This is a genomic window from Novosphingobium sediminicola, assembly GCF_014196525.1.
In the GTDB taxonomy this organism is placed as follows: Bacteria; Pseudomonadota; Alphaproteobacteria; order Sphingomonadales; family Sphingomonadaceae; genus Novosphingobium; species Novosphingobium sediminicola.
This window is the reverse complement of the sequence record NZ_JACIDX010000002.1, coordinates 1-114238: the sequence shown is the minus strand read 5'-3', so window position 1 is coordinate 114238 and position 114238 is coordinate 1. Positions and strand designations below refer to the sequence as shown.

Genomic DNA, 114238 nt, shown 5'->3' with positions numbered 1-114238 from the left:
GAAGGCCAAAGGTGCAGTTCAGGAAGAGCGGCAGCATGGGTTGGCGCCGATGGGAGGCATAGGATTTAGCGGGCAGGCTTTGGAAATTCTGATTCTATGGCGAATTTCTGCGAATTCCGCAGCGAGGATGGGTGTGAAAAACAAAAAATGTTTTACAAAATCACCCTTGCGCCGGATGGGCGAAACGGCATACAGTTTCACCGCAAATCAAGAGGCTGTCAGAGAGGTCAATCATGAAGTTGTCGCGACGTGAATTCGGTTTGGGCGCTGCTTTGCTGGGCATGGGCGCTCCGGCATTTGCGGCATCGCGCCGTTCGGCCGCAAAGCTGCAACTGGGGGTTCAGACCTACAGCTTTCGGGATATGTTGCAGACCCCCGGCGATATGATCGACAAGATGATCGCGGGTTGCCGCGCAGTGGGTCTTTCCAGCGTGGAATTGTTCGAGCCGACCATTCAGCCGTCCGCCTTTTCGCTTGATGCGCCATGGGCGATTGTGGCGGGCAAACCGACCGAGGCTTCGCTTTATGGCCGCCCGCCCGAAGGGCCTAAGCCCGCATCGGCCCAGCAGGTGCGCGAACAGGTGCGCGCGTGGCGCCTGAATACGCCCATGTCGTATTTTGCGGCCATCGGCGCGCGCTTTCGCGCCGCCGGGATTGCGGTACAGGCGTTCAACTTTGGCCTGAAGGAGGATTGCACCGATGCCGAGGTCGAGCGCGGCTTTGCCATGACCCGCGCCTTGGGCACGCGGATCATGACCGCCTCGACCACGCTTAAAATGGCCGAGCGCACCGCGCCCTTTGCCGCGCGCCATCGCGTCATTCTGGGCCTCCACGGCCATTCCAACCTGCATGACCCCAACCAGTTCGCCACGCCCGAAAGTTTCGAGAAGGGGCTGGCCATGTCGCCCTTCTATCGGATCAATTTCGACATCGGCCATTTTGTTGCGGCCGGTTTCGATGCGCCCGCTTTTCTGGAAAAACATCACGAAAAGATCGTCAGCATCCATCTCAAGGATCGCAAATTGCACGAGGGGGCCAATACCGTTTTTGGCCAGGGCGACACACCCATCCGCGATGTGGTGCGGATGATCGCGCGCCATGGCTGGGCCATTCCCGCGATGCTGGAATATGAATATGCCGGGGCGGATTCGGTGACCGAGCTGCGCCGGATGAAGGATTATGTCCGCGCTGCCCTAGCGTAATGGATCTGTTCTAGGGCCGCAAAGGCGCCGCTCTCACCGGGAGCGGCGCCTTTTTTATAACACCGGTCAGGCCGCGCAGGCCGCCACGGCCCCGGCTTCCCCCTCTTGCCTGGGCACCAGCGCGATGGCCAACGCCGAAAGCGCGGCAACAGCGGCAAAGCCAATGAAATTCCACGCCATATCCAGTTGATAGGTCGCGATCATCCCGCCTAGCAGCGGCCCGCAGATCGAGCCCATGCGCGAAAAGCTGAGGCAACTGCCCACGGCCGTGGCGCGCAGGGTCGGGCTGAAATATTGGGACAGATAGCTGGTCACCATCACGGCGGCCGACACCGTGCCGACGCCTGCCGCCGCCACGATGCCATAGGTCATCATCAGCGGCCATTTGTGGGAAAGCAGCAGGATGGCCACCGCTCCGCCGCAAAAGGCGGCCACGATGATCGGGGCGCGGCCATGACGGTCGGCCAAACGGCCCAGCATGATGCCGCCCACCGAGGAGGCCAGTGCAAAAACGCCCAGAAACATGATGCTGGGGCCAAGGTCATAGCCCGAGGCGCGCATGATCTGGGGCAGCCACGTGTTCAGCCCATAGACGAGGATCATGCCGGTAAAGGTGGTCAGCCAGAAGCCCAGCGTGGCGCGCGCATGGCCATCGGCAAACAATGCCCGCACGCCGGGTTTGATCGCGCCCTCGGCGGGCGGTGGAGCCAGATCCGCCGGATCGAGACCATAGCGACGGGCGATGGCGTCCGCTTTTTCATTCTGTCCCTTGCCCATCAGATAGGCCGCCGATTCCGGCAAAAGCCACAGGATGGCGGGCAACAGCACGAGCGGCGCGGCGCCCAGTGCCACGATCGGCCGCCAGCCCGCGTTTTGCAGCAGGAAGAAGGAGGCGAGCGCGGCGGCAAAGATGCCCAGCGAATAGCCGGAATACATGATGGCAAATTCGCGATTGATCTTTCCGCGCGGGGCAAATTCGCAGGCAAAGGCGGCGGCTACCGGCACGATCCCGCCAATGCCGATCCCGGCCAGAAAGCGCATGGCGGCAAAGAACAGCGGGGTTGGCGCGGCCGCCGCTGCCGCGCTGGTGATCGAAAACAGCGTCAGGCAGGCGATGAAGCAGGCCTTGCGGCCAAAGCGATCGCTCAGCACGCCAAAGCCATATCCGCCAAAGAACATGCCTGCCATCGCGGCGCTGGCCAGCAGGCTGGCCGAGGTCGGCCCCAGATGCCAGGCCGGATCATTGAGCAGACCGGGCAGCACAGCGCCCAACACGCCCATATCATAGCCTTCGGAAAAGAGGCCGAACCAACAGATCCAGATGATCAGCCGGGGCCGGCAATACCACGGGCGGCCAGACCGCAGGCGGGATTCGGGCGGGAAAGGCATCGTCAAGAACATCCTCCTTGGCGCCTTGCGGGGCGCAGGCCTGATCGGGGTGTGCGGGCTTTGCTCTGGCCGGTTGCGTAAAGGTGCATACCAGACATTGCGCTTCGCCTCGCCGCATGCCTCCGTGGGAAATGGGGTGGGATTAAACTGAATGCAGTTTTAGCTTGCATCAAACCGCGCGATCTATCAAGCTTGAAATATCAGAGCGGGGACTCAGGCCGCTCCGCGAAATCGCTCGCGATCTGTCATGCCGATCAAAGGTGGGCTTAATCTATAAAAATAATATTTTATATCAGTATAATAATTGAATTTCTCGACTCCATTGCGATGCCCCCGCCTCACGGTTCATCGCACAGGGATTCGACGTTGAAAACGAAAGGTTGTGTCGCAGGTGGATCTGAGAAATAGAATTCAGTCTATGCGCGTTCACGGATCGGTTTATGTCGATCCGGAGATTTTCGAGCTGGAAATGCAGCGCGTTTTTGGCCGCGCATGGGTCTTTCTCGGCCATGAATCGCAGGCCTGCGCCGCCGGTGACTATTACGCCACCCATATCGGGCGCGAACCGGTTCTGATGCTGCGGGGCAAGGATGGCGTTCTGCGCGGCTTCTACAACCGCTGCGCTCATAAAGGTGCGCAGCTCGTGCCCGATGGCGGGGGCCAGATGAAGGCGATCCGCTGCGGCTATCACGGCTGGATCTATGGTCTGGACGGCGCGCTGCGCACGGTCCCCGCGCAAAAGGGCTATGGCGAGCGTCCGGTCAAGCCCGGCGCCTGTGATTATGGCATGGCGGCGCTGCCCGGTTTCGCATCCTATCGCGGGTTCGTGTTCGGCCGTCTGGCGGCGGATGGGCCGTCGCTGGAGGAATGGCTTGGCCCGATGGCGGGTTCGCTCGACAATTTCATCGATCGCGCCCCGCTTGGCGAGATCGAGGTGGCGGGCGGCGTGTTGCGCTATGATCATGCCTGCAACTGGAAGTTCTTCATGGAAAACACGCTCGACGCGCTGCATCCGATGGTGGTGCATATGTCGGCGGCGCGCCCCGCGCGGGCGGTGGCGGCGCAATTGCCCCAAGGCGACGAGGCGCTGCATTTCGAGCTCCAGGCCTTGGCGCCCTTTTCGGCCAGCTATGATTTCTTCGACGAAATGGGCGCGCGGGTGATGCCCCATGGCCATGCCGATCTGGGCGGCAAGGCCAGCATCCATTCCGCCTATGCCGAGGATGACGCCTATTGGCGCGCGATGGTCGACGGCCATGGCGAGGAGCGAGCACGCCAGATCCTCTCGGTCAGCCGCAACAATTCCATTGCCTATCCCAGCCTGATGCTCAAGGCGCCTGTGCAGTTGCTGCGCGTGGTGCGCCCCTTGGCGGTGGATCGCACGATCATCGAGACATGGCATTTCCGGCTGAAAGGCGCGCCGCCTTCGACCTTCCATCGCACCATTGCCTATTCCACTCTGGTCAACAGTTCGGCGGGCATGGTGGGGCCGGACGATCACGAAATCTATCGCCGGATGCAGGCCGGGCTTAAGGCCGGACAGCCTGAGTGGGTTGAACTGGGCCGCTATGGCGATCTCGCGCCGCCGGGCCCCGATGGCGCGACCGAGGTGCCGGGCACCAGCGACGCGCTGTTTCGCGGCCAGTTTCAGGCATGGCTCGATCTGATGGAGGCTGCATGACACGGGCCGATCTGCTCGAACGCGTCACCGGCTTCCTGTTTGAGGAAGCCGCGATGCTCGACCGGCGCGACTGGGATAGTTGGGGCGCTCTGTTCGATCCTGAAGGGACCTACTGGCTGCCCGCGCGCGCTGATCAGAGCGATTCGCTCGAAGAAGTCTCGCTGATCTATGACACGGCCTTGTTGCGCCGGATTCGTCTGGAGCGACTGAAAAATGATGATGCCTCTTCGCTCGCTCCCGGTGTGCGTTCGGTGCATCATGTGGGCAATATCCGGCTTGGCCCGGTCGATCCGGGCTCGGAGGATGTCATCGTCCGCTCCTGCCTGATGGTGGGGCAATGGACGCCCTCGGCCCAGACGACCTTTCACGCCCGCGTCACCCATGTCCTGTCTTTTGATGGCGCGCGCCTGCTGATCCGGCGCAAGCGGGTCGATCTGCTGGGCGCCGAAGGGCCTTTGGGTGACATTCTCACCATTCTTTGAAAAGGGCCGCACCGACGGCCCATGCTCTCCCGATTTTTCAGGAAGTTTCAATGTCGACACTACAATTTCCCGCGCAATTCTCTCCACGGGCATCGCGATTGATCGATGCCTTTGCGCCGGATCAGCGTACCATTATCTCCATGCTGTTGCGCCGCTGCGAGACGGCGGGCGATACGCCTCTGCTGCTGATCGACGGGGCAGTCCTGTCCGCCCGCGATCTTGCTGACCGCGCCGGGCGCAGCGCGGCAAGGCTGGCCAAGGCGGGGATCGAACTAGGCGACCGGGTGGCTCTGCTTTGCGGCAACCGACTGGAATTTTTCGATATGCTGCTGGGTACTATCTGGCTGGGCGCGATTGCGGTGCCGATCAACCGCGCCGCGCGTGGGGCGCAATTACAGCATATTCTGGCCAATAGCGGCGCGCGCCTGCTGGTGCTGGAGGCTGATGTCGCGCAGGCCATGGCCTATGTTCCGAGCGCTGATCTGGCGCTGGAGGCGATCTGGGTGCTGCCCGCACGCGGCGAGGATGCCTTGCCGAAAACCGCCGGAGAATGGGCGCTGATCCCCGTGCCCGAACCTGGCGTGCCGCGTGAGTCTGCGCCCACCGGCCCGGCCCATACCGCAATGATCATCTATACTTCGGGCACCACCGGGCCTTCCAAGGGCGTCTGCTGCCCTCAGGCGCAATTCTTCTGGTGGGGCCTCAACAGCATCGATGTGCTGGAGATCGAGGCCGAGGATGTGCTGCTCACCACGTTGCCGCTATTTCATGTCAATGCGCTGGGGGCCTTCTTTCAGGCGCTGCTTTCAGGATCGCGGCTGGTGGTGATGGACCGCTTTTCGGCCAGCGGTTTCAGCGCTGCATTGGCCCGGCATGGCGCAACGGTGACCTATCTGCTGGGCGCGATGGTGTCGATCCTGCTGGCCACCCCGGATCAGCCCGATGACGCCGCCCACAGGGTGCGCCGTGCGTTGGCCCCCGGCGTTCCGGCCCAGTTCCACGCCGCCTTTGCCGGGCGCTATGGCATGGCGCTGATCGACGGCTATGGCGCAACGGAGAGCAATTTCGTGATCGGCGGGGGTGATCCTCTGCCCGGCTGCATGGGCCAGGTGCGCCCCGGCTATGAGGCCATCGTGGCCGATGAGGACGACAACCCGCTGCCCGATGGCACACCGGGCGAATTGCTGCTGCGCGCCGGCCATCCTCATGCCTTTGCGGCCGGTTATCATGAGATGCCGTCGCAAACGGCGGCCTCATGGCGCAATCTGTGGCTGCATACCGGCGATCGCGTGTGGCGCGATGCGGAGGGGCGTTTCTATTTCATGGATCGGATCAAGGACGCGATCCGGCGTCGTGGCGAGAATATTTCCGCCTTCGAGGTCGAGCAGGTGCTGCTGTCCCATCCCGCCATCGCCATCGCGGCGGTCTATCCGGTGCCCAGCGAGCATGGCGAGGATGAGGTGATGGCCTCGCTCGTCCTGCGCGAGGGGATGGCGCTCTCGCCCGAGGCGCTGCTCGATTTCTGTCAGCCGCGCATGACCTATTTTTCGGTTCCGCGTTACCTGCGCTTTGCCGATACGCTGCCGACCACGGAAAATGGCAAGGTCCAGAAATTCCGCCTGCGCGACATGGGCGTTACCCCCGATGCGTGGGACCGCGAGGCGGCGGGCTATCAGGTGGCGCGTGCTGTTCGCGCGGTGGCAGGCTGATGCCGGTGCAGCCTTTCGACGGAGTGGCCGTCGTGGCGCCCACCACGGTGCGCTATGTTCGCCACAGCGACAAACCCGCCCATTGGTGGGTCGGGCGAGCGCTGCATGATGTGACTGCGGCGGCGGGCATAACCAAGCAGGAGGTGGATGGTCTGGCGCTGTCCTCCTTCACCATGGGGCCGGATACGACCATCGCCATGACCGAGCATTTCGACATGGCCCCGCGCTGGATCGAATGGCTGCCCACGGGCGGGGCCAGCGGGGTGATGGCGCTGCGCCGCGCGGCCCGCGCGGTTCAGGCGGGCGATGCTTCGATTGTCGCCTGCATCGGTGCGGACACCGCCAATCCCGCCAGTTTTGCCGAACTGGTCAGCAATTTCAGCCATTTTTCCGATTCGGCGGTGCGGCCCTATGGCGCGCCGGGGCCTAATGGCATGTTTGCTTTGATTACCGCGCATTACATGGCGCGTTTTGGCGCGACGCGGGCCGATTTCGGGGCGATCGCCACCGCGCAGCGATCCAATGCAGCAGGCAATCCCAACGCTCTGCTAGGGGGCAAGGCGCTCAACCTTGAGCAATATCTGGCCGCCCCGGCCATTGTTGAGCCGCTGCATCTGTTCGATTGCGTGATGCCATGCGCGGGGGCCGAGGCCTTTCTGGTGATGAGCGAGGAAAGGGCGCGGGGGCTGGGACTGCCCCATGCCGTGATCCGGGGCAGCATTGAGCGCCACAATGCCTATTTCGACGAGCCGGTGGCGGTGCGGGCGGGTTGGGCGATGGACCGCGACAGCCTTTATGCGCAAGCCGGTGTCGGACCGGAGGCGATGGATTGTCTGGAGGTCTATGATGATTATCCGGTCATCGTGGCGATGCAACTGGAAGATTTGGGCTTTTGCGCCAAGGGCGAGGCGGCGCAGTTTTTGCGACATAACTCGCTGACTATCGAGGGCGCTTTGCCGGTCAACACGTCGGGCGGTCAGCTTTCCTGCGGTCAGGCCGGAGCGGCGGGGGGATTCCTGCCGGTGGTCGAGGCTTTGCGGCAAATAACCGGCCAAACGCTGGGGCGCCGGGTGCCGGGCGCCCGTCTGGCGCTGGCCAGCGGCTATGGCATGGTCACCTATGACCGCTGTCTGGCCACGGCGGCGGCTGTTCTGGAGGGGCGGGCATGACCATCACCTTGCAAGGTTGCGCCCAATGCGGGGCGCGGCAATATCCTCCGCGTGCGCTGTGCCGTGCCTGTCTGGCCGATGCGTTGGGGCCGGTGGAGGAAACGGGCGAGGGGCGGTTGATCGTCAGCGCCATTGTGCATCGCAGTCTGGAGCCGGGTTTTGCCGGTGATCTGCCCTTGCGGATCGGGACAGTGAGTCTGGACTGCGGGTTGCGGATCATCGCCTTTGTCGATGCGGGGCTTGTCGATGGCCAATCCGTTTGTTTGCGGCAGGAGGCGGGCCGCGATGGCACGGCCCTGTGGTATGCGGGCGCGCTGGAGGCGGGCGTATGACGGGCTTTTGCCATTTCCTGACCGCGATGGCGGGCGAGGGGGGCTGGGCCATGGACGTAAAGCGCGTCGCCCGGCTATTGGGGGCGATTGAAGGGCTGATTTATGCGGTGGCGATGGAGCCTGCGGGCGCGCGTGATCTTTATTACGACGATGGCCCGGCGCCGGTTGGGATGCTGCAACTCTATTACGACCGGCTGGAGGATCTGGAAGCGGGGGCAAATGGGGCTTTGGTCCGCCTGCCTGAAGCTTTGGGGCATGGTGTTTCCTTGCGCCATCAGGCGATGGTCTGCCGCAGCTTTGTTGTGCCTGAGGCTGGGCGCACGGCGACAGGCTGCGCCTATATGGTCCATTATTGGGGGCAGCCGCGCGATACCAACACTTGGCACCGACATTATCTGGCCGATCACGCGCCGGTCATGACCCGCTTTCCCGGTTTGCGCAGCCTCGAAATCTATACGCCTGTCGAATGGATCGATGATCTGGACTGGCCGCGCGAGGCGCATTTTCAGCGCAACCGTATCCTGTTCGACGATGAGGCCGCGCTGGAGCATGCGCTGCATTCGCCGGTGCGGGAAGAGATGAAGGCCGACCGCGCGCAATTCCCCTCCTTTGATGGGGGCAGTGGGCATTTCGCGATGAAAACCATGACTTTATACAGCAGGCAGGGAGCGTTCGACCATGCGGTTTGAAATGGATGAGCTTTCCGCCGCCCACCGCTATCGCCTGATGACATCCTCGGTGACGCCGCGCCCGATTGCATGGGTGACCACGGTGGGCAAAGATGGCCTGCGCAATGCTGCGCCCTTCAGCTCATTCAACATGATGGGGGCCTCGCCTCCCATTCTCGCGCTTGGGTTGCAATTTCGCGCCGATGGGACGGCCAAGGACACGCTGGCCAATATCGCGGCCACGGGCGAACTGGTGGTCAATCTGGTCAGCGTGGCGGATGCGGCGGCGATGAATGAGACCGCCCGCGATTTCGCGCCGCAGGTTGATGAACTGGCGCATTGCGGGATTGACTGGTTGCCGTCCGATGCTGTCGCGCCGCCGCGCATCGCCAGCGCCCCGGTCAGTTTCGAATGCCGCACGGCCCATCTGATCGAGATGGGGCCGGATCTGACCATCGTGCTGGCGCGGGTTGCGGTGATGCATGTGGCGGATCGGTTGGTGATTGATGCCGAAAGAGGGCATCTCGATACGCCCGCGATGCAGCTTGTCGGGCGGATGCAGGGGCCGGGCTGGTATGTCCGCTCCACCGATCTGATGCAGATGATGCCGCCTTTATGATCGGAATTTGGGTGAAAATAGGCTGGACAGCGCGGAGCAGAGGTGCAATCCGAATTCAGTTTTAAGGGTGAAGCGCATGAGCACGTCTGACAAAATTGTTCCGGTGACCCCCTCATCCGGCAGCCCGGACATTTATCAGACGGTTCTGAAACGCATCCAGCGCGGCGAAATCAAGGATGGCGAAAGGATCGTCGATACCGCCATCGCGGCCGAATTCGGCGTTTCGCGCATGCCCGCGCGTCAGGCTCTGCTCCTTCTGGTCCATGAAGGCTATCTGGTGGGCACGACGCGGGGCTTTGCCCTGCCGCAATTGTCGGATCAGGATGTAGCCGAGATTTTCGAGGTCCGCCTGCAACTGGAGCCCAGAGCGGCGGGATCGGCCTGCCCGCTGCTGGAGGCCGAGCATCTGGTCGCCCTGCGCAAGGCCTACGAACTGGCCGCTGCGGCGCAGGCTGCGGGCGATACCGAAGGGCTGATGGATGCCAACAGCCAGTTTCGGCAGGTCTGGCTGGACGTTGTGCCCAACAAGCGAATGGCGGCCTCGATCCAGCGCTTTGTCGATCAGGTGTTGATCGTGCGCCGCCGCACGGTGATCGATCCGGGCGCGCAGAAGCTGGTGGTCGAACTGACGCTCGATCTGCTCTATGCCTTTGAGCGGCGCGATGGCCTGCGTGTCCACGATCTGATGATCGGCTTCATCAACGAGGCACGCGACATCTATTTCGCCAGCGACAGCGCTGCCGATGTGGACGCGCGCAGGGGCAAAGCCAAGGCGGCAGGCGGCTGATCGCCCCGCTCAGATCGCCGTTCCGCCCCATATGGCCAGCCAATGATCGAGGCGGCCTTTTAGTGCCCGGTCGCGGCCGAACCGCAGATCTTCCTCCTTCATGCATTCCACCACCTCAAAGGTGAAGGCCTCGGCGCCGTGGAGCGTCCATGCCTCCTGCAGGCTGCGATGGGGATTGCCGCCCTGACGCAGGGTAAACCACAGGCGGTTCTTGATGGTGGAGAGGTCGGGGGCCTTGCCGATCCATAACTGGCCCGACGCAGCGCAGCGCAGGGCATAGATGCCCGCCTCGACCTTGCGATCCTTATAGGCCGCCACGGCGTTGCGCCTGCTTTGTCCCGTCATTGTGGTTCCTTTCCTATGCAGGCCCTCTTTATATTACCCGGATATATTGACCCGCAAGTCTAAATAATTCATCAGGGCATAATGATGGAAAATGCTTTGGATCACCCCCTTTCGATGCCTTGCACCGCCTTTGTCGGCGGACAGAGGCTGGCCGCCGGCGATCTGGCCGATGTGGCGCTGGCCGTGAACGCGCGGATGGAGGGGGCGCAGGCCCCGATCCTGATCTTTGACGATGCCACCGGGGCACAGATCGACATCGACCTGCGCGGCACAACGGCGCAAATCATCTCCAGACTGGCCGCCTATCAGGGCGCCCGGCCGGAGGCGCGCAAACGCGGCCGTCCCAAGCTGGGGGTGGTCGCGCGCGAAGTTACCCTGCTGCCGCGCCATTGGGACTGGCTGGCCCAGCAGCCGGGCGGGGCATCGCAGGCCCTGCGCCGTCTGGTCGAACAGGCGCGCAAGGAGGATAAGGGGCGAACCGCGACCCGCCTTGCTCATGAACGGGCCTATCGCTTCATGGCGGCGCTGGCGGGCGATTTCCTCGATTTCGAGGCGGTGAGCCGGGCGTTGTTTGCCGATGACATGGCCGCGTTGGCCACGGCGATGGAGGGATGGCCGGGGGATGTGCGCGATCATGCGCTGCATCTTGCCCGCCCGGTTGAGGAGGATTGAGCCGTCCTGGCTATCCGTTCGGTCGCCGCAATGCCCCGTCCCGGCGAGGCACTTACCGTATCACATCCTTTCGACGTTCAGGCCGCCGCTTCCGGCACAAGGGGTCTATATCCCCCCCCAGCCGGAGGAGGAGCAGGCGGGCTTTGCCGGCGCGGATCAGAGCATTAGCCGATAGCCCACGCCCGGTTCGTTGCGGATAACACTCTGTTCGACCGGAACATCCTCCAGCTTGCGCCGCAGCCCGCGCGCGGCCACGCGCAGATATTCCACCGCCTGCTCCTGTCCGGGCCCCCATACCGCGCGCAGGATTGCGGCATGTGATACAACCCGCCCCGGATAACGCGCCAGTTCGGCCAGAAAGCCATATTCCTTGGGGCTAAGATGCACCTCTGCTCCATCGCGCCGCACGATGCGGGCCGCCAGATCGACCTCCACCACCCCAAAACACACCATCGGCGCGGTATTGTCGGCCAGCAGCCGATTGCGCAGGGCGACCCGCACACGGGCGAGGACTTCATCCGTATCGAAGGGTTTGGTGACATAATCATCAGCGCCCAGATCAAGCGCAGCCACCTTTTGCGCCGTGGCATCGCGGGCCGAGACGACCAGCAGCGCCGCCCGGCTCGCCTTGACCGGCCCGATCAGCTCCTGCCCGTCCCGGTCGGGCAGGCCCAGATCGAGCAGCACCAGATCAGGCTTGTCGATATCCAGCGCGGCCAGCGCCTCGCGCGCATTGGCGGCTTCCACCACATCCATGCCCGCCCGCGACAGGCTGCCTCGCAACAGGCGGCGGATCGCCATTTCATCGTCCACCACCAGAATTTTAGCCAGTTTTCCGGGCGCGGTCATGACCTGTCATTTTCCTTCCATAGCAATCCGCCGGGCATGCGCAGCGTAAAACGGGCCCCCTTGCCATCCGCGCGATTGGCCGCACGGACCTGCAATCCCATCGCTTCGGCAAAGCCCTTGACGATGGCCAGGCCAAGCCCTGTGCCGCCCTTGCGGTCCGATCCTTCGAGGCGGGTGAAGGTTTCGAACACGCGGGTCTCGCTGCCCGGCGGCAATCCGGGGCCTTCGTCGATTACCGCCAGATCCAGCCCGTCGGCATCGGCGCGCACCTCTATGCGGATGGGCGTGGCGGCGGGGCTGTAATGGGCTGCATTCTCGATCAGGTTTATCAGGCAATGGTGCAGCAAGCGCGGATCAAGCCGCACGAGGGGCAGATCGGCGGCTATATCCACGGCCAGGCTCCTTTGCCCCAGCAAGCGGCGCAGATCATGCGCGGCGCTGCCGACCGCCTCGGCCAGATCGACCGGCTCGGGATGCAGTTCGACCGCGCCCGTCTCGATCCGCACCATGTCGAGCAGATTGGCGACGAAGCGTTGCAGCCGCTCGGCCTCGGCGCGGGCGAGGTTCAGCACGCGCTCCTGTTCGGGATCGGCAGGCGTCAGATCGCCGAGCAGGCCAACCACCGCCGTAAGCGGCGTGCGCAGATCATGGCTGACCGAGGAGAGCAGGGCGGCGCGCAAGGCATCGCGCTCCTCAAGCCGCCGCATATGGCCGCGTTCGGCCTCCAGCCGGATACGGTCCAGCGCAAGGCCCGCCTGATCGAGAAAGCTGGTCAGCATGGGCAAAAGATCGGCCCGCACCGGCTGCGCCGCATCGGGATGCGCCACGCCCAGCACGGCCAGCGCCTTGCCCCCGGCCTCGACCGGCAGGAACAACCATTCCGCCGCCGAAAGCGTGTCGGACCCACGCCCGGCGGGCTTGCGATTGTCAAAGGACCATTGCGCCACCACCCGGTCCAGCGCTTGCAGGGTGATCTCCTGCGGAATGGCCGCGATCTGGGCAAGGGCGCCGTCATGCGGCATCAGCAGCACCGTATAGCACCCCAGCAGCCCCGCGCCTTCCTCGCACAGCACGCGCCCCAGTTCGCCCGCCGCGCCGATCCCGGTCAATTGCCGCGCAAATCCCGCCAGCGCGCTGGATCGCACCGCGCTGGCCCGCGACAGCATCGCCGTATCGCGCAAACGCCCCGCCATGTGGCTGACCACCAGAACTACCGCCAGCAGCACCACCACTGTGATCAGGTTCTGCGGATCGGCGATGGTGAAAGTGTGGATCGGGGGGATGAAGAAGAAATTATACGCGAGCGAGGAGATCAGCCCCGTCACGATCCCCGTCCACAATCCATAGCGCGTGGCCGCCAGCATCACCGGCAACAGATAGAGCAGCGCGATATTGGTCACGCTGCCCAGCGCGGAAAACAGCACCCCCGCCAAAGTGACGCAGGCGATCAGCGCGCCCGAAATCAGCAGGCCGGGCGGGAACAGCCAAGCGGCCAGATCGAACTCTCCATCGCGGCCCGCCGTCGGTCGGCGGGGCGCGGCCGCGCAGGGCACAATATGCATGGCCGCGCCAAGCCCCAAAGCCGCCAGTTGCGCCGACAGGGCCTCCCGCCGGAACAGACCCCGCCGCCTGCCCTGACCCAACACGAGGATTGTGGCGCGCAAATCCGCCGCCATATGGGCCAGCCCTTCGGGCAGCCCCCCTGCCGGAATGGTCGCCACCTGCGCCCCCAATTGCGAGGCGAGATGAAGCGCGGCGGACAGCTCCTCGCGCGATGACGGTGCGGGCGAGGCGAGGTTGGGGGAGGCCGGGCCGGTTTCGATATGCACCGCCGTCCAGGGCGCCGAAAGGGAATCCGCCAGCCTCTTGCCCGCGCGCACCACCTCCTGCGCCCCGGCATCCGCGCCCACGGCCACCAACAGACGCTCGCCCGCCGCCCATGTTCCCTCAAGCGCATGGGCGCGCAGGTAATCGAGCATTTGCGCATCGACCGCCTGCGCCGCGCGGCGCAGCGCCAGTTCGCGCAGGGCCGTCAGATTGGAATGGGAAAAGAAATGCGCCAGCGCTCGGCTCGCCTCCTGCGGCACATAGACCTTGCCCGCTTTCAGCCGTTCGATCAGTTCGCCGGGGGGAATGTCCACCACCTCGATCTCGGCATGGTCCAGCACCCGGTCGGGCAGGGTCTCGCGCACGTGCAGCCGGGCAAAGGAGGCCACCACATCGTTGAGGCTTTCCAGATGCTGGACATTGAGGGTCGAGTAAACGTCGATCCCCGCGTTCAGCACTTCCTCGACATCCTGCCAGCGCTTGTCATGGCGGCAGCCGGGGGCGTTGGTATGGGCCAGTTCGTCGATCAGCACGAGGGCGGGGCGGCGCGCGATAATGGCGTCGAGGTCCATCTCATGCAGGGTCTGGCCGCGATGGTCGATGGCGCGGCGGGGGATGATCTCAAATCCGGCCGCGCGCTGTTCGGTTTCGGCGCGGCCATGGGTTTCGATCACGCCGATCACCACATCCTCGCCCGCATCGCGGCGGCGTGCGGCCTGCATCAGCATCTCATAGGTCTTGCCAACGCCCGGGGCTGCCCCAAGGAAGAGCTTGAGGCGGCCCCGCGTGCTATCCTGTCTGTCTATCGTGCGCAGCAGGGCGTCGGGATCGGGGCGGATCGTGTTCATGCGCCATCATGCTCCCGCATGCCCCGCTGCGTCGAGAGCCAGATTGAGCCGCAGTACATTGACCCGGTTTTCGCCCAGCACGCCCGCCAGCGGCGTTTCGATGGCGGCGCGCACCAGCGCCTCGACGCGGGCCACGGGCATATGGCGCGCCTGCGCCACGCGGGGTGCCTGCAAAAGGGCCGCCTCGGGGCTGATATGGGGGTCGAGCCCCGAGGCGGAGGTGGTCACCATTGCAGGTGGGACGTCGGGATAGCCTTGGGCGCGCAGGGCGGCGGCATCCTTGGCGATGCGCTGGGCCAGCGCCGCCGATGCAGGGCCAAGGTTGGAGCCTGCCGAAGCGCTGGCGTCATAATTGGCGGCGGAAGGGCGGGGGTGGAAATAGGCGGGCGCGGCAAAGCCCTGCGCCAGCAATTCCGAGCCGATCACCCGCCCGTTGCGCTCGATCAGGCTGCCATTGGCCTGATGCGGGAAAAGGGCCTGCGCGGCGGCGGTGATGGCCAAAGGATAGGCCCCGCCCAGTAGCAGGGCAAAACCGCCGGTCATCACCAGAGCGGGGCGCAGGGCGGAAGCAAAAGTCTTGAGCATGGGTTATCTCCCTCAGGCCAGATTGAGCGCGGCAACGGCAAGGTCGATCGCCTTGATGCCGACAAAGGGCGCGATCAGCCCGCCCAGCCCATAGATCGCCAGATTGCGCGCCAGCATCGGTCCCGCGCCCATCGGGCGATAGGTCACGCCCCGCAGCGCCAGCGGTACCAAAGCCGGAATGATCAGCGCGTTGAAGATGATAGCCGAAAGGATCGCGCTTTGCGGGCTGGCCAGCCCCATCACGTTGAGCGCGCCAAGCCCGGGGTAGAGCACGACAAACATGGCCGGGATGATGGCGAAATATTTGGCCACATCATTGGCCACGCTGAAGGTGGTCAGCGCCCCGCGCGTCATCAGCAATTGTTTGCCCAGACCCACGATCTCGATCAGCTTGGTCGGGTCGGAGTCCAGATCGACCATATTGCCCGCTTCGCGCGCGGCCTGCGTGCCGGTGTTCATCGCCACGCCCACATCGGCCTGCGCCAGAGCGGGCGCGTCATTGGTGCCGTCGCCGCACATGGCCACCAGACGCCCGCCCTGCTGCTCATGGCGGATCAGGGCCAGCTTGTCCTCAGGCGTGGCTTCGGCCAGGAAATCGTCGACGCCTGCCTCGGCGGCGATGGCGGCGGCGGTGAGGGGATTGTCGCCAGTGATCATCACGGTGCGGATGCCCATCTGGCGCAATTGGGCAAAGCGGTCGCGCACGCCCGATTTGATGATGTCTTTGAGCGCAACCACCCCCAGCAGGCGGCCATTTTCCGCCACGCCCAGCGGCGTCTGGCCAAGGCGGGCGATGTCATCGGCGATGCGACGCATATCGGCGGCGGCGGGGCTCTGCGCGGCATCGGGATGGGCGCGCAGCAGCGAATCCACCGCCCCCTTCTGGATCAGGCTTTGCGCGGTGCGGATGCCCGACAGGCGGGTCTGCGCGGTAAAGGGGATGATCTGCGCATCCTCGGGCAGGGCGCCCTGCGCCAGATTGGCGGCGCGGGCCAGCACCACTATTGAGCGCCCCTCCGGCGTTTCATCGGCCAGACTGGCCAGCAGCGCGGCCTGCGCAAGGCGTTCCATCGGCACGCCGGTCAGGGGGCGGAACTCGCAGGCCGCCCGGTCGCCCACGGTGATCGTCCCGGTCTTGTCGAGCAGCAGCACGTCGATATCGCCCGCCGCCTCGACCGCGCGGCCCGATTTGGCCAGCACGTTGAAGCGCACCAGCCGGTCCATCCCGGCAATGCCGATGGCCGAGAGCAGCGCGGCAATCGTGGTGGGGATGAGCGTGATGAGCAGCGCCGCCAGCACCGCCACCGGCACGCCGCCCCCCGCATAATGGGCAAAGGCCGGGATGGTGGACACCGCGATCAGGAAGATGATGGTCAGCCCCACCAGCAGGATCGTCAACGCGATCTCATTGGGGGTCTTTTGCCGCTGTGCGCCTTCGACCAGCGCGATCATGCGGTCGAGAAAGCCTTGCCCCGGCTCCTGCGTCACCCGCACGCGGATGTGGTCGGAAATGACGCGGGTGCCGGCGGTGACGGCGCTGCGGTCGCCGCCCGCCTCGCGGATGACGGGGGCGCTCTCGCCGGTGATGGCGGCCTCGTTGACGCTGGCCACGCCCTCGATCACCTCGCCATCGGCCGGGATCAGGTCGCCGGTTTCCACGATCACCTCGTCGCCGCGCTGCAACTGGCTGGCCGGGATCATGCGGCCATCGGGCAGGCGGGCGACCAGATCGGATTTGGCGGCGCGCAGCGAGGCCGCCTGCGCCCGGCCCCGCCCTTCGGCCAGCGCCTCGGCAAAAGTGCCGAACAGAACCGTCAGCCAGAGCCAGGCGATCAATTGCAGTTGAAAGCCCAGCGACAGGCCGCCATCGCCGATGACCAGCAGGACAGTCAGCAGCGTGGCGACGACCGCCGTGGTAAACAGCACCGGATTGCCGATAAGCTCGCGCGGGGCCAGTTTGCGCAAGGCATCGCGCATCGCGGGCAGCACCAGTTCGGGCGCAAACATGGATTGGGGGGTGGACATCTCTATCGTCCTTTAGAAAGCGGTATGGCTCAAAAACCGGTATGCGCCAGCACCGACACCTGATCGGCAATCGGGCCAAGCGCGAGGCTGGGCAGGAAGGTGAGGCCGCCAAGGATCAGGATCACCCCGATCAGCAGGCCGACCCACAAAGCCCCGGTGGTGGGAAACGAACCGGCGGTGGCGGGGGTGTGCCGCTTGGCGGCAAGGCTGCCCGCGATGGCCAGCACGGGGATGATGACAAAGAAGCGCCCGACCCACATCGCCACGCCCAGCAGGCCGTTATAGAACGGCGTGCCAGCGCTGAGGCCCGCAAAAGCCGAACCATTGTTGGCCGTGGCCGAGGAGAAAGCGTAGAGGATCTCGGAAAACCCATGCGGACCTTTGTTGAGCGGTCCGGCCAAACCGGCGGGCAGCACGGCGGCCAGCGCGGTAAACCCAAGGATCGAGAGCGGCAGCACGGCAATCGCCAGCACGGCCAGCTTGACCTCGCGGGCCTCGATCTTCTTGCCAACATATTCTGGGGTGCGCCCCACCATCAGCCCGGCCACGAACACCGCCAGCAGCGCAAACAGCAGGAAGCCGTAGATCCCCGAACCCACGCCGCCGATGACGATCTCGCCAAGCTGCATGTTGAAGATCGGGATCAGGCCGCCGATCGCGGTGAAGCTGTCGTGCATGGCGTTGACCGCGCCGCAACTGGCCGCGGTGGTGACGGCGGAGAACAGGGCGCTGGCGGCGATGCCGAAGCGCACTTCCTTGCCCTCCATATGGCCGCCCGCCATGGCCAGAGTGGCGCCATCGGCCTCCTGCCAATAGGCGATACCCGCGCCCGCCACGAACAGGATCAGCATCGCGCAAAGGATCGCCCAGCCTTGGCGCGTGTTGCCCACCGCCCGGCCAAAGCACCATGTCAGCCCCGACCCGATGGCGAAAATCGAGAGCATCTGGACGAAATTTGTCAGCGCGGTTGGGTTTTCGAAAGGATGGGCCGAATTGGCGTTGTAGAAACCGCCGCCATTGGTGCCCAGCATCTTGATCGCTTCTTGCGATGCCACAGGTCCCAGCACGATGACCTGTTTCGCGCCCTCCAGCGTATGGGCCTCGACCAGACTGGCCAAGGTTTGCGGCACGCCGCAGGCCACCAGAAACAGCGCGTAGACCACGCAAAGCGGCAGCAGCAGATAGAGCGTGACGCGGGTGCAGTCGGCCCAGAAATTGCCGACCGTCCTGGCCTCATGGCGGGCAAAACCGCGAAACAGGGCAAAGGCGATGGCGATGCCTGTGGCGGCGGAAAGGAAGTTGTGGATCGTCAGGCCCACCATCTGGCTGAAGTTTGAGAGCACGCTTTCGCCTGCATACCATTGCCAGTTGGTGTTGGTGACGAAGGCGATGGCGGTGTTCATCGCGCCATCCGTGCCAATGCCCGCCAGTCCGCGGGGGTTCATCGGCAGCACGCCCTGCAAGCGCAGGATCGCATAGGTGAACAGCGTCAGCACCACCTGAAAGGCCAGCATATGCAACCCATAGGCCAGCCAGCCCTGTTCGCGCGCCGGGTCAATGCCCGATGCGCGGTAAAACCCGCGTTCAACCGGGCCGAGCAGGCGGTGCAGGGGAGTGTCGCGCCCTTCATAAAGCGCAAAGAGCCATCGGCCCACCGGCTTTGCCAGCAGCGCCACCAGCGCGGTGAAAATGAGGATCAGGCCCCAGCCGGACATGGTCATGCCAGTGGTCACGGGTGTTTCCTTTCTAGAACTTTTCGGGCCGCAAAAGCGCGACCACCAGATAGGCGAGCAGCCCCAGCGCCGTCAGCGCGGCAAGGCAGAGCGGAAGGGTCATGGCCGTTTCCTTGATGGTCAGGCGCGCTCGGTCAGGCGCAGAAAGGCGAGGGAAAGCAAAGTGAGGCCCGCCAGAACGGCGAGCCAGACGAGGTCGGTCATCGAAACCTCCAATGGTTTGGTCAAAATGGGCAGGGCATGTTTCCCGCTACAGAGCAGGCTCTCCCTTGCGCTTCCTGCGCGTTAAGCTTCCACGCGAAGCTGGGGGCGGCGGCGTGAAATTTGCATAAAGGAGCGGCCTCTTTCCATTCGGCCCGCCATCGCGCACAATAAGCTCATGCTTCGAACGCTTTATCCCCCCATCGAACCCTATGCCACCGGTATGCTCGACACCGGCGAAGGCCATGCCGTCTATTACGAGCGCTGCGGCACGCCGGGGGCCAAACCGGCGGTGTTTCTGCATGGCGGGCCGGGGGGCGGGATTGGTCCGGCGCATCGGCAATTGTTCGATCCGGCGCTTTACGATGTCATCCTGTTTGACCAGCGCGGCTGTGGACGCTCTACGCCCCATGCCGGGCTGGAGGCGAACACGACATGGCATCTGGTGGCCGACATCGAACGCTTGAGGGAATTGGTCGGGGCCGAGCAATGGCTGGTGTTTGGCGGGTCATGGGGCTCGACGCTGGCGCTGGCCTATGCCCAGACGCATCCAGAGCGGGTCAGCGAGCTGATCCTGCGCGGCATCTATATGTGTTCGCGGCCAGAGCTGGACTGGTTCTATCAATTCGGCGTTTCGCAGATTTTTCCCGACAAATACGAACGCCTCATCGCGCCTCTCTCCGAGGAGGAGCGCGGCAATGTCCTTCGCTCGTATCATCGCCGCCTGACCACAGGTTCGCCCGAAGAACAGATAGAGGCGGCCCGCGCGTGGAGCCTGTATGAGGGCGAGACGATCACGCTGCTGCCTGATCCTTCCATGTCGGCCCAGCATGACGATGGCCATTTCGCACTGGCCTTCGCTCGGCTGGAAACGCATTATTTCGTCCATGACTGCTGGCTGGAGCCGGGGCAATTGCTGCGCGATGCCGATCGGCTGCGCCATATTCCCGGCACCATCGTCCATGGCCGCTATGACATGCCATGCCCGGCCCATTACGCCTGGGCGCTGCACAAGGCATGGCCGGAGGCGGACTTTCACCTGATCGAGGGGGCGGGCCATGCCTATTCAGAACCGGGCATTCTGGATCAGTTGATCCGTGCGACCGACCGCTATGCAGGCAAGGGCTAAAAGGTCACATCAGCGCGAGGTTTCGCCAAACATCTGCCTTTGGGCCGCCTCGATCTCTTCCAGATAGCGCCGCCGCGCGTGGCGTTCGCTGACCACGCCGACGACTTGCCCCTGCGCGTCCACCACGGCCAGTTCGTCGGCCATCGCGCTGTCGAAACTGTTCAGCACGCTTTTGATCCCCATGGCGGGGGTCAGCGTGGTGTCGGCCAGCAGCGCCAGCGAACCCACCGGCGCCAGAGGGTCGCCCTGCGGCGCATGGGCGGCGGCGGTGGCCACGATGCCGCAATAATGGCCATCGGCATCGGTAATGATCGCTTTGCTGGTCGCGCCCAGCGGCACGGTTTCGCGAAATTGCGCGACGCTCATGTCGCCCCGCACGCTGGTCCAGTCGCGCCGCATCATGCGCCCCGCGTTCAGCGTCAGCATCCAGCCGATGTCGCGCGGGCTGCGAATGTCGGTGCCGCGCACATGCAGCCGCCATGTCGAGAAGGAATAGCCGAACATTTCGCGCGTGATGCTGGCGGAAACCAGCGCGGCGGTCAGCACCACGCCCATCAGCGCAAAATCATGCGTGGTTTCCAGCATCAACAGCGCCAGCGTCATCGGCCCGCCCACGATGGACACGCTCAGCCCCGCCATGCCCACCAGCGCGGCATCGACCGGCGATAGCACCAGCCCCCATGGGTTGAGGTTGAACACTTGCCCAAAGACCTGGCCCAGCAGCGAGCCGAGGAACAGCGAGGCGAAGAACAGCCCGCCGCGAAATCCGCTGGCCAATGAAATCACCGAGGCGGCGATCTTGAGCGCCATGACAAAGAGCAGCAACGGCACCGGCGGCTGGAGCAGCATATTGAGATGCAGCGCGCCATGGCCTGCCGAGAGCGTCTGGGGCGAAAGCAGCGCCAGCCCGGCCAGCATCACCCCGCCCGCCACCGGCCGCCAGCGTACCAGCACGGGCCATGCCTGAAACCACCGCTCGGCCAACGTGACGAGGCGCATCACGCCAATCCCCATCAGCGCGCACAGGGCGCCCAGCAGGGCATAGGCCCCATAATCGACAATGGTGATCGCGCGCGTTGCGGTGGTGGCGATCAGATAAGGTTCGCTATGCATCCCGCGCAGCACCAGCGCCGCCGCCAGCGCCGCAGCAATCACCGGGGCGACGGCACCTGTGCTGTAAGCGCCGATCACGATTTCAAAGGCATAGAAAGCGCCCGTCAGCGGCGCGCCAAAGGCCGCCCCGACCGCTGCGCCCGCGCCCGCGCCCACCAGATTGCGCAGATCTGCCCGCCGCAACCGCAACCACTGGCCCAAGAGCGATGCGATGCCGCCGCCCATCTGGGCATAGGTCGCCTCCAGCCCCACCGAGGCGCCGCAGCCGTTGGACAGAATGGTCTGGGCCGCAATCACCAGATTGTCGAAGGCCGGGATCCGCCCGCCATGCAGCGCATTGGCCTCCACCACGTCGATGGGTGCGCCGGTTCTGGTGGCGCCAGCGCGGCGGGCCAAAACGCGCCCCAGCAGCACCAGCACCAGCCCGCCCAGCGGCAGTGCCAGCAGTTTCCACGGATGATGGATTTCCGCCAGCGCGCTCAGCCGGTTGGCCGCGACGCCATAGATCAGCCCCTGTATCGCATGGGCCAGCCAGCCTTGCGCCGCCGTGGTCAAGCCCGCCATGGCGCCCACCGCCACAGCAAGCAGGATAAATGCCAGCTCGCTGCCCCGCAGCCATTGACGCAGCGTGACCGCCGCACGGAGCAGGGAGTGGGAGGGGGGCCATCTCATCGCGCTATGGTTGTAACACCGCGCGTTAAGGTCAAGCCAATATGCGCGGGAAAATCCGGCTTAGATCAATTCGTCGATCCGGCGGGCCAGTTCCAGATCGCGCGCCGAAACGCCGCCTGCATCATGGGTGGTCAGCCAGATGTCGAGCCGGTTATAGACATTGGTCCATTCGGGATGATGGTCGCGCTTTTCCGCCTCAACGCCGATCCGCACCATCAGCGCGAGGGCTTGCGCGAAATCCTTGAGGAGGATGCGCCGATGGATCGCCTTGCGCGGGGCGTCATAGGTCCAGCCCGGCAAGGCCTCTAGAGCTTCGTTGATGGCGGGCATGGGCAGGGGGGTGACGGTCATGCGGGGGCCTTGGTTGGGACGGTTCTGGAATGGGCGTAATGCTGGGTGCCCCGATGGTCCACGCGGTCGCTGTCCAGCACGGCGGCGGGATCAATATCCGGCGTGCCTTGCAAGGCGCGATAGAGCGGGGCGAAATCGCTTTCGATAGTCTGGTGCAACAGATCCTCGAAACTGTCGATCACGAAATAGGTCTGCTGAAAATCGTCAATGCGGTAAGGCGTGCGCATCACGCGCCCCAGATCGAAAGCGATCCGGTTGGGCGAGGGATCGTCGAGGGCAAAGATCGACTCGCTGAAAGAGGAGACGATCCCTGCGCCATAGATCAGCAGCCCCTCGGCCCCGCGTATCAGCCCGAATTCCACCGTGTACCAATAGAGCCGCGCCAGCCTTTCGATCGCGCCCAGTTCCCCGGCGCGCTGTCCGCCCCGGCCATAGGCCTGCATGAAATCGGCGAAAACGGGATTGGCCAGCAGCGGCACATGGCCAAAGACATCGTGGAAAATATCGGGTTCTTCCAGATAGTCGATCTGTTCGGGCGTGCGGATGAAGCGCCCCGCCACAAAGCGCCGGTTGGCCAGATGGTCGAAAAACACCGCATCGGGCACCAGCCCCGGCACCGCGACCACCTGCCATCCGGTGGCATCCATCAGACGGGCGTTGAGTTCGGTAAAATCGGGAATGCCCGGTTTGGACAGGCGCAAAATGTCGAGCCCCTCCAGAAAAGCAGGGGCCACGCGCCCCGGCAACATCCGCGTCTGCCGCTCGAACAGATGATCCCACATGGCATGCTCATCCGCGCCGTATCTGTCCCACTCTTGCGGAATGGTCCAGTCGTCGGCGGCCTCCGGGGGTTTGACGGCGCTATAGTGGGTCATGATGCAATTATCTCACAAAACCAGCTTGATTGGGTTTCAAAAACCCGGCAATTTGGCGATATTATGAAACAGAAACTCAATCATATGGTGATCTGTGAAACAGGAATATCGCCTTGATCCGATCGACCTGCGAATCATTGACGCGCTCCAGCATGATGGATCGCTCAGCCATGCAGAATTGGGCGAGCGAGTGGGCACATCTTCTGCCTCATGCTGGCGTCGTATCAAGGCGCTGGAGGCGGCGGGCATTCTGACTGCGACGGTCCGGCTGGTCGATCCGGACAAGATCGGGCGCGGGGTCAATGTGTTCTGCAACATTCGCGTGCGCCATCATGCGCAGGAGGTGCGTCGGCCCTTTGAGGAATTCGTGCGGGCCCGGCCCGAGGTGGTCGAATGTTTCTCCATGTCGGGCGAGTGGGACTATCTGTTGCGGATCGTCGTGGCCGATGTGGCCGATTATGAAAATTTCCTGATGCGCACCCTTTTGGAACATCCCGCAGTGGGCGCGGCGGCCTCGCATTTCGCGCTGTCGATGACGAAATATACCACGGCGCTGCCCGTTGGCTGACGATAGGAACATCACCCGAGGCGCTATTTTCGCGCAGGCATGGCCGATTATTCTGGGTCAGGCGCTGATGCCGCTGGTCAGCGTGGTCGATGTCGCGGTCATCGGTCGGCTTAGCGATGGTCGCAATCTGGGCGGGGTGGCGCTGGGCACGACGATCCTCAACCTCGTATTCTGGAGCTTCGGCTTTCTGCGCATGGGCGTGACCGGAATCACCGCGCAGGCGAAAGGGGCGAGGGACGATGAGGAGGTCTGCGCGACCATCCTGCGCTCGCTGGCGCTTGGGTTGGGGCTGGGGGTGATGTTGCTGGCGCTTTCGCCGGTGATCGTGCCGCTGGGTCTGAGGCTGATGGCCGCCCCTGCAGGTGTGGGCGATGCGGCGCATGACTTTCTAACCATGCGCTTTCTGGGCGCCCCGGCGGCGCTGGGCTTTTACGCGATCAATGGCTGGCTGCTCGGCCTTGGGCGGACGCGACTGGCGCTGGGCGTGCAGGCGTTGATGAACGGGATGAACATCGGCCTTGATCTGCTCTTTGTCGGCGCGCTGGGCATGGGCGCGCGGGGCGTGGGTCTGGGCACGACACTCGCCGAATGGAGCGCGTTGGCGGGCGGGATTGCAGCCATTGCCCTCGTGTTGGGGCCGGACTGGCGGGGGCAATTACGTACGATTGGCCGCGCGCGACTGCTGGATATGGCGGCGGTTCGGCGGCTGGTGGTGGTTAATGCCGATATTATGGTGCGCACGCTGGCTCTACTGGCGATCTTCACATGGTTCACGCGTTCGGCCGCTGCGCTGGGGCCGGTGCCGCTGGCCGCCAATCATGTGTTGATGCAGATGGTCAGTATCAGCGCCTTTGTCCTCGATGGCTTCGCCTTTACCGCCGAGGCGCGGGTAGGGGCGGCCATCGGTGCGCGTTCGCGCGCCACATTGCTGCGTGCGATCCGCCTGACGGGGGAGTTTTCGCTGGGCGGCGGTTTGCTGTTTTCGCTGGCCATTTTTCTGGCCGGCCCGGCCGCCATCGCTTTTCTTACCCATGATGCGGCGATCCGGGGGCTGGCCAATGCGATGCTGCCCTATTGCGCGGCTGTGCCTCTGGTGGGCGTGGCCAGTTGGCTGCTCGACGGCATTTTCATCGGCGCGATTGCCGGTGCCGCTCTGCGCAATGCGGCGCTGGTCGCGCTGGGCCTCTATCTGCTGACCGACTTCACATTAAAGCCGATGGGCGACGCAGGCATCTGGATCGCCCTGCTGGCCAGCTATGCTTATCGGGCGATGGCGCTTGGGTTTGCCGTGCCAGGACTGCTGCGGCGTAGTCGATAAGTCAGGTCTATGGCCGCATGCTGTCCCATGGGCTGGCAAAGGCGATGCGGACTTGGACGGCTGACACATGCACAACCGCCAGCCACAGCGTCTGCAAAGAGAGCAGAGGGGAGAGATTGCCCCGGTTTGAGCGGGGTATGGATGCTTGTTGCATGGCGAATGTCCTCTAAACTGTAAGGTCGCTTTGCCATTCGCTGCGCATGTCGGCCAACCAATTGATCGACAGATATCATTAGCTATGCTTATGATGTGCCCATGCGTAAGATTCCCCCTTTGGCCGCCGTCCGCGTTTTCGAAGCGGCGGCGCGGCATGAAAATTTCACCGCCGCCGCTCGCGAACTGGGCATGACGCAGGCTGCCGTCAGCCATCAGATCCGCCTGATCGAGGATAATCTGGGTCAGCAATTGTTCCGGCGCGAACGGCAGCGCGTGGTGCTGACCGATGCGGCGCGGCGCGCGGCGGGCCAGATCGGCAAAGGGCTGGACATGATCGAGGCCGCCTTTGCCGAAATGCGCGCCGATGATGACACCACGCTGACCATTTCGACCACGCCGACCTTTGCCAATGCCTGGCTGGCATGGCGGATCGGACGGTTTCAGATGCGCTATCCCGACATAGCCGTGCGCCTGTTGATGCAGGAAGGTCTGTCCGATCTCTCGGGCGACGGGGTCGATGTGGCGGTGCGGTCGGGCAGCGGCGCGTGGCCGGGCCTTGCGGCGGACCGGTTGATGGAGCAGGATTTTACGCCCATGTGCAGCCCCGGCTTTCTGGCGGCGCAGGGCGGGCGCATCCTGCCGCAGGATTTGCTGGGCCTGCCCCTGATCAGCCCGCATGATCCCTCATGGGTCTGCTGGTTGCGACAGGCGGGGCTGGCGCAGGCTAACGAGGGGGCCTTGCAGGGCGTGCGCATGGATTCGCAGGCCAATGACGGCCATGCCGCCATGGCGGGGCAGGGCGTCGCCATGCTGACACCGTTTTTCTGGCATCAGGATATGTCGGACCGGCGGCTGGTCCAATTGTTCCCGCAAGTTTCCAGTCTGGGGATCGCCTATTGGTTCGTCTATCCCGAACATCGCCGCCGCACCCCCAAAATCCGTCGCTTTCGCGAATGGCTGCTGGCCGAAATCGGGGTGGGCGCCAAGCCGGAGCCCCCGATCATCCCGCCGATGGAGGACGATCGAGGGCCCGCCCCGGATCAGAAGCGGTAACCGATGCCGGTCAGCACCTGGTTGCGCGAAACATTGGCCTGATAATTGGTGTAGCGATATTCGACGCTGGCATAGAAATTCTTGTCAAACAGATATTGCGCGCCGCCGCCGAAACGCACGCCGTCGCCATTGCCGGTCACCCCAAGCGGACCGAGCGTTTCAATGCTGCGGAGATTGGCATAGCCGACCTTGGCATAGAGGTTGACGTTGCGGGTGGCCGCAACGGTGATGCGCCCGCCTGCATAAAGGTCGCGGCCAAATTCCAGCTTGTAGTCGCCCATACGATATTGCGTGGTGGTGCCGGTGATTTCGGCATCGGCGCCAAGCGAGATGTTCTTGCTGACCGGCAGGTCATAGCCGACTTCGCCGCCATAGGCGAAGCCGGAGGGGGACACGCTCCAGCCGACAAATTCGATCGAGGTGGAATCATAGCCGACCTTCGCCTCGATGCGGGGGCCGCGGGCGGCCTCGGCATGGGCCGGGGCCGAGGCGAGAATGGCGAGCGCCAGAGCGGCGGGAGCGATAGCTTTCATAATATCCTCGTTGTTTGAAGGTGTTGCGTGAGGAGTGCCTATCGGCCCCAACTTTTGGGCTCAAGCGGCGCGCTGGCGCTTGGGAGGCGGCCGCTGACGAATGTTGCATTGATGTAACTTGGCGAAGATCAAAACCGCGAAATTTCGGGATTTCTGTCGATTAACATCCGTTCAGCATTGAAATAATCGTGAAATTTAACAATTTATATTTGACAAGGATGGGGATGGATCTCCCATATCGCTCGTAATTAATTAGGCGCCAGGATTAATATATATATTCATATTGGCACCCCGACAGGCGATGAAACCGTTCATTATTCCCGCCTCATTACCTGCCATGATTCTGTACCGCAGCCCGCGTGTTTGCCATGGCCACCGCTGCGCTTTTGCGCCACCATCGCGGGCAAAGGAGAGGACAGATGACCACCGTTCGCGAGGCCACGCAGGCGCTGTTGCGCCAATTGGGCATGACCACGATCTTTGGCAATCCGGGCAGCACCGAATTGCCGATGTTCCGCGATTTTCCCAATGATTTCCGCTATGTGCTGGGGCTTCAGGAAAGCGTGGTGATGGCCATGGCCGATGGCTATGCGCAAGGGACGGGCCGCGCGGCGCTGGTCAACCTGCATTCCAGCGCGGGCACGGGCCATGCGCTGGGCAATCTGTTCACCGCCTTTCGCAATCAGACGCCGCTGGTCGTCACGGCCGGGCAACAGGCGCGCTCGATCCTGCCCTTCGAACCTTTCCTCTATGCCGAAGGGGCCGCCGAATTTCCTCGCCCCTTTGTCAAATGGTCGGTCGAACCGGCCCGCGCGCAGGATGTTCCCGCCGCCGTCGCCCGCGCGTGGATCGTGGCGATGCAGCCGCCACGCGGGCCGACCTTCGTTTCCATCCCGATTGATGATTGGGAGCGCGATTGCAACCCCGTGATCCCCCCTCGCGCCGGGGCTGCCAATCCCGGCGATCCGGCGCTGCTGGCCGAGGCCGCAGCCTTGCTGGCCGGGGCGCGGCGGCCCGCGCTGGTGCTGGGCGCGGGGGTGGCGCGCGACGGGGCATGGGGCGCGGCCATCGCGCTGGCCGAAAAGCATCAGGCGGCCACATATGTCGCCCCTTTCAGCGCGCGCTGCAGCTTTCCTGAGGATCATCGCCTCTTTGCCGGCTTTCTCGATCCCCGGCGAGAGGCCATCGTCGCCACATTGGGCGACCATGATGTGATCCTCGCCATCGGCGGTCCGCTCAGCCTCTATCATGTTGAGGGCGAAGGGCCGCATCTGCCGCCCGGCGCCACCACGATCTTCATCGCCGATCATCCGGGGCAGGCCAGTTGGGCCCCCTGCGACCTGTCCATCGTGGCCCATGCGGGGCACGCCATCGCCACGCTGCTATCCGCCTCTGCGCCAAAGCGCATGGTGCCCCCCGCCTTGATCCGGCCCGAACCGGCCGCGCCCGGCGGCGGAGCCATCACCGACCGCTGGCTGCTCTCGCGCATCGCCGCCCTGCGCCCTGCGCGCAGTGTGATCGTCGAGGAGGCGCCCACTGCGCGCGGCCCTATGCACGACCATCTGCCGATCACGCGCCCCGATGGCTTCTACACCTGCGCCAGCGGAGGGTTGGGCCATGGGTTGCCTGCGGCGGTCGGCATGGCGCTGGCGCGGTCCGATGAAAAGGTGATCGCCCTGATCGGCGACGGATCGGCCATGTATGCGATCCAGGCTCTGTGGAGCGCGGCAAAATTGGGCACGCCGGTCAGCTTCATCATCTTCAACAACCGCCGCTATGACGCCCTGCGCGGGTTTGGGCGATTGTTCGGCATGCAAACCGTAGAAGGGACTGATCTGGCCGGCCTCGATTTCGTGCAGATCGCGGCGGGGCAGGGCGTCAGCGCTCGGCGGGTCGAGCGGGCGGAGGATCTCGATGCCGCGCTCAACTGGTCATTGGCATCGGCGCTGCCTACGCTGGTTGAAGTGGTGATCGAATGATGACGGCATGATATAGGGGCGCCGCGCCTGTGGAGAGAGATAAAATATGACAACCGGGCTTGTCGATGCCAGCACCATTCGCGACCGTTTCTGCGGCGCGCTTTCCGCCATGTATCGCGCCGAGGTTCCGCTCTATGGCGATCTGCTGGCCATTGTGGCGCAGGTCAATGCCCGCGCGGCCCCGGCGGGCGAGACCCCTGCGCGCGTGGAGATCGAGCGGCATGGCGCGATCCGCGTGGGCACCGCTGCTGAACTGGCGATGATGGGCCGGGTCTTTGCGGTGATGGGCATGGAGCCGGTGGGCTATTACGATCTGGCCCCGGCGGGGGTGCCGGTGCATTCGACCGCCTTTCGCCCGATTACGGAAGAAGCGCTGGCCCGCAATCCGTTTCGGGTATTCTGTTCGCTGCTGCGGCTTGAACTGATCGCCGATCCTGATCTGCGGCGTGAGGCATCGGCATTGCTGGCGGCGCGGCAGATCTTTCGCCCTGAGGTGCTGGCACTGGTCGAGCGGCACGAGGCGCAAGGCGGGCTGGATGAGGCCGAGGCCGATGCCTTCGTTGCGGGCCTGCTCGAAACCTTCCGCTGGCACGAGGATACGCTGGTGGACCGCGCCACCTATGACCGGTTGGTGGCCAGCCATCGTCTGGTGGCCGATGTGGTGGCTTTTCGCGGGCCGCATATCAACCATCTGACCCCGCGCACGCTGGACATTGATGCGGCGCAGGCAGCGATGCTGGCGCAGGGGCTGGATATCAAGGAGGTGATCGAGGGGCCGCCGCCGCGTGTGATCCCGATCCTTCTGCGCCAGACCAGTTTCAAGGCCCTGACCGAGAGCGTGCGCTTTGCCGGGGATGAGGGCGCGCCGGGTCGCCACACAGCCCGCTTTGGCGAGATCGAACAGCGCGGGGCGGCACTCACTCCCAAGGGCCGTGCGCTTTATGACCGCTTGCTGGCGCAGGCACAGGCGGGACCGGCGGACATGCCCTATGAGCGAAGGCTGGTGCAGGCCTTCGCCGATTTCCCCGATGATATGGAGGCTCTGGTCGAGCTGGAATTGATCTATGTCCGCCGCGTGGAGGCTTCTGATGGTTCATTCACGCTGGAGCCGCTGACCTATGAGGACTTCCTTCCGGTCAGCGCGGCGGGGATATTCCAATCCAATCTGGGCGCGGAAAGCCATGAAACCTATGGCGAACAGAGCGCGCAGGCGGTGTTCGAGGTGGCGTTGGGACGCGCGGTGCTCGATCCTTTCGCGCTCTATGCCGCGATGGCCGATCGGCCCTAGAGCCCGTCGCGGGCAAGGCGGCAGAGCAAGAGCGCGCTCAACGCGGCACGCTCGCCCAGACTGTCGGCGATCAGATATTCATCGGGTGAGTGGATCGCGCCCCCGCGCACGCCCATCGTATCGACCACCGGAACCCCGCAGGCCGCAATATTGTTGCCATCGCAGACCCCGCCACTGTCCTTCCAGCCGATCTCCTGCCCCAGCATCCGCCCGCAATCGCGCACCAGTTCGAGCAGCCTTTGCCCCCGTGCATTGACGGGCTTTGGTGGGCGGGCAAAACTGCCATGGCGGTGGATATGCAGATCATGCGCGGCGGCTACCTGCGCTATGATGCGGTCTAGCGCTTCGCTGGCCAGTGCTTCGTCCAGCCGCGTGCGCGGGCGGATGTTGACGCGCAGCACCGCATGATCGGGCACGACATTGTTCGGCCCGCCGCCCTCGATCCGCGCGCAATTGACCGACAGGCCGGGACGAACCAGCGCGCTGAGCCGCAGCGCCAGATCGGCGGCGGCCACCACGGCGTTGCGCCCGTCCTGCGGGTTGCGTCCGGCATGAGCGCTGCGCCCGGTTACCACCAGCGAGAAATTACCGCTGCCCGGCCGCGCACCGGCCAGCGTGCCATCGGGCAGGGCGGAGGGTTCATAGGTCAGCCCTGCCAGTTTACCCGCCGCCGCCCGCGCCAGCAGCGCCGCCGATCCGGGCGATCCGACCTCCTCATCGCTGTTGAACACGACCTGATAGCCCAGCCTTTCGCATTCGGGCGAGGTTTCAAAGGCATGCAAGGCGGCGATCATGACGGCCAGCCCGCCCTTCATATCCGCCACGCCGGGGCCATTGAGGACACCGGGCCGCAGCCATTGGCAGGTCTGAAACGGATGGTTCGTGTCAAAAACCGTGTCCATATGGCCGGTCAGCAGGATCTGGACCGGGGCCGTTGGACGCACGGTCAGCAGCAAGTTGCGGCCATGGACGACCGCGCATTCGCGGCCCTGCGCGTCGATCCTTGTGACGGGCGCGGGGTCGAGCAACTCGACCGCTCCGGGCAGCGGGGCGCAGGCATCGGTCAACTCGCTCGCCATCGCGGCAAGGCCCGCCAGATTGCCACTGCCGCTGTTGATCGCGGCCCAGCGCAGGACCTGATCGAGCATGGGCGCGGCCATGGCCCGATCCACCACGGCCCTTTCGGTCGGCGTCATGGCGTCAGGCCCGGAACAGGCAGACTCTCGATGCGCGTGGCCTCGAAACTGGCGGCGGGAAAGGCGCAGTAATCGGCGGCATAGGCAGCGCTGGGGCGGTGATTGCCCGATCCCCCCAATCCGCCAAAGGGCATGGTCGAGGCCGCCCCCGTGGTCGGGCGGTTCCAGTTGACGACGCCTGCGCGGATTTCGGCGCTGAACCGGTCCCATAGCGCCGGTTCCTGCACGATCAGGCCTGCCGACAGGCCGAAAACGGTGTTATTGGCCGCGGCTATGGCGGCATCGAAATCCTCCACCCGGATGACCTGCAAAACGGGCGCAAATATCTCCTCATCAGGGGCGGCGATCCCGGTCACGTCCAGCACCGCGGCGCCCATGAAGGCGGCGTTCCCCTCGCGCGGCGCGGTGGCGGGCAGCAATATCCGTGCGCCTGAACCTGCCAAAGCCTCCACCGCCCATCGCGCCCGGTCCACCGCCTGCGCCGAAATCAGCGGGCCCATAAAGCCTTCGCCCTCGTCCCACGCGCCGACCGGCAACATCGCCGCCTGCGCCAGCACGGCGTCAAGCATTCGGTCCCCTTCCGCCCCTATCGGCAGGATCAGGCGACGCGCGCAGGAGCAGCGCTGGCCCGTGGTGATAAAGGCCGAATGGCTGACCAGCGAGGCGACGGCCTCGGGATCGCCGTCCCATGCCACCAGCGGATTGTTGCCGCCCAGTTCCAGCGCCAGAATGACATGCGGCCGGTCGGCAAAGGCATGGCGGAAGGCGCGCCCGGCCTGCGCCGATCCGGTGAAGAGCAGACCGTCAATATCGCCTCCGATCAGCGCCGCGCCCGTCTCACGCCTGCCCTGCACGATCTGGAACACGCCATCGGGCAGGCCCGCCTCCGTCCAGAGCGCGGCCATATGCGCGCCGACCGCCGGAGTTTCCTCCGATGGCTTGAACACCACCACATTACCCGCGATCAGCGCGGGCACGATATGGCCATTGGGCAGGTGGCCGGGGAAATTATACGGCCCCAGCACCGCCATCACCCCATGCGGCCTGTGACGCAGCACTGAGCGACCAAACGGCATCGCCTGTTCGCGCGTTCCGGCCCTTTCGGCCTGTGCGGCGATGGAAATTTCCACCTTGCCGATCATGGCACTGACCTCGCCCCGGCTCTCCCACAATTGCTTGCCCGTCTCGCGCGAGATCAGGCGGGCGAAGGGTTCCAGCCCTTCCTTGAGCAGGGCAGCATAGCGGCGGACGATGGCCAGACGCTCCTCCAGCGGGGTTCGCGCCCAGAGGGGGGCGGCAGCGCGGGCGCGTTCCAGCGCGGCGTGGCATTGCGCGGGGCCATCCACCGGGCCTTGCCAGATGATCTCGCCGCTGGCCGGATCATAGGATTGCAGGGTCATCTCAGTCCTCCTTCCACACGCGGAAATCGCGCAAAAGGCCCGCCGCGAACAGGCGGTGGGGGTCTTTCGTAGCGCGTATCGGCACGTCCGGGTCGATTACTTCGCATTCGCGGATGGTGCGTATGTGGTCGGTGCGGGCATGAACGGTGGGGCCTGCGTCGAAAATGTCGCAATAGCCGTCGTCGAGGAAATCCTCGGCCAGCAGCAGGCGATAGGCGGGGGCCGAATTGGCATGCGGGCGGCCGATCACAGCGCGGGCATCAGCGGGCAGCATCGAGGTGTAGATCGGATAGCGCGGCATCAGATCGGCGATGAATTGATTGCCGTGCATGGCGTTGAACAGGTCCGCCTCCAGCATGTCGCCGCCGAAGAAGGGGCCTGCCACCGCATCCCAGAAGGGGCTGTTGCGACCGTCCATCCAGCCGCGCAATTCGGCCACAACCTGATCGCCGAAACGCTGGCGGTGCTGGGCGATGAAGAGGAAGCGGCTGCGCGCCAGCATCGCGCCAAGGCCCTTGGCGCGCGCATCGGGATGCAGCAGCAGGCCCGCCACCTCGCTCGCCCCGTCGAAATCATTCACCAGATGCAGGACATGGGTGGAAAACATCCGGTCCAGCCCGCGCGAGACATGCGTGACGCGGGCCACTTTATAGCTGTAGAACGGCCATTGTGCGCCGACGCGTGAAAAGATGCTGGCCGTGCCGATGACGCGGCCCGTGCCATCCTCCAGCACCAGCATGTAGAATTCATGCTGCGGCGCGGTGATCTCCGCGTTGATCGAGCGCTCGCTCCATGACAGGCGTTCGCTCAGGGCCTCGCGGTCCTGCGGCAGATTGGTCATGCCCCCGCCGGACAGGCCCGCCAGCGTGAACAGGGCGTCGAGGTCCTCCATCCGCGCCATGCGGATAAAGGGCTGGTCGGGGCGGGGAGCGATCATAGCAGTTCCTCCGGGCCAAAGCCGAGCAGGTCGAGCAAGGCCGCCCGCGCGCTTTGGCATTGCCGCCAGAGGTCGGGCTGGCCGATGTCCTCCGGCGCGATGCGTTCGGGCCAGTGGCGCTCGATCAGAGCGGCCAGCGCGTCGCATTTGGCCGGATCGAGCAGGAAACGCTGATCGAGCGCGGCCAGTTCGCCCTGGTCCAGCACCACGCGCAGCCGCAGGCAGGCCGGGCCTCCGCCATTGCGCATGGATTCGCGCAGGGGCATGAATTCCACTTGGCCGATCGGTCCATTCGCCCCCACCAAATCCTGAAGCCAGTGCGCCACGGAGGGCACCTCGCGGGCTTCCTCCGGCAAAAGCAGCAACATACCCCCATCGCCCAGCGTCACCAGTTGCGAGTTGAAAAGATAGGAGCGGATCGCATCGTCGAGCGACACGAGGCTGGCGGGAACCTCGATGATCTGGGCCTCAGGCATGAGCTGGCGGATTTGCGAATATAGACTTTCCCGCTCGGCAAAGGCCTGCTCATGCGTAAACAGCACGGTTTCATTGGCCACCGCGACCACATCATTGTGAAAGGCCCCGGCGGCGATGGCGTCATTGCTCTGCCGGGCCAGGATGGCCCGGTCGGGCGCCAGCCTGTGCCGCCGCACCAGCGCCTGCGAGGCCGCAGCGTGCTGCCGCGCGGGAAAGCCGTTCACCGGTCCAGAGCCATGGACGAAGATTTCCAGCCCCGGCTGTCCATGACCAGGGCACAGGCGCACATGATTGGCCGCGCCCTCATCACCGAAACAGGCGGGCAGGGGATCATGGACCGCAACGCCGGACAGTCCTGCGAAAAGCAGGCGCAACTGGCGCCCGGTCTGGCCCGCCTCGATGCTGCGATGGGGCATGGAGGAGAGATTGGCGACCGAAATATGGGTGCGTCCATCGACCGTATCCGGCCGGGGCGAGACGGTGGCGGCATTGGCCGTCCACATGGCCGAGGCGGAAAAGGCATTGCGCAAGAGGGCGGGCTGGGCCTCCCAAGCGGCGCGGCAAACCGCCATATCATTGCCCGCAAAGCCCAGTTGCCGCAGCCAGTTCGCATCGGGCCGATCATGGGGCAGCAGCAGCCCCTGCGCAAAGCCAAGCGCCATCATCCGCCGCATCTTGGCAAGGCCCTGAAGCGCGGCATCGCGCGGGCTGGAGGTGGCGCCGGCATGGGTGGCCGAGGCGATATTGCCCAGCGACAGCCCCGCGTAATTGTGGCTGGGGCCGACCAGTCCGTCGAAATTCACCTCCAGCATCGCCAGCCTCCTGCCTTATCAATGGGGAATATGGGTGAGCCTTTCGCCCGCTGTGGCCCGAATGGCCTTTGCGGCTGCGGGGTCGAGGATGATGCCGCCCTCGGTCATCGTCACCTTGCCATAGGCGGCGCGGAAACCCGCCAGCCTGCCGCGCGCGACCAGACTTTGCGGGCCGTCATTGTCCGCGATGGAGATCAGCGCATCCTGCCTTGCATAGCGGATCGTGGCGATATCGTCGGTGGCGCAGATCATCGTGGGGCCGCCGTCAAACACGTCGATGTAATTGCGATAGGCAAAGCCTTCCTTCTCCAGCATCCTCTGCGCCGCGCGGCCCGAAGGATGGGCCACGCCCATCACGGCAATCGCGCTTTCGGGCATCATCGCGGTATAGATCGGATGTTTGGGCATCAGGTCGGCGATGAACTGCGCGCCGTGCAGGGCCTTGAACTCATCGGCCTCGCGGAAAGACATGCCGAAGAAGCGGCCCGTTACCCCGTCCCAGAACGGCGATATGCCGAAATCGTCGATCACCCCGCGCAATTCGGCCAGCGTGCGGTCGGCAAAGCGCGGGCGGTGCATCGCCATGAACAGATAGCGGCTGCGCGCCAGCAGCGATCCGGCCCCGGCGGATCTTTCAGTGGGGTGCAGAAACAGACCGCCCACCTCGCTGCTGCCATTGTGATCGGTCACCATGGTCAGCATTTCGCAGCGCATGGCCCGGCCGAATTCGCTGCTGTAATGGGTAAAGGCGTCGATGCGATAGCTGTAATGGGGCCGGTCCGCGCCGATGCAGGAGAAGATCTGGCATGTGCCGCGCACCTTGCCGGTTTCGGTGTTTTCCAGCACGAACATATAGCGGTCGTCGGCCAGAGTGTCGGCAAGGGCATCGGACATGCGGGCAAAAGAAGCGGCGGCAATTTCCAGCTTGTTCGCCAGCTTTGCCCGGTCGGCGGGCAGGTTGGTAAACCCGCCGCCGGTGCTTTTGGCCATTTCATAGATCGCCGACAGATCGCTCTGGCTGGCGGCTCTCAGAACATGGGTCATCCTCTTGCTCTCCCTGTTACAGCGGCGCGTTGGGCGGCCGCATGGGCGATGCGAATGACCAGAATAGGAGCGAAAGGGTCCGGACACAAAGGCAAAGATAAGGGGATCTTATCCGCCGGAATTATCGCTGCATCGGGGCAACGGATCGCCGCTGCCCGCGCGGCTCATGCCAGAATGAAATCGCTTTGCGCCAGCGCGTTCACGCCCGTCAATTGCACGGCAAAGTCGGAATTGTCGTAACCATTGCCGCCCAGATCGGCATAGACGATCAGCCCCGAACCGATTGATTGAAAGCCGATCTGGCCCGCATAATCCGTGATGTGGAGCGCGGATATGTCGAGCTTGTCGATGCCGGTTTCGAAATCGGTGATGACATCGCGCAGCGATCCGCCCGCCTTGCTGTCACCGGCGGCAAAGATGAAGCGGTCCGCGCCATTGCCCCCGGTCAGCACATCCTTGCCCGCGCCGCCCACAATCGTGTCGTCGCCATCGCCGCCGTTGACGCGGTCATCGCCTCCTTCGCCCAGCAGTCGGTCGTTGCCGTCGCCCCCCGCGATCACATCATTGCCCGCCCCGCCATAGGCGAAATCATCGCCTGCGCTGCCCGAAAGCGTGTCATTGCCATCGCCGCCATCCAGTTCATCCGCGCCCGATCCGCCATAGAGGCGATCATCGCCCGCTTGGCCCACCAACAGGTCATCCCCGGCATTGCCCGAGAGAACATCATGGCCGAACCCGCCGAAGATGAAATCAAGGCCGCCGCCCCCGCTCAGATCGTCATCGCCGCCGCCGCCATGAATGTATTCCGCCGCCGCCGTGCCGGTGAATGCATCGTCCACGGCGGCAAGAGGATCGCCGTCGAAACCCGTCGCCAGAAAGTCGGTCGCGCTCAGACCGGGGTGTTCATAGACCCAGTCGGCCACCCCGTCGCCGTCCTCGTCGATGGCTGCCCCTTCGGCGGTCAGGATGAATTCGCCTGCCGCCCCCGAGAAGGAGGAGACCAGATGATGGCCGTCATTAAGAACGATCTTGTCGCCGTCCGTACCCGCGTTCAGATCGGGATAAAGGCCGAACCAGACATCACGGCCCGCCCCGCCATCGGCAAAATTGCTCAGGATGATGTCATTGCCCGCGCCGCCATAGGCATAATAGCCGCCAAGCAGATAGTCTGAACCGCTGCCGCCGGAGATCACCTCGCCGCCCCAGATGAAATCATCGCCCGCCCCGCCGTCGGCGATGGTCGCATCGAATATCATGTCAGAACCGGCCCCGCCATAGCTGCCGCCATAGTCGCCGCCATAGATGGTGTCGTCGCCATCCCCACCATCGCCGCCATTGCCCAGATAGTCGTTTCCAGCGCCCCCGACGCCTTCGATGCCCAGGATCGTGTCATTGCCATCGCCGCCATAGGCAATGCCGGGACGGTCGGGGTCATCCTCGATAAAGCTGATGAAATCATGGCCCGCGCCGCCATCAATCGTGGCGCTTGAAACATAGCCCTGAATGATGATCCGGTCATCGCCCGCGCCGCCATTGGCGGTGATGCTGTAGAGAGGCAGCTCTTCTTCGCTGTATCGGTCGGCAACACCGATGATCGTCAGCGTGTCATTTCCGCCCAGCGCATTGATGGTGCTGTTCTGAGTGAGATTAAGGACGAGAACGTCATTTCCTTCGGTCAGATCGGTCATGCTGCATCCTCCTGGCAAGACGCGGCATGATAGGAGGAATATTCAATATGGAAATCTCATTGATCGCTCTGACGGCCTTAAATATTCATATAATTAAGTAATTTACCTAGGGTATTTTGCGTGATTTCTTATCGTTCCTTTGGGAAATGGGCCGCCAGATGGTCGATCAGCGCGCGCACCGCAGGGGGCAGCCCCCGCCGCGTGGTGAAAACCAGATGGACGATGCCCCTTTGCGCGCGCCATTCGGGCAGGATGTGAACCAGTTGGCCGCCGTCCAGAGCCTCGGCGCAGATGTGATCGGGCAAAAGCCCCACACCCAGATCGGCGATGGCCGCGGCGCGCACGGCGGCAAAATCGCTGCATGTCATGCGCGGTTCGTGGCGCAGGCGATGGCTGGCGCCATGCTCCTGTTCCAGATGCCAGTCGATTTCGCCGATCTCGTCGCCCGTGCCAAGGGTCGGCACCTGACCAAGCGCCTCGATATTTCCGCCGATGCGGTTGGCCATTTGCGGGCTGCCCACCAGAATGCGCGAGGAATGGCCCAGCGTGCGCATGGTCAGCGCCGCATCGCTGGTCAGCGCCACGCGCACCCGCAGCGCCAGATCGATCCGCTCCTCGATCAGATCCACCGGGCGGTCGATGGCCAGCAGTTGCAGCCGAACTTTGGTGTAGCGGGCGAGGAAGGAGGTGATGCTGGGCTGGATCACCTCGACAAGGCCGGTCGGGCAACTGAAACGCACGCGGCCATGGGGTTCGGCCTGCGCCTGCGCGACGGCGGCTTCGGCCTGCTCGGCCTCATCCAGCATCGCGCGGCAGCGTTCGTAGAAGCTCTGCCCCACCTCGGTCACGCGGAAACTGCGGCTGGATCGTTCGATCAGGCGCACGCCAAGGCGCGCCTCCAGCCCGGCGATGCGGCGGCTGAGTTTCGATTTCGGCTCGCGCAGGGCGCGCCCGGCCGGGGCAAAGCCGCCATGCGCCACAACGGCGGCGAAATAGGCATAGTCGTTGAGATCGGCGCGCATCATCGTTCCTTATATGGAACGCTAAGTATCATTTTTGCCGACTACAGCCAATATCGTTCTGGATGCATCTCCTGTCTCAGCGGCGCAGACGCGCTGCCCCAACCAACAGGAGCATTCAACATGGCACAGGATTTCAACAATAAGGTCGTGGTCGTCACCGGCGGCACCTCGGGCATCGGTCTTGCCACCGCCAAGGCTTTTGCCGAAGCGGGCGCATCGGTCTTCATCACCGGCCGCCGTCAGGATGCGCTGGACGCGGCGGTCAAGGCCATTGGCGGCAAGATCACCGGCGTGCGCGGAGATATGGCGGATCTGAACGACATTGACCGCCTCTATGATGCCGTCCAGCAGCAGCACGGCCAGATCGACGCCCTGTTCGCCAATGCGGGCGGCGGCGAATTTGCCCCGCTGGGCGCGATCAGCGAGGAGCATTACGCCAGCACGTTCGACACCAACGTCAAAGGCGTGCTGTTCACCGTGCAAAAGGCGCTGCCCCTGCTGCGCGATGACGCCTCGGTGGTGCTGACGGCCTCGACGGTCAGCATTTCAGGCAATCCGGCCTTCAGCGTCTATTCGGCCAGCAAGGCGGCGGTGCGCAGCTTTGCCCGCAACTGGATCCTCGACCTCAAGGACCGCCGCATCCGCGTCAACGCCATCAGCCCCGGCCTGACCGACACGCCTGGCGTCACGCATCTGTTTGGTGAAAATGCCGAGGGAACCAAGGACTATCTGGCCAGTTTGGTCCCCGCCGGGCGCGTTGCCCAACCCGAGGAGATCGCCAAGGCCGTCCTGTTTCTTGCCTCGGACGATGCCAGCTATATCAACGGCATCGAACTTTTTGTTGACGGCGGGCAGGTGCAGATCTGAACCTATAACTCAACGCCCGCATCCTCAATCAGGGCAAGGATGCGGGCCGTCTTACCCGGCCCCACCATAAGGAGCACATCCCATGACGATCACTCCCCGCTATAAAACCAGCGCCACGGCCACCGGCGGGCGCGACGGCAAGGCGGCCACCGATGACGGCAGCTTTGCCGTGACTCTGGCCGTGCCCAAGGAATTGGGCGGCGATGGACAGGGCAACAATCCCGAACAGCTCTTCGCCTCGGGCTATGCCGCCTGTTTCCTTGGCGCGATGAAATTTGCCGCCTCGCAGGACAAGGCCCTGCCGCGCGTTCCGGCCGACGCCAGCGTCAATGCCACCGTCGGGATCGGCCCGCGTTCGGACAAAGGCTTTGGCCTGACAGTCGAATTGGTGGTCACTTTGCCGGGTGTCGATCGCGCTGCGGGCGAGGCGCTGATTGCCGAGGCCGATACGATCTGCCCCTACAGCCATGCCACGCGCGGCAATATCAGCGTGAGTCTGGCGCTGGCCTGAGGATCGTCGGAATGGCGGCGCGAAGCATTGTCTTCGCGCCGCCATGGGCGCCTCAGCCGCGCGTGAAGCGCCAGCGGTCGGCCTCACTTTCGGCGGCGTCAAAGCGATAGCCGTCGCTGTCAAAGCCGCGCATCGCGTCAATATCGGTGACATGATGTTCGCACATCCATCGCGCCATCATGCCCCGCGCCCGCTTAGCGTGAAAGCTGATGAAGCGGGGGCCATCGGGGCCTGCCTCGCGAAATTCGACTTCGATCACGCGCAAGCCGGGCAATTGCCCCGATACGGCGGCGAAATATTCCTGACTGGCAAGGTTGAGCACGGCGCCCGAACCTTCTTCCTCCACCTGCGCGCGCAAATGGTTGGCGATCCGGTCGGCCCACCAATCGGTCAGCTTCTTCTGGCCCGGCGCCCATCGCGTGCCCATTTCCAGCCGATAGGGCCGGATGGCATCGAGCGGCCGGAGCAGCCCATAGAGGCCCGATAGCATCCGCACATGGTCCTGCGCAAAGGCCACGCCTGCCTCATCGAGCGTATGCACCTCAAAGCCGGTATAGACATCGCCGGCAAAGGCAAAGAGCGCCTGACGCTCGGGCTGATCGGCAAAATTGTTGAAACGCTCGACGTTCAACTGCGCCAGCTTGGGCGAGATATGCATCAGCTTGCCCAATTGCTCGGCGCTCAGATCGGCGGCTGATCGCGCAAGGTCGAGGGCTTCTGTGGCAAAATGCGGGGTCGAAACGGCGAGCGGGGGCAATTTGCGCTCGAAATCGAGCGTCTTGGCCGGGGAGAGCAAAGCAATCATCGCGACCGCGTTAGCGAGAGCGGCGGGCAGCGTCAAACGGTCCGCGCGCAAAAGCCGCCGCCGTCATATCCCGATCATCCCGGCCAGTTTCGTCCCTGACAGCCACGCCAGTTCAATCCTTGGCCCCATCAGCCAGTCGCCGCAGGCCCCCAGCCGCAGGTCGGCATTCCACAAGGCGCCCTTCACCGAGGGTTGGGTTTTGGCATAGCGCCAGCGATGGGCCGACAAATGAAGCCGCGCGGGAAGTGGGACGCCACCGGTCTGACAAGCCAGCCAGTCGGCCAGATGTTCGGCCACATCTGCGGCTTCATCCTCCAGATGCCGGTTAGACCAGACCGGGCTGGCCTGCACCACCCATGCCTCGGTGGCGGGGCGTCCCGGTTTGGCGCTATTGCGCGCGGCCCAGCCGACCGGGCCGGATGGGGCCAAAACATCAGGGCCAATCGGCAGCTTTTGCGCAAAACCGATCATGGCGGTCCAGCAGGGTTGCGAACGTGCGGCAATCGCGCAAGCCGCCATGGTCAGATCATAGGTGCCCAGAAAAGCCGCAGCCTGCTCGGCCGGCAGAGCCAGCACTGCGGCATCGTAGGGACCATGCCGCGTGCCGTCATTGAGGAGGACCCGCCAGTCCGCTCCTTCGCGCACCAGACCCATGGCGTGGCTGGAAAACCGCGTATCACGCGCCTTTGCCATGTGGGCGATGGGCGCATTCATGCCGGGCGTTCCCACCCAGGCATCATCCTGCGGCGCGGACCAGCGCGCCACCAGTCCGTCCGCATGCCAGCGCTCGACCTGAGCGCTGAAGGCGGGCTCGCGGGCGGTAAAGAATTGCGCGCCATGGTCGAATGACAGATGGGTTTCGCCCATCGCCACCCGCCGCGTCGACATGCGCCCACCCGGTCCGCGCCCTTTGTCGAACAGGGTTACCTGATGGCCCATCTGCTCCAATGCCTGCGCACAGGCGAGGCCAGACATGCCTGCGCCGAGAATGACAATCCGCATCGCCGTCACCCGCTCAATATCCCATCAGCGCGAGTACTTCCTTGCGGCTGCGGGGATCATCGAGGAAAGTGCCCATCATTCGGCTGGTCACCATCCCTACGCCCGGCGTGCGCACCCCGCGCCCGGTCATGCATCCGTGCTGCGCCTCGATGGTCACCGCCACGCCCAGCGGCTGGAGATTGTCCCAGATACATTGCGCGACCTGCGCGGTCAGGCGTTCCTGAATCTGCAGGCGGCGGGCATAGCCATGAAGCACGCGGGCCAGCTTGGAAATGCCGACCACCCGATTGCGGGGAAGATAGGCGATGCTGGCCTTGCCGGTGATCGGCGCCATGTGGTGTTCGCAATGCGACTGAAACGGGATGTCTTTGAGCAGGACGATCTCGTTATATCCGCCCACTTCCTCAAATTGCCGGGTCAGATGGACGGAAGGATCTTCGCCATAGCCGCCGCAATATTCGCGCCATGCCCGCGCCACGCGTGCGGGCGTGTCCAGCAATCCTTCGCGCGCAGGATCATCGCCCGCCCAGCGGATCAGCGTGCGAATGGCTTCCTGCACGGGCTCAGGCACGGCGGGGCGGGCATCGGAGACAGGAGTGTCCTCGTGCGGCTCGTCGAGCAGGGCATCGCAGGAATGAAGCGAGGTGAGAAAATTCATCGGCTGACTCCCTGCGACGCGATCTGGCTCGCGTCATGACTGGACATATTTGCCTCTCTAGACAGGGGGCCGAGCGCGGCAACATGGCTTAAAGGGTATGCCGTAACGAGGGCGATGCTGATGGTGGCAATTGCCGGATGGGAAACGTTTCGGCCTATGGCTATTTCCGATATGATCAAGGGCAGTCTCGTGGCCGCCGTCATCAGCAATCCCAGGATGCCGGACAACCCGATCATCGAATGCAACGCCGCTTTCGAGGCGCTGACAGGCTATGACCGGGACGAGGTGATCGGCCGCAATTGCCGCTTTCTGACCGGGCAGGGATCTGAACCCGAACTGATCGAGGCCCTGCGCGAGGGCATCCGCGAGCAACGGCCGGTGATGGTCGAGATCCTCAATTACCGCAAGAATGGCCAGCCGTTCCGCAATGCGGTGATGGTCGCGCCCATTTTCGACAGCGAAGGCGTGCTGGAATATTTCCTGGGATCACAGGTGGAGATTCCCGATGATGCGGGCGCTGTGCGGGCCAATACGGCGCGCGACAAGGTCGAACAGCTCACCCCGCGCCAGCGCGCGGTGTTGCTGGCCATGGCGCGAGGGCGGCTCAACAAACAGATCGCCTATGAACTGGGCTTATCGGAGCGGACGATCAAGATGCATCGCGCGGCAATGTTTCATGCGCTTGGTGTGCGCACGGCGGCCGATGCGGTGCGTCTGGCGATAGAGGCAGGATTTTGACCGGCGCGCCCCTATGAGGACAGGGTTTAGCCGCGCGCCTGCACCAAGAGGCACCTTGTCGCGATGAGGGCTTCTTGGCGAAATAATACTCTATTTTTTGCCGTGGCAGGGCAAAGGTCACAGTCGGTGAGTCAAGATGATCAGCTGCCCCATTCCGCAAGTCGTATGGTTCAAGCGCGATCTGCGGTTGGAGGATCATGCCGCGCTGTATCAGGCGGCGCTGGCCGGGCCGGTGGTGGCGCTGGTCATTGTCGAGCCCGCCTATTGGCAAGGGGCGGATACTTCGGCACGGCAATGGCGGTTTTGGCGCGCGTGCCTGACCGATCTGGCCAAGGCGATCGCTCGGCGTGGTGGCCGCCTGTGTCTGCGCATTGGCGACGCCGTGGCCGAACTGGAAGCACTGCGCCGCGATATCGGCCCCTTTGCGCTGTGGGCGCATGAGGAAACCGGCAATGGCTTCACTTTCGCGCGGGATCGGGCTGTGCGCGGATGGGCGCGAATGCGGGGTGTTGCCTTTGTCGAACTTCGCCAGTTTGGCGTGATCCGGGGGCGCGGCCTTAACCGCGATCATTGGGCTGCTGCGTGGGATGCGATGATGGAGCAGCCCGTGCTGCCGATACCCCCGATCGTCTGGCAATCGGCGCCCGGTCATGATGTTTTGCCCGGCGCGGCGGCGCTTGGGCTGGCGCCCGACGATGCGTGTGCCTCGGCGGCGGCCGGCCGCGGCGCGGCACTGGCAACGCTGGAGAGTTTCCTTTTCCGGCGCGGTGAGCATTACACCCGCGCCATGTCCTCACCGCTGAGCGCGCCTGATGCCTGTTCACGATTGTCGTGGCATCTGGCCTATGGCTCGATTTCGATGCGGGAAGTCTGGCATGCAACGCGCGAGCGCTACGCCGCCTTGCCGAAGGAAGCGCGTCACTGGCGGCAGGCTCTGCGCAGTTTCATGGCTCGGCTGCACTGGCATTGCCATTTCATTCAGAAACTGGAGAGCGAGCCGGAGGCCGAATTCAGGCCCTTTGCCCGCCGTTATGAAGGACTGCGCCGGACGGCCGATCCCTCGCGCCTCGCGGCATGGGCACAGGGGCGCACCGGCTATCCTTTTCTGGATGCGGCGATGCGCGCGTTGCAGGCTACCGGCTGGGCGACTTTTCGCATGCGCGCCATGTTGATGAGTTTTGCCGCCTATGATCTGTGGCAGCCATGGCAGGAGGCCGGGTTGGTGTTGGCGCGGGCCTTTATCGATTACGAACCGGGCATCCATTGGCCGCAATGCCAGATGCAGGCCGGCGAGACCGGTATCAACACAGTGCGGATCTATTCCCCCGTCAAACAGGGGTTCGATCAGGACCCGCAGGGCCGGTTCATCCGGGCGTGGATACCCGAACTCTCGCAAGTTCCCGTTGCGTGGCTGCATGCGCTCGACAGGATGGACCGCGATCAGCGGCGGGCCTTATGCCCTGACTATCCCCCGCCCATTGTTGACCATGCCGCAGCGGCCCGCTCCGCCCACCAGGCCATTGCAGCCCTGCGCGGCACCGCTGAGGCGCGGGCAGAGGCGGATCGCGTGCAGCGCCGGCATGGCAGCCGCAAACGATCCACGACACGCAAAAGAGAGGGGAAAATCGCGGCGGTTCGCGACAGGGGCAACGAAAGGGCGCAGATGCAACTGGATCTTTAGCAGCCTCTCTTCAACGCCCTCTGCCTGCCTGTTTGGCGATATTGAAGGCCACTGCAGCCTTGATCAGCGCATCGAACGCCTTCTCATTCACCTGATCGCCTTCGCGCAGGTCAATGGCCCGCCGCGTCCCGCCGCCAAACCCCGCGTTGAACAGCCCCTCAGGATCATCCAGCGCCGCGCCATGCGCAAAAGTGAGCTTGACGTAGTTCTTATAGACCTCCCCGGTGCAAAGGATGCCTGCATGCTCCCATGTCGGCACGCCCGAAGGATTGGAAGGTTTGATCCATTTCACGCATTCCACCACATCGGGATCGGCCCAATGGATGAGCATCCGCAGATGCGCCAGAGCCCGGCCTCTCCAATCGCCCAGACCGGCCAGTTTGGCGTCGATCCGCTCTGATGGTGTTTCCTGATCTGCCATGGCGCCTCTCCGATCGCGGCTCGTTCGTGGCAGGTTTTGGCTTTAATGGGCTGTCCATACAACGGGGTAAATCGCTGCTCGTCCCAAAACCTGCAGGTCTGATCGGCCTGCTGCGCGATGGAGAGCCGCGCACATGCATCCTTTGGCGCCTTGGTCCCTTTCCATAACAGGACGACACAGCCAGAGGACAGGATGATGATAAGAGACCGCCGCAAGGAAAATGTTCGCCGCAAGATCGAAGAGAACCAAAGCGCCGGAAAACCGCCCGCATCTTCCACGATGACGCGTGATGGGGCCAATTCCGGGCCAGACGTGGGGGGCGCCAATGATGGCTTCAGGCGGGCAGATCGGCCAAAGGCTCGATAATTGTTTCGGATAGTGCCGCGCCCTTGTGCCTTAGGAAAAGTCGAAATTCGCTCTGCGCAAGGGCGGCGGGCCTAATATCAATTGTGACGCGCCAACGCCGCGCGGCCCCGACAACCGGATAGGCGGCCTGTGCCGCAACAGCGGCGGGGGGCAGGTTGGTTACGGCTTCAACTCCGCTTGACCGGTCCAGCCCCGCCAGATTGTCCCCTTCGAAATCGAACACCAGCTTGCGTGTATCCTGTCGCCCGATGGCACCTGGTATGCCGCCCGCGCCGCTCCATTGATCGACAAGATGCGCGCCCGCGCCCGCCGAGGGATCGTGCGATATCCAGTGCAGCCGGTAGCGCCACTCATGATATCCACCCGCTCGCATCGGCATGTCGCTGACCCAAAAGGCGGCGATATTATCGGTGGTTTCCGAAACGGTCGGAAATTCGTAGAGCATCACGGCCCCCGGCCCCCAGTTGCCGATGGGCTCTACCCAGAGGTTGGGGCGGCGATCATAAAAGGCCCCGTCATCCTGATAATCGCTGAAACGGCGATCACGCTGCATCAGGCCGAACCCGTGCGGATCGGAAAGGGCAAAGGCATTGGTGCGAGGCGCGCGCGGGTTGCGCAGCGCCCGCCACAGATGCTCGCCATTGGCCGCAACGACGGCCAGACCGTCGGAATCGTGAATTTCGGGCCGCCAGTCGCCGGTGCGTGCGGGTGAATTCTGATCATACCAGAACATGCTGGAGGCAGGGGCTATGCCCAGCCGCCCGATATCGCGGCGCAGGGCAAAAACGGCCGTGACATCCTGAACCACCCCGCCCGGCGTGTTGGTGCTGTCGATCCGCATCGCGCCTGACAGACTTGGCCCATCGATCAGCGCATGGATGAGCACGCGGGCATCACCCTGATTTTCGATCCAGAACTCGGTGAAACGCGGAAATTCCTCGCCATGGGCCAAAGCCGTGTCAACCGCGACGCCTCTTGCGGAAATGCCATATTGGTTTTGCGCCCCGGCGGTACGAAAATAGGAAGCGCCCAGAAAAGACAGCCAATCGCCATCGCCGCGTGGGTTGAGCACGCGCAGCCCCGCAGGAGCCGCCGAACCGCCATGGGCAAACATCCCTTTGCCCGACAGCAGGCGGCGCGCCTGGCCATCCTCGACAAAATTCAGCCGTACCGGGATTGGTGCATCGCGGCTGACCGGCAGCAGGCGCACTGTTCCGGCCAGTATGGGGGCGGGGCCGTAGGTCAGCTTGCCGGCGGCATCAAAATCGATGCCATGTGCGCCCGGTGCGGCGGCTTCGGGCTGATAGGGTCTGGCCGCCATCGCCCGGGCATGTGCAATCAGCGCTTCCCATGAAAAGATCTGAGGCGGGCCAAAACCGGCGGCATCTGCGCCTGCCGCCCGCGCCAGCGGCAAGATCGAGAGCCCCGCAAGGCCGCCGCAAACGCCGCGGCGCGTAAAGGCGCTGGATGGGTTTCGCGTGCTCATGCGGCAAAGTTCACGCTTTCTCGCTGTACCGCAGATTTACGCGCTTGGAGTGCATGCAGGCCCCGGACATCTTACGGGGCGAGCGGCCCGATGGGGGCGATGAACCGTGCTCCATCGGGCCGCAAGGCGCCATCAAAGCTCCTTAATGCGGATATTGCGCCAGCGGCATTGCCCCCCGTGGCCCCAACGCGAATCCTTGAAGATCGGATCGTTGTCATGCACCTCCAGCGCGATATGCCCCCGCGTGCCCAGCAGGCCCAGAATGGCGTTCGGATCGTAATCAGGCGCCTGCATCGTGGCGGTGTTGAGTTCGGCAATCTTCACGCCATTGACCCATGTGGTGATGACCGGCATCGCGCCCACCACGCGGATCTTCATCTCGTTCCATTCGCCCCATTTCCACGCTTTCAGGAAATCCTGAACATCGGCGGCATAGGACAGGCGGGCGAGTTGTTCGGGCTGCAAGGGCTCCTGTGAATCTTCGGGCGTGTCGGCCTGCATCCCGATCACCTCGCCCGCCTCGTTGCGAAGGGCCTTGATTTTGAAGGGCGCAGCCATGAACGAGGCCAGACCATTGCCCGAAAAACCCGCCGATCCCGCCGCTTTCCCGGTGGTCGAGCAGGATCCGGAAACCTTCCCAACTGTCGCGCTGGCGGCGCACCATGATGCCGGTGTCGGCGGGCCAGTCGGGCCGCGCCTCCAGCACCAGTTCGAAATCGCCGAAGGTCTCCTCGGTGATCAGATAGCCGCCATAGCCGCTGCCGGGAAATTCCTGTTCGCCGACAATATAGCCGTCCTCGACGAACCAGTGGGCGGGGTGCTTTTCCGGCTCGACGGGCAGGGGAATGCCGCGCTCGATCCACATGTCGGTCACGGTCGGCCCGCCCGGATGGCGGCGGCCATAGATGCGCGGGATCGCCCGCCAGCCCGCCAGTGTCTCGCCATCGAACAGCGGGCGAAAGCCCTCTTCATCACCCATCATGCTTCTCCCTTTTGCTTGTTCTGCAAGGCGCCCAGCGCATCGAGCACCATCAAGTGATCATCGAGCTGCGGCAGGCCGGACACCGCCACCACGCCGATCATGCCCACGCCCGCCACCCGGATCGGCACCGCCCCGCCCGCCGCCGCATAGGTGGCATGGTCAAGGCCGAAGCGTTCGAACATGTTCTCGCCCCCGGCAAACTTCTGGTTCATCAGATAGCTGGACTTCTGATAGCGCCAGGCGATCGCCACCTTGCGCTTGATCCAGCCCAGATTGTCGGCCGTGGCGCCGGGCAGCAGCGCGGTGAACAAAGTGGTCGGCCCGACGGAAATGTCGATGGCGATGGGCGCCTGACAGCTCGCCCCCGCATCGCGCAGGAAACAGCCCAGCCACCACGCGTCATCATTGGAGAAGCGGGGCAAGATCAGATCGCTTTCGCGTTGAGCAAGCGCATCGAGATCAGCATCCATGGAAGTGAAACCTTTCAATCATTTGACATGACGGATGGGCAGGATGGCAAGAGTGCCCCCGGCGGCAAACAGGGCGGCCGCGATAAAGACGGCCTCGTAATTGGAATGGCCCCCGCCGATGGACAGAAACAGCGGCGCGATGGCCGGGGCCAGCGATTGCGGCAAGCTGCTGGCGATCTGGATGATGCCCATATCCTTGGCCGCGCCGGCCCGGTCAGGCAGGACCGATGCGCCCAGCGCCGTGGTCAGGGCATAGATCACGCTCTTGCCCGCCCCCAGCACGATCATGGCGGCGATAAAGGGGGGCAGCGATGTCGTCTGGCTGATAGCCAGCAGGCCTGCGGTGGCCAGCAGGCCCGCGCCAAAGACCAGCGGCTTCATCCGCCCGGTCTTGTCCACCAGCACGCCCGCCAAGGGTGTAAGAATCGCCCCGATGATCGCCACGGACGAGGTGATGGTGAACATCGCGCCCGGCACCTGATGCGTTGCCAGACCGATCACATCCATCAGCAGAAAGACCTGATAGGTCTGGGCAAAGGAATTGCCGGTGGTCAAAAGAAAGCGGCAGGAGAAGGCAAGGCCAAAGTCGCGATCACGAAACGGATTGACCCGAAAGGCCGAAAATATCGTGGCCAGCGAAATGCCATCGGTGGAATGCGAAGGCGCATCGGGCAAAAAGCGCAGTACCAGCAAGACCGCCACCAGATAGGGCAGCCAGGGCACGATGAACATGGCCATGCTGTTCTGATGGGTAAACTGGGTGATGAATGTGCCCGAAACCAGCGCAAAGACCGTGGTCAGCCCGAGAAAGGAGGACATGCGCCCGCGCTGTTCCAGCGGCACCTGATCGGGCAGAATCGCGCTGATGGCGGCCTGCGCGGCGTTCGACCCGGTCTGGCATATGATCCAGCCAAGGCCGAACAGCCAGATCGAGGTGCTGAGCGCCAAGATGATCACGCCGGTCAGCAGAAACAGCGAACCCGCCACGATCCAGAATTTGCGCCGCCCGATCCGCGCCGTGGTGTGATCTGAAATCGCGCCCCAGATAGGCGCGGCCACCATCGCGAAAAGCGCCCCGATCGACATAATCGTGGCCAGATAGGCGCTCTTCTGATCCGGCGGGGCGATCTGGCCGATCCGCATGGCGATGGTGATCGTCACCGGGGTCAGGATCGCCAGCCAATGGGCATATTGGGTAAAGGCGTAAAGCGCCATGAAACCGCCGCTGACGGGGCGTGGCATGCTTGCGGATAGGGTCGCGTCAGACATCATCTTCCTCTCTGGCCGACTCGGCATTCTCTCTCTTCGACCTTCCTTTTGCGCGGCCTTGCGGCGTCTGATTCGGATGAGGGCTTGGTCAAATTGTGACTGAGAAACAGTCATTTGATTGGATGATTTGCCGAAATTTTGTTCTGGCCTTATTTTTTAACCTTGTTAAAAATAAACAACAACAGCCGAGGGAGGAAGAGGATGAATGAGGGTGCCGGCAAAAAAATCTTGGCCCCGCAATGGAGGCGCAAGCATGTTTGCGGGGCTGCTCTCGCGTTGGCCCTGCTGGCGGGCGGCGCATCGGGGCAGGGGACGGGCGACTGGGCCTTTTATCATGGCAATCCGGCCGGTGATCACTATTCCGACCTGACGCAGATCGCCCCTGAGAACGTGGCCAAGCTGGCCCCGGCATGGCGGATCGACACCGGTGAGGGCGGGCTTCAGACCACGCCTCTGGTGATCGCGGGCGTGCTTTATGCGATGACGCCGAACCAGACGGTTCTGGCGGTCGATGCCGCAACGGGGCGCGAATTGTGGCGGCGGGCCTTGCCCGATGCCAATCTCCAGCCGGTGCGGGGCCTGAGCTATTGGACTCAGGGGCGTGAGAAGCGCCTGCTGGTCGGCGCGGGCAGCTATCTTCATGCGCTTGATCCGGAAACGGGCGCCCCGTTGGACAGCTTTGGCAATCATGGGCGGATCGATCTGCGCGCGGGGCTGGGCCGGGCGGCGGATCAGGTGGCCGTGGCGCTGACCACGCCCGCCACGATCTGGCAGGATCTGGCCATCGTGGGCTTTCGCACCGCTGAAAGCGCGCCCGGCGCGCCCGGCGCAATCCGCGCCTATGATGTGCGCACGGGCCGCCTGCGCTGGACCTTCCACACCATTCCCCGCCCCGGACAGGCAGGCTATGCCACATGGCCCAAGGAGGCTTGGAAGACCGCAGGCGGCGCCAACAACTGGCAAGGCATGGTGGTGGACGAGGCGCGCGGGATCGTCTTTGCCCCCACCGGATCGGCGGTCAGCGATTTTTACGGGGCCGACCGCAAGGGCAACAATCTCTATGCCAATTCGCTGGTGGCGCTCGATGCGCGCACGGGCAAAAGGCTCTGGCATTTCCAACTGGTGCATCACGATATTCTCGACCGCGATCCGCCCAGCCCGCCTGTCCTGCTGACAGTGAAGCGGGACGGGCGCATGGTGGACGCCGTGGCTCAGGCGACCAAGCACGGAGTGCTGTTCCTGTTCGACCGGGTGACAGGCAAGCCCTTGTTCCCCATCGAGGAAAAACCCATCCCGCATAGTCTCGTGCCCGGCGAGGCCAGTTCGCCGACCCAGCCGATGCCGAGCCTGCCCGCGCCCTATTCGCGCCAGCGCCTGAGCGCGGACATGCTGACCAACCGCACGCCCGCCGCCCATGACGAGGCCGCCAAGGCCTTTGCCAGTTTCATCAGCGACGGCCCCTTTGCCCCAATGGCGGTGGACAAGCGAACAGTCGTGTTTCCCGGCTTTGACGGCGGGGCCGAATGGGGCGGACAGGCCATCGCGCGCGGGCGCGGCATCCTTTACATCAACGCCAATGATGTGGCCTGGACGGGTTCGCTGGCGAAAGTCTCGTCCAATCAGGGCGCGGCCACCTATCAGCAGAATTGCGCGGCCTGTCATGGGCTTGACCGCAAGGGATCACCGCCGAATTTCCCCTCGCTCGAAGGCGTGGCAAACCGAATGCTGGAAGGCGAAATCGCGGGCATCATCATGAAGGGCAAGGGGCGGATGCCCGGCTTTGCCCATCTGGCGCCCCAGATGACGGGGCTGATGGATTATCTGCGCCAGGGCGATACCCGCAAAAACGAAATGGCCAGCGTCGGCAAGACCAATCTGGCGCGCTATGTCTTCACCGGCTATCGCAAATTCCTTGATGCCGATGGCTATCCCGCCGTGGCCCCGCCATGGGGAACCTTGAGCGCCATCGACATGAACAGCGGCGAATATCTGTGGCGGGTGCCTTTTGGCGAATATCCGGCGCTGATGCAGGCGGGGCAGGCGCCCACCGGCACCGAAAATTACGGCGGCCCGATCGTCACGGCCAGCGGGCTGCTCTTCATCGGCGCAACGGTCTATGACCGGCAATTGCGCGCGTATGACGCGGCCAAGGGCAAGGTTTTGTGGCAGGCCACCTTGCCGCAGGCCGGGGTGGCCACGCCCATCACCTATATGGTCCATGGCCGCCAGTTCGTGGTGATCGCCACCAGCAACGCGCGCAATCCCAAGGCGCCCGCCGGGTCGGGTTATTCGGCCTTCGCGCTGCCCGAACAGCGTTGAGGATGGATATCATGACACAAGTGTCTGAACCCAATCGCCTGCTGGGCGTGGGAATTGTCGGGTCGGGATTGGTGACTCGCTCGATCCACTTGCCCGCGCTGGCCGCGCTGGCCGATGATTTCGCGGTACGCGCGATCTGGGACCTTCATGCCGATCTGGCCGAGGCCACGGCGCGGACCTGCGGGGCCTGCGCCGCCCCGACCTATGATGCGATGCTGGCTGATCCTGCCGTCGAGGCGGTGGTCATCGGCAGTCCGCCTGCGTTCCACGCCGCCCAGACCATCGCCGCGCTTCATGCGGGAAAAGCGATGGTGCTGGTGGAAAAACCGCTCTGCGCCACCTTGGCAGAGGCCGAGGCGATTGCCCGCGCGGCAAGGGAAACCGGCGGCATGGTGGTGGTGGGCGCGATGCATCTGTTCGATCCGGCGTGGCGCTTTATGGCCCAACAGGTGAAGGCGCAGTACAGCCCGCCCTCGCTGGTGCGTTCCTGCATCATCCTGCCGCCCAATGGCCGCTTTGACGACTGGGCCAGCGAGGTGATCCTGCCGATGCCCGCGCCCGCCCCGGCCCAGCGCACCGAGGCAATGATGATGTATGGCGCGATCATGGGGCTGGCCATTCACGATCTGCCGCTGGTGCGGCGCCTGCTGGTCGATGCTTCCTCGCCGGAGGTGCTGCATGCGGTCCGCCTCGCGCCCTTTGGCTATATGCTCACCCTGCGCGCCGGGGATCAGATGGTGGATATGTTTGCCTTCATGCATGGCCATTGGCGCCCGGAATGGACGCTGAGCGCCACCGCGCCCGATTGGCAGGCGCATGCCGAATTCACGCCTTCCTTCGTCATGGCAGGTTCGGGGCAAGCCAGTTTCGCCACCCCGGCGCAGGTCACGAGTCAGCATCCGCTGGCCGAGAACGGCTATGCCGGGGAATGGCGGGCGATCGCCGCGATGATGCGAGGCGAAGCGCCCCCGCCCTCCCCGGACGAGATTGTGCAGGATTTCGCCTTCGCCTTGGCCATTGCCGAACAGGCATCGGCCATGATCGAGAAGGGAGCGGGGCAATGACATCTGTGAAACTGGAATGCGATGGGTTGGCGGGCGTTTGGTCGCGGGCTTTGGCCGCTTCGCTGCCCGCTTCGGTGCAATGGGCGGAGCGCGGCGGGGATATCGTGCTGATCGGCGGTCAGGATGACTGGGCTGCGCGGTTGCGGGCGCGGATGGAAGCTGGGAAGCAGCGCTTTATCGTGATCGATCCGCAAGTCGGCGCGGCGGGGCGATTGGACGATACTATTGCCATGGCGGACAGGATCGGCGCGCGCATCGCCTTAAGCGAAACCCATGCTGACAATCCCGCCGTGGCGCCTTTTCGCGCCGGGCTGGATGGGGTCTATACGGCCGCGACCATCACGGGCCAAGGCAAGGCGGTGATGGGCGATCTGGTGCTTCAGCAATTGCGATTGGCCCGGGTGGCAGGCTTTGTGCCTGATGCGGTGCAGCACGCCGCCGCCGATACTCAGCGCGCGCTGGCCACGGTGCGGGCGCGTCATGGCGAGGAGAGCGCCTTGCTGCGTCTGACGGCGGTGTATAGCCGGGCGGGCAAGGCCCATCATCGGCTGATGCTGCATGGCCGAACGGAAAGCGCCAGTTTGCACCTGTGGAGCGACCCGGCGGCGCGGCCAGCCAACGGCTTCCACATTTCCGAGGATCGCACCACCGAGCAACCCACGATCTATGAAAGCGCCCACCGCGCCGTGTTTCGCTCTGCCTTGGCCTTATCTGATGAGGCATCGGGCGGCGCGATCCTGCGGCAATGGGATCACGATGCCTGTCTTGCCATGGCCATCGCGGCGGCTGGGTGAGCATGGATCGGGCCGCACAGGAAGATCTGGCCTCACCGCGGCGGGGGAGGTCAAAGCGTGTCGGCCCGGCCCTGGTCGGCGCTTCGCCCAAAGGCGCGGCGGGAGGAAATCCTGAACGGCCTGATGGAGAAGATCGCCCGGCAGGAATTGCGCAATCCCTCGCTGCGCGAGATCGGCCGGGCGCTGAATATCGAGCCTGCGCATATACTCTATTATTTCAACAGCCGCGAGGATCTGCTGCAAAGCGTCATCATGCGCTGGGACGAGGACGCGCGGGCGGCGGTGCATCCCGATATCGCCGCGCTGGATAGGTTTGCCGAACAGTTGCGGCGCAACATCGCCATTCCCGGCGTGGTCCACCTCTATCTCAACTTTGCAGCCGAAGCGGTCGATCCGGCCCATCCGGCTCATGAATTCTTCAGACAGCGTTTCGACAAGGTGGCCGTCAATCTGGCGCAACGCATCCGCGAAGAGCAGGCGGGCGGCACGATAAAGGCAAGCGTCAGCCCGGAATCCAGCGCCCGGCAATTGATTGCCATCGCCGACGGACTGCAATTACAATCGCTTGTCAACGCCAACAGCAATTCGGTGAAGGATATGTTCGACGCCATTGCCTCCTTGCGGGTCTAGCTCGGGCTGCGTCGACACGGTTGCGATGCGTGGAGCCTTGGGGCACTTGAAGCATTGTTTTGCCAAAGCAATGTCAGGATGAAAGCGCCCCGATGAAGACTATCATGAGCGAAGCGGTTGAAGGCATTGGCGGCGTATGGATCGACCTTTGCGAGCCCGACGAGGGCGAATGCCGCGAGATCCATGACCGCTATGGCATCCGCGTGCCGACGCTGGAAGCCTTGCAGGAGATCGAGAGTTCGAGCCGGTTGCGCCTTCATGATGATATGCTGAATATGAGCGCCCCTTTGATGGCGCCTTCGGATGGCGAGCGATGGGTGATGGCGCCCGCCGGTTTTGTCCTGACACGCGATGTGCTGGTGACCACCCATTTTGCCCATATCAAGGCCTTTGACACCGTAGCCGAAGCGTTGAAATCGCATCCTGAGCCGACCCCGGCGGGCGTTCTGGTCCGGCTGCTGGAGGAACTGGTCGATCGCGCGGCCGATCAGCTTGAACATGTCTCGGAAATGATCGCCTCGGTCTCGCGCACGATCTTCTATACCGACCTTGATGCGCGGGGCCTAAGCCGGGAAACCGCGATCCTGCGCCATTCGATCATCAAGCTGGGCCGGGCCTATGATCGGGCCTCGCGCGTGCGCTATATGTTTCTCAGCATCGGCCGCATGGCCTCCTTCATGGCGGACCGCTACAAGGATCATCTCGATGACGGCCTTGTTGTCCGGCTTCAGGCCGCAATCCATGACATCGCCTCGCTTGATGAATTCGAGGCCAGCCTGTCGGCCCGGACACAGTTCCTTCAGGACGCGGCCAACAGCCTGATCAGCATCGAGCAGAATGATGTGGTCAAGGTGTTGACCGTGGCCTCGGTGGCGGGGATTCCGCCCGTGCTGGTTGTCGGGATCTATGGCATGAATTTTCATAACATGCCCGAATTGTCCTGGCCCTGGGGCTATCCCATGGCTCTTGCCCTGTGTCTGGTGACGACGCTGATCCCCTATCTGTGGTTCAAATGGCGCAAATGGCTCTAACGGGTGGCTCCGGGCAGGCAGAGAATGTTTCCCTGCCTGCCCGGCCTTGTCCGGATCAGAAGCTGCGGCGCAGGCTGATCTTCCATTCGCGCGGCATGGCGGGCTGGCCCACCACGATGCCGATCGGATAGCGGATCTTGTTCAGATAATAGAACTTGTCGAACATGTTGGTCATCGAGAAGGAGAGCTGCCAGTCGCGACTGGCGTCCTCAAAGGCGATGCGGGCATTGGCCAGCACATAGCCATCGACCTTGGCCAGCGGATTGTTGTCGATGTTCGAGAAGAACGAGGACTGATAATTCACGTCGAAGCGCGGCGTGACGGTTCCCGCCTTGCCCAGCGCAAAGGCATATTGAATGCCGCCCCCAAGTTTCCATTCCGGCGCATAGGGCGCGCGATTGTTGGTCGTGATGCCAACGATGGTGGCCCCGGCGGCGCCGATCCGGGTCAGCTTGAAATCAAGCCAACTGGCCGAAGCGTCGATGGTCAGGCCCGCGACAGGCCGCGCCGTCACTTCCACTTCTAAGCCCTTCATATCGGCATTGCCCGCATTGACCGGCGTGGCATTGGTCACGCTGTTGGCCGTGGGCGAAACATTGGTAAAGACGATGTCGTGATATTTGTTGAAGAAGGCCGAAAGGTTGATCCGCAGCGCGCGGTCAAACAGGTCGGTCTTGGCGCCGATTTCCCATGCATCAAGCGTTTCGGGCTTGAAGGAAACCGCCTGTTCGGGGGCAAAGGGGCGCGGATTGACGCCGCCGCCCTTATAGCCGGTCGAGAACTGGGCATAGGTCATCACGGCCTTGGACCAGCGATATTCGGCATTGGCGCGATAATCCCAGCGGGTCGCGGCAAACTGGCCGGTCACGCCGTTGATCGCGCCCGCCACCGTATAGGCCGGTTGCGACACGTCATAGGGATTGAGGCGGCCATAGGTATAGGTCTTGCGATCATCGGTATAGCGGATGCCGCCGGTCAGGGTCAGCGCATCGGTCAGCTTATACGATGCATGGGCAAAGCCGGAAATGCTGCGCGCCGGGATGCGGTCCTGTGTGACATAGAAGTTCTGCGCCACCGTGCCCGGCGCGATGAAGGTGACGCCGCCAAACCGGCTGGTGGCCTTGTAATAGAAGCCGCCCACGGTCCAATCGAGGCGATTGTCCAGCGAGGAGCCGTTGAGGCGGATTTCCTGCGTGAACTGTTCGTGATTATAGATGTAATTGGCCGAATTGGTCGAATAGGGGGTCAGATCAAGGTCGGAACCATAGCTGCCCTTATAGCGCTGATAGGCCGAGATCAGTTTGAGCGAGAGCCCATCGCCCAGCTTATAGTCGATCGTGCCGTAGATCTCGCGCCCGCTCACCTTGCTGACCGGATCGATATAAGATGCGCCATGGCTGCCCTTGGCATCGGTGAAGGGCAGGTTCAGATAGGTGGCGTAATTGGTATAGGAATTGGGCGCAGTGATGAACTGGGCCGGATTGGTGCCGGTCGGCATCGAGAGCGAGGTGGTCAGCGAGAGCAGCTTGCTCGCGCCGATCTCGGAATGGTCCTCGGTCGCCATGGCTACCAGATTGGCCTCCAGCCGGTCCGAGGCCACCCAGCGCAGCGCCACGCGGCCCGCCTGCATATTCTTGCCGCCCTCTGTGCCCAGTTTGCAGCCTGCATTCGTCGTGGCCGCAGGCACGCCGCTCGTCGGGTTGAGACAGCCATAGTCAAGCCGCGTCAGATAGCCGTCGTTCATCTTGGACACGCCTGAAACGCGCAGGAACAGTTGATCGGGCACCAGCGCGAAATCGGCGCTGCCCTTCAATTCGATGCGGTTGAAAGCACCATAACCGGCCTCGATATAGCCATGCCCGCTGCCCGTGGGCTTGGCCGAGTAGAGCTTGACCGCGCCGCCGATGGAATTCTTGCCCGCCAGCGTGCCCTGCGGCCCGCGCAGGATTTCCACCCGGTCGAGGTCGAGCAGGTCGAATATCGAGCCCAGCATCGTGCCGTGGAACACATCGTCAACATACATGCCAACGCCCGGTTCAAAGGCAAAGCTGCTGTCATATTGCCCGATGCCGCGGATATAGACCTGCGCCGCCGGGCCAAAGGCCGAGCCGCCGGGGCGGATATTCACATTGGGCGCAAAACCCGCAACATCAAGCACGCTGCCCAGATTGCGCTGCTGGATCGCGCTGGAATCCATGGCGGTGATGGCCAGCGGCGTGTCCTGCAGGCGTTGCGAACGGAATTGCGCGGTCACGACGATTTCGCCGGGCGAGGCCGGAGCGGCGGACGCATCCTGCTCGGCCAGAGCGGGCGCGCTCCATCCGGCAGCGGCCAGCATGGCAAGGCTGCTGCACGCCAGAATGCGGGCGCGTGGCGAAGGGAAATGGCGGTTGCCAGGCATCTGAATTCTCCCATGTATTTGTGTTGTTTGGCCCCTGCGCGCTGAATTTTGCGGGCGCAGAGAGGCCGTGCCGGTCGCCCGTCCGGGCCGCCGGTCATTAGATGTGTCGTGGGTGAGGAGCGCAGGGCCGATGCGGGCGCGCGCCTGCATCGCCGGTCCCGTCTCGGTCGCTCAGGTCTGGTCTTCGGTCATATCCGGACATCCCCTTTGGCGTCGCTCTGTTGGCGATCTGATGGATGCTTTGTGGTTTATTTAGCAACCAATGTCAACGCGCTCGATCAAGCGGATCAATCAGGCCGCGCTCGGCCTCCAGCGGGTCGATGCCATTGGCCAGCTCCAGATTGCTGAACATCCGGGCCAGATAGCCCAGCACAATGGTCTTTTCATTGGGCGAAAAACCGTCGAGCAACATAGCCTCACGCGCCAGCGCGACCGAGACGATACGGTCGTGCAAGGCATAGCCTTCCTCGGTCAGGGCAATCGGGCGCGACCTTTTGGCCTCACCGATGCTGACCAACCCGCGCCCTTCGAGAATTTGCATGGAACGGCTCGTAATAGACTTGTTCATAACGAGAATTTCGGAAATCTCGGCCGCCGTCAGCGAGCCCGAATGGGCCACTACGGTGATGATTCGCGCCTCGTTGATGCCGATGCCGAAATGTTTGAGATAGATGCGCGATTGCCAGCGCTCCATGCCATTGGCCAGAACGACGAGATAATGCGGGACATAGAGATGGCGGTCGATCACCTTGCGCGCAGAAGAGGCGGCGCGCGGAGCGGATTGGGCTTGGTCGGTCATGCCCCTTTTTGCGCGTTTCCGGCGCAGAGTACAAGCGGGACCAGAGCCTGCCGATTGACACGACTTGGTTGCCATGTAAACTAATGGACGAGAGGAATGCCAAAGCGCGGCAAAAATCGCGCACCGTGTTCTGCCCGATCCGCACGGCCATATCACCCATCTGAATCAGGACCGCCATGACAGACGCTCCCACCACCGGCGCCCTTTGCGCGCCCACGCTCGATTTCGACCTTTTTTCGCCCGAAGTAATGGCCCACCCCGACCATTACGACACGCTGATTCGCGAGACCGCTCCTGCGGTTTATCTCACGCGCCATAATGTCTGGGCGGTGGGGCGCCATGCCGATGTCCATGCCGTGTTTTCCGACTGGCAGACCTTTTCCTCGGCCTCGGGCACGGGGTTCACCAATATCAAGCGGCAGGAAAACTGGCGCCAGCCCAGCCTGATCCTGGAAAACGACCCGCCCCAGCATGGCAAATATCGCCGGATCATGAACCGCATCCTCTCGCCTGCGGTGCTGCGCCGCCTGCGCGAAGATTTCGCCGACACCGCCGAGCGGATCGTTGATGCCGCTCTGGCAAAGGGCGAAGTCGATCTGGCCGTCGATCTGGCCGAGGCTTTTCCCTTTGCCGCCCTGCCCGATGCGGTTGGGTTTCGCAAAGAGGACCGGCGCAACCTGCTCATCTATTCCGAACTGAATTTCAACGCGATGGGTGAAAAGAACGAGCTGTACCGCGCCGCGCTGGCCCGCGCCGAACCGATCATGAATTGGGTGGTCGAAAATTGCCGCCGCGAGGCTGTGGCGCCCGATACGCTGGGCGCAGCCATCTTTGTTGCCGCCGACGATAGCGAGATCACCGAGGAGGAAGCGGGCCTGCTGGTGCGCATCTTCATTTCGGCGGGCATGGACACAACCATCAACGGCATAGGGCTGACCTTGCAGGCTTTGGCTCAATCCTCCGATGCATGGGCGCGGTTGCGCGCCGATCCCTCGCTGGCGCGCGCCGCATTTGACGAAGGGCTGCGCTATCAGGCGCCAAGCCCCTATATCGGGCGCACCACCACGCGGGAGACGGAGATTGGCGGCGTGAACATCGGGGCCGAGCAAAAAGTCATCCTGTTCATCGCGGCCGCGAACCGCGACCCGCGCCAGTGGGAACAGCCCGACATATTCCAGATCGACCGCAAGACCTCCGGCCATCTGGCCTTCGGCTTTGGCATCCATGCCTGTGTGGGCCAGATGATGGCGCGCCTTGAGGCCGATGTGCTGATCCAGACCATCGCGCGCAAGGTGGCCCGCATCGAGATCACCGGCGAGGCCAAATGGCAGCGCATCAACTGGCTGCGCGGTCTTGCCAGCCTGCCCGTCCGGCTGGAGCGCGCGTGATGCAGGAAGCCGCCTATCCGCCCCCATTGCGGGCATGGCTGGTGATCGCCTTGCTGCTGCTCGCCTATACCGTGGCCTTTGTCGATCGTCAGATCCTGAGCCTGATGGTTCAGCCGATCCGGGCCGATCTGGGGCTGGACGATACCGCGATCAGCCTGCTGCACGGCTTCGCCTTTGCCATTTTCTACACGTTTCTGGGCCTGTTTCTGGGCCGCCGCGCCGATCAGGGCAGCCGCAAGGCGCTGATGGTGGGGGGCATGGTGCTGTGGTGCCTGGCCACGGTCGCCTGCGGTTTCGCGCAGAATTTCACCCAGCTTTTCGTCGCCCGCATCTTCGTCGGTGTGGGCGAGGCCACGCTCTCGCCCGCTGCCTATTCGCTGATTTCGGACAGTTTCGCCCCCGCCAAACGCGGGCGGGCGATGAGTGTCTATACAATGGGCGTCTTTGTCGGGTCCGGCCTGGCGCTGGTGCTGGGCGGCATGGCGGTGACGGCCACATCGGGCCATACGATGATCGATATGCCGCTGGCCGGGCCAGTGCGGCCATGGCAGGCGGCCTTTATGGTTGTGGGCCTGCCCGGCCTGCTGGTGGCCGCGCTTATGCTGCTGCTGCGCGAACCGCCGCGCAGGGAGCGCGCAGGGCAGACCATGCCCGGCCTTGCGCAGACCTTCGCCTTTTTCCGTGCGCGGGCCGCCACCATCGGCTGCATCGTGGTGGGTTTCGGCGTCAATTCGATCATCAGCTATGGCCTGTCGGCATGGGTGCCCTCGCTGTTTATCCGGGTGCATCACTGGGCGGCGGCCGAAATTGCGCTGGCCTACGGGCTGGTGCTGCTGACGGCGGGCTGCGGCGGTATCTTGACTGGCGGCTGGCTGGCCGACCGGATGACGGCGGCGGGCCTCGCCGATGGACCATTGCGCGCCTCGCTGCTGGGCATGTTGGCGGTTATTCCGGTCGTGCCCTTTGTCGGGCTGGGGGCCACGCCTGCGGTGTCTCTGGCGGCGCTGGCGTGGACCAGCTTCTTTCTGGGCGTGCCCACCGGCATCGCGCCCGCCGCGCTGCATGCCATCACCCCCAATGAATACCGGGGGCAGGTGACGGCGCTGTACCTGTTTGCCATCAACCTGATCGGGCTGGGCTTTGGCCCCACGCTAGTGGCGCTGGCCACCGATCATCTGTTTGCCGCCGATCTGGCCGTGGGGCGCTCGCTGGCGCTGGTGACGGGCATTGCCTCGGTGCTGGCCTTTGCGCTGATCGCGTCGGCCCGGCGCGGATATGGCAAGGCTGTTTAAAACTGTTCCGTGAGAGGAAATGCCATGAAAAAACTGATCAATGATCCGGCCCATGTTGTCGACGAGATGATCGAGGGACTGGTTCTGGCCGATGCTCGGCTGCTGCGTCTGGCGGGCGAGACGGTGGTGATCCGGGCCGATTATGCGGCGCTGCGCGATGCGGGCCGGGTGACTATCGTGTCGGGCGGCGGATCGGGGCACGAACCCGCCCATGCCGGTTATGTGGGCGAGGGTATGCTGACCGCCGCCGTCGCCGGGCCGGTGTTCACCTCGCCCAGCGTCGATGCGGTGCTGGAGACAATCCTGACGGTCGGCGGGCCTGCGGGCGTATTGCTGATCGTCAAGAATTACACCGGCGACCGGCTGAATTTCGGCCTTGCCGCAGAGATCGCCCGCACGCGCGGCGTACCGGTGGAGATGGTCGTGGTGGGCGATGATGTGGCCCTTGGCGATGGCAATGCGGCGGTGGGGCGCCGGGGCATCGCTGGCACAATCTTTGTCCACAAGATCGCGGGCGCGGCGGCGCAGGCGGGGCTCCCGCTGGCGCGGGTGCTGGCCGAGGCGCAGGCGGCGGCGGTCAATGTCTTTTCGATGGGGCTGGCGCTGAGCCCCTGCGTGATGCCTGCCGCCGGACGCGCGGGTTTCGAACTGGGCGAGGATGAGGTGGAATTCGGCCTTGGCATCCATGGCGAGAGCGGCGTGCGGCGCGCGACCATCGGTCCGGTCGATGCCATGCTGGAGCCCGCGCTGGAGGCGATCCTGCGCCATGGCAAGCTGTTGCCGGGCGAGGAGGTGGCGCTGATGGTTAACGGGCTGGGCGGCACGCCTGCGCTCGAACTGGCCATCGCCGCGCGCTTTGCCCTGCGCAATCTGGCGCGGCAGGGAATTGGCGTGCGCAGCGTCCATTGCGGAACCTTCCTGAGCGCGCTGGAAATGGCGGGTTGTTCGCTCTCGCTGATGCGGCTCGATGCCACGCGGTTGCGGCGCCTGCTGGCCCCTAGCGCGGCTTCGGCATGGAGCGCGCCGACCATTCCGGGCGCGATGGCCGAGGTGGCCGCGCCCGATTATGGGGCGGAGGAAGCGGTGAGCGGCCCGGCATGGGCCAATGCAGCGCAGCAGGCCGGTTTCGGCGGGGCCATTCGCGCTGTGATCGCTGCTCTGCGCCATGCCGAGCCGGAATTGACGCAATTGGACAGCGCAGTGGGCGATGGCGATCTGGGCATCAGTCTGGCACGCGGCGCGGACAGTGTGGAGCGCGCTTTCGATACGCTCGATCTGACGCGGCCCGCCCGCGCGCTGGCGCAGGTTTCCGCGCTTTTGCGCCGCTCGGTGGGGGGCACTTCGGGGCCGCTCTACGCAATGTTCGTGCTGCGCGCGGCGCTGGCCATGGCACAGGAACAGGAAGCAGGCGATGTCAGCGCATGGGCACGGGCTGTGCAGGCGGGCTGCAATGGGATGATGGAGTTGGGCGGGGCGGCGCCGGGGGATCGCACGATGCTCGACGCGCTGGTGCCCGCCGCGCAGGCCCTTGCGCAGGGCGCGGGCGATGCGCGCGCGCGGTTGGATGCGGCCCATGGCGCGGCGCTGGCCGGGGCCGAGGCAACGCGCGCCATGGCCCCGCGCCGCGGCCGATCCAGCTATCTGGGGGATCGCACGCTGGGCCATCCCGATCCGGGGGCGGTTGGGGTGGCGGTCTGGCTGGGCGCGCTGGCGGCAGCTTTGAAGGAAGGCGGGGCTGGTTGAGTTCAGCCCTGCGCCGTCCCTGCCGAACCGTCGGCATCCGGGTAGAGGTCGAGATAGCGGCTGATCAGTTTGGTCTGATGCTCCCAGCCGCCATCATTGGCCTTGCGAGCGGCGTCGCGCCGCTCCGCCGGAAGCCGGTCAAAACCGGTTTCCGTGATCCGCAGGAGTACGCCTTCTTCCGCTTCGCAGAGTTCGAAGCGGACGAGCGTGGCAGGTTCTGCCGTATAATCACGTGCCTTATCAATGGCGAAAGGGTGCCAGCGGAAGGAGAAAAGGCGCATCGGTTCGACCGCTTCGATATGGATGCGGAAGGCGGCCCCGCGATGGGGCTCCTGCATGCGGGCGACATCGGGATCCACCTTGGTCGGTACAATCGCGCCAATCGCATCCTGTCCGGCGATGAAGGCTCCCTCGATCTCCACCCCAAACCATGTTCCGAACCGGGCGGGATCGCTGATCGCGCTCCACACCCTTTCGCGCGAGGCATAAAGGACGATTTCTTTTTCGATCCGGTCGGTGTTCATGGGCAACCTCCTGATGCAATATTCGCATGGATTGCCTTATAATCCCAGTTCTGACAGCCCCGGATGATCGTCCGGTCGTCGCCCTTGGGGCCGATGAAACAGGCGATCCGCCTCCGCGATGGCAAGGTCGTTGATGTCGGCGATGCGGCGCTCCATCCGCCCGCCTGGATCGCGCAGGCGCTTTGAGGCGGGCAGTTCTGATCGCATTGTCGCGGAAATGACATGACCGGCTCTTATCGGAGCGGCGTGTTTCGTTCCTGACAAGAGTGATCGTGTCCGCCGTTCGCCCCATAGACCGCTGGTTCATCGACGAGGTGCTGCCGCATGAACGCGCGCTGCTGGCCATGGCCATGCGGCTGTGCGGCAATGGGGAGGATGCGCGCGATCTGGTGCAGGATGTGTTTGCCCGGATGCTGACCACCGAGGGGTGGGCGGCGATCACCAACACGCGGGCCTTTATGTTGCGGACGGCGCGCAATCTGGCCATCGAGCGGATGCGCCGGTCCAAGATCATTGATTTTCGCCAGATTGTCGATGCCGAACATATGGAACTGGCCGAGGATGCGCCCGATCCGCATCAGATAGCCGAAGGGCGCGAAGCGATGAGCGATTTCCAGCAGGCGCTGGGCCAGTTGCCCGAGCGGTGCCGAACGGTCTTCGTCCGCCGACGGATCGAGGAGCAATCGCCGCGCCAGATTGCCGCCGATCTGAACCTGAGCCTGTCCACGCTGGAAAAGCGGCTTGCGCGGGCCATCGAACTGATCACCCGCGCGCTGGAGCCAAGGCGGCGAACCGATTATGACCAGCCCGAAGAGGCGGGCGAAAGTGCGATGGTCGAATAAAGTTCGCCCATCCTTTGCAAACTTGGCGGTTTTCCCTCGCCCGCTCGTCTAACGACCATGACCCCGATCGAAAGAACTCCGATGGCCCCGGAAGCCGCTGCCGCGCAATGGGTCGCCCGGTTCGCTCTCGGCGCGTTGGATGAAGCGGAATTCGAGGCGTGGCGCAGCGCCGATCCGGCCCATGCTATTGCCTTCAACCGGGCGCTGGCCGCCTATGAGGCGTTTGAAGGGCAGGGCGATCTTGCATCTGTCCCTTCGTCGCGCCGTGGTTTCATGCGCGCGGCAGGCGGCGGTGCTTTGGCCATGGCGCTGGGCGTGGGTGGGCTGGCCACGCGCGCCTATGCATGGAGCAGCGCCTCGGCCCCCATTGGCGGGCATTGCAAATTGCGCCTGCCCGATGGCAGCATCGCCGCGCTCAACACCGATTCCTGCTTCGCATGGCGGTTTTCCGGGGATGAACGCACGCTTTGGGTGGAGCGGGGCGAGGTCGCCATCGACCTGTGCCCCGGCGCGCGGGCCATCCTGCATGGCCGTGATCAACAGGTGTCGCTGTCGCCGGGCCGCTTTGACGCGCGGCTGCGCGGCGATACGCTCGATCTGCTGGTGCTGCGCGGACAGGCGCAGGCGGGCAGGCAGGCCATCGGCGCCTTTCAAAGCCTGCTCCTCTCGCCCGAACAGCCGCCCCTGCGCCATCTCTCCGCCGCACAGGTTGAGGCTGTCATCGCCTGGCAACAGGGCGAAATCCTGTTTGATGAGGCGACGCTGGGCCTTGCGGTCGAGGAATATAACCGCTTCCTGACGCGCAAGATCATCATCGTCGATCCCGAATTGGCCACCATTCCGGTGGGCGGGCGTTTCACCTCCAACGATCCGGCGGCCTTTCTCGATGCGGTGTCTGTGGGGCTGGGCGTCCATGTCTCGGTCTCGGAAAAGGCCTATCTGCTGACGCGATAATTTTTTTGCTGTGACTTGGCGGTGGGCGCGCGCTCAATCGTCTTGAAGATCGAGAACGCAATACACCGTTCCTTCCCCAAGAGGTTCCATTCATGTCCCGTGATTTCCGCAAGCCGCTTTTCGCGGCCCTTCTTGCTGCGCCCGCGATCTATGCCGCCCCGGCCTATGCCGCCGGAGAACAGAATTTCGACATTCCGGCCCAGCCTCTGGCCAAGGCGCTCAATGAATTCGGGCGTCAGGCCGGGGTGCAGATTTTCTTTCCGCGCGGCGCCATCGCCACCATGCGGTCAGAGCCGATCAAGGGCCATATGTCGCGTCAGGCCGCGCTGGCCCGCTTGCTCGCGGGCAGCGCGCTGACGGTCAGGAATGATGATGGCAAAACGGTCGTTCTGGGCATGCAGGAGGCCCGCCACGATGCGGTGGCCCAGTCGGTTCCCGCCGAAGACATCATCGTGACCGGCACGCGCGAAAGTGGCCAGACCCGCTTTACCGCGCTGGCCCCGATTGACACATTCAACGGCAAGACGGTCAATTCCACCGTCAGCAGCACGCTGCATGAAAAGCTGGCGCAATTGGTGCCCGCCTTTACGGTCAAGCGCCTGCCCGCATCGGACGGGCCGCAATTCGTGCGCCCTGCCTCGCTTGATGGCCTCTCGCCCGACATGACGCTGGTGATGATCAACGGCAAGCGTTTCCACCGCTCATCCTTTATCAACAGCGGGTCGCAAGCCCCTGATCTTGCCCAGATCCCAACCTTTGGCATCGGGCGGCTTGAGGTGTTGCGCGATGGCGCATCGGCGCAATATGGGTCGGATGCGATTGCGGGCGTCATCAACATCATTTTGGACACCAAGCCCGGTTTCTCGGCCTTTGTTCAAGGCTCGCAATATTACATGGGCGATGGCGCCTCGGTGCAGGCGGGCGGACGCGCCGGTTTTGCCCTGCCCAATGGCGGCCATTTTGTGGTGACGGGCGAATATGCCCGCAACGAGGCTACCTCGCGCTCGCATCAGCGCGACGATGCCATCGCCTTTGCCGCCGCCAATCCCAGCATCGCGGTGCCCTCGCTGGTTCAGCGCTGGGGCAATCCGGAAGGGCGCTCGTTCCGGATGGCGGTGGATGCGGCGGAAAACATCGGCGCCAATGTCGAAGCCTATGCCTTTGGCACATTCAGCACCGGCAAGAGCTGGTCCGACATCAACTGGCGTAATCCTTCGACCAACAGCAACCTGTACAAAACCACCACGGTCTATCCCGGCTTCAACCTCAACACGATCTATCCCGCCGGGTTCACCCCCAGCGAGCGGGTGCGTTATGACGATATCCAGATGGTGGGCGGCCTGCGCGGCGGCAAGGGCAGCGATCTGAGCTGGGACATCAGCGGTTCCTATGGCTCGAACGCGACGAATTTCTATCTCGACAATTCGATCAACGCTTCGCTTGGCCCCAACAGCCCGCTCAATTTCTATCTGGGGCGCAATGTCCAGCAGGAATTCAACCTGAATGCCGACGGCGTCTATCGTCTGGCGCTGCCCTTCCTCGACCGCCCGCTCAACATCGCCTTTGGCGCGGAACGGCGGGTGGAAAGCTACAAAATCCGGCCCGGCGAATATGCCTCCTATGCGGTCGGGCCGGGGGCGGCGGTGGGCCTTGCCGCCGGGGCGAGCGGCTTTCCCGGTTTCACCCCGCAACAGGCGGGCGCGTGGAGCCAGACCAGCTATGCCGGGTATCTGGACGTGACTGCGCCGATTACGGAAAAATGGAGCGCGACCGCCGCCATTCGGGATGAGCATTTCTCCAGCTTTGGCAACACGTTCAATTACAAATTTGCCACGCGTTATGAGATCACCCCGATGCTGGCGGTGCGCGGCTCTTATTCCACCGGTTTTAAGGCGCCGACGCCCGCCCAGCTCAATTCGACCAGCACCAGTCAGGGCCTCGATACCAACACCTTGCTGGTTTACACCACGGGCCGCCTCTCGCCCACCAATCCCATCGCCCAGTTCTTTGGCGGCAAGGCGCTGCAACCGGCGACCTCGCGCACGATCACGGCGGGCGGCGTGTGGAAGACATCGTGGGGCCTGTCCGGCTCGGTCGATCTTTATCAGATCCAGGTCGACAAGCGCTTCAGCACCTCGCCCACCTATACGCTGATCCCCGCGCTCAAGGCCCAGCTTCTGGCGCTCGGCCTGTCGCAGGCGACCGATTACAGCACGATTTCCTTCTACACCAATGACTATAACACCCGCACGCGTGGCATCGACATCGTGGTGTCCTATAACCATCAGGTCGGCCCCGGCCGCCTTGATGCCACCGTCGCCTACAGCTATACCCAGACCAAGGTGACATCGGGCGTTCTGGCGGGCAACACCACGCAAAAGACGCTGTTCGAACAGGGCCTGCCCCAGCATAATGCCACGGGCAGCATCACCTATACGCTCGGCAAAATCTCGGTGCTGGGGCGCGGGCGCTATTACGGGGCCTATACCGACTCCAGCGGCAATTCGACCGGCGACATCTTCCAGCGCTTTGGCGGAATTGCCTTTTTCGATGCCTCGGTTTCCTATGCGATGAACCGCAATGTCACCTTGCGGGTCGGGGCCGAGAACATCTTCGACACCTATCCGCAAAAGGCCTTATTCCAATATAGCCGGGGCCTGAACTATTCGCGCAACACGCCCTATGATACCAATGGCGGCAATTATTACGCCCGTGTGGATGTGAAATTCTGATGCGTATTACTCGCCGTTCCGTTCTGCCGGTTGCTGCCGGGGGCCTGCTGGCTCCCGGTCTGCTGGCCGCTGCCCCCTCATCCATGCCGCCGCCCCAGCCCGAGCATAGCGGCGATGTGAAAGCCCGCCTTGGCGTGACCGAAAATCCTTTCGGCCCCAGCCCGGCGGCGCGGCGGGCGATCATCGCCTCGGTGGCAGAGGCGCCCTATTATCCGCATAGCGAGGCGGCCTTGCGGCAAAAGATCGCCGCGCAGGAAAGTCTGCCCCCGGACCGGATCGCGCTGTCGAGCGGGTCGCTCGATGCGCTGACGCTGCTGACAGTGGCGATTGCGGCGGGCGGACGCGTGCTGGCGCCGCGGCCCACTTACAGCACCCATCTGGCCTATGCCGCGCGGCAGGGGATCGAGACCGACTGGGTGAACCTGCGCGCCGATCATCATATCGACCTTGATGCGATGCTGGGTGCGATCAAACCAGAAACCCGGCTGGTATATCTGTGCAATCCGAACAATCCGACCGGCCTGCGCCCCGATCCCGAGCAATTGCGCGCCTTTTGCGTCGCTGCCTCGCGCAAGGCGCCGGTGTTGGTGGATGAGGCCTATTTCGAACTGGCGCCCGATCCGCATCGGCAATCCATGGGGTCTTTGGTGGGGCAGGGGCATGATGTCATCGTCACGCGCACCTTCTCCAAGGTCTATGGCCTTGCGGGCCTGCGCATCGCCTATACGCTGGCCCAGCCCCAGCGCATCCGCCAGCTCAACGCTCGCATCACCACCTCGCGCAATCAGGCGGGGCTGGCCGCCGCGCAAGCCTGCCTTGGCGATGCGGCCTATCTGGCGGGCGCGATTGCCTATCTGAAGCAATGTCGCGAAATGATCTATCGGATCTGCGAGGCCAACAGGCTACGCTATCTGAAATCGGATGGCACCTTTGTCTATATCGACTGCAGCATGCCCGCCGCCGATCTTCAGGCTCGTCTGGCCACGCGCAGCGTAGAGGTGCGCCTGTTCGAGGGCGATGCCTATCGCAACTGGATGCGCGTGGGCACGGCAACGCCGGACGAACTGGCCTATTTCGGCCAAGTTCTGCCCGGCGCGCTGGCGGGGTGATCAGGAAGAGGGGGCCGTTGCGGCTTCGGCGTCGATCCGCGCATAGAGTATGTTGCGCGCCCGCGCCCCGGCGGCATCCCCCGGCAGCCAGCCCAGCTTGACATCGCGCAGAGACCGACCCGCCAGATTGCGCTGCTGCTCCTCCAGCATGGGCAGGTCCTCGGTCTCGAAAGGCATTTTGAGGAAGTCGACTTGCGTCCGCGCCAGTATTTCGGCCTGCGGCCCCATGGAGCGGGGAAAGGCGATGGAATAGAAATAATGGGTGCTGCCCTGGGTGGCCGGGGTGAAGAGATGGCCGGTCGGCGTGCCGGGCGCGCCGCCGCGATCCTGGCCTGCCGGAACCGCGCCGGCAAAGATGGCCAGATTGGCCGGTGCATCCCAGCGCGTATGGATCCAGCGATCAACCGGTCGGTCCGAAGGCACGCCCATCGGCCCCGCCAGTTCGGGCCGCATCATCTCGCCATAGACATCACGGTTCGACCAGATCTGTTCGCCATCCTGATGCCATTCATAGGCGCCATTGGCCACCTCGCTGCTGCCCAAAGTGGTGGGGTGCAGGAACTGGATATGGCTGAGATCAAGGATATTTTCGACCTCCAGTTCCCAGTTGGCCTGAACCAGCAGATAGCCTTGCCCAACGCAATAATCGGCGGGATCGTTGAAGGAGAAATCAGGCAGCAGCGCGGGGTCGGCGGCATCAGGCTCACCCATCCAGATCCAGATCGCGCTGAAACGCTCGACCACCGGATAGGAACGCAGCCGCATCCCCTTGGGCGGGGCGCCGAAGGGATTGTGCACGCAGGCCCCCGTGCGGTCAAAGCCAAGGCCATGATAGCCGCAATGCACAGCGCCATCCTCCAGCCGCCCCATCGACAGCGAGGCATAGCGATGGGGGCAAACGCCGCTCAGCGCCGTGACCGTGCCGTCGGGCTGGCGAAAGAAGATCAGCTTTTCGTCCAGAATGTGGCGCGACAATATGGCCTCGGCCGTGACTTCGCTGTCCCATGCGGCGACATACCATGCGTTGCGGATGAATGGCATTATGACCTCTCCCTTGCTTATGTGTACCGATGGTACACTTGTGCGGAGCCAAGTCAACCGCGATATCGTGACCCCACGCGCGGATCGCGCTACAGGCAGAACGGAAACCCGCCGACGCCCTTTACGGAGCCTGTATTTGTCACGATCCCCGGAACCCAAAACTAGCGCCGAAACCCGCGTCAGCAAGGCCGATGCGGCGCAAACAAGACGCGCCGCGCTGATCGCGCATACGCGGCAACAGATGCTGTTGCATGGGCCTCATAATGTCAGCCTTGCCGAAGTTCTTCGCCTTGCGGGCGGGTCAAAGGCCACGGTGGCCAAATATTTCGGCGGGCGTGACGGGCTGATCGCGGCAACCATGCTCGACACCGCGCAGACCGCGATGCAGGAGCTGGCGCTGGCCGAACAGGGCACGTCGGTGGAAGAAGCGTTGGAAAACCTGCTGACCGGGATTCTGAGCTTTTATCTTCAGCCCGAATCCATCGCCGTCTATCGCGGCGTCATCGCCTGCGGCGGAACAGATGCATCCGCCGGGCAGATCTTTTACCAATCGGGCCACAAGAAAATTGTCGAGGAATGTGCGGATTTTCTTGACCGCTGGAAGGGGCGGGGCCTGCGCGATGACCTTTCCTCGCTCGATGCCGCAGGCCAGTTGGTCCATGCCATCAGATCCGGCCTTTATGAGGAAACCCTGCTGGGTCTGCGCGCCGTTCCGGTGGATGGGGCATCGATCCGGGAGAGGGCGAGGGCGGTGACGCTGCTGTTTCTGGCGGGGGCCGCGCCGCGTTTAGCCTAGGGCATGGTTTCTCCCGCGGCTCGCCATTTGAACCGGGGCGGGCCAGGTGCTAAAGAATGCATCAAAACAGGGGGGGATGCCATGAAGTGCCTTTGGGCTGATTCCGCGATTCGTCGTGCCTTTTTTATGTCGCTGCGTTTCCATGGCGAATGATCGGGTGCAATCCGGGCGGCGACCAAGGCTGATCGACGTTGCACAGGCGGCGGGCGTGTCTGTCGCCACGGTTTCGCGTGTGCTGGACGATCATCCCGCCATCACGCCCGACACCAAGGCCCGCGTTATCGCGATAGCGCAGGAGATGGGCTATCCTCTGCGCGAGGGAGCGCAGGACAAAGCGAAAACCCGCGCCCGAAAACCCAAACGCAGCGGTTCTATCTGCACGGTCATGCCGGTCGCGCTGCCCAGCGGCAGCCGCCTTGCCAATTCCTTTGAACTCAACCTGCTGGGCGGGATCGGGGCGGCCATGCGCGACCATGGGCTGGATTTCTCGATCTCGTCTCAGGCCCCCTATGATGACGCCTCGCTGGCCCGTTTTATGGCAACCCATCCCTATGACGGCATCATCTTTCTGGGCCAGTCGCAGTTTCACTCCGGGCTGAACCAGATGGCGCAGGGGGAGCGGCCCTTTGTCGTCTGGGGCGTGGAAACGCCCGACCAGCTTTATTGCTCGGTGGGCAGCAACAATACCGAAGGGGGATGGCAGGCGACCAGCCATCTGGTGAAACTGGGGCGGCAAAGGATCGCCTTTATCGGACAGGCAGCACCGATCACCACGGCCCAGACCCGGCAGGCGCAATTGTCCGAAAGGCTTTCCGGTTTTCGCCATGCGCTGGCGGGCGCGGGCCTGCCCTCCGACCTCACCTTTCTGCGCCCCGCGCCATCGGGGATGCAGGCGGGGACCGAGGCGGTGCAAGCGCTGCTCGACCAAAAGGTGCCGTTCGACGCGATCGTCGCCTCGTCGGATCTGGTGGCGGTGGGGGCCATGCGCGCGCTGCATGAACGCGGATTGCGTGTACCCGATGATGTGGCCATCGTCGGCTATGATGACAGCGAGGCCGCCCGCCTTGCGCACCCCCAGTTGACCACCATCCGGCAGGACACGATCCTTGCCGGCAACCTTCTGGTTTCAAAACTGCTGCGCATGATGGAAGGCTATCAGGTGCGCTCCGAAAGGTTGCCCACCGAACTGGTCATTCGCGAATCCTGCGGCGCTTTATCCGCCGAGGGGAGGATGGAGCCGCAGGCCGCGAACAAGGCGATCAGCCCATAGGCCAACATGGGGATCACAAAGCAAAGGGCAAAACCGAAATGCTCTCCGGTCCACCCCACCAGCACCGAAAGGATCGCGCCTCCGGCAATCGCGGTGCTGAGCAGGCCCGAAACGGCCGCAGAAGGAGCCGCCGAGCGTTCGACCGTGATCGAAAAGATGACCGGAAACATGATGGCATTGAACAGGCCGATGGACAGCGCGGCATAGCCCGCCACCGACCCCGAACCCATCGCGGCAAGGGCGCTTGCGATTACCGCGCCGCCCGCCGCGATGCCCAGCATGCGCGCCGGGGGCCAGCGATGGAGCAGCCATGTGCCCCCAAGACGCCCCGCCAGCGCGCCGCCCCAATAAAACCAGCCCAGATAATGCCCGGCCTGTTCAAGCGTCAGATTAAGCACCGATTTCTGGTGAAGATAGGAGATCAGGATGCTGCCGATGGAACCTTCGGCGCCGACATAAAGGGCAATGCCTGCGGCCCCCGCCAAGGCCCAGCCGGACCCAAGCGCCGCGCGGATCGGCGCGTTGCCGGATTGAACAGTATCGGATTTCACAGAAGGCCGCGACCAGGACCACGCGGTTGCTCCGACCATCAGTGCCGCGACCAGCGCAACCCCGTTGATCGCCGCCGACCAGCCATAGGCCTGACCAATGCCCGAGGTCATGGCCGGGGCCGTCGTGACCTTGGCGTTAAGCGCGAGGTTTGTGCCCAGCGACACACCCACCAGCACGCCCAGCGAATTGAAACTCTGCGCCAACGTCAGGCGCGAGGAGGCGGTGCGCGCAGGGCCAAGCTGGACCACCAGCAGGTTGGCGGCCACCTGAAGCACCGATGTGCCCAGTGCAATCACGGCCAGCGAGGCCAGCATCAGCCCATAGCGCGCATCAACGCCAAAGGGGGAAACGATGAACAGCCGCACCTGCAAACAGCCCAGCGCCATCAGCCCCAGCCCCGCCAGCACCATCGCCTTTGCCCCAAATCGGTGCAGCAACTGCGCCAGTATCAGCGAGGAAAGCCCGCTGACCACCAGCGCGATCCATTGCACCGTCATCGCCGAGGAAAGGCCCAGACCAAAGACGATGCGAATCGCCGGAATCAGCGTTGGCCCCATCGCGCCCGACAGACCCATGACCAGAAACACCAACAGAGCAACCGCTTGAAGCGATTTTTGCCGATCGGTGGCGGACAGGACGGAAACTGTGTTCATCGCGCGCTTATGCCTCGATCTTGCCGGGGCGGACAGGGTGCCCGAAATTTGCATATGCAAACGGAACGCCTACCCATTGCAACCGATTGCGTAAAGACTCAATATTGTGGGCGAACGAAGGCTGGCGGCCAATTTGCGATCTGCCAGCCATGCACAGGGAGGGAACCAATCTCATGAAGCTACAGAAGAGTCTTGCCTGCTCCACGGCGATCATCGCCCTGATGAGCCATGGCGCCGCATTCGCGCAAGTCGCGCCCCAGCCGACCGCCGCCCCGGCCGATATCGTCGTCACCGGCATGCGCGCCAGCCTTGAGCGCGCCCAGGCCGTCAAGCAGAAGAGCGCGGGCGTGGTCGAAGCGCTTTCGTCCGAAGACATCGGCAAATTGCCGCAATCGAGCGTGGCGGATTCGCTCGGTCGTCTGGCGGGTCTGGCCGGTGAACGCCGCGCCGGTCGCGTCAGCGGCATTTCGGTGCGCGGCTTCCGCGAGGATTTCGTCGGCACCACGATGAATGGCCGCGAACTGATCGGCATCGGCGACAATCGCGGCGTGGAATATGACCTCTATCCGTCCGAAATCATCGACACGGCCGTGGTTTACAAGACCCCCAATGCCGATCTTTCCGCGATGGGCGTGGGCGGCACGGTGGACATGCGCACGATCCATCCGTTGGAGCATAAGCGCACGCTGGTGGTGAACGGCACGTTCGAACAGAACGGTCAGAAGTCGAAGAACCCCGATTTCAAGGACAATGGCTATCGCGTCGCCCTGTCCTTCAGCGACAAATTCGCCAATGACACGATCGGCGTCGCCCTGACGGCGGCCACCACTTCATCGCCCACGCAGGATCAGTATTTCAGCGTGTGGGGCTATGACAAAGGCGCGATTTCCTCGGGCGCCAATGCGGGCAAATATGCGCCCGCCGGGATCGACATCTCCTCGCGCTCGCGCCTGCTCAAGCGCGACACGCTGGCCGGCGTGCTGGAATTCAAGCCTGCCGAGAATTTCACCGCGATGGTGGACGCGCTCTACATCAATTTTGCCGATCAGGGCATTTCGCGCGGCTTTGTTGAAGCCCTGCCCATCGCCTCGGATGGCAGCACGGTGATTTCCTCGAACGCCACGGCCATCACCTCCGCTCGCACCACCGGCTTCAACTCGGTCCTGCGCACCGATCCGCTGGACAAGAAGGGCAAGCTGACCAGCTTTGGCGGGAATCTGAAATATGATCCGGCGCCCGATCTGCATCTGTCGCTCGATGTCGCCCATTCCGAAAGCACCAAGCGCGACACGCGGGCCGAAAGCTATGCGGGCCTTGGCCGCGCGGGCCTGACCACGCAGGGGCCGAACAATATCCGCACCTACAATTATGGTGACAATGGCCTGACCTTCTCGAACAGTTCGCAGAGCTTTGACAATTACAACACCGTGCGCCTTGCCGGGCCCCAGTCATGGGGCGGCAGCCTGTCGCCCATCGCGGCGCTGAACCAGACCGCGGTGATCGGCGCGGGCGGGCAGCCGATCGGCTTTGCTCAGGCGCAGGATGGCTTCCTCAACACCGCGATCTTTGATGAAAACCTCGATTCCCTGCGCTTTGCGGTTCAGAAGGATTATGAGGATTCCTTCATCAAGCATGTCAATCTGGGGGTCCGCTATTCCGACCACAAGAAGTCGAAGGCCAATCAAGGCTACTTCCTGACCGCCAGCACCTATCCGCTGGACGGCGCTATTCCGACTTCGGCGCGGCGCGGCGTGGCGGACGTGAACTGGGCGGGTCTGGGCAATGTGGTGGCCTATGATGCGCTGGGGCTGATCAACAGCAATTTCTACACCCGCTATGACGCCGCCAGCCTTGAACCCGACCGCATGGGCGACACCTATTCGATCCGCGAAAAGGTGTGGCAGCCCTTCATCAAAGCCGATTTCGAGAAGGAGTTCGGCGGCGTCCGCATGTTCGGCAATGTCGGCCTGCAAGGGGTGATCACCAGCCAGCGCGCCTCGGGCTTCAACTCGGTGATCGGCTCGAACCAGCTCGATATTGCCACGCCGATCAACGATGGGGCCAATTACGCCCGCGTCCTGCCCAGCCTGAACCTGAACTTTGATCTGGGCAGCGGCCACACCGTCCGCTTTGCCGCGTCAAAGGTCAACAGCCGCCCGCGCATCGACTATCTGAACCCCGGTTCCTCGGTCAAATTCCGCAACAATGTGGCCAATGTGACCAACACCGATCCGGGCCTTGGCCCATGGGTGTCCACATCGGGCAATGCGCAACTGCGCCCCTATGAGGCCAACCAGTTCGACGCCTCTTACGAATATTACTTCGCGCGCGACGGGTTCATCTCGATCTCGGCCTTCTACAAGGATCTGGTCAACTGGAACGTGGCCACCACCACTGTGCGCGATTTCACCCAGTTCTATATCCCCGGCTATCATCAGGCGGTCAGCAGCGACGGTTCGACCATCTATACGCCCGCCACGTTCAAGGGGCTCAACACCACCTATACCGGCGGGTTGAAGGGGCAGGTCAAGGGCATCGAAATTCAGGCGAGCCTGCCCTTCGGCCGCTTTGTCCATGCGCTTGACGGCTTTGGCATCGTGGGCGGGGCCGCCTTCACCGATGGCGGGCTGAAGGACGGCACCGATGTGCCGGGCCTGTCCAAGCGGGTGTTCCAGTTGACCGGTTTCTTTGAAAAGGGCGGCTTTTCGGCCCGCGCTTCGATCAACAACCGTTCCAAGTGGCTGTCGGAGGATCGGGGCGGATCGAATACGATCTCGCCGGTCAACCGGGCCGGACAAACGCTGGTTGATGCTCAGATCGGCTTTGATTTCAAAAAGACCGATATTGCCTATCTCAAGGGCCTGAGGATCTCGGTTCAGGCGCAGAATCTGACCGACCAGAAGGACACCTATACCGATACGGCCAGTGGGCTGGTCACGCGGGTGGAAACCTTCGGGCGCAACTTCCTGCTCAACCTGACCTACTCGTTCTTCTGAGCAGAGCCGTTCTGACGGGGCCTTGTTCGTGCCGGGCCTTGTTCATGATAGTTCTCCCCGCTCGCCCCAACGGGCGGGGAGAGCGCCCATGAATAAAACACAAGAGGATGCAAACGTGACCCGACCGATCCGCAAGGTGGTCATTCTGGGAGGCGGCACAGCCGGCTGGATGACGGCCGCCTTGCTGGCCAAGGTCCTGGGGGCGACCACGCAAGAGCGCAGGATCGCCATCGAACTGGTCGAATCCGATGACATCGGCATCATCGGCGTAGGCGAGGCGACCATCCCGCCGATCCAGCAATTCAACGCCGTGCTGGGCATCGACGAAGCCGAGTTTCTGCGCGAAACCAAGGCGACGATCAAGCTGGCCATCCGGTTCGAAAACTGGGGCGCGATTGGCGAAAGCTATTATCACACCTTTGGCACGGCGGGGCGCAATCTGCCCTTCTGCTCGTTCCACCATTTCTGGACCCGCGCCCGCCAATTGGGGATCGAGGGCAGCTATTGGGACTTCGACCTCAACTACTTGAGCGCGCAGGCGGGCAAATTCGCGCCCACCACCGGCAATGATCCTATCTGGGATATGCCCTATGCCTATCACTTCGATTCCGCGCTCTATGGCCAATTCCTGCGGCGCTATTCGGAAAGGCTGGGCGTGGTCCGCACCGAAGGCACGGTCCGCGATGTTCAGCGCGCCGCCGGGGTGGGCGATATCATGGCGCTGGTGCTGGCCGACGGGCGACAAGTGGCGGGCGATCTGTTCATCGACTGCTCGGGTGGCCGGGGCGTACTGATCCAGCAGCAATTGGGCACTGGCTATGAGGATTGGAGCCACTGGCTGCCCTGTGATCGCGCCATGGCGGTGCCCTCACAGCGCCATGCGCAAACCGCGCCCTTCACCCGCTCGATTGCCCATGGGGCGGGGTGGCAATGGCAGATCCCCCTGCAACATCGCAACGGCAACGGGCTTGTCTATTCCAGCCGCTTTTGCAGCGATGATGAAGCCGCGCAAGTGTTGCTGGGCCATCTGGAAACGTCCGCGCTGGACGAGCCGCGCATCATCCATTTCCGCACCGGCCGCACGCGTCGCCAATGGAACCGCAATGTCGTGGCCATCGGCCTGTCGAGCGGCTTTCTCGAACCGCTCGAATCCACCAGCATTTATCTGATCCAGTCGGCGATCACCCGCCTGCTGCACCTGTTTCCCCATGACGGGATTACGGCTCAGTTGATCGGGGAATATAACCGGCAATCGCAGATCGAGATGGAGTTGATCCGCGACTTCATCATTCTGCATTACCACGCCAATCAACGCCGCGATTCCGCCTTTTGGCGTGATCTGCGCCAGATGGAGGTGCCGGAACGACTGGCACGCAAAATCGCCTTGTTCGCGGCCAATGGCACATTGGTTCAGGATCAATATGACATCTTCATGGAACCATCCTGGGCGCAGGTGCTGATGGGGCAGGGCATTGTGCCCGCCGATTATCATCCGCTGGCTGATGGCCCCTCAGAGGCGCAATTGCGCCGGCAATTGGCCCAGTTGGCGCAATTGAAAGCCCGACCGCTTGACCAATTGCCCAGCCATGACGACTATCTGCAACGCCTTCTGGGCCAACCGGCATGAGCTTGCGCATCGCCATCATCGGCGGAGGCACGGCAGGCTGGATGGCCGCCAATCTGCTGGCCCATCGCTGGGGCGCAGGCAAGGCGCAGATCACGCTGGTCGAAGCGCCCGAAATTGCCACCATCGGCGTGGGCGAGGGATCGACCCCAACGCTCAAGCGGTTCTTCGAGGTTCTGGGCATTGCCGAGGAGGAATGGATGCCCGCCTGCTGCGCCACCTATAAGGCCGGCATCCGATTTCAGGGCTGGAGCCCGGCCTCGGGCGTGGCGCAATACAGTCATCCCTTCCTGACCCAGCTCGACCTGCACACCGAGGAAGCTTTTACCCTCAATTGCGGCAATCGCAGGCTGGGGCTGGATGTGCCGACGGCGCCGGGCGATTTCCTGCTGGGCGGCGTTCTGGCCGCGCGGGGCAAGGCGCCGCTCGCGCCCGCCCATTTCCCGTTTCGGATGGAATATGGCTATCATTTCGACGCCGCATTGCTGGGCCGGTTCCTGCGCGATTGCGCCACGGCGGGCGGGGTTACGCACCATCAGGCGAAGGTGCAGGACATCATCCGCGATGATCTCGGCGCGATTGCGGCGGTGATGACAGATCGGGCCGGGCGGATCGAGGCGGATTATTTCGTTGATTGCACGGGCTTTGCCGCCTTGTTGATGCGCGGCGCGCTCGATGTGCCTTTTGTCAGCTTCCGCTCCAATATGTTCAACGATGCCGCTGTCGTACTGCCCACACCCGCCGCCGCGCCCGTCCCGGTGGAAACCACCGCCACCGCGCTTTCCCATGGCTGGGCATGGTCGATCCCGCTGACCAACCGCAACGGCAACGGCTATGTCTTCAGCACGGATTTCCTGACCGCCGATGCCGCAGAGCAGGAATTGCGCGCCACCCTTGGCATGCTCGACAGCCCGGTCGAAGCGCGCCATCTGAGTTTCCACACCGGCCAGCTGGCCCGCCACTGGGAGCAGAACTGCCTTGCGGTCGGGCTGGCGCAGGGCTTTGTCGAGCCGCTTGAGGCCACGGCGCTGCATCTGGTGCTCAACACCGTCGATCTGTTCATGGATCATCTGGAGCGGGGCAACTTTACGCCGCAATATCGCGATGCCTTCAACGCCGTCATCACCGACCGGGTGGAGCGGGTACGCGACTATATTGTCGCCCATTACAAGCTGAACACCCGCGATGACAGCGACTACTGGCACGCCAATCGCGACAACGACCTTCTCTCCGATCCGCTGCTCCATATTCTCGACACATGGTTTCGTCGGGGCGATCTGGCGGCGCTGCTCGCACGGCAACCGGGCCTGAGCCATTTTACCAGCGCTTCATGGAATTGCCTGCTGGCCGGTTATGGCGCCTTCCCGCCTTTGGCCGAAGCGCAGCGCGAGGATGTCGATTTTTACCGGTCCCGCGATCTGGCGCGGTTTCTGGATGGATGCAGTCTCAATTTCCCGTCGCATGGCGATGCCCTTGCCCAAATGAAGAAGGTGGCAGCATGAGAACCCCAAAAATCGGCAAATTTGCACTCACTGCGGCGCTGGGCACCGTATTGACCTTGAACGCTTTTCCGGCGGAGGCCGCCAAACCGGCCCCTGCGGCGCAGACAGAGAAAGCCGCCGCAAAGGCCCAGCCATGGTGGACCCATGCCGTCATTTATGAAATCTATCCCCGCAGCTTTCAGGACAGCAATGGCGACGGGATCGGCGATCTCAATGGCGTGACGCAGCGGCTCGATTATCTCAAGGAACTGGGGGTCGACGCCATCTGGCTGACGCCATTCTTCCCTTCGCCCAATGCCGATTTCGGCTATGACGTGTCCGATTACACCGCCGTGGCGCGCGAATATGGCACAATGGCCGATTGGGACCGGCTGACCAGCGAGGCACGTAAGCGCGGCATTCGGGTGATGGTCGATCTGGTGCTCAACCATTCCTCGGACCAGCATTCGTGGTTCAAGGAATCGCGGTCATCGCGCAACAATCCCAAGCGCGACTGGTATGTCTGGCATGATCCGGCGCCCAATGGCGGCCCGCCCACCAATTGGGAATCGATCTTTGGCGGATCGACATGGGAATATGACAAGCCGACCGGCCAATATTATTATCACGTCTTTTTGAAGGAACAGCCCGATCTCAACTGGGCCAATCCGGAGCTGCAAAAGGCGATGCATGATGTGGCGCGCTTCTGGCTGCGCCACGGCGCCAGCGGTTTCCGCCTCGATGCCACGCCCTATCTGTTCGAGGATACCAACTGGCCCGAGGACCCGGATGTGAAATCGGGGGCGCCGGTCGGGCTCAAGCCCTATAACAGCAATCTGCCCGCCACGCGCGCGGCCTTGCGGGGCCTGCGCAAGGTGGTGGTCAGTTTCCCCGGTGATCGGGTGCTGCTGGGCGAAAACGCGATTTCCTCGATCGACGATCTGCGCCGGGTCTATGGCGCAAAGGGCGACGAGATCAATCTGCCGATGGATTTCCTTTACAAGGATGTGGCCAGCCTCAATGCATCGGCCTTCAAGGCGCGGATTGACGAGGCCGAGATGAAGCTCGATGGCTTTCCCCCGGTTTTCCATTTCAGCAACCATGATACCCCGCGCCAATGGTCCCGTTTTGGCGATGGCCTGCATAATGACCAGATCGCCCGGATCACTTCGGCCATGACGCTGACCCTGCGCGGCACGGCGCTGATGTATTATGGCGAGGAGATCGGCATGCCCGATCTGGCGCCTGATGAATTGCGCGACATTCCCCTTGGCGCCAAACGCAAGGTAGCCGACAATCGCGATCCCGAACGTTCGCCCATGCAATGGAGCGCGGGGAAGGGTGCGGGCTTTACCAGCGGCGATCCATGGCTGCCGGTGGGGCGCTCCGCCGCGACGGTCAATGTGGCGAGCCAGCGCGTCGATCAGGCTTCGCTCCTTCACTGGTATGCGCGGCTGTTGCAATTGCGCAAGACGAACAAGGCCTTGCGCGATGGGGCCTATGTTCCTCTGGAATCGGGCAATGCTCAGGTGGTCGCTTATGCAAGGCGCGATGTGGATGGCAATGGCGTTCTGGTGCTGCTCAACATGAGCAATCAGGATCAGACACTTGCTATTGAAGGCTTTAAAGCAACCGCAGGCGCTGTGTTGATGTCGAGTTTGTCCGGCGCTGCGGCTGATTTGCGGCGTCCCACGCTTGAGCCGTTCGGAGTGCGGCTGGTGGCTTTCAAGGGCAGATAATAGAATGGCGGGAGGGGGCGGGCGCGGCTTAGCCCCCTCCCGCTTATGGTCTGAAACGGATTGACGCGCGCCTTTTATCTCCATATTTCGACTTTTATCGAATCATGGAGATAATGATGGACGCATCCGCCGCCATCCGCGCGCTTGGAGCCCTTGCGCAAGAGCATCGCCTTGCCGCCTTCCGCCTGCTGGTGCAGGCGGGCGAGGAGGGACTGCCCGCCGGCGCCATTGCCGAGAAGCTGGGCGTCGTGTCCTCCTCGATGAGCTTTCATCTGGCCGCGCTGGCCAATGCAGGGCTGGTGACGCAGCGACGTCAGAGCAGGCTCATCATCTATTGCGCCAACTATCCGGCGATGAACGGCCTGATGGGCTATCTTACCGAAAATTGCTGCGGCGGCGTTCCTTGCACGGACGATGTCGCCTGCTGCCCGCCTGCGACTGCCTAACTGGAGTTAGACAATGACCACCGACATCATCATCTATCACAACCCCGCCTGCGGCACCTCGCGCAACGCTCTGGCTATGATCCGCAACGCCGGGATCGAGCCGCATGTGGTGGAATATCTCAAGACTCCGCCCTCGCGTGACATGTTGGAAAGCCTGATTGCACGCGCCGGGATACCTCCACGCGCGCTGCTGCGCGAAAAGGGCACGCCTTTTGCCGAACTGGGGCTGGGTAATCCCGAGCTGAGCGATGCGCAGTTGATCGACGCGATGATGGAGCATCCGATCCTGATCAACCGCCCGCTGGTCGTCTCGCCGCTGGGCGTCAAATTGTGCCGCCCGTCCGAGGAGGTCCTCGACCTTATTCCCGCCGAGCAGCGCGGCGCCTTTGCCAAGGAAGATGGCGAACAGGTGGTGGGCGCCGATGGCCAAAGGGTAAAGCCATGAGCCGTCTGTCGTTTCTGGACCGCTATCTTACCCTGTGGATCTTTCTGGCGATGGCTGTGGGCATCGGCCTTGGCCATTTTGCGCCCTCGGTTCCGGCGGCGCTCAACGCGATGTCCGTGGGCAGCACGAGCATACCAATTGCCGTCGGCCTGATCCTGATGATGTTTCCGCCGCTGGCCAAGGTGCGGTATGAGGAATTGGGGCAAGTGTTTCGCGATACGCGGATTTTGGGCCTGTCCTTTGCGCTGGCATGGATTGTCGGCCCGGCGCTGATGTTTGCGCTGGCGGTGACATTTCTGCCCAATTCACCCGAATATATGACGGGGCTGATCCTGATCGGCATTGCGCCCTGCATTGCGATGGTGCTGGTCTGGAACCAGTTGGCGCATGGCGATCCGCAATATGTGACCGGGCTGGTGGCGTTCAATTCGCTGTTTCAGATCTTCTTTTACACGCCCTATGCTTGGCTCCTGCTGACGGTCTTGCCGCCGTTGTTCGGGTTGCAGGCCCATGTGGTCAATGTCGAATTTCCGATGATCGCCCGCGCAGTGCTCACCTATCTGGGGGTTCCGTTTGCCGCAGGCTTTCTGGTGCGCCGCAGCCTGATCGCCCACAAGGGGCAGGTTTGGTATGAGCATCATTTCATCCCGACCATCAGCCCGCTGACGCTGATCGCGCTGCTCTTCACGATCATCGCCATGTTCAGCCTGAAGGGCGGCGAGATCCTTGCCTTGCCGATGGATGCCATCAAGGTCGGCGTGCCGCTGGTGATCTTCTTTGTCGTGATGTTCCTGCTCAGCTTTGCCTTGGCAAAGCTGGCCGGGGCCGATTATCCGCGCGCGGCGGCACTGTCCTTCACGGCCTCGTCGAACAATTTCGAACTGGCCATCGCGGTGGCCATCGCCGCTTTCGGGCTGGCCTCGCCCGTGGCCTTTGCCGCCGTGATCGGGCCGCTGGTGGAGGTGCCGGTGCTGATCATGCTGGTCAATGTAGCGCTGTGGATCGGTCGGCGCTGGTTTGCCGACAGCGCGCCGGTGGGGGCTTAAATCATGGATGAAACCACCTTTTCGCGCCTGCGCGACCTTGCCGATCCCGATCATCTGCCCGCGCTTCGGCCCGAATATGCCCATCGTCGCCCGGCGCTGGGGTTGGGGCCGATGGACCCGCCGCCGCGCATCCTCCTACTTTATGGCTCGCTGCGCGAACGTTCCTATTCACGCCTTGTGGTCGAGGAAGCCGCGCGCCTGCTCATCCTCTTCGGCTGCGAAGTGCGGATTTTCGACCCCGCCGATCTGCCCATGCCCGATCAGGTAGCAGGCGACGACCATCCCGCCGTTGCCGAATTGCGCCAGCTATCACTGTGGTCCGAGGGGCAGGTATGGTGCAGCCCGGAGCGGCATGGCCAGATCACCGGCATAATGAAGACCCAGATCGACCACCTGCCTTTGGCCATGAAGGGAATGCGCCCGACGCAGGGGCGCACTCTGGCGGTGATGCAGGTCTGCGCCGGGTCTCAATCGTTTAATTCGGTCAATACCTTGCGCCTGCTGGGCCGCTGGATGCGGATGTTCACCATTCCCAACCAGTCCAGCGTGGCCAAGGCCTATGAGGAATTTGACGAGGCGGGGCGGATGAAGCCGTCATCTTATTACGACCGCATCGCCGATGTCTGTGAGGAACTGGTGCGCTTCACCGTCCTGCTGCGCCCGCATACCGACCAACTGGTCGACCGCTATTCCGAGCGGGTCGAGCGGGATTGCCCGGTTCAAACGCCGACGGAAAAGGCCGGTCTGGCAGGAGCGTGAGGCCATTGCAGGCTGAGTGACAGTGATATTGCCGAAGACTGCTATTTACATAATATAGAATATCAACAATCGACATGTCAGGTCGGGAGCAGCCAACTCCCGACCGCATATCGCAAATTTTCCGGCTTGGCCATCTACTCCTGACCACGGTCAATGAGATCACCAATATCAGCGCTTTCCATGCCATGGTCGATCAAAAACGACTCCAGATCCTCGGCGCGCGCCATATGTCCGTCCTCCTTCATCACGGCGCACAGCACCGCCGCATCGCCCACACCGGCCATACGGCACAACTCCACCGCTGCCTCGGTAGCCGATGGACGAACAGCAACCCCGCCACTGCATGCGATAAGCGGAAAGACATGGCCCGGCGAGACAATGTCCTGAGCACTGGCCGATGCGGACGTGGCGACCTGAACAGTCATTGCCCGATCAGCAGCGGAAATCCCCGTCGTAATGCCTTCGCGCGCCTCGATGGAAGGAGCGAAAGGTCGACCCGTGCGCTCCAAAGCCCCTGTATCCAGCAACGACAGCCCAAGGCGCACCGCTCGATCCGGCGTTATGGCAAGGCAGACCAATCCGCGCGCATACCGCGCCATGAAGTTGATCGTTTCAGGACGCACCAGACTGGCCGCCGCGACCAGATCCACATCGCCCCCGCGCAACCTGTCCCCGGTCAACAGGATGATTTCTCCGCGCGCCAAAGCCGCCAGCGCCAGCTCCAACCGGCTCATGCGACTGCTCCTGCAAGGCTGCGCGCGCCCATCACCACCTGCGCGCCAACCATGGTCAGTTGCGCCGCGACCCTTGCATCGCTGCATGCTCCCTGTGTGTCAAACAGGTCCTGAAATGTGCGTACCGTTGCGCCCAGCGGCGTGGGCCAGCCACGCAGCGCGTGGGTAATGGCGCGCAAGGTCATCATCGTGCTCATCGTCGCCTGATCGCCATAGGCCGTGGCGATCAGGCCCACCGCGCGCCCATCCAGATAAGGGCGCGCGTCCCCCGCCAGATCCTCCAGATAATCCAGCGCATTTTTTACCAGACCCGACACGGTGCCGTGATAGCCGGGCGCGGCGATGATGATGCCATCGGCCTCCCTTACGGCCTCGACCAGTTCGCCCCCGGCCCCGGCCTCATGCCCCGGGCCCCGGTAATGAGGCAAAACGCCCAAATAGTCCCCGCCGAAATGCCTGACATCCGCGCCCGCTTGCCGGGCGGCCTGTCCGGCCAGCATCAGGGCGCATTCCGTGGCGCTGCCGCTGGTGACGGTGCCGCCAATGCAAACTACTTTCATGGTCATGCTCTCCTCTGCGCCATATATTTTTCAAGTCGTGCAGTCTGGTTCCCGTCAAAGCGCAGCCCCAGTTTGGTGCGGCGCCACAGGATGTCGTCGGCTTTCACCGCCCATTCCTCGCGCATCATCCAATCCACCTCGCGGGCGCAAAGGCAGTGGCCGAAATCCTCGCCATCCTGCGTCGGCGAGGCTCCAACCGGTCCATCCAGCGCCAGTACGAAAGTGCCATGACATCGCACCAGTCGTCGGACCGCCCGTTCCGGCAAATCGGGCCGCCGTGTGCGCAGGGCGGCGATGAGATCCTGCTGCCCCTCTTTGGGAAAATCCCCGCCCGGCAAGGCCGCGCCATGCGTCCATGATGCGCCGGCGATCGCCGGAACCAGCGGCGCCAAACGGTCCACCGCGCTCGCGGCCAGATGGCGATAGGTGGTGATCTTGCCCCCGAACACCGAGAGCAGTGGGGCCTCATCCGCGCGCCCGTCCACCTCGAAGCGATAGCCGCGCGTTGCCGCCTCCGGCCGCCCGGAACCATCGGAAACCAGCGGGCGAACCCCGGAATAGGTCCACACCACGTCATCCGGCGTGATCTGGCGCTGAAAATATTCATTCACCCCGGCGCAGAGATAGGCGATCTCCTCTTCGCTGGCGCGTACCTCGGACGTCGGCCCGGTGTAATCACGATCGGTTGTGCCGATCAGGGTGAAATCTTCCTCATAAGGGATGGCGAAAAAGATGCGCCCATCGGGAAGCTGGAAGAAATAGGCCTTTTCATGGTCGAACAGGCGGGGGACGACGATATGCGACCCGCGTACCAGCCGCATTTGCTGTTGCGTCGCCTGCCCTGCCCGGCCCAGCAGATCCAGCACGGCGGGGCCGGCGGCATTGACCACGGCTCCTGCGGTGAAGGTGCCCTGCGATGTCTGAATATGCCAAAGGCCCTCGCCCCGGTGCAGCCCTTCGACCTTGCAGCGGGTGCGGATGTCCGCGCCGCGCATCGCCGCATCCCGCGCATTCAGCACGACCAGCCTGGCATCATCCACCCAGCCGTCGGAATAGACGAAGCCCTTGGAATAAGCAGGTTTCAACACCTCCCCTTCCGGGCCGTGGGTCAGGTCGATGGTCTGTGTGGCGAGCAAGGCGCGGCGGCCGCCGATATGATCATAGAGAAACAAGCCAAGCCGCAGCAGCCAGCGCGGACGCAGCCCCTCCCGATGCGGCAGCACGAAACGCAGCGGCCAGATGATATGGGGCGCAATGCTCCACAAAACCTCGCGTTCGCTCAAAGCCTCACGCACCAGCGCGAATTCGTAATGTTCCAGATAGCGCAGCCCGCCATGGATCAACTTGGTGCTGGCTGAGGATGTGCCCTGCGCCAGATCGCCCTGTTCAAGCAGCAGGACGCGCGCGCCGCGCCCGGCGGCATCGCGGGCGATCCCCGCCCCGTTGATACCCCCGCCGATGATGGCCAGATCATATTCCGGTTTCATTGGATCACCCACTTTATTGAATAACCCAGAGGGCAAAAGCGAACGCGACAAGGAACGAGGTGGCCGTCGCCGCCAGCACCGGCAGCACCGAGTTCCACCCCAGCTGCAGAATGAGGTCCGTCCGGGTCCGCATCGCCGTGGCGGTGACGGCCAGCAGCAGCAGTCCCTTGGACAGCAACAGCGCATTGGCCGAGATCACGGCGGGAACGGCGATCAGGGAATGGCCCACCACCAGCGCCAGAAAAGCCAGAATGAAGGGCGGCAGCGCCAGAGCCTTCCACGGCGAAACATCATCGCCGCGCGAATCGAAGCGCTGAATGACCACCGCAGCCAGCGCCACCAGCGGCCCCAGCAGAGCGACGCGGGTGAGCTTGACCACCGTGGCCGCGGCGCCTGCGGCATTGGAGACGGCATAGCCCCCGCCGATCGACTGGGCGACATCATGGATGGCCGCGCCGGTCAGGAAACCGGCCTGCCGCGCATCGAAATGGGCCACGCGCGCCAGTTCGGGATAGATCGTCATCGCCAATGCGCTGGCCACCGAGACAACCACCAGCGTCAGCGTGAATTGCGCCTGGCTGACCCTTTCGCGCCCGACCACGCCATACAGAGCCAGCGCGGCCGAGGCCCCGCAAATAGCCGTGGCGCCTCCGGCCAGAATGCCGATGGCCAGCCCCTGCCCAGCCATGCGCGCGCCGACCAGCGCCGCTAAGATCGCCGCGCTCATCACCACCAGCAGCGCGAGAAACGGCCCCAGCCCCAGCGCGCCGATTTCCGACAGCGTGACCTGAAAACCCAGCAGCACGATGCCCCAGCGCAAACAGGTGCGGCCCACGAATTCCAGCCCCGGCGAGGTGCGCGGATCAGCCGAAACAAATTGCATCGCCAGCCCGAGGATCAGCCCCATCAGGATGATCGGCATGCCGTAATGATCGGAAAACCACGCGCCCGCCGCGCTGACAATCGCGCTGATGGCGATGCCGGGCATGAGTTGGCGCCATTTGGCCGGAGGGGCCACCGTTGCGGGGGCCAAATGGGTTTCGCCAAACAGATCGCCTGCCCATAGCGGGGTGTTATCCTTGGCATCGGAGGGTGCCGGCATAGATTGCATCTTCCCCAAATGTTTTGTGCTTATGCTGCCTCGACCGAGAATCTGTCCCACGGTGTCACAACGTGCTTTCCTTATCCTCCAAAAGCGCTACTGTGCAAGAGCAAAGCGCCACAAATGCGCTTGGATTAGGGGAGAGATGGACCATGGAACCTGCCGCCAAGCGGGCTTCTTCCGGCGCGACCATGGCATTGGTTGCGCTGCTGTTTGCGGGCAATGCGCTCAATTATGTCGACCGACAGGTGGTGGCCCTGCTCAAGCCCACACTTCAAGCGACATTTCATTGGAATGACGGCGATTTTGCCCATCTTGGCTCAGCTTTTCAATTCGCTGCGGCCAGCGCGCTGGTCTTCGTGGGCTGGTTTATTGACCGCTTGGGAGTGCGGGTCGCCTATGGCGCGGCGGTCGCGGTATGGAGCCTGGCGGGCATGGCCCACGCGATAGCCGCCAATGTCCAGCAATTCGTCACCGCCCGAGTCGTACTGGCGATCGGCGAGACAGTCAGCACCCCGGCAGGCGTCAAATCGGCCACGCTTTACCTGACGCCCGACCGCCGAAATCAGGCTTTGGGCATCATCAATACGGCCCCCAACATCGGCGCTATTCTGACACCGTTGATCATACCGCCTTTCGCGATGGCATTTGGCTGGAAAGCGGCCTTTCTCGTGACCGGCGGGCTGGGGCTGGTCTGGCTGGCGGCATGGTGGTGGGGCACCCGCTCGCTTGAGCCTGTCACCAAAGCGTCTGAACGCGCGCCCGTGAACTGGCGGGAATTGTTAAGCGCACGCAGCAGTTGGGTGGTGATCGGTGCCAAATTCCTGACCGACGGGGTGTGGTGGTTCGTGCTGTTCTGGATGCCCGACTTCTTCAACCGCGTTTTCGGGATGAGCCAAGCGCGGCTGGGTCTGCCGGTCGCCATCATCTTCTCGCTGGCGGCGGCGGGCGCGTTGACTGCGGGAGGCCTGTTTCCTCGCTTGCGCCGCAATGGGCTCAGCATCGATGCCGCACGCAAGCGCTCGATGCTGTTCTTTGCCCTTGTGGTGCTGGCCATGCCGCTGGCCCTGCTGACGCGCAATGTCTGGCTGGCCGCGCTGCTGATCGGACTGGGCCTGTTCGCGCATCAGGGTTTTTCGACCAATATCTTTGGCATGAGCACCGATATTGTGCCCGCTGGCCGCGTGGCCAGTGTGATCGCGCTGGGCGCGGTGGCGGGCAATCTGGCGGGCATGGGCGTGATCGAGCTGGCGGGCTGGTCGCTTTCCAACGGGTTTGGCTACACGCCGATGTTTATCCTGTGCGGCGGGGCCTATCTGCTGGCGCTGGGGTGGATCCATCTGGTGATGCCCCAGTTGGAAGCCAACTGAGCCAACAAAAAGGGGCCGCTCCGGTGTGGAGCGCCCCCTTTCTTTGTGCCTTGATTTCCAATCAGAAATTATAGCGGGCGCTGATCCCGAAATAGCGCATCGCATCGCGCGGGATCTGATAGCGATAGCTGCCCCCCGGCCCGCCGTTGATGATCGAGGCAGCATAGGCCTGATCAAACAGATTGCGGACCTGAGCCACGATCCGCCACTTGTCGGAGGGCGAAACCAGACCGGCCTGAATATTGACCAGACCATAGGCCGGGATCGTGCCGAACTGGCGCTGAACCGGATCGGCGGAAAACAGCGACAACTGGCTCGACTGGAAATTGCCCGATGCGCCAAACACCAGATCGGCCCAGCCTTCGGTCCGCACGCGATGGTCGAGGCTCAAGGAACCCTTCCACTTGGGTGCATAGGCCAGCGGGGTTCCCGCCGGGATGATCGCCGTCGAAGCCGCGCCCGGAGCGGCATAGAAATTGACCACATGCGCATCGGTATAGGCCAGGCCGCCGCCCAGCGTCGTATCCGGGCCAAGGCGCCACGACATATCAGCCTCGACGCCCTGCGTGGAGACATCACCGGCATTGGTAAAGCGAGTGACGACCACACCGGCCACAAGATCAGGATTATTAGCCTGGAAATTGTGATACTTGGCATAGAAACCGGCAAGGTTCAGCGTCAACCTGCCGCCAAACAGCGTGTTTTTCACGCCCACTTCAAACGCATCCGAGGTTTCGGGCGAAATTACATTGGTGCCCGTGGCCGTCAGGTTGAAGAAGATGTTATAGGCCGGGCCCTTATAACCGCGCGCATAGCTGGCATAGGCCATCACATCGCGGCTGAGATCGGCCTGAATCACTGCCTTGCCCGACAGATTATCCTTTGACGTACCGGTACGGAAGGGCACGCCATTGGACGACGTCACCGCCGCCGAAGCGGCCGCGCTAGCCGTGCTGCCGCCCGCGATCAGCGCGTTATAGGCGTCGAACACGCCCTGATCGAAATTGCCGTTGATGCCCGGCCCGGTCAGCGTGGTGCGGCGGCTGTGGAACACGTCCAGCTTGTCATGCGTATAGCGCAGGCCGCCGACCAGTCGTATATGATCGGCCAGCTTGAACGTGGCTTGCCCAAAAACCGCGAGGTTATTGAAAGTCGAGCCAAAATCGGCCGTCGCACTGGGGAGGGTCGAGGCATTGGCATTCGCGCTGCCGCAGGGGATCAGCACGCCGGTGGGCGCGGTTGCCGTGGCGGTGCAGACTTCATCGCTGCGGGTGAAGATACGTTCGGAGAACGCGCGCGAATAATAGGCGCCCAGCACATACGAAAGCCGGTTGCCCGCAGGCGAAGTCAGGCGCAATTCCTGGCTGAACGTATTGGATTTTTGCGGCCCGGTGTCATGCAACTGGTTAAACCCGACATAGGCACGGTCCAGCCAGTCGCCGTCGCGGATTTCGGTGTTGTTCCATTCGCGATAGGCGGTGATGCTGGTCAGCGTATGGGTGCCCACGTCAATATCGGCCTGACCCGAAATGCCCCAGCCATCTTCCTTGGTGCTGGTCACAAGGTTCTGATTGATAAAGCCGGTCTTGGCCCCCATCGGCGTTGGCAGCGCATTGAAGGCAAGGCTGGTAGTCGGCGCGCCCGCACCAGTCAGCGCTCCGGTGGCGATGATGTCGGCGCAGCAATTGTCATTGTTGCGGTGATAATCGGCCGCGACATAGATCTTTACGCCGGTGCCGGGGTTATAAAGGAATTGAGCGCGACCACCGACATGGTCATAGCCATTGACCATCGATTGGGTGGCCATATTGCGGATATTGCCGTCATAGCCGCTGGCAAAACCGGTGAAACGCGCCGCCAGATCCTTGCCCAAAGGCACGTTGATCGCGCCTTTCACGCGCCATTCGTTGCCTTCGAAATAATTGGCCTCAATGCTGCCGGAAAACTCGTTCTTGGGCATCTGGCTGGTGATGGTGATAACGCCCGCGCTGGCATTTTTGCCGAACAGCGTGCCCTGCGGCCCGCGCAGCACTTCCATCTGGGCGATGTCAACCAGATCGCTGAACGCCTCGCCCGATCGGGCATAGACGACGCCGTCCACCACGGTCGATACCGAAGGCTCACCCGCGATGGAGAACGTGGCCGTGCCGACGCCGCGCAGATAGATGGTCTGATTAAGCGTGGTGCCCGATTTCTGGAAGTTCAGGGCCGGGACAAGCTGGGTCGCGCTTTCAATGCTGGGCCGGGCTGTGGCCGCCAGAGCAGCGCCGGTCAGGACCGAAACGGCCACCGGCACGCTGTGCAGCGATTCCGAGCGCTTCTGGGCGGTAACGACGATTTCTCCGGCCGTTCCCGAATCTGCCGCCTGCTGGGCAAGAGCGGGCGCACTGCCCACGGCCAGGAGCGGCAGGCACAGCAAGGACGATAGTTTTGATTTCATGTCATAATCCTCCCCAAATGCGGGGGTCGGGCAATCTTGCCTCTTCCCGCCATGGCTTCCCTCTCGCATTTTTTAGCACTGCGATTGATGGTTGATTTGCCTGCCGCGTGGCGATATGTCAAGCGGTGTCACATCAATCCATTCACGGATTGCCGAGACCAAAATCAACGTTTGGATGAGCGATGCGGGTGCAATTTTCTCCTTTCAGAGATGGTTTTCAACTGGATTTCGCCGGGCGCACAGTTCTCCGCCACGACTCGCAATGTCCTGCGCTGGTCATAGCGCGGGGCAAGCCGTCCGTGGCGATGTATCGCGGCAATTTTCGCATCGAGGATGAGCCCAGCGACCGCATCGTCCCGACAGGCTGGCGCGTGGAGGATGACGTCATCCTGTTGCTGCACAATGACGCGCCGGTTGCCCGCATCGATCTGGATCCGGCCGCGCTGACCATCCATGCGCTCGACCCTGCTTTCGACCGCTTATGCGTCCATTTCCATGCCGAACCGGGCGAAACCGTCTGGGGCGGCGGCGAGCAGATGAGCTACCTTGCGCTCAACGGCCGCCGCTTTCCGATGTGGACGAGCGAGCCGGGCGTAGGCCGCGACAAGACCACCGAGCTGACCCGGATCATGGATGAAACCGGCATGGCGGGCGGCGATTACTGGAACACCAATTATCCCCAGCCGACCCTGCTGACTTCGCGCTGGCTGGCCATCCATCTCGACGCCAGCGTCTACAGCGTGATCGACGCCAGTGATCCCGCGCACTCAACTTTCGAGGTCTGGGCCGATCAGGCGCGCTTCGAACTCTTCGCCGCCGATGGGCCACAGGATTTGGTGGGCCAGCTTTCGCTGCGCTTTGGGCGCCCGCGCGCCTTGCCGGACTGGGCGATTGGCGGGGCGATTGTCGGGTTGAAACAGGGCGAAAAGAGCTTTGAAAGGCTCGAAGCCTTCATCGATGCGGGCGCGGCGGTTTCGGGCCTGTGGTGCGAGGATTGGGCGGGCATCCGCGAGACCAGCTTTGGCCGCCGCCTGTTCTGGGACTGGCAGCGCAGCGAGAAGCGCTATCCCGACCTGCCCGCGCGGATCAAGGCCTTGAACGCGCGCGGCATCCGCTTCCTTGCCTATGCCAACCCCTATCTGGCCGTCGATGGCGCCTTGTATCAGGAGGCGCTTAGCCGGGGCCATCTGTGCCGTAAGCTGGACAGCGACGAACCCTATCTGGTTGATTTCGGAGAATTTGATTGCGGCGTCCTCGATTTCACCCGCGAGGAGAGCTGCGCATGGTTTGCCGAACGCATCCTGTGCCGCGAAATGCTGGACATTGGCATTGATGGCTGGATGGCCGATTTTGGCGAATATCTGCCCACCGATGTGCGTCTGGCGGGCGGCATGGACGCGATGGAGGCGCATAATCTCTGGCCGGTGCTGTGGGCGCAGGTCAATGACCGGGCGCTGGCCATGCGGGGCCGGCAAGGCGATGCGGTGTTCTTCATGCGCGCAGGCTTCAGCGGCGTGTCGGGCCATTGCCCGCTGCTCTGGGCCGGGGATCAATCGGTCGATTTCACCCGCCATGACGGTATCGGCACGGTCATCACGGCGGCCCTGTCCGCAGGGCTGGTCGGCAATGCCTATAGTCATTCCGATTGCGGCGGCTACACCTCGCTGCATGGCAATATCCGCAGCGTCGAATTGATGCAGCGCTGGTGCGAACTGGCCGCTTTCGCCCCGGTCATGCGCAGCCATGAGGGCAACCGCCCCGACGACAATCTGCAATATGATTCAACCCCCGACCTGCTGGCCAATTTCGCCATGTGGAGCAGGGTTCACGCCCATCTGGCCCCCTATGTCCGCCACCTGTGCGACGAGGCGGTGGCCACCGGCCTGCCCGCCCAGCGCCCCCTGTTCCTGCATTACCCCCAGGATTCCAGCCTTTTCGCCCTTCAGGACCAGTTCCTCTATGGCCCCGATCTGCTGGTCGCCCCCGTAGTCGAAGAAGGCGCGACCCATCGTCGCGTGACCCTGCCGGGCGACCATATGTGGCGCCATGTGTGGTCAGGCGTGGATTATGCGCCCGGAACGCATGACATTGCCGCGCCTATCGGCCATCCTCCTGTATTCTATCGAACAGAGAGCGCTTTTGCCGATCTGTTCGCCCAGATGGGGAGAATCGTGACGCAATGAGCGAGAGGTCCAATATTCGCGATGTGGCCGCGTTGGCGGGGGTGGCGGTCAAAACGGTCAGCCGGGTGCTGAACGGCCATCCCTATGTCAGCGCCGCCATGCGCGAAAAGGTGGAAAAGGCGATGAAGGAGCTGGAATTCCGGCCCTCCATTGCCGCGCGCATCCTTTCGGGATCGAAATCGAACCAGATCGCCCTGATCTATGACAATCACAGCCCCTATTACATGTTTCAGATCCAGAGCGGATGCTGGGACTATTGCAAGACCCATGGCATCCGCCTGATCGCCCAGCCGGTTGATGTGGCCGATCCCCATGTCGGCGATCAGGTACGCGGGTTGGTCAGCGAAACGCATGTGGACGGTATTGTCCTCTCCTCGCCCGTCACCGATTGCGTGGGGGTGCTTCAGGCATTGGATGCGCTCGATATCCCTTTTGTCCGCATCTCGCCGGGCACCAACCACGCGGTGACATCTTCGGTGTTCATGGACGATGCGCAGGCCGCCGATGATATGACCACCCATCTCATCAACACGGGCCACCGCCGGATCGGTTTCATCAAGGGCCACCCCAATCATATGTCGAGCGATGACCGCCTCTTCGGCTATCGCCGCGCGCTGGACCGGGCGGGGATAGCTTTCGAGCCGCAACTGGTGATGCCGGGCGCGTTTGATTTTGAAAGCGGCTTTTCGGCGGGCGGCATGTTGCTGGATATGGCCAATCCGCCCACCGCCATCTTTGCTGCCAATGACGATATGGCCGCGGGCGTTCTGGCCATGGCGCATGGCCGGGGGATGGCCCTGCCCGAACAGCTTTCGGTTGTGGGCTTTGACGACACCACGCTGGCGCGCACCGTCTGGCCCGCCTTGACCACCATTCATCAGCCGATGGCCGAACTGGCACGCACGGCAACGGAAATCCTTATCACCGGGGGCGATATCACCCATCGCCGCCTGCCCCATACCCTTGTCGAACGCGCCTCGGTTGCGGCGCCTTTCAGGAAGAACCCATGAGCCTTTTGCCCCTCCCCTCCGCCGAGCGCCCGCTGGGCGGCTCCGGCCTGAATATCTCTCCCATTGCATGGGGCATGTGGCGCCTTGCCGAAGACGGCCGTACGGCGACTGATGCGGCGCGCCTTGTCCATGCCGCGCTTGATGCCGGGATCAAGCTGCTCGACACCGCCGATATCTATGGCTTCAACGGCAAGGATGGCTTTGGCGATGCCGAAGCTTTGCTGGGCGAGGTGATCGCCGCAGATCCGGGGCTGCGTAATCGCTTTGTACTGGCCACCAAGGGCGGCATCATGCCGCCCCTGCCCTATGACCAGTCGAGCGAATATCTCTCGGCGGCCATTGATGCCTCGCTGCGGCGGCTGAAGGTGGAGGTGATCGACCTCTATCAGGTCCACCGCCCCGACATTCTGGCCCATCCGGCGCAGGTCGCCCGCGTGCTGGACGATGCGGTGGCCTCGGGCAAGATCCGCAGCATCGGCGTGTCCAATTTCACGCAGGCGCAGGTCGCCGCGCTCAACCATTTCCTGACCAACAAGCTGGTGGTTACCCAGCCCGAAATCAGCCCGCTGCGCATTACCGCCCTTGAAAATGGCGAGATGGATCAGGCGATGATGCTGGGCCTGACGCCGCTGGCATGGTCGCCGCTGGGCGGCGGGCGTCTGGCCGCGCCGGAAACCGCGCGCGATCTGGCCGTGGCCGAGGCGCTGGATGTAGTGGCCAAGGATCGCGGCGTCTCGCGCACCGTGGCGGCCTATAGCTGGCTGATGGCCCATCCGGCCGGGATCATTCCCATTATCGGTTCACAAAACCCCGCCCGTATCGCCGAAGGGGCCGCCGCCCTCTCGGTCCAGTGGAGCAGGGAAGAATGGTACGGCGTGCTGGTCGCCGCACGAGGAGAGAAGTTGCCATGAGCGAACAGAATCAACAGTGCGAAATCGCCTGGTTTTCGGCCCTTTGCGACGATGACTATGAATTTCTGGGCGTGCATGACCCCTATCTGAAATCCAGTTGGGAGCATTGCCGCAACATCGTGATGCGCGCTGAAGAGGGCGGGTTCGACAATATCCTACTCCCTTCGGGCTATAGCCTCGGGCTGGACACCACCGCCTTTGCCGCCGCCGTGGCGACGCAGGTGCGCCGGATCAAGCTGCTCTGGGCCACGCGCATCGGCGAGGACTGGCCGCCGCAACTGGCGCGCCGCATCGCAACCTTGGATCGCATCCTTGGGCCCAATGCCGATGGCACCGGGGGGCGGCTCAACGTCAACATCATTTCCTCGGACATGCCGGGGGAAACCATCGCTTCGGGCCCGCGCTATGCCCGCGCGACCGAGGTGATGAAGATCGTGCGCACCCTGCTCAACGGGCAATCGCTCGACCATGAGGGCGAGTTCTACAAGCTCAAGCTGGACCCGCCGCGCATCACCACGATTTCAGGCAAGGCGCCCGCCTTCTATTTCGGCGGCCTGAGCCATGAGGCCCGCGAATGCGCGGCGGAGGGCTGCGATGTCTATCTGATGTGGCCCGATACGATGGACAAGGTGCGCGAGACGATTGCCGACATGAAGGCGCGCGCGGCCCGTTTTGGCCGCAGCCTGAAATTCGGCTATCGCGCCCATGTCATCGTGCGCGAAACCGAGGACGAGGCCCGCGCTTATGCCACCCGCCTGCTGTCCAAACTGGATGACGAAGCGGGCCGCGCCATCCGCGAACAATCGCTCGACGCCAAGAATTTCGGCGTTCAGCGGCAGGCCGAATTGCGGCAGGCGGCGGGCAATGACGGCTATGTCGAGGACCATCTGTGGACCGGCATCGGGCGCGCGCGCTCGGGCTGCGGCGCGGCGATAATCGGCACGCCCGATCAGGTGCTGGCCAAGCTGCGCGCCTATCAGGCCGAGGGGATCGAGGCCTTTATTCTGTCCGGCTATCCCCATGCGCAGGAAGCCGACCTGTTTGCCCGCCATGTCTTGCCCCATATCAAGCATGGCCCGCTCAACATCTGAACGCAGCAAGGGGAGGCGTCCATCGCCTCCCCACCCCGGCGAATGGGCGAAACACGCGTAAGGAGCGCTTCTAAGGATGACACTCTTCAACCCGGCCCTTTCGCGCCGAAATCTGCTGAGCGGTGTGGCGATGGGCGGCCTTGGCATGCTGGCCCGGCCCTTATGGGCGCAGGGCGTGATCGATCTGCACCTGCCCGGCAAACCTTCGACACGCCCGTTGACCAAGGCTTTTCCGCAAAAGGGCGAGATGATCCTGCAAAGGGTCCGCCCGCCCTTGCTCGAAACACCGATGCAGGTGTTCGACCGGCATATATTGACTCCCAACGACCAGTTCTATGTCCGCTGGCATTGGGCCAATATTCCTGAAAGCGTGGATGCAAAGGCGTTTCGCCTGACAGTGCGGGGCCATGTCGAGCGCAAGGTCGAATTGCGGCTCGATGACCTGCTCCATGGGTTTGAGCGGATCGAATATGTGGCCGTGAACCAATGTTCGGGCAATTCGCGCGGAATGTTTTCACCGTCCGTGGCGGGGGCCGAATGGGGGCACGGCGCGATGGGCAATGCCCGCTGGACCGGGGTGCGGCTGCGCGATGTGCTGGACCGGGCCGGGGTGAAGAGCGGGGCGGTCGATGTCCGCTTTGGCGGGCTGGACGAGGCCATGGTGAGTGAAGGGCCCAAGTTCCTCAAATCGCTGGCCATCGATCATGCGCGCGATGGCGAGGTGATGATCGCCTTTGCAATGAACGGCGAGCCTTTGCCGCTGCTCAACGGTTATCCTTTGCGGCTGGTGGTGCCGGGCTGGTATTCGACCTATTGGGTCAAGATGCTGTCGGACATCGAGGTTTTGCCGCAAAAGGACGACAACTTCTGGATGGCCAAGGCCTATCAGGTGCCCAAGACGCCCTTTGGCCATGTTGCGCCCGGCACCGCTGATTTCCCCAAGGAGGCAATCAGCCGGATGGTGCCGCGCTCGCTGATAACCAATCTGGCCGAGGGGCAGACGGTGAAGGCGGGCGCCCCGATGGCGATTTCCGGCGTTGCGATGGGCGGTGATTGCGGCGTGACCAAGGTCGAGATCTCAGTCGATGGCGGCGCCACATGGCAGGTCGCCGCGCTGGGCGAGGATCTGGGGCCGTACAGCCTGCGCCGTTTCACGCACCGGATCACTGCGCCTGCAGGCAGGTTCACGCTGGCCTGCCGTTGCACCAACACCAAGGGGGTGAGCCAGCCCCTGACGATGAACTGGAACCCGAACGGTTATATGCGCGCGGGCATCGAGACGCTGAACCTGATGGCGGGAGACAAGGCATGATGGGCAAGCTGATGATCGCGCTGGCGCTGGCTTTGGCGGCCCCGGCATGGGCCGGGCATGCGCCGCGCAAAGTGGCCGCGAAGCCTGCAGCGCCCTTTGCCTTTCGCAATGTGCGGGTCAGCCTGCCGCAGGATTTCGATGTGGAATATCCGGCAGGCGCAGGGGTCGACGCGGTCAATGCCAATTGCCGCGCCTGTCATTCGCCTTCGATGGTGCTGACCCAGCCTCATCTTTCGGCGGAGGAATGGCACAAGGAGGTGCGCAAGATGATCGACGTTTATAAGGCGCCGATTGCGGAGGATCAGGTCGAGGCAATCACCGGCTATCTCAAAGGGTTGTCGGCTGCCAAATAATTACAGATCCAAAGCCCAGATTTCGCTGCCGATCTCCTGCCCGAAATAGTGCTCCTGCCTGGCCTCGACCTGCGCAAAGCCGGAGCGCGCATAGAGCCGGCGCGCGGAAAGAAGCTGGCTGTCGGTCCATAATTCGAGCCGTCCGTAACCAAGCGCACGAGCACGCGAAACACAGGTATCGACCAGCAGACTGCCTGCCCCCATGCCGCGCATGTCCGGCTCGACATAGAGCAGGCGAAGTTTGCCAACGCCGGGCCGATCCCCGCGCACGAGAAAGATGGACCCGGCCATTGTGTCATCGCAATGGGCGATCCAGGCATCATCGCGCGCCGGGTCGAAATTCTGATGAAAGTTGGCCAGAATGCTTGCGATCAATGCCTCGTAATCGCCGCTATAGCCATATTCGCAGGCATACAGGATGGCCTGCCGCGCGATGATCATGCCCAGATCGCCCGGCTGTAAAGCGCGAAGCGCGATATGCGGCGCGGCCTCGGCCTGAAACAGGACGACGATCTCTTTCGCCGCCGTCAGCAGCCTGTTACGTCGCGGCAGCGGCAGCGAGGCCAGCAGATTGCCGGTCGTCACGCAGGTTGCCGCTTCGAGTGCCTGAAAAGTGGCGCGGCCCTCTGGCGTCAGCGCCAGCAGGCGGTGTCGGCCATGCGCGGGATCGCCACGACTGGTCAGCAACCCGGCGGCCATAAACCGCTTGAGTGTACGGCTCAGTTGCGCCCGGTCGAGGAGCAGAGCACGCCCGATCTCTGCAGCGGTCGGATCGGTGCGGTGGGCAAGCTCATACAAAACCCGCGCCTCGCTCAGCGTGAAGGGACTTTTGTCCAGCTTGGCCTGCAGCAAGCCCAGCCGAAGCGTATAAACGCGGTTGAAGGCCCGCAGGGTGGCGATATCGTTTTCGCGCTGTGTCATCGCCTACACCAATCATTGTTGATCAAGACAACATAGCCATTGTTGCCTTGATCAACAATGGCAAAACGGAGCAGAAGGGAAAGAGTCTGCCGGGGCCGAACCGGAATTGCAGGTCTGCAATTGATCGAGCAACAAGGCGTTCCCGGGTTTGGAATGCCATAAAAATGAAATATAAATCAGTGTGATGAGGTTCAGTTCTGCGCTCGAGCCTTTCGTGATCCGGCAGCGCCCAAAGCCCTCCTTCATGTCATCAAAGTTTCCCGGAATCGCTCTAGTCGAGCGGGGCAACGGCGCGGAACTGCCGCATCCAATTTATTTAATTAAATTGCCGTATTAAACAGGGGCGACATAAAATGCATATTTCCAATCGGGCTTCCATGCTGGCCATGGGGCTGATGCTGGCGTTGACGACGCAGGCGCAGGCCGAAGAGGCGCCCGCCGCGCCGCCTAAGGACGCGCCCACCGACATCATCGTGACCGGCGCCGCCCGCGCCGAGCGTCGCTTTGACGTGTCCTATGCGATCAACTCGCTCAATCAGAACGACATTGCGAAAATCGCGCCCAAAAACTTCGCCGACCTGCTGGGCACCGTTCCCGGCATCCATGTCGAGGCCACCGGCGGCGAGGTGCAGAACATCACCCGCGTGCGCGGCATTCCCACTGATCGCGGCTATCTTATTTTTCAACAGGATGGCTTGCCGCTCTATCACGAAATCGACGGCGTGTTCTTCAATTCGGGCGAAGGCATGAACCGCTATGACCTGATGAGCGAGCGCGTCGAAATCGTGCGCGGCGGCCCCGCCCCGATCTATGCCAGCAGCGCGGCGGCCATCGCCAACACCATCACCGTCACCGGCAAAGCGCAATCGGCGGGCAAGGCGCAGGTCACGCTGGGCGACACCGGCCTCTATCGCCTTGATGCGATGCAGTCCGGCCCTCTGGGGGATCGCACCTATTACGCCATCGGCGGCTTCCTGCGCCAGCATGACGGCTATCGCGACAGCGGTTTCCCCAGTGATCGCGGCGGCCAGATCCGCGCCAATATCAAGCATGACCTAGACAATGGCTATATCAAAGCCTCGGTCATGTATGTGAATGACCATAACCTGTTCTATCTGCCGATCCCGGTGGCCGATCCGCGAAACCCTTCGGTCTCGCTCGATCCCTATATCAATTATTTCAGCGGCACGATGAACTCGCCCTCGCTGCGCAATGTGGTGATCAAATATCGCGATGGCGCGGGTGTGACGCAAAGCCTGACGCGCGATCTGGCCAATGGCCGCCATATGCGCTTTTTCAATGCAGGGCTGGACTATCAGGGCGATTTCGGGGGCTGGCTGATCTCGGCCAAATTCGGCGCGACCCAAGGCAAGAGCAGCTTTGACGCCTTCTATTCCACCACCAACCCGGCCGACGCCACCACTTTTGCCAACAGCTATCTGAGCGCGGCGCAGACCGCCTTTGGCGCGGTGACGCGCATGGGCTATGCGATTGCAGGCACCAATGGCCAGACCGTCTATAACCCCGCCGCCGCCTCGGGCCTTGTCATGTCGGGCCAGTATCGCGCGGTGGAATCGAAGTTCTATTCGGTTCAGGGCGACCTGAGCGTCACGCGCAAATTCGACACCCCGCTGGGCAGCCACGACCTGCGCGCCGGGCTTTACAGTTCGTTTTACGGCAACACCAATTTCACCGTCTATCAGGACATGCTGATCGAGGTGGCCGGTCAGCCGCGCACGCTCGATCTGGTCGCCTATTCGGCCAGCGGCGCGGCATTGGGCTATGTCACGCAAAATGGCGTGCTGCGCTATGGCACCACGCTGGCCAATGCCAAGGCCGATGCGCGCATGATCGCCCTTTACGCCAATGACACCTGGGACATCACCGATGGCCTGCGGGTGGATGCGGGCATCCGGCGCGAATGGTATGGCTATACCGGCTTTGCCACCAACACGACCGCCGCCGATCTGAGCGATGCCACCACGCTGGCCGACAATGCCGTGCGTGCGCTCAACGCCACCACCGTTAACCAGCGCCTGAACCCTTCGGCCACCAATTGGACCGTGGGCGTCAATTATGACTTCACCCGCCATCTGGGCGCCTATGCCCGCGTGTCCAATCTGGAGGTGCCGCCGCAGGCCAATGTCGTGGCCAGCATCAACCCCACCATCGTCAAGACCAAGGCCCGCCAGTACGAATTGGGTATCAAGGCCAGCTTTGGTCAGAATTACCTCTATGTGACGGGCTTTTACACCAAGTTCGATCCCTTCAACGCCTCCTTCGTCGCCTATAATCCCACCACCGGCCGCAATGACCAGTCGGTGCCCTTCATCGGCGAGGCCGTGGCCAAGGGGATCGAAATCGACGGGCGCGTGGTCCCTGTCTCGTGGTTCGCGCTCAATGGCTCGATGACGCTGGCCGACCCGCAATATCGCAATCTGGCCAACAGTTCGGGCGCCGACCCCAGCGCGGTCAACGGCAAGCAGATCATCCGCGAACCGAAATTCTTCGGCAACATCCGCCCCACCGTCAATTTCGCGCTCGGCAAGGGCAATCTGGAGCTTTACGGGCGCTATGAATGGGTGGGCCGCCGCTATGTCGACCTGTTCAACCTGACCGCCCTGCCCGCTTATGAAACCTTTGGCGCAGGCGCCACGCTCAACTGGGGCGCGTGGCGGGTGCAGGTGGTTGGCGACAATCTGACCAATGCCAAGGGCCTGACCGAGGGCAATCCCCGCACCGACCAGTTGGCCGGGCAAGGCGCGAGCGATGCCATTTACGGTCGCCCGCTGTTCGGGCGCAATGTGCGCCTGATCGTCGGCCTGTCTTGGTAATCGTCGGCTGAAAAGGCCCTGCCGCGCCGGGCGCGGCGGGGCCTTTGGCCTAATTTTGAGGTGAAGGCGGATATGATTGGCAAGATCTCGATGCGTTGGTTGGCCGGCCTTTGCGCGGTGCTACTGTTGGCCCCGCAAGTATCGCTGGCGGCGAGCAACCGTGCGGCGCCCGCGATCCAGACCGCAGCCGCTCAGCCTTTGGCGCGGCGGATCGTACCTTTGATGCAGGATCTGGCGCAGGCGCCGGGCTGGCGCGCTGCTCTGCGGGCCGATACCGATATGCAGGCGCTGGCCGCCGAGCGCGCGGCGCGGGTGGCCTCTGCCGGGGACTGCGCGCCGCAACCGGCCTGTCTGGCGCAAGGCTGGATGTGGAGCGAGGCCGACCGCGACCGTGTATCAGCGGCGCTGCGCCGGATTGGCGCGGATCGGGCGCGGCTGGCTGCGTTGGTTGGTGGCCGGATGCGGCCTTCGCGGCTCTATGCCAGCCATGCCGAACTGGACGATCCCGCGATGCTCGATGCGGCATGGCGTGAGGCTGCTGCCGGGCTCAACCATATTATCGCCGTCTATGCGCTGGGCGAAAAGCCGCGCTATCCGGTGATCGACAGCATGATCTTTGATCCCCGCGATGCCGCCTATCCCGCCTTGCTCGAATCGCACACCGCCGTCACTCTGGCCGAAGGGAGCGGGGATGACACGGTTTTCGATCCCGCGCTGCGCTATGCCATGGGCCTGCTGGCGGCCAATGAGCGCGCCAATGCGGCCGAATATCTGCCGCTTTCTTCGGGGCTTAACGCACCCGCCTTCGCCGCCTTGCGCGTCATGAAACAGGCCGCCCATCCCTATTCGGCGATACTGGTGTTTGGCCATGGGCCGGAAGATCCCGTTTCGCATACCGGCGTGCTGGGCCATTTGCGCCTGCGCCTTGCCGCCGCGCAATTGGCCAAGGGGGCCGCGCCGGTCATCCTCTTGTCGGGAGGACGGGTCCATCCAAACCGCACCGGCTATAATGAAGCGGTCGAGATGCGGCAGGAACTGATCTCGCTCTATGGCGTTTCGCCCGCCCGGATCGTGATCGAGCCCCACGCCCGCCACACCACCACCAATCTGCGCAATTGCGCCCGCCTGCTGCTGGCCGCACCCTTTGCGCAGGGCAAACCGGCGCTGCTTGTCACCGATCCGGCCACCCATGCCTATATCGGCGGCGAAGGCTTTGCCGCGCGCAACCGGGCCGAGCTGGGCTATGAACCGGGGCGTGTGTCGGCGGGGCCGGATGCTCTTTCGCTACGCTTTGTGCCGGATGCCCATTCCTTCCACGTCGATCCCCAGGACCCGCTCGATCCATGAGCAAATCAGGCATCTTCCTTGCAGCAAGCCTGCTGGCCGCCACGTCTTTGCAGGCGGCAAAGCCAAAGCCTCTGGTCGATCTGGTCAATCCTTTTGTGGGCACACTGGAGGATTATGGGCAATTGACGCCCGCCGCCGTGGCCCCCTTTGGCATGGTGCAACTGGGACCGGACACAGTGCCCGCCAACCATAATGGCTATGACTACGCCGCGCGGAGCTTGCGCGGATTTTCCCATACCAGAGCGGTGGGGGTGGGCTGCGCGGGAGCGGGCGGTGATTTGCTGGTGGGGCTGGATTATGTCGGCACGCCCGAACTGGCCCGGATGGATAAATCCAGCGAACGCGCCGCGCCCGGCTTTTACCACCTGCGCTATGGCGGCGGGATCATGGCCGATCTGGTGGCCACACGCGGAGGCGGCGTGGCGCGCTTCACCCTGCCGCGTTCCGGGCGGGTGCGGCTGCGCCTTGACCCCAACCATGCCTATGCCAAACGGATCAGCGCCACATGGCTGACCCGTTCAACGCAGGATCTGCGCGCCGAACTGGTGGCAGGGACAGTGTGCAATGCGGGGCGCTATCGCCTGTTCACGGCCTCGACCTTGCGGCACAACGGGCGGCAATTGGCCATGCCGGTGCAGATCGGGCCGGACCGGCGCGCTTTTGTCGAACTGGACGTGCGCGCGGGCGATGTGATCGAATGGCGCACGGGCCTGTCCTCGGTCGACGGCGATGGCGCGGCCCTTGTGCGCGATGCCGAACTCGGTACGCGCAGTTTTGCCGCCCTGCTTTCGCAAACGCGGCTGCGTTGGCAGGTCTTGCTGGACCATTGGCGCCCTGCCGGGCCGGAGCCGCGCCGCGCTCTGTTTGCCACATCGCTGTTTCGCGCGCTGCAAACGCCGGTGGCAGTGGCCGATGGCGATGGCCGCTATCGCAGCGCGGATGGGATCATTCGCCACGCCCCCGCCGGGCATCAGCGCTATGCCAGTTGGGCGATGTGGGACAATTACCGCACACTGATGCCCTTGCTGGCCCTGTCCTATCTGCAACAGGCGCAAGATATCGCCGCCTCTTTGGTCGAACTCTATCAGACGGGCAAACAGCGCTGGGCCACCCAGCAGGAGCCTTTCCTGACCGTGCGGACCGAGCATAGCGGGGTGGCGCTGCTCGATTTCTATCGGAAAGGGATCACTTTTGACGCCAAAGCCGCGCTGACAGGCATGGCGGCGGAAAGCGCCACCCTGGCTCGCACAACGCCCGATGAGCAGATCGAGGCGGCCTATGACAACTGGGCCACCGGGCAACTGGCGCGGGATCTGGGCGATCGGGCAATGGCGGCGCACTATGGCGAAAAAGCGCTGGCCTATCGTGCCATGTGGGTCGATGTGTTTCAGAAACTTGGCGCCGATGCCGATGTGGTCAAGGCGCGCGGGCTGTATCAGGGAACGCTGTGGCAATATCGCTGGGCACCCGTGTTTGATCTACCGTGGCTGCTGGCGCAATTGGGTCCGGCGCGTTTCGATGCCGAATTGGCACGCTTCTTTGCCGACGATCTCTATAATATGACCAACCAGCCCGATATTCAGACGCCCTTTCTCTTCGCATGGCGCGGGCATCGGGCACAGAGCGACGCCTTGGTCCACCGTCTTCTCACGCAACCGGTCAACCACCCCTATACCAATGCGGGCAAGCGCCCCATCCCATGGCGCGGGCCCAGTTTTGCGCTGGCGCCGCAGGGTTTTGCCGATGGGATGGATGATGATGCGGGCGGCATGACCAGTTGGTATGTCTGGGCATCGCTGGGCCTTTATCCGCTGGTGCCGGGGGAACCGCAATATGTGGTGACCTGCCCTTCCTTTGATCGGATGCAGGTTCGTGTTTCGGATGGCTGGGTTGATATTCGGCGGGAAACTGCCGCGCATTCCGCTGCTCGCTGGACCGACGGGGCCGGTTTGTCGCGGACCTTGGGGGCGATGTTGCCCCATGCCGATCTGGCCAAGGGCGGTGTGTTGAACGTGGGTTGCGCGCGGGGAGCTGTGACCGCCCTTTAAAATGCCTTAGCCAATTTTCATTATTGATCTGGCTTTTTGTAAGAATTGGCCCTACCAATGATTCCACCCAACAGAGAAAACATAGTGGGAGTGGACAGGCATGGCACGGAAATGGAACAGCCGATGGGCCTATGGCGCGGCGATTATGGTGATCGCAACGGCGGGGGCGCAATCGGCGCAGGCGCAGACCGCAAACCCCTGGATGACGGCAACCATCATTGCCGAACAGCAGAGCGCCCCCGATGACACCGCGCGCGAGGCGGTGGCCAAGCGGCGTGCGAAACTGCTGATTTCGGCCATGACGCTGGACCAGAAGCTGCAGCAACTAACCGGGGCCAAGCCCGAAATTCTGCCTGACCTGCCCGCTTGCCTTGGCGGTCGCCATGTCACCGGCATCGCCGCGCTGGACATCCCCACCTTTCGCGTGACCAATGGCCCGGTGGGTCTGGGCCAGAACGATTGCGTTTCGCCCGATGCGGGCAAGACGCAACTGCATATGCCCGGTTTCGGTGATATTTCCGCCGCCTATACGCATCCCAGCTCGGCCAAGGCGACCGCTTTGCCTTCGGCCATCGGCGCGGCGGCCTCGTTCGATCCGGCGGTGGCGGGCATGTATGGCGAGGTGATCGCCACGGAAATGCTCGATCTGGGGCTGCATGTGTTTGAGGCGCCCGGCGTCAATCTTGCCCGTCTGCCGATCCTTGGCCGCAACATGGAATATTTCGGCGAGGACCCCTATCTGAGCGGTTCGATGGCCGTGGCCGAAACCAAGGCGATCCAGTCGCGCGGGCTGATCGCCATGGTCAAACATTATGCGGCCAATGAGCAGGAAACCAATCGTCAGACCATTCAGGAGACAGTGGACAGACAGACCCTGCGTGAGCTTTACCTGCTGCCCTTCGAAATGGCGGTTAAAGACGGCAAGGTCGCGGCGGTGATGTGCGCCTATAATTACGTCAATGGCCAGTCCTCCTGCGAAAATCGCACGATGCTCAATGACGTGCTGCGCAAGGATTGGGGCTTCACCGGCTATGTCCAATCCGACTTTTTCGCGATGAAGAGCACGGTCGCCACGCTGCTCAACGGCGCCGATCATGAAATGCCTCTTCCCCTGCATTGGGCGCCCGCCAAGATCCGCGCGGCGCTGGACAGCGGCGAATTGACGCAGGCGCGCATCGATGAGGCGCTGGAGCGGCGCTATACGCAGACCTTCAAGCTGGGCATTTTCGATCGCAAGCTGGAGCGCCGCCCGATTGACTTTGCCGTCGGGGGCAAAAAGGCCCGGGAGATCGGCGGGCGCGCCACGGTCTTGCTGCAAAACAATGGCGCTTTGCCGCTGCGCAAGGATCTGCGCAAACTGGTGCTGATCGGCAAGGCCAGCCAGGTCTATGCCCAGCAGGCCGTGGCGGGCGGCGGCGTGGTGGGCGAACCGATGGGCGCGGGCGGCGGCAGCTCCGACGTTGTGCCCAATTACACCGTCACCCCGCTGGCGGGCCTGCGCGCGGCGCTGGCCGATCTGGGCAATGCGGGGGCGTCGGTCCGGCTGATCCTTGTCGATGATGCCAACACATCGGCCACCATCGACGGCCAGAGCGCCACTTTCGCGCAGGTTCAGGCCGAAGCCGCCGCTGCCGATGCGGTTGTGATGATGGCGGGCACGATTTCGGAGGAAGGCGCCGACCGCGCGACCTTCACCGACCAGACGGGCCACCAGCTTGCCGCCTCGGCAGCGGCGGGCAGCAGCCTTGACTGGTATGCGGGCCGATCAAACAAGATCGCCACCAGCGACGGCGACAATCGCGCCAAAAACAGCGGCACCGTGGCGATGATCGAAGCGCTGATCGCCAATCCCAAGGTTGCGGCCAAATCGGTGCTGGTGCTCAAGGACAATGCAGGCGTGGCCCTGCCCGCCTCGCTGGTGGGCGCCAAGGGGCCTGCGATTGTCGAGGCGTGGTTTCCGGGACAGGAGGATGGCAATATCGTGGCCGACGTCCTGTTCGGGCGGATCAACCCCTCGGGCAAATTGCCGGTCAGCCTGCCCTTCACCGGCAAGGGCTTCCTCGACCATGTGAACGCCACGCAATTCCCTGGCACGATGTCGGCCGATGGCAAGCTGCAAACCGTCACCTACAGCGAGCAACTGGCGATCGGCTATCGCTGGTATGATGCCAATATCGGCGGCGCCTGTCCGGTCAGCAACGGGGCGAACGCCTGCCTCGCCTTCCCCTTCGGCCACGGCCTGTCCTATACCAGCTTTGCCGTGGGCAAGCCGGAACTGACCCGCACGGGCGGCACATGGCAGGTCTCGGCCAGCGTCACCAACACCGGCAAGCGTGAGGGCGCGCAGGTGGTTCAGGTCTATGTCGGCCTGCCCGCCAGCGCCGACAAGGTGGGCGCCAAGCAACCGCCCCGCCGCATGATCGGTTATCAGCGCATTGCTTTGGCGCCCGGCGAAACCAAGCAGGTCGCCATCGCCATCGACCCCAAGGCCAGCCACCATCCGCTAGGCGTGTGGGATGAACAGGCCCATGACTGGGTGATCCCCAAGGGCGATTTCACGGTCTGGGTCGGGGCTTCCTCGGCGCCTTCTGATCTGAAAAAGGCAGGAATTATCGCGTCTTGACGCGATAAGGGGCAGGCGGCCGTGATGGCTGGCCGCCTGCCCTCACTTTTACTGCGCCGCGCCCTTGCCCGCGCCGCGATAGCGTTGCAGCCAATAGCCATAGGGATTGGGCAGCAGCGAAGCAGGCTTTTCCTCACCCAACGCAATGGCCAGTTCATAGGGATAATGCGGATTGGCCAGCAGCGCGCGGCCCATCATCACCACATCCATCTGACCATTGGCCACGGCCCTTTCGGCGTCCTGCGGCGCATCAATGCACCACGCCGAACCCACCGGCATGGCCAACGCCGAACGCACCCGCCCGACCACCGGGGCAAAGAAGGCCGGACCCCATGGCACCTTGGCCTCAACGGTGGAAAAGCCCATGGAAACGCTGAGAAAATCCAGCCCGCCATCGCGCATTTTGGCCGACAGGTCGATGGCTTGCGCCAGCGTTTCCTCATCATGGCCATCATATTCCACCACGCCGAAACGCGCCGTCAGCGGCAGGTTCTCCGGCCATACGGCGCGCACCGCCGCCAGCGTTTCGAGCATGAAGCGCCCCCGCCCGGTTGCATCGCCGCCATAGGCATCGGTGCGCTGGTTGGCGTGGCGCGAGAAGAAGCTTTGCGCCAGATAGCCATGGGCGAAATGCAATTCGAGCCATTCAAAACCGGCGGCCTGCGCACGGCGTGCAGCGGCGGCGAAATCGCCCTGAACACGGGCAATATCGGCCAGCGTCATTTCACGCGGCACGCGCGGCAGCACTCCGCCAAAGGCAATGGCCGAGGGCGAGATGGTTTCCCAATAGCGCGGGTCTTCGGGCGCGATATGGTCGTCGCCATCCCACGGACGGTTGGCATTGGCCTTGCGACCGGCATGGGCGATCTGGATGCCGGGCACGGCGCCAGCAGCCTTGATTGCGGTGGCGATCTGGGCGAGGCCCGCGATGTGATCGTCACTCCACAGGCCAAGGCAATCGGGGCTGATGCGGCCATCGGGCGAAACGCCGCTGGCCTCGACAATCACCAGACCCGCGCCGCCGCGCGCAAGGCCTGTATAATGGGCCAGATGCCAGTCGGACACGAAACCGTCGGTCGCGCTGTACTGGCACATGGGCGGCACCGCGATGCGGTTGCGCAGAGCGACATCCTTCAGGGTAAAGGGGGTAAACAGGGCAGACATGGTGGGCTTCCTTATGCGGGAATGCTGCGATTTTCTTGGGCGGCGGCGATCAGGCCTTTCAGCCAGTCCTGATGGCCATTGATCATCGGATCGGGGCGCGCGGCGGCCAAAGCCTTGGCCGGGGCGCCATTCTGGGTTTCCTGCGTCAACACGCGGACGCGGCCTTGGTCCAGATCCTCAATCAGCCATGCATGGTGAACATCGAGGCGTTCCTCGCCCTCGCCGCACCAGCCATGCCAAGCCACCCGGCCCGGCACGCCATCAGCGGGGGCGACATATTCGGTGACTTCAGCCTCAACGCCGAAGCCGAAGGTGGTGAAGAAAAAGCGCGCGCCCTCGCTCAGCACCGGGCCGGGGGTGTTGTGAAAGGCGATGTCGGCGCAATTGTCGTAATAGGTCGACCACGCCTTGGTATTGGCCAAATAGGGCCAGACCTGCGCGGCGGTCAATCCGGCGACGATGAGTTCGTTTGATGCGAAATTGTCGGCAAATCCAGGAACATAGCCCGCAGGCCAATGGATGAAATTCTGCATTTTTGGGGCAAACCTTGTTCTTCGATCAAGGCTCGCCATCTGGGGGCTGGGCCTTTATAAGGCAAATCGTGGTTTGGAATACGGTCCATCAGCATGAATGATATCAGACAGCTCGACTTCAATCTTCTCAAGGCTTTCGACGCCCTGCTCGTCGAACGCAGCGTTACCCGCGCGGCCCATCGGCTCAGTCTGACCCAGCCTGCGGTCAGCGGGATGCTGGGGCGGCTGCGCGTGGCGCTGGACGATCCGCTGTTCGTGCGCTCCAGCCATGGCATTGTACCCACGCCGCGCGCGCTGGCGCTGGCGCAGCCTTTGCGGCGGATGATGAGCGAGGTGGAATGCATGCTGACGCGCCCGCAATTCGATCCGGCCAGCAGCACGGCCAGCTTCTCCATCGCGGCCACCGATTATGCGCAACTGGCGGTGCTCGTGCCATGGCTGGAAGGGCTGCGGCGCGAGGCTCCGGGCATCCGGATCGCGATCCACTCCCAAGATGATGCGCGGCTGATGGCCGGGTTTGAGCAGGGGCAGGTCGATCTGGCGCTGGTCACGCCAGAGGCCGCCCTGCCCGATCTTCACGCCGTCCGGCTCTATGAGGAAACCTATTCGCTGGCCCTGCGCGAAGGCCATCCGGCGGCGGAGCGGGACCTCACGCTCGACGAATTCTGCGCGCTCGATCACGGGCTGGTTTCGCTGCGCGGCGAGGCGTTTCTCGGCGTGGTGGACCGCGCGCTGACCGCCATGGGGCGCGAACGGCGCGTCAGCTTTTCGGCCAGTTGCTTTCTCGTGCTGGTACAGGTTTTGGCGCGCACCGATCTGGTGGCCACCGTGCCTACCCGGCTGCTCGATGGGGTGGCCGGGCTGGTGCGGCGGCCATTGCCGCTGGCGGTGCCGGGCTTTACCAAACTGGCCGTATGGCATGAACGCAGCCACCGCGACCCGGCGCATCAATGGCTGCGCGCCAACCTGATCGCCAGCATCAGGGCCGGCGATCAGGAGGCATAGGGATCAGCACCGCCTTTATATACTGAGCTGGTCCAGCAGGCGCCCCAGCCGCGCAAGGCTGGCGCGCACGGCATCGATATTGGCCGGATTAGGATCGGCCGGGTCCTCGCCCACGCGCATATAGGCATGGTCGGCGCCCTTATAGATTTCGGGATAAAAGCGGTTCCCAGCCCGCCTCATCGCCTCGATGGTGGCAGGCAAGGCCTTCATCACGCGCGTGTCCTGATCCGGATAGAAGCCATAAACGGGCACCGCGAAATGTTTGACGGGAAAGGTACCGGGTTCGGGCGTGCTGTGATACTGACCCTGACGCGTGGTGGGCGGGCCGACATCATAGAACACGAAAACCCCCTTCAGCGCCGGGTTCACATGCGGCCCCGCCACATAGCGAAACGCGGCCCCGCCGCTCCATGACAAGCCGACAATCGCGAATGCGCCATTCGACCGGCCCAGTTTCAGCCCGTAATCGGCCCAGGCATTGATGTCGGCATCGACCTCGGCATCGTCCAGCGCGGTAGTGATCTCGCCAGCTTGCGTACCCATTGAGGATGTGCCCCCGCCATCGGGGGCATAGGCCGAGAGATAATCAGGCGCGATGGTGACATAGCCCATCGCGGCAATCTCAACCGCAGTGTTGAGCGTGGAATCGGTCAGACCGAACACTTCGTGGCCCACCAGCACGACAGGCCCTTTGCGCGCGTTGGCCGGATAGGTGATCATGGCGCGCAGGGTGCGATTGCCGCGCCGGATCGTCACCCATTCCTTGCGCAAGGGAGAAAGCGCGATCTTGCGGGTGGCCCATGCCTGATTGTGCTGTTGCTGTTCATAGGACTGGGGGCCGCGCTGTTGCGGTCCCGGCTGTTGAGCCAGAGCGGGCATGGCCAACGCCATCAAACCCGCCCTCAACATTCTGCTTTTCATCACTATATCCTGCCCTCTCCGCACAGGCGGCCTTTGCGGTCTTGTCCTCGGGGAGTAACAGGCTCGGGCAAACCCAAACCAAACAGGCCTGGGCCATCCCGCTCTGGGGCTGCCGTCAGGCCGGAACAGGCAGGATTGCTGTCCACAATTGCGCTTCCTTGCCGACCGGCGTGTCGATCTTGCGCAGGAAGGCAAGCGTACCATCAGGTTGAATGCGAAACAGGCTTAGACCCGCCGGGGTCACGCCGCCTTCGCGCAGCGGCATATCGACCATGCTGGCCGCCGCCAGCATCCGTCCATCAGGCGAAATGGCGAAACTGCGCACATGAAAGCCGCGCGGGTCGATCCGCTGCACCAGCTTGGGCAGGCCGGTGCGCGGATGGAGCGCAAAGACCGCGATGGAATTGTCGCCCCCCGCAAAGACTTTGCGCCCATCGACTTCGACCGTCGCACTGGCGCGGTTGGAGACATAGAGCGCATGGCCGTGCGGATGGACATGGATCGCGCCCACAAGGGTTGCGGCGCCATTGGCATTTTGGGGCGGTTGATCGGTGGTCGATAGGATCAGTTCCGGCTCCGGGGCCAGATGCGCGCCGAGGATGCGATGGGTATGCAACTGGTTCTGCCGCTCGATGGCGACATAGGCGATGGGCAGATACGGGTGGAAATCGACATGGCGCGGGCCATAGCCCAGACCGCCCCGCCCCCCCACGGCAATGCTTTGCGCATTATGCAGATGGCCATGGTCGAAATCGAAGATTTTGAGCGCGCCGGGATCTTCCGGCTTTGTGACCGAGGCATTGTTGCCCCGCGTCACCAGCAGCACCGATTTGCCCCCAGGCATCATGCGGATCTGATGTGCGTAAATGCCAAGGTCGAGCTTCTCACCCTGCGCCACCATCTCGCCCAGCCTGCCATCGGGACGGATCGTATGGACCGACAGATTAGCGGGCGCATTATAGGCACAGAGCGCATAATGGCCGCTGGGGTCCACGCTCATATGCACCGGGCGCTGGCTCAGCACCGCCGGTTCGCCATGGGGCGAAAGCGCCCCGCCATGCCCGATCTTCAGCGCAACCAGCCGGTGGATCGATCCGCCCCCGACCGATCCGCCCGGCGCATCCGATGTGGCCACATAGAGAAACCGGCCATCGGGATGCGGCCATGCATACTGGATCGGCGAAGGCAGGGTGATCGAGCCGACCTCGCCGCTGACGCCGCTGACCGTATTCAGGCTGCGCCATGCCATCACGCTGCCCGTCGCGGTATAAAGCGCATGGGCGCGGCGCGGGACGGCGGCGATGGCGGGCGCGCTAGCCAAAGCGGCGGCGGCGGCCAGCCCTTTGGAAAAATCGCGGCGTTGGATGGTCATTCTCTCTCTTCCCGAATTGATCTTACCGTCTGCTTCCCTGCGGAAATCGGCGTAGGGCCGGGATGCCACAGGCGCCGCGCGCAGCAAAGCCCCGAACCCGCGCCATGGTGATTGGCTTACATCGCGCGCCGGCGGAACAGAGTGAGAGCACGCCATGGGCATTGTAAGCTATGTTGTTGAGCGGATTGGCGGCCAGGTAAATTCCAATCGGCCTACAACCGCCAAGCATTCCGTCAAACAGAACATTATTCCTTTTTATTGACATGGGTGGCGAATTCCGCCAGTTTCCTCCCGCAGACTGCCATCGCCAGACAGAGGAAAATCCATGAACTTCACACGATTGAACCCGATGACGGGCGATGTAGCCTCGTCTGCGGTAGCGATGCAGGCGGGCGAGATGGCGGGAATCGCGGCGCGTGCGGCTGCGGCCCAGCCCGCTTGGGGCGCCATGGGGCCG

The 114238-nt window shown here is 63.4% G+C and carries 97 protein-coding genes and 2 pseudogenes (1 of these 99 cut by a window edge); 55 read left to right on the top strand and 44 right to left on the bottom strand.

Annotated features, from left to right (window positions below; translation table 11 throughout):
* Together GGR38_RS03140 and GGR38_RS03135 are read left to right on the top strand one after the other, a co-directional pair.
* On the top strand, positions 1-253 hold the 3' portion of the coding sequence (locus GGR38_RS03140) for a hypothetical protein (RefSeq protein WP_183622567.1). It extends 14 nt beyond the left edge of the window; only the last 253 of its 267 coding nucleotides appear in the window; its start codon lies beyond the left edge, outside the window; it ends in the stop codon at positions 251-253.
* Positions 234-1202, top strand: a complete 969-nt coding sequence (locus GGR38_RS03135; RefSeq protein ID WP_183622565.1) for a sugar phosphate isomerase/epimerase family protein — start codon at positions 234-236, stop codon at positions 1200-1202. Before GGR38_RS03140 ends, GGR38_RS03135 begins: the two co-directional genes overlap by 20 nt.
* Positions 1203-1268: 66 nt before the next feature.
* Here the strand turns inward: GGR38_RS03135 and GGR38_RS03130 are convergent, their stop codons facing one another.
* Positions 1269-2591 (bottom strand): MFS transporter, encoded by a 1323-nt coding sequence (locus tag GGR38_RS03130; RefSeq protein WP_246404218.1) that lies wholly within the window; start codon positions 2589-2591, stop codon positions 1269-1271.
* Between the two features lie 418 nt (positions 2592-3009).
* Here GGR38_RS03130 and GGR38_RS03125 point away from each other — a divergent pair, with 418 nt between their 5' ends.
* The 8 genes from GGR38_RS03125 to GGR38_RS03090 all read left to right on the top strand — a co-directional run bounded on the left by GGR38_RS03125 (position 3010) and on the right by GGR38_RS03090 (position 10038).
* The gene (locus tag GGR38_RS03125) at positions 3010-4272 is read left to right on the top strand and encodes an aromatic ring-hydroxylating oxygenase subunit alpha (RefSeq protein ID WP_183622560.1); all 1263 of its coding nucleotides are present in this window, start codon (positions 3010-3012) and stop codon (positions 4270-4272) included.
* Positions 4269-4754 carry an aromatic-ring-hydroxylating dioxygenase subunit beta gene (locus GGR38_RS03120; protein WP_183622558.1) on the top strand — a complete coding sequence of 162 codons (486 nt, stop codon included), beginning with the start codon at positions 4269-4271 and terminating at the stop codon, positions 4752-4754. Before GGR38_RS03125 ends, GGR38_RS03120 begins: the two co-directional genes overlap by 4 nt.
* 50 nt (positions 4755-4804) lie before the next feature.
* A complete protein-coding gene (locus tag GGR38_RS03115) occupies positions 4805-6463 on the top strand; it encodes an ATP-dependent acyl-CoA ligase (protein ID WP_183622555.1) in 1659 nt (552 codons plus the stop codon).
* Positions 6463-7632, top strand: a complete 1170-nt coding sequence (locus GGR38_RS03110) for a thiolase family protein (protein WP_183622553.1) — start codon at positions 6463-6465, stop codon at positions 7630-7632. The genes GGR38_RS03115 and GGR38_RS03110 overlap by 1 nt, the downstream gene beginning before the upstream one ends.
* On the top strand, positions 7629-7964 hold the full coding sequence (locus tag GGR38_RS03105; RefSeq protein WP_183622551.1) for a Zn-ribbon domain-containing OB-fold protein: 336 nt from the start codon (positions 7629-7631) through the stop codon (positions 7962-7964). Before GGR38_RS03110 ends, GGR38_RS03105 begins: the two co-directional genes overlap by 4 nt.
* Positions 7961-8653 (top strand): EthD family reductase, encoded by a 693-nt coding sequence (locus tag GGR38_RS03100; protein WP_183622549.1) that lies wholly within the window; start codon positions 7961-7963, stop codon positions 8651-8653. Before GGR38_RS03105 ends, GGR38_RS03100 begins: the two co-directional genes overlap by 4 nt.
* Complete coding sequence (locus GGR38_RS03095; protein WP_183622547.1) at positions 8643-9251, top strand: flavin reductase family protein; 609 nt, start codon at positions 8643-8645, stop codon at positions 9249-9251. The genes GGR38_RS03100 and GGR38_RS03095 overlap by 11 nt, the downstream gene beginning before the upstream one ends.
* A 76-nt stretch (positions 9252-9327) precedes the next feature.
* Positions 9328-10038, top strand: a complete 711-nt coding sequence (locus GGR38_RS03090; RefSeq protein WP_183622545.1) for a GntR family transcriptional regulator — start codon at positions 9328-9330, stop codon at positions 10036-10038.
* Between the two features lie 9 nt (positions 10039-10047).
* Here the strand turns inward: GGR38_RS03090 and GGR38_RS03085 are convergent, their stop codons facing one another.
* Positions 10048-10383, bottom strand: a complete 336-nt coding sequence (locus GGR38_RS03085) for a GIY-YIG nuclease family protein (RefSeq protein ID WP_183622543.1) — start codon at positions 10381-10383, stop codon at positions 10048-10050.
* A gap of 96 nt (positions 10384-10479) precedes the next feature.
* Here GGR38_RS03085 and GGR38_RS03080 point away from each other — a divergent pair, with 96 nt between their 5' ends.
* Positions 10480-11055 (top strand): DUF2239 family protein, encoded by a 576-nt coding sequence (locus tag GGR38_RS03080; RefSeq protein WP_246404203.1) that lies wholly within the window; start codon positions 10480-10482, stop codon positions 11053-11055.
* Between the two features lie 156 nt (positions 11056-11211).
* Here GGR38_RS03080 and GGR38_RS03075 read toward each other — a convergent pair whose 3' ends face one another.
* From GGR38_RS03075 to kdpF, 6 genes are read right to left on the bottom strand one after another with little or no spacing between them, the layout of a single operon-like run.
* Positions 11212-11904 carry a response regulator gene (locus tag GGR38_RS03075; RefSeq protein WP_183622539.1) on the bottom strand — a complete coding sequence of 231 codons (693 nt, stop codon included), beginning with the start codon at positions 11902-11904 and terminating at the stop codon, positions 11212-11214.
* Positions 11901-14579: a sensor histidine kinase gene (locus GGR38_RS03070; RefSeq protein WP_183622537.1), complete on the bottom strand. Its 2679-nt coding sequence runs from the start codon at positions 14577-14579 to the stop codon at positions 11901-11903. The genes GGR38_RS03075 and GGR38_RS03070 overlap by 4 nt, the downstream gene beginning before the upstream one ends.
* Positions 14580-14585: 6 nt before the next feature.
* On the bottom strand, positions 14586-15164 hold the full coding sequence (kdpC, locus tag GGR38_RS03065; RefSeq protein WP_183622535.1) for a potassium-transporting ATPase subunit KdpC: 579 nt from the start codon (positions 15162-15164) through the stop codon (positions 14586-14588).
* Positions 15165-15176: 12 nt separating this feature from the next.
* On the bottom strand, positions 15177-17189 hold the full coding sequence (kdpB, locus tag GGR38_RS03060; RefSeq protein ID WP_183622533.1) for a potassium-transporting ATPase subunit KdpB: 2013 nt from the start codon (positions 17187-17189) through the stop codon (positions 15177-15179).
* Positions 17190-17218: 29 nt separating this feature from the next.
* On the bottom strand, positions 17219-18910 hold the full coding sequence (gene kdpA / locus GGR38_RS03055) for a potassium-transporting ATPase subunit KdpA (protein ID WP_183623003.1): 1692 nt from the start codon (positions 18908-18910) through the stop codon (positions 17219-17221).
* 25 nt (positions 18911-18935) lie between these two features.
* Complete coding sequence (kdpF, locus tag GGR38_RS03050; RefSeq protein ID WP_172339910.1) at positions 18936-19025, bottom strand: K(+)-transporting ATPase subunit F; 90 nt, start codon at positions 19023-19025, stop codon at positions 18936-18938.
* Between the two features lie 276 nt (positions 19026-19301).
* Here kdpF and pip point away from each other — a divergent pair, with 276 nt between their 5' ends.
* Positions 19302-20252: a prolyl aminopeptidase gene (pip, locus tag GGR38_RS03045; protein WP_183622531.1), complete on the top strand. Its 951-nt coding sequence runs from the start codon at positions 19302-19304 to the stop codon at positions 20250-20252.
* A 9-nt stretch (positions 20253-20261) separates the two neighbouring features.
* Here pip and GGR38_RS03040 read toward each other — a convergent pair whose 3' ends face one another.
* From GGR38_RS03040 to phhA, 3 genes are read right to left on the bottom strand one after another with little or no spacing between them, the layout of a single operon-like run.
* On the bottom strand, positions 20262-22037 hold the full coding sequence (locus GGR38_RS03040; RefSeq protein WP_183622529.1) for a chloride channel protein: 1776 nt from the start codon (positions 22035-22037) through the stop codon (positions 20262-20264).
* A gap of 60 nt (positions 22038-22097) precedes the next feature.
* A complete protein-coding gene (locus GGR38_RS03035; protein WP_183622527.1) occupies positions 22098-22388 on the bottom strand; it encodes a 4a-hydroxytetrahydrobiopterin dehydratase in 291 nt (96 codons plus the stop codon).
* Positions 22385-23263 (bottom strand): phenylalanine 4-monooxygenase, encoded by an 879-nt coding sequence (gene phhA / locus GGR38_RS03030; protein WP_183622525.1) that lies wholly within the window; start codon positions 23261-23263, stop codon positions 22385-22387. The genes GGR38_RS03035 and phhA overlap by 4 nt, the downstream gene beginning before the upstream one ends.
* Before the next feature lie 94 nt (positions 23264-23357).
* Between phhA and GGR38_RS03025 the strand changes: the two genes are divergently transcribed.
* The 3 genes from GGR38_RS03025 to GGR38_RS03015 all read left to right on the top strand — a co-directional run bounded on the left by GGR38_RS03025 (position 23358) and on the right by GGR38_RS03015 (position 26358).
* A complete protein-coding gene (locus tag GGR38_RS03025) occupies positions 23358-23831 on the top strand; it encodes an Lrp/AsnC ligand binding domain-containing protein (protein WP_183622523.1) in 474 nt (157 codons plus the stop codon).
* Positions 23824-25149 carry an MATE family efflux transporter gene (locus tag GGR38_RS03020; RefSeq protein ID WP_246404202.1) on the top strand — a complete coding sequence of 442 codons (1326 nt, stop codon included), beginning with the start codon at positions 23824-23826 and terminating at the stop codon, positions 25147-25149. The genes GGR38_RS03025 and GGR38_RS03020 overlap by 8 nt, the downstream gene beginning before the upstream one ends.
* Before the next feature lie 255 nt (positions 25150-25404).
* The gene (locus tag GGR38_RS03015; RefSeq protein WP_183622521.1) at positions 25405-26358 is read left to right on the top strand and encodes a LysR substrate-binding domain-containing protein; all 954 of its coding nucleotides are present in this window, start codon (positions 25405-25407) and stop codon (positions 26356-26358) included.
* Here the strand turns inward: GGR38_RS03015 and GGR38_RS03010 are convergent.
* The gene (locus GGR38_RS03010; protein WP_183622519.1) at positions 26346-26891 is read right to left on the bottom strand and encodes an outer membrane protein; all 546 of its coding nucleotides are present in this window, start codon (positions 26889-26891) and stop codon (positions 26346-26348) included. The two genes, GGR38_RS03015 and GGR38_RS03010, sit on opposite strands and share 13 nt — an antisense overlap.
* A 419-nt stretch (positions 26892-27310) precedes the next feature.
* Here GGR38_RS03010 and mdlC point away from each other — a divergent pair, with 419 nt between their 5' ends.
* The gene (mdlC, locus tag GGR38_RS03005; RefSeq protein ID WP_183622517.1) at positions 27311-28870 is read left to right on the top strand and encodes a benzoylformate decarboxylase; all 1560 of its coding nucleotides are present in this window, start codon (positions 27311-27313) and stop codon (positions 28868-28870) included.
* Positions 28871-28916: 46 nt separating this feature from the next.
* Entirely contained in the window at positions 28917-30158 is a 1242-nt protein-coding gene (locus tag GGR38_RS03000; RefSeq protein ID WP_183622515.1) for a VOC family protein, read from the top strand.
* On the opposite strand, the gene GGR38_RS02995 is transcribed toward GGR38_RS03000, so the two are convergent.
* The 7 genes from GGR38_RS02995 to GGR38_RS02965 form a co-directional block, all read right to left on the bottom strand.
* Positions 30155-31354 carry a hydrolase gene (locus GGR38_RS02995; protein ID WP_183622513.1) on the bottom strand — a complete coding sequence of 400 codons (1200 nt, stop codon included), beginning with the start codon at positions 31352-31354 and terminating at the stop codon, positions 30155-30157. The genes GGR38_RS03000 and GGR38_RS02995 overlap by 4 nt on opposite strands.
* Positions 31351-32754, bottom strand: coding sequence for a succinylglutamate-semialdehyde dehydrogenase (astD, locus tag GGR38_RS02990; protein WP_183622511.1), 1404 nt, complete (start codon positions 32752-32754; stop codon positions 31351-31353). The genes GGR38_RS02995 and astD overlap by 4 nt, the downstream gene beginning before the upstream one ends.
* Position 32755: 1 nt before the next feature.
* The gene (locus tag GGR38_RS02985) at positions 32756-33691 is read right to left on the bottom strand and encodes an arginine N-succinyltransferase (RefSeq protein ID WP_183622509.1); all 936 of its coding nucleotides are present in this window, start codon (positions 33689-33691) and stop codon (positions 32756-32758) included.
* On the bottom strand, positions 33688-34980 hold the full coding sequence (locus tag GGR38_RS02980; RefSeq protein WP_183622507.1) for an N-succinylarginine dihydrolase: 1293 nt from the start codon (positions 34978-34980) through the stop codon (positions 33688-33690). Before GGR38_RS02980 ends, GGR38_RS02985 begins: the two co-directional genes overlap by 4 nt.
* Before the next feature lie 18 nt (positions 34981-34998).
* A complete protein-coding gene (locus tag GGR38_RS02975; protein ID WP_183622505.1) occupies positions 34999-36024 on the bottom strand; it encodes an arginine N-succinyltransferase in 1026 nt (341 codons plus the stop codon).
* Positions 36025-36188: 164 nt separating this feature from the next.
* Positions 36189-37712, bottom strand: a complete 1524-nt coding sequence (locus tag GGR38_RS02970; protein ID WP_183622503.1) for a calcium-binding protein — start codon at positions 37710-37712, stop codon at positions 36189-36191.
* A gap of 128 nt (positions 37713-37840) precedes the next feature.
* Positions 37841-38737, bottom strand: coding sequence for a LysR family transcriptional regulator (locus tag GGR38_RS02965; RefSeq protein ID WP_246404201.1), 897 nt, complete (start codon positions 38735-38737; stop codon positions 37841-37843).
* Positions 38738-38854: 117 nt separating this feature from the next.
* On the opposite strand from GGR38_RS02965, the gene GGR38_RS02960 reads away from it, so the two are divergent.
* Positions 38855-39601 carry an SDR family NAD(P)-dependent oxidoreductase gene (locus GGR38_RS02960; RefSeq protein WP_183622501.1) on the top strand — a complete coding sequence of 249 codons (747 nt, stop codon included), beginning with the start codon at positions 38855-38857 and terminating at the stop codon, positions 39599-39601.
* Positions 39602-39683: 82 nt separating this feature from the next.
* Positions 39684-40112 carry an organic hydroperoxide resistance protein gene (locus GGR38_RS02955; RefSeq protein WP_183622499.1) on the top strand — a complete coding sequence of 143 codons (429 nt, stop codon included), beginning with the start codon at positions 39684-39686 and terminating at the stop codon, positions 40110-40112.
* A gap of 52 nt (positions 40113-40164) precedes the next feature.
* Here the strand turns inward: GGR38_RS02955 and yaaA are convergent, their stop codons facing one another.
* The 3 genes from yaaA to folE form a co-directional block, all read right to left on the bottom strand.
* A complete protein-coding gene (gene yaaA / locus GGR38_RS02950) occupies positions 40165-40917 on the bottom strand; it encodes a peroxide stress protein YaaA (protein ID WP_183622997.1) in 753 nt (250 codons plus the stop codon).
* A gap of 63 nt (positions 40918-40980) precedes the next feature.
* Complete coding sequence (locus GGR38_RS02945; RefSeq protein WP_183622995.1) at positions 40981-41919, bottom strand: NAD(P)/FAD-dependent oxidoreductase; 939 nt, start codon at positions 41917-41919, stop codon at positions 40981-40983.
* Positions 41920-41932: 13 nt separating this feature from the next.
* Complete coding sequence (gene folE, locus GGR38_RS02940; protein ID WP_183622497.1) at positions 41933-42577, bottom strand: GTP cyclohydrolase I FolE; 645 nt, start codon at positions 42575-42577, stop codon at positions 41933-41935.
* 156 nt (positions 42578-42733) lie between these two features.
* Between folE and GGR38_RS02935 the strand changes: the two genes are divergently transcribed.
* Both GGR38_RS02935 and GGR38_RS02930 read left to right on the top strand, forming a co-directional pair.
* Positions 42734-43315 (top strand): PAS domain-containing protein, encoded by a 582-nt coding sequence (locus GGR38_RS02935; protein WP_183622495.1) that lies wholly within the window; start codon positions 42734-42736, stop codon positions 43313-43315.
* 136 nt (positions 43316-43451) lie between these two features.
* Positions 43452-44996, top strand: a complete 1545-nt coding sequence (locus tag GGR38_RS02930; protein WP_183622493.1) for an FAD-binding domain-containing protein — start codon at positions 43452-43454, stop codon at positions 44994-44996.
* A gap of 10 nt (positions 44997-45006) precedes the next feature.
* Here GGR38_RS02930 and GGR38_RS02925 read toward each other — a convergent pair whose 3' ends face one another.
* The 6 genes and pseudogenes from GGR38_RS02925 to GGR38_RS02905 all read right to left on the bottom strand — a co-directional run bounded on the left by GGR38_RS02925 (position 45007) and on the right by GGR38_RS02905 (position 49990).
* The gene (locus GGR38_RS02925; protein ID WP_183622491.1) at positions 45007-45417 is read right to left on the bottom strand and encodes a DUF1801 domain-containing protein; all 411 of its coding nucleotides are present in this window, start codon (positions 45415-45417) and stop codon (positions 45007-45009) included.
* 334 nt (positions 45418-45751) lie between these two features.
* Positions 45752-47269 carry a glucan biosynthesis protein gene (locus GGR38_RS02920; RefSeq protein ID WP_183622489.1) on the bottom strand — a complete coding sequence of 506 codons (1518 nt, stop codon included), beginning with the start codon at positions 47267-47269 and terminating at the stop codon, positions 45752-45754.
* Positions 47270-47401: 132 nt separating this feature from the next.
* Entirely contained in the window at positions 47402-47827 is a 426-nt protein-coding gene (locus GGR38_RS24395) for a 3-keto-disaccharide hydrolase (protein ID WP_281379352.1), read from the bottom strand.
* A gap of 100 nt (positions 47828-47927) precedes the next feature.
* Positions 47928-48248: pseudogene (locus GGR38_RS24610) on the bottom strand (3-keto-alpha-glucoside-1,2-lyase-like domain-containing protein); the annotation flags it as partial.
* On the bottom strand, positions 48248-48721 hold the full coding sequence (locus tag GGR38_RS02910) for a heme-degrading domain-containing protein (protein WP_183622487.1): 474 nt from the start codon (positions 48719-48721) through the stop codon (positions 48248-48250). The gene GGR38_RS02910 and the pseudogene GGR38_RS24610, both read right to left, overlap by 1 nt.
* A gap of 18 nt (positions 48722-48739) precedes the next feature.
* A complete protein-coding gene (locus GGR38_RS02905; protein ID WP_183622485.1) occupies positions 48740-49990 on the bottom strand; it encodes an MFS transporter in 1251 nt (416 codons plus the stop codon).
* Positions 49991-50191: 201 nt separating this feature from the next.
* Here GGR38_RS02905 and GGR38_RS02900 point away from each other — a divergent pair, with 201 nt between their 5' ends.
* From GGR38_RS02900 to GGR38_RS02880, 5 genes are all read left to right on the top strand, one after another.
* Positions 50192-52309 (top strand): outer membrane protein assembly factor BamB family protein, encoded by a 2118-nt coding sequence (locus GGR38_RS02900; RefSeq protein ID WP_183622483.1) that lies wholly within the window; start codon positions 50192-50194, stop codon positions 52307-52309.
* An 11-nt stretch (positions 52310-52320) separates the two neighbouring features.
* The gene (locus GGR38_RS02895; protein WP_183622481.1) at positions 52321-53373 is read left to right on the top strand and encodes a Gfo/Idh/MocA family protein; all 1053 of its coding nucleotides are present in this window, start codon (positions 52321-52323) and stop codon (positions 53371-53373) included.
* On the top strand, positions 53370-54167 hold the full coding sequence (locus GGR38_RS02890; RefSeq protein ID WP_183622479.1) for a hypothetical protein: 798 nt from the start codon (positions 53370-53372) through the stop codon (positions 54165-54167). Before GGR38_RS02895 ends, GGR38_RS02890 begins: the two co-directional genes overlap by 4 nt.
* A 57-nt stretch (positions 54168-54224) precedes the next feature.
* The gene (locus GGR38_RS02885; RefSeq protein ID WP_183622477.1) at positions 54225-54797 is read left to right on the top strand and encodes a TetR/AcrR family transcriptional regulator; all 573 of its coding nucleotides are present in this window, start codon (positions 54225-54227) and stop codon (positions 54795-54797) included.
* Between the two features lie 104 nt (positions 54798-54901).
* Entirely contained in the window at positions 54902-55828 is a 927-nt protein-coding gene (locus GGR38_RS02880) for a magnesium transporter CorA family protein (RefSeq protein ID WP_246404199.1), read from the top strand.
* A 55-nt stretch (positions 55829-55883) separates the two neighbouring features.
* Here the strand turns inward: GGR38_RS02880 and GGR38_RS02875 are convergent, their stop codons facing one another.
* The gene (locus tag GGR38_RS02875; RefSeq protein WP_183622473.1) at positions 55884-58229 is read right to left on the bottom strand and encodes a TonB-dependent receptor; all 2346 of its coding nucleotides are present in this window, start codon (positions 58227-58229) and stop codon (positions 55884-55886) included.
* A gap of 265 nt (positions 58230-58494) precedes the next feature.
* Entirely contained in the window at positions 58495-59028 is a 534-nt protein-coding gene (locus GGR38_RS02870; RefSeq protein ID WP_183622471.1) for a MarR family winged helix-turn-helix transcriptional regulator, read from the bottom strand.
* Positions 59029-59204: 176 nt separating this feature from the next.
* Here GGR38_RS02870 and GGR38_RS02865 point away from each other — a divergent pair, with 176 nt between their 5' ends.
* The 3 genes from GGR38_RS02865 to dhaL are packed head-to-tail and all read left to right on the top strand — an operon-like array spanning position 59205 to position 63451.
* Entirely contained in the window at positions 59205-60416 is a 1212-nt protein-coding gene (locus tag GGR38_RS02865) for a cytochrome P450 (RefSeq protein WP_221226979.1), read from the top strand.
* Positions 60416-61708 (top strand): spinster family MFS transporter, encoded by a 1293-nt coding sequence (locus tag GGR38_RS02860; protein ID WP_246404216.1) that lies wholly within the window; start codon positions 60416-60418, stop codon positions 61706-61708. The genes GGR38_RS02865 and GGR38_RS02860 overlap by 1 nt, the downstream gene beginning before the upstream one ends.
* 24 nt (positions 61709-61732) lie before the next feature.
* Positions 61733-63451: a dihydroxyacetone kinase subunit DhaL gene (gene dhaL / locus GGR38_RS02855; RefSeq protein WP_183622467.1), complete on the top strand. Its 1719-nt coding sequence runs from the start codon at positions 61733-61735 to the stop codon at positions 63449-63451.
* A gap of 2 nt (positions 63452-63453) precedes the next feature.
* On the opposite strand, the gene GGR38_RS02850 is transcribed toward dhaL, so the two are convergent.
* The gene (locus GGR38_RS02850; RefSeq protein ID WP_221226978.1) at positions 63454-63975 is read right to left on the bottom strand and encodes an SRPBCC family protein; all 522 of its coding nucleotides are present in this window, start codon (positions 63973-63975) and stop codon (positions 63454-63456) included.
* Positions 63976-64011: 36 nt separating this feature from the next.
* Positions 64012-64146: pseudogene (locus tag GGR38_RS24080) on the bottom strand (DUF1348 domain-containing protein); the annotation flags it as partial.
* A 101-nt stretch (positions 64147-64247) separates the two neighbouring features.
* Here GGR38_RS24080 and GGR38_RS02845 point away from each other — a divergent pair.
* From GGR38_RS02845 to GGR38_RS02830, 4 genes are all read left to right on the top strand, one after another.
* Positions 64248-64817 carry a sigma-70 family RNA polymerase sigma factor gene (locus GGR38_RS02845; protein WP_183622463.1) on the top strand — a complete coding sequence of 190 codons (570 nt, stop codon included), beginning with the start codon at positions 64248-64250 and terminating at the stop codon, positions 64815-64817.
* Between the two features lie 81 nt (positions 64818-64898).
* Positions 64899-65771 (top strand): FecR family protein, encoded by an 873-nt coding sequence (locus tag GGR38_RS02840; protein ID WP_183622462.1) that lies wholly within the window; start codon positions 64899-64901, stop codon positions 65769-65771.
* Between the two features lie 92 nt (positions 65772-65863).
* Complete coding sequence (locus GGR38_RS02835; protein WP_221226977.1) at positions 65864-68503, top strand: TonB-dependent receptor; 2640 nt, start codon at positions 65864-65866, stop codon at positions 68501-68503.
* On the top strand, positions 68503-69612 hold the full coding sequence (locus GGR38_RS02830) for a pyridoxal phosphate-dependent aminotransferase (RefSeq protein ID WP_183622460.1): 1110 nt from the start codon (positions 68503-68505) through the stop codon (positions 69610-69612). Before GGR38_RS02835 ends, GGR38_RS02830 begins: the two co-directional genes overlap by 1 nt.
* Here the strand turns inward: GGR38_RS02830 and GGR38_RS02825 are convergent, their stop codons facing one another.
* Positions 69613-70653, bottom strand: a complete 1041-nt coding sequence (locus tag GGR38_RS02825) for an aromatic ring-hydroxylating oxygenase subunit alpha (protein ID WP_183622458.1) — start codon at positions 70651-70653, stop codon at positions 69613-69615.
* A gap of 136 nt (positions 70654-70789) precedes the next feature.
* On the opposite strand from GGR38_RS02825, the gene GGR38_RS02820 reads away from it, so the two are divergent.
* Together GGR38_RS02820 and GGR38_RS02815 are read left to right on the top strand one after the other, a co-directional pair.
* Entirely contained in the window at positions 70790-71449 is a 660-nt protein-coding gene (locus tag GGR38_RS02820; protein WP_183622456.1) for a TetR/AcrR family transcriptional regulator, read from the top strand.
* Positions 71450-71591: 142 nt separating this feature from the next.
* Positions 71592-72719 carry a LacI family DNA-binding transcriptional regulator gene (locus GGR38_RS02815; RefSeq protein ID WP_183622454.1) on the top strand — a complete coding sequence of 376 codons (1128 nt, stop codon included), beginning with the start codon at positions 71592-71594 and terminating at the stop codon, positions 72717-72719.
* Here the strand turns inward: GGR38_RS02815 and GGR38_RS02810 are convergent.
* A complete protein-coding gene (locus GGR38_RS02810) occupies positions 72605-73924 on the bottom strand; it encodes an MFS transporter (RefSeq protein ID WP_183622452.1) in 1320 nt (439 codons plus the stop codon). The genes GGR38_RS02815 and GGR38_RS02810 overlap by 115 nt on opposite strands.
* Positions 73925-74097: 173 nt before the next feature.
* On the opposite strand from GGR38_RS02810, the gene GGR38_RS02805 reads away from it, so the two are divergent.
* The 8 genes from GGR38_RS02805 (at position 74098) to arsH (ending at position 84460) form a co-directional block, all read left to right on the top strand.
* Positions 74098-76920, top strand: coding sequence for a TonB-dependent receptor (locus tag GGR38_RS02805; protein ID WP_183622450.1), 2823 nt, complete (start codon positions 74098-74100; stop codon positions 76918-76920).
* 88 nt (positions 76921-77008) lie between these two features.
* Complete coding sequence (locus GGR38_RS02800) at positions 77009-78547, top strand: tryptophan halogenase family protein (protein WP_221226976.1); 1539 nt, start codon at positions 77009-77011, stop codon at positions 78545-78547.
* Entirely contained in the window at positions 78544-80046 is a 1503-nt protein-coding gene (locus GGR38_RS02795; protein WP_183622448.1) for a tryptophan halogenase family protein, read from the top strand. The genes GGR38_RS02800 and GGR38_RS02795 overlap by 4 nt, the downstream gene beginning before the upstream one ends.
* On the top strand, positions 80043-81764 hold the full coding sequence (locus GGR38_RS02790) for a glycoside hydrolase family 13 protein (protein WP_183622445.1): 1722 nt from the start codon (positions 80043-80045) through the stop codon (positions 81762-81764). Before GGR38_RS02795 ends, GGR38_RS02790 begins: the two co-directional genes overlap by 4 nt.
* A gap of 116 nt (positions 81765-81880) precedes the next feature.
* Complete coding sequence (locus GGR38_RS02785) at positions 81881-82210, top strand: ArsR/SmtB family transcription factor (protein ID WP_183622443.1); 330 nt, start codon at positions 81881-81883, stop codon at positions 82208-82210.
* 13 nt (positions 82211-82223) lie between these two features.
* Positions 82224-82655: an arsenate reductase (glutaredoxin) gene (arsC, locus tag GGR38_RS02780; protein WP_183622441.1), complete on the top strand. Its 432-nt coding sequence runs from the start codon at positions 82224-82226 to the stop codon at positions 82653-82655.
* Entirely contained in the window at positions 82652-83701 is a 1050-nt protein-coding gene (gene arsB, locus GGR38_RS02775; protein WP_183622439.1) for an ACR3 family arsenite efflux transporter, read from the top strand. The genes arsC and arsB overlap by 4 nt, the downstream gene beginning before the upstream one ends.
* Before the next feature lie 3 nt (positions 83702-83704).
* Complete coding sequence (arsH, locus tag GGR38_RS02770) at positions 83705-84460, top strand: arsenical resistance protein ArsH (protein WP_183622437.1); 756 nt, start codon at positions 83705-83707, stop codon at positions 84458-84460.
* Positions 84461-84594: 134 nt separating this feature from the next.
* Here arsH and GGR38_RS02765 read toward each other — a convergent pair whose 3' ends face one another.
* Genes GGR38_RS02765 through GGR38_RS02750 form a run of 4 tightly spaced genes read right to left on the bottom strand, consistent with a single transcriptional unit; the run spans position 84595 to position 88343 of the window.
* Positions 84595-85194 carry a 3,4-dihydroxy-2-butanone-4-phosphate synthase gene (locus tag GGR38_RS02765; RefSeq protein WP_183622435.1) on the bottom strand — a complete coding sequence of 200 codons (600 nt, stop codon included), beginning with the start codon at positions 85192-85194 and terminating at the stop codon, positions 84595-84597.
* A complete protein-coding gene (locus GGR38_RS02760) occupies positions 85191-85760 on the bottom strand; it encodes an NADPH-dependent FMN reductase (RefSeq protein WP_183622434.1) in 570 nt (189 codons plus the stop codon). Before GGR38_RS02760 ends, GGR38_RS02765 begins: the two co-directional genes overlap by 4 nt.
* The gene (locus tag GGR38_RS02755; protein ID WP_183622432.1) at positions 85757-87241 is read right to left on the bottom strand and encodes a glycerol-3-phosphate dehydrogenase; all 1485 of its coding nucleotides are present in this window, start codon (positions 87239-87241) and stop codon (positions 85757-85759) included. Before GGR38_RS02755 ends, GGR38_RS02760 begins: the two co-directional genes overlap by 4 nt.
* 13 nt (positions 87242-87254) lie before the next feature.
* Positions 87255-88343: a YeiH family protein gene (locus GGR38_RS02750; protein ID WP_183622429.1), complete on the bottom strand. Its 1089-nt coding sequence runs from the start codon at positions 88341-88343 to the stop codon at positions 87255-87257.
* Positions 88344-88495: 152 nt separating this feature from the next.
* Between GGR38_RS02750 and GGR38_RS02745 the strand changes: the two genes are divergently transcribed.
* Positions 88496-89713, top strand: coding sequence for an MFS transporter (locus GGR38_RS02745; RefSeq protein WP_183622427.1), 1218 nt, complete (start codon positions 88496-88498; stop codon positions 89711-89713).
* A 61-nt stretch (positions 89714-89774) separates the two neighbouring features.
* Here GGR38_RS02745 and GGR38_RS02740 read toward each other — a convergent pair whose 3' ends face one another.
* Positions 89775-92153, bottom strand: a complete 2379-nt coding sequence (locus GGR38_RS02740; protein ID WP_183622425.1) for a TonB-dependent receptor — start codon at positions 92151-92153, stop codon at positions 89775-89777.
* Between the two features lie 182 nt (positions 92154-92335).
* On the opposite strand from GGR38_RS02740, the gene GGR38_RS02735 reads away from it, so the two are divergent.
* From GGR38_RS02735 to GGR38_RS02710, 6 genes are all read left to right on the top strand, one after another.
* Positions 92336-94336: an alpha-glucosidase gene (locus GGR38_RS02735; protein ID WP_183622423.1), complete on the top strand. Its 2001-nt coding sequence runs from the start codon at positions 92336-92338 to the stop codon at positions 94334-94336.
* On the top strand, positions 94333-95346 hold the full coding sequence (locus GGR38_RS02730; RefSeq protein WP_183622421.1) for a LacI family DNA-binding transcriptional regulator: 1014 nt from the start codon (positions 94333-94335) through the stop codon (positions 95344-95346). Before GGR38_RS02735 ends, GGR38_RS02730 begins: the two co-directional genes overlap by 4 nt.
* Positions 95343-96257, top strand: a complete 915-nt coding sequence (locus tag GGR38_RS02725; RefSeq protein ID WP_183622419.1) for an aldo/keto reductase — start codon at positions 95343-95345, stop codon at positions 96255-96257. The genes GGR38_RS02730 and GGR38_RS02725 overlap by 4 nt, the downstream gene beginning before the upstream one ends.
* Positions 96254-97348, top strand: coding sequence for an LLM class flavin-dependent oxidoreductase (locus GGR38_RS02720; protein ID WP_183622417.1), 1095 nt, complete (start codon positions 96254-96256; stop codon positions 97346-97348). Before GGR38_RS02725 ends, GGR38_RS02720 begins: the two co-directional genes overlap by 4 nt.
* A gap of 76 nt (positions 97349-97424) precedes the next feature.
* Positions 97425-98660, top strand: a complete 1236-nt coding sequence (locus GGR38_RS02715; protein ID WP_183622415.1) for a molybdopterin-dependent oxidoreductase — start codon at positions 97425-97427, stop codon at positions 98658-98660.
* Positions 98657-99013: a cytochrome c gene (locus tag GGR38_RS02710; RefSeq protein WP_183622413.1), complete on the top strand. Its 357-nt coding sequence runs from the start codon at positions 98657-98659 to the stop codon at positions 99011-99013. The genes GGR38_RS02715 and GGR38_RS02710 overlap by 4 nt, the downstream gene beginning before the upstream one ends.
* Here GGR38_RS02710 and GGR38_RS02705 read toward each other — a convergent pair whose 3' ends face one another.
* The gene (locus tag GGR38_RS02705) at positions 99014-99934 is read right to left on the bottom strand and encodes a bifunctional helix-turn-helix transcriptional regulator/GNAT family N-acetyltransferase (RefSeq protein WP_183622410.1); all 921 of its coding nucleotides are present in this window, start codon (positions 99932-99934) and stop codon (positions 99014-99016) included.
* A 353-nt stretch (positions 99935-100287) separates the two neighbouring features.
* On the opposite strand from GGR38_RS02705, the gene GGR38_RS02700 reads away from it, so the two are divergent.
* From GGR38_RS02700 to GGR38_RS02685, 4 genes are all read left to right on the top strand, one after another.
* A complete protein-coding gene (locus GGR38_RS02700) occupies positions 100288-102768 on the top strand; it encodes a TonB-dependent receptor (protein WP_183622408.1) in 2481 nt (826 codons plus the stop codon).
* A gap of 72 nt (positions 102769-102840) precedes the next feature.
* Positions 102841-104115 (top strand): YdcF family protein, encoded by a 1275-nt coding sequence (locus tag GGR38_RS02695; protein WP_221226975.1) that lies wholly within the window; start codon positions 102841-102843, stop codon positions 104113-104115.
* Complete coding sequence (locus GGR38_RS02690) at positions 104112-106163, top strand: glycoside hydrolase domain-containing protein (protein WP_183622404.1); 2052 nt, start codon at positions 104112-104114, stop codon at positions 106161-106163. The genes GGR38_RS02695 and GGR38_RS02690 overlap by 4 nt, the downstream gene beginning before the upstream one ends.
* Positions 106164-106263: 100 nt before the next feature.
* A complete protein-coding gene (locus GGR38_RS02685; protein ID WP_221226974.1) occupies positions 106264-108786 on the top strand; it encodes a beta-glucosidase family protein in 2523 nt (840 codons plus the stop codon).
* A gap of 48 nt (positions 108787-108834) precedes the next feature.
* On the opposite strand, the gene GGR38_RS02680 is transcribed toward GGR38_RS02685, so the two are convergent.
* Positions 108835-109950 carry an NADH:flavin oxidoreductase/NADH oxidase gene (locus GGR38_RS02680; RefSeq protein WP_183622402.1) on the bottom strand — a complete coding sequence of 372 codons (1116 nt, stop codon included), beginning with the start codon at positions 109948-109950 and terminating at the stop codon, positions 108835-108837.
* Between the two features lie 11 nt (positions 109951-109961).
* Positions 109962-110483, bottom strand: a complete 522-nt coding sequence (locus GGR38_RS02675; RefSeq protein WP_183622399.1) for an SRPBCC family protein — start codon at positions 110481-110483, stop codon at positions 109962-109964.
* Positions 110484-110576: 93 nt separating this feature from the next.
* On the opposite strand from GGR38_RS02675, the gene GGR38_RS02670 reads away from it, so the two are divergent.
* Complete coding sequence (locus GGR38_RS02670; protein WP_183622397.1) at positions 110577-111488, top strand: LysR family transcriptional regulator; 912 nt, start codon at positions 110577-110579, stop codon at positions 111486-111488.
* Between the two features lie 15 nt (positions 111489-111503).
* Here the strand turns inward: GGR38_RS02670 and GGR38_RS02665 are convergent, their stop codons facing one another.
* Positions 111504-112409 (bottom strand): dienelactone hydrolase family protein, encoded by a 906-nt coding sequence (locus GGR38_RS02665; protein WP_183622395.1) that lies wholly within the window; start codon positions 112407-112409, stop codon positions 111504-111506.
* A 115-nt stretch (positions 112410-112524) separates the two neighbouring features.
* Positions 112525-113781, bottom strand: coding sequence for a lactonase family protein (locus GGR38_RS02660; protein WP_183622392.1), 1257 nt, complete (start codon positions 113779-113781; stop codon positions 112525-112527).
* Positions 113782-114238: the final 457 nt, after the last annotated feature.

What these genes read in the sequence shown, in the direction of transcription:
- GGR38_RS03135 (WP_183622565.1), top strand. Translation starts at nt 234, where the DNA reads ATGAAGTTGTCGCGACGTGAATTCGGTTTGGGCGCTGCTTTGCTGGGC.
- GGR38_RS03130 (WP_246404218.1), bottom strand. Translation starts at nt 2,591, where the DNA reads ATGCCTTTCCCGCCCGAATCCCGCCTGCGGTCTGGCCGCCCGTGGTAT.
- GGR38_RS03125 (WP_183622560.1), top strand. Translation starts at nt 3,010, where the DNA reads ATGCGCGTTCACGGATCGGTTTATGTCGATCCGGAGATTTTCGAGCTG.
- GGR38_RS03120 (WP_183622558.1), top strand. Translation starts at nt 4,269, where the DNA reads ATGACACGGGCCGATCTGCTCGAACGCGTCACCGGCTTCCTGTTTGAG.
- GGR38_RS03115 (WP_183622555.1), top strand. Translation starts at nt 4,805, where the DNA reads ATGTCGACACTACAATTTCCCGCGCAATTCTCTCCACGGGCATCGCGA.
- GGR38_RS03110 (WP_183622553.1), top strand. Translation starts at nt 6,463, where the DNA reads ATGCCGGTGCAGCCTTTCGACGGAGTGGCCGTCGTGGCGCCCACCACG.
- GGR38_RS03105 (WP_183622551.1), top strand. Translation starts at nt 7,629, where the DNA reads ATGACCATCACCTTGCAAGGTTGCGCCCAATGCGGGGCGCGGCAATAT.
- GGR38_RS03100 (WP_183622549.1), top strand. Translation starts at nt 7,961, where the DNA reads ATGACGGGCTTTTGCCATTTCCTGACCGCGATGGCGGGCGAGGGGGGC.
- GGR38_RS03095 (WP_183622547.1), top strand. Translation starts at nt 8,643, where the DNA reads ATGCGGTTTGAAATGGATGAGCTTTCCGCCGCCCACCGCTATCGCCTG.
- GGR38_RS03090 (WP_183622545.1), top strand. Translation starts at nt 9,328, where the DNA reads ATGAGCACGTCTGACAAAATTGTTCCGGTGACCCCCTCATCCGGCAGC.
- GGR38_RS03085 (WP_183622543.1), bottom strand. Translation starts at nt 10,383, where the DNA reads ATGACGGGACAAAGCAGGCGCAACGCCGTGGCGGCCTATAAGGATCGC.
- GGR38_RS03075 (WP_183622539.1), bottom strand. Translation starts at nt 11,904, where the DNA reads ATGACCGCGCCCGGAAAACTGGCTAAAATTCTGGTGGTGGACGATGAA.
- GGR38_RS03070 (WP_183622537.1), bottom strand. Translation starts at nt 14,579, where the DNA reads ATGAACACGATCCGCCCCGATCCCGACGCCCTGCTGCGCACGATAGAC.
- kdpC (WP_183622535.1), bottom strand. Translation starts at nt 15,164, where the DNA reads ATGCTCAAGACTTTTGCTTCCGCCCTGCGCCCCGCTCTGGTGATGACC.
- kdpB (WP_183622533.1), bottom strand. Translation starts at nt 17,189, where the DNA reads ATGTCCACCCCCCAATCCATGTTTGCGCCCGAACTGGTGCTGCCCGCG.
- kdpA (WP_183623003.1), bottom strand. Translation starts at nt 18,910, where the DNA reads ATGACCATGTCCGGCTGGGGCCTGATCCTCATTTTCACCGCGCTGGTG.
- kdpF (WP_172339910.1), bottom strand. Translation starts at nt 19,025, where the DNA reads ATGACCCTTCCGCTCTGCCTTGCCGCGCTGACGGCGCTGGGGCTGCTC.
- pip (WP_183622531.1), top strand. Translation starts at nt 19,302, where the DNA reads ATGCTTCGAACGCTTTATCCCCCCATCGAACCCTATGCCACCGGTATG.
- GGR38_RS03040 (WP_183622529.1), bottom strand. Translation starts at nt 22,037, where the DNA reads ATGAGATGGCCCCCCTCCCACTCCCTGCTCCGTGCGGCGGTCACGCTG.
- GGR38_RS03035 (WP_183622527.1), bottom strand. Translation starts at nt 22,388, where the DNA reads ATGACCGTCACCCCCCTGCCCATGCCCGCCATCAACGAAGCTCTAGAG.
- phhA (WP_183622525.1), bottom strand. Translation starts at nt 23,263, where the DNA reads ATGACCCACTATAGCGCCGTCAAACCCCCGGAGGCCGCCGACGACTGG.
- GGR38_RS03015 (WP_183622521.1), top strand. Translation starts at nt 25,405, where the DNA reads ATGCGTAAGATTCCCCCTTTGGCCGCCGTCCGCGTTTTCGAAGCGGCG.
- GGR38_RS03010 (WP_183622519.1), bottom strand. Translation starts at nt 26,891, where the DNA reads ATGAAAGCTATCGCTCCCGCCGCTCTGGCGCTCGCCATTCTCGCCTCG.
- mdlC (WP_183622517.1), top strand. Translation starts at nt 27,311, where the DNA reads ATGACCACCGTTCGCGAGGCCACGCAGGCGCTGTTGCGCCAATTGGGC.
- GGR38_RS03000 (WP_183622515.1), top strand. Translation starts at nt 28,917, where the DNA reads ATGACAACCGGGCTTGTCGATGCCAGCACCATTCGCGACCGTTTCTGC.
- GGR38_RS02995 (WP_183622513.1), bottom strand. Translation starts at nt 31,354, where the DNA reads ATGACGCCGACCGAAAGGGCCGTGGTGGATCGGGCCATGGCCGCGCCC.
- astD (WP_183622511.1), bottom strand. Translation starts at nt 32,754, where the DNA reads ATGACCCTGCAATCCTATGATCCGGCCAGCGGCGAGATCATCTGGCAA.
- GGR38_RS02985 (WP_183622509.1), bottom strand. Translation starts at nt 33,691, where the DNA reads ATGATCGCTCCCCGCCCCGACCAGCCCTTTATCCGCATGGCGCGGATG.
- GGR38_RS02980 (WP_183622507.1), bottom strand. Translation starts at nt 34,980, where the DNA reads ATGCTGGAGGTGAATTTCGACGGACTGGTCGGCCCCAGCCACAATTAC.
- GGR38_RS02975 (WP_183622505.1), bottom strand. Translation starts at nt 36,024, where the DNA reads ATGACCCATGTTCTGAGAGCCGCCAGCCAGAGCGATCTGTCGGCGATC.
- GGR38_RS02970 (WP_183622503.1), bottom strand. Translation starts at nt 37,712, where the DNA reads ATGACCGATCTGACCGAAGGAAATGACGTTCTCGTCCTTAATCTCACT.
- GGR38_RS02965 (WP_246404201.1), bottom strand. Translation starts at nt 38,737, where the DNA reads ATGATGCGCGCCGATCTCAACGACTATGCCTATTTCGCCGCCGTTGTG.
- GGR38_RS02960 (WP_183622501.1), top strand. Translation starts at nt 38,855, where the DNA reads ATGGCACAGGATTTCAACAATAAGGTCGTGGTCGTCACCGGCGGCACC.
- GGR38_RS02955 (WP_183622499.1), top strand. Translation starts at nt 39,684, where the DNA reads ATGACGATCACTCCCCGCTATAAAACCAGCGCCACGGCCACCGGCGGG.
- yaaA (WP_183622997.1), bottom strand. Translation starts at nt 40,917, where the DNA reads ATGATTGCTTTGCTCTCCCCGGCCAAGACGCTCGATTTCGAGCGCAAA.
- GGR38_RS02945 (WP_183622995.1), bottom strand. Translation starts at nt 41,919, where the DNA reads ATGCGGATTGTCATTCTCGGCGCAGGCATGTCTGGCCTCGCCTGTGCG.
- folE (WP_183622497.1), bottom strand. Translation starts at nt 42,577, where the DNA reads ATGAATTTTCTCACCTCGCTTCATTCCTGCGATGCCCTGCTCGACGAG.
- GGR38_RS02935 (WP_183622495.1), top strand. Translation starts at nt 42,734, where the DNA reads ATGGCTATTTCCGATATGATCAAGGGCAGTCTCGTGGCCGCCGTCATC.
- GGR38_RS02930 (WP_183622493.1), top strand. Translation starts at nt 43,452, where the DNA reads ATGATCAGCTGCCCCATTCCGCAAGTCGTATGGTTCAAGCGCGATCTG.
- GGR38_RS02925 (WP_183622491.1), bottom strand. Translation starts at nt 45,417, where the DNA reads ATGGCAGATCAGGAAACACCATCAGAGCGGATCGACGCCAAACTGGCC.
- GGR38_RS02920 (WP_183622489.1), bottom strand. Translation starts at nt 47,269, where the DNA reads ATGAGCACGCGAAACCCATCCAGCGCCTTTACGCGCCGCGGCGTTTGC.
- GGR38_RS24395 (WP_281379352.1), bottom strand. Translation starts at nt 47,827, where the DNA reads ATGGCTGCGCCCTTCAAAATCAAGGCCCTTCGCAACGAGGCGGGCGAG.
- GGR38_RS02910 (WP_183622487.1), bottom strand. Translation starts at nt 48,721, where the DNA reads ATGGATGCTGATCTCGATGCGCTTGCTCAACGCGAAAGCGATCTGATC.
- GGR38_RS02905 (WP_183622485.1), bottom strand. Translation starts at nt 49,990, where the DNA reads ATGTCTGACGCGACCCTATCCGCAAGCATGCCACGCCCCGTCAGCGGC.
- GGR38_RS02900 (WP_183622483.1), top strand. Translation starts at nt 50,192, where the DNA reads ATGAATGAGGGTGCCGGCAAAAAAATCTTGGCCCCGCAATGGAGGCGC.
- GGR38_RS02895 (WP_183622481.1), top strand. Translation starts at nt 52,321, where the DNA reads ATGACACAAGTGTCTGAACCCAATCGCCTGCTGGGCGTGGGAATTGTC.
- GGR38_RS02890 (WP_183622479.1), top strand. Translation starts at nt 53,370, where the DNA reads ATGACATCTGTGAAACTGGAATGCGATGGGTTGGCGGGCGTTTGGTCG.
- GGR38_RS02880 (WP_246404199.1), top strand. Translation starts at nt 54,902, where the DNA reads ATGAGCGAAGCGGTTGAAGGCATTGGCGGCGTATGGATCGACCTTTGC.
- GGR38_RS02875 (WP_183622473.1), bottom strand. Translation starts at nt 58,229, where the DNA reads ATGCCTGGCAACCGCCATTTCCCTTCGCCACGCGCCCGCATTCTGGCG.
- GGR38_RS02870 (WP_183622471.1), bottom strand. Translation starts at nt 59,028, where the DNA reads ATGACCGACCAAGCCCAATCCGCTCCGCGCGCCGCCTCTTCTGCGCGC.
- GGR38_RS02865 (WP_221226979.1), top strand. Translation starts at nt 59,205, where the DNA reads ATGACAGACGCTCCCACCACCGGCGCCCTTTGCGCGCCCACGCTCGAT.
- GGR38_RS02860 (WP_246404216.1), top strand. Translation starts at nt 60,416, where the DNA reads ATGCAGGAAGCCGCCTATCCGCCCCCATTGCGGGCATGGCTGGTGATC.
- dhaL (WP_183622467.1), top strand. Translation starts at nt 61,733, where the DNA reads ATGAAAAAACTGATCAATGATCCGGCCCATGTTGTCGACGAGATGATC.
- GGR38_RS02850 (WP_221226978.1), bottom strand. Translation starts at nt 63,975, where the DNA reads ATGAACACCGACCGGATCGAAAAAGAAATCGTCCTTTATGCCTCGCGC.
- GGR38_RS02840 (WP_183622462.1), top strand. Translation starts at nt 64,899, where the DNA reads ATGGCCCCGGAAGCCGCTGCCGCGCAATGGGTCGCCCGGTTCGCTCTC.
- GGR38_RS02835 (WP_221226977.1), top strand. Translation starts at nt 65,864, where the DNA reads ATGTCCCGTGATTTCCGCAAGCCGCTTTTCGCGGCCCTTCTTGCTGCG.
- GGR38_RS02830 (WP_183622460.1), top strand. Translation starts at nt 68,503, where the DNA reads ATGCGTATTACTCGCCGTTCCGTTCTGCCGGTTGCTGCCGGGGGCCTG.
- GGR38_RS02825 (WP_183622458.1), bottom strand. Translation starts at nt 70,653, where the DNA reads ATGCCATTCATCCGCAACGCATGGTATGTCGCCGCATGGGACAGCGAA.
- GGR38_RS02815 (WP_183622454.1), top strand. Translation starts at nt 71,592, where the DNA reads ATGGCGAATGATCGGGTGCAATCCGGGCGGCGACCAAGGCTGATCGAC.
- GGR38_RS02810 (WP_183622452.1), bottom strand. Translation starts at nt 73,924, where the DNA reads ATGAACACAGTTTCCGTCCTGTCCGCCACCGATCGGCAAAAATCGCTT.
- GGR38_RS02805 (WP_183622450.1), top strand. Translation starts at nt 74,098, where the DNA reads ATGAAGCTACAGAAGAGTCTTGCCTGCTCCACGGCGATCATCGCCCTG.
- GGR38_RS02800 (WP_221226976.1), top strand. Translation starts at nt 77,009, where the DNA reads ATGAATAAAACACAAGAGGATGCAAACGTGACCCGACCGATCCGCAAG.
- GGR38_RS02795 (WP_183622448.1), top strand. Translation starts at nt 78,544, where the DNA reads ATGAGCTTGCGCATCGCCATCATCGGCGGAGGCACGGCAGGCTGGATG.
- GGR38_RS02790 (WP_183622445.1), top strand. Translation starts at nt 80,043, where the DNA reads ATGAGAACCCCAAAAATCGGCAAATTTGCACTCACTGCGGCGCTGGGC.
- GGR38_RS02785 (WP_183622443.1), top strand. Translation starts at nt 81,881, where the DNA reads ATGGACGCATCCGCCGCCATCCGCGCGCTTGGAGCCCTTGCGCAAGAG.
- arsC (WP_183622441.1), top strand. Translation starts at nt 82,224, where the DNA reads ATGACCACCGACATCATCATCTATCACAACCCCGCCTGCGGCACCTCG.
- arsB (WP_183622439.1), top strand. Translation starts at nt 82,652, where the DNA reads ATGAGCCGTCTGTCGTTTCTGGACCGCTATCTTACCCTGTGGATCTTT.
- arsH (WP_183622437.1), top strand. Translation starts at nt 83,705, where the DNA reads ATGGATGAAACCACCTTTTCGCGCCTGCGCGACCTTGCCGATCCCGAT.
- GGR38_RS02765 (WP_183622435.1), bottom strand. Translation starts at nt 85,194, where the DNA reads ATGAGCCGGTTGGAGCTGGCGCTGGCGGCTTTGGCGCGCGGAGAAATC.
- GGR38_RS02760 (WP_183622434.1), bottom strand. Translation starts at nt 85,760, where the DNA reads ATGACCATGAAAGTAGTTTGCATTGGCGGCACCGTCACCAGCGGCAGC.
- GGR38_RS02755 (WP_183622432.1), bottom strand. Translation starts at nt 87,241, where the DNA reads ATGAAACCGGAATATGATCTGGCCATCATCGGCGGGGGTATCAACGGG.
- GGR38_RS02750 (WP_183622429.1), bottom strand. Translation starts at nt 88,343, where the DNA reads ATGCCGGCACCCTCCGATGCCAAGGATAACACCCCGCTATGGGCAGGC.
- GGR38_RS02745 (WP_183622427.1), top strand. Translation starts at nt 88,496, where the DNA reads ATGGAACCTGCCGCCAAGCGGGCTTCTTCCGGCGCGACCATGGCATTG.
- GGR38_RS02740 (WP_183622425.1), bottom strand. Translation starts at nt 92,153, where the DNA reads ATGAAATCAAAACTATCGTCCTTGCTGTGCCTGCCGCTCCTGGCCGTG.
- GGR38_RS02735 (WP_183622423.1), top strand. Translation starts at nt 92,336, where the DNA reads ATGCGGGTGCAATTTTCTCCTTTCAGAGATGGTTTTCAACTGGATTTC.
- GGR38_RS02730 (WP_183622421.1), top strand. Translation starts at nt 94,333, where the DNA reads ATGAGCGAGAGGTCCAATATTCGCGATGTGGCCGCGTTGGCGGGGGTG.
- GGR38_RS02725 (WP_183622419.1), top strand. Translation starts at nt 95,343, where the DNA reads ATGAGCCTTTTGCCCCTCCCCTCCGCCGAGCGCCCGCTGGGCGGCTCC.
- GGR38_RS02720 (WP_183622417.1), top strand. Translation starts at nt 96,254, where the DNA reads ATGAGCGAACAGAATCAACAGTGCGAAATCGCCTGGTTTTCGGCCCTT.
- GGR38_RS02715 (WP_183622415.1), top strand. Translation starts at nt 97,425, where the DNA reads ATGACACTCTTCAACCCGGCCCTTTCGCGCCGAAATCTGCTGAGCGGT.
- GGR38_RS02710 (WP_183622413.1), top strand. Translation starts at nt 98,657, where the DNA reads ATGATGGGCAAGCTGATGATCGCGCTGGCGCTGGCTTTGGCGGCCCCG.
- GGR38_RS02705 (WP_183622410.1), bottom strand. Translation starts at nt 99,934, where the DNA reads ATGACACAGCGCGAAAACGATATCGCCACCCTGCGGGCCTTCAACCGC.
- GGR38_RS02700 (WP_183622408.1), top strand. Translation starts at nt 100,288, where the DNA reads ATGCATATTTCCAATCGGGCTTCCATGCTGGCCATGGGGCTGATGCTG.
- GGR38_RS02695 (WP_221226975.1), top strand. Translation starts at nt 102,841, where the DNA reads ATGATTGGCAAGATCTCGATGCGTTGGTTGGCCGGCCTTTGCGCGGTG.
- GGR38_RS02690 (WP_183622404.1), top strand. Translation starts at nt 104,112, where the DNA reads ATGAGCAAATCAGGCATCTTCCTTGCAGCAAGCCTGCTGGCCGCCACG.
- GGR38_RS02685 (WP_221226974.1), top strand. Translation starts at nt 106,264, where the DNA reads ATGGCACGGAAATGGAACAGCCGATGGGCCTATGGCGCGGCGATTATG.
- GGR38_RS02680 (WP_183622402.1), bottom strand. Translation starts at nt 109,950, where the DNA reads ATGTCTGCCCTGTTTACCCCCTTTACCCTGAAGGATGTCGCTCTGCGC.
- GGR38_RS02675 (WP_183622399.1), bottom strand. Translation starts at nt 110,483, where the DNA reads ATGCAGAATTTCATCCATTGGCCTGCGGGCTATGTTCCTGGATTTGCC.
- GGR38_RS02670 (WP_183622397.1), top strand. Translation starts at nt 110,577, where the DNA reads ATGAATGATATCAGACAGCTCGACTTCAATCTTCTCAAGGCTTTCGAC.
- GGR38_RS02665 (WP_183622395.1), bottom strand. Translation starts at nt 112,409, where the DNA reads ATGAAAAGCAGAATGTTGAGGGCGGGTTTGATGGCGTTGGCCATGCCC.
- GGR38_RS02660 (WP_183622392.1), bottom strand. Translation starts at nt 113,781, where the DNA reads ATGACCATCCAACGCCGCGATTTTTCCAAAGGGCTGGCCGCCGCCGCC.